110 protein-coding genes, 2 tRNA genes, 2 pseudogenes and 1 riboswitch (1 of these 115 only partly in view) are annotated in these 108,470 nt (G+C 62.8%); of the genes and pseudogenes, 52 read left to right on the top strand and 62 right to left on the bottom strand.

Translation table 11 applies throughout. The features are described from left to right. A protein-coding gene (locus tag BRA1253DRAFT_RS13165) for a HAMP domain-containing protein (RefSeq protein ID WP_007594784.1) crosses the window boundary here: on the bottom strand, positions 1 to 3,487 show its 5' portion. It extends 2,801 nt beyond the left edge of the window; only the first 3,487 of its 6,288 coding nucleotides appear in the window; it begins with the start codon at positions 3,485 to 3,487; the stop codon falls past the left edge of the window. Between the two features lie 274 nt (positions 3,488 to 3,761). Between BRA1253DRAFT_RS13165 and BRA1253DRAFT_RS41430 the strand changes: the two genes are divergently transcribed. Next, the gene (locus BRA1253DRAFT_RS41430) at positions 3,762 to 4,058 is read left to right on the top strand and encodes a hypothetical protein (protein ID WP_007594783.1); all 297 of its coding nucleotides are present in this window, start codon (positions 3,762 to 3,764) and stop codon (positions 4,056 to 4,058) included. A gap of 5 nt (positions 4,059 to 4,063) precedes the next feature. Here BRA1253DRAFT_RS41430 and BRA1253DRAFT_RS13160 read toward each other — a convergent pair whose 3' ends face one another. Then, positions 4,064 to 4,576, bottom strand: a complete 513-nt coding sequence (locus BRA1253DRAFT_RS13160; RefSeq protein WP_007594781.1) for a DUF4142 domain-containing protein — start codon at positions 4,574 to 4,576, stop codon at positions 4,064 to 4,066. A gap of 96 nt (positions 4,577 to 4,672) precedes the next feature. On the opposite strand from BRA1253DRAFT_RS13160, the gene BRA1253DRAFT_RS13155 reads away from it, so the two are divergent. The 3 genes from BRA1253DRAFT_RS13155 (at position 4,673) to BRA1253DRAFT_RS13150 (ending at position 5,389) form a co-directional block, all read left to right on the top strand. Further along, a complete protein-coding gene (locus tag BRA1253DRAFT_RS13155) occupies positions 4,673 to 4,867 on the top strand; it encodes a hypothetical protein (RefSeq protein ID WP_007594779.1) in 195 nt (64 codons plus the stop codon). Positions 4,868 to 4,972: 105 nt separating this feature from the next. After that, complete coding sequence (locus tag BRA1253DRAFT_RS45870) at positions 4,973 to 5,104, top strand: hypothetical protein (RefSeq protein ID WP_007594777.1); 132 nt, start codon at positions 4,973 to 4,975, stop codon at positions 5,102 to 5,104. A gap of 78 nt (positions 5,105 to 5,182) precedes the next feature. Then, positions 5,183 to 5,389 (top strand): hypothetical protein, encoded by a 207-nt coding sequence (locus BRA1253DRAFT_RS13150; protein WP_007594775.1) that lies wholly within the window; start codon positions 5,183 to 5,185, stop codon positions 5,387 to 5,389. Between the two features lie 137 nt (positions 5,390 to 5,526). On the opposite strand, the gene BRA1253DRAFT_RS13145 is transcribed toward BRA1253DRAFT_RS13150, so the two are convergent. Continuing rightward, positions 5,527 to 5,775, bottom strand: coding sequence for a hypothetical protein (locus BRA1253DRAFT_RS13145; RefSeq protein ID WP_007594773.1), 249 nt, complete (start codon positions 5,773 to 5,775; stop codon positions 5,527 to 5,529). 176 nt (positions 5,776 to 5,951) lie between these two features. Here BRA1253DRAFT_RS13145 and BRA1253DRAFT_RS44440 point away from each other — a divergent pair, with 176 nt between their 5' ends. Then, positions 5,952 to 6,119 (top strand): hypothetical protein, encoded by a 168-nt coding sequence (locus BRA1253DRAFT_RS44440; RefSeq protein WP_007594771.1) that lies wholly within the window; start codon positions 5,952 to 5,954, stop codon positions 6,117 to 6,119. Here BRA1253DRAFT_RS44440 and BRA1253DRAFT_RS13140 read toward each other — a convergent pair. From BRA1253DRAFT_RS13140 to BRA1253DRAFT_RS13110, 7 genes are all read right to left on the bottom strand, one after another. Further along, complete coding sequence (locus BRA1253DRAFT_RS13140; protein WP_007594768.1) at positions 6,116 to 6,604, bottom strand: DUF3147 family protein; 489 nt, start codon at positions 6,602 to 6,604, stop codon at positions 6,116 to 6,118. The genes BRA1253DRAFT_RS44440 and BRA1253DRAFT_RS13140 overlap by 4 nt on opposite strands. Then, complete coding sequence (locus BRA1253DRAFT_RS13135; RefSeq protein ID WP_007594767.1) at positions 6,604 to 6,951, bottom strand: DUF3147 family protein; 348 nt, start codon at positions 6,949 to 6,951, stop codon at positions 6,604 to 6,606. Before BRA1253DRAFT_RS13135 ends, BRA1253DRAFT_RS13140 begins: the two co-directional genes overlap by 1 nt. Beyond that, on the bottom strand, positions 6,948 to 7,532 hold the full coding sequence (locus BRA1253DRAFT_RS13130; RefSeq protein ID WP_007594765.1) for a phosphatase PAP2 family protein: 585 nt from the start codon (positions 7,530 to 7,532) through the stop codon (positions 6,948 to 6,950). The genes BRA1253DRAFT_RS13135 and BRA1253DRAFT_RS13130 overlap by 4 nt, the downstream gene beginning before the upstream one ends. A 109-nt stretch (positions 7,533 to 7,641) precedes the next feature. Continuing rightward, positions 7,642 to 8,532 (bottom strand): SDR family oxidoreductase, encoded by an 891-nt coding sequence (locus tag BRA1253DRAFT_RS13125; protein WP_198288303.1) that lies wholly within the window; start codon positions 8,530 to 8,532, stop codon positions 7,642 to 7,644. Between the two features lie 223 nt (positions 8,533 to 8,755). Then, entirely contained in the window at positions 8,756 to 9,307 is a 552-nt protein-coding gene (locus BRA1253DRAFT_RS13120; RefSeq protein WP_007594761.1) for a DUF4142 domain-containing protein, read from the bottom strand. Between the two features lie 87 nt (positions 9,308 to 9,394). After that, positions 9,395 to 9,622, bottom strand: a complete 228-nt coding sequence (locus BRA1253DRAFT_RS13115; protein WP_007594757.1) for a hypothetical protein — start codon at positions 9,620 to 9,622, stop codon at positions 9,395 to 9,397. A gap of 8 nt (positions 9,623 to 9,630) precedes the next feature. Further along, a complete protein-coding gene (locus BRA1253DRAFT_RS13110; RefSeq protein ID WP_007594755.1) occupies positions 9,631 to 11,418 on the bottom strand; it encodes a thiamine pyrophosphate-requiring protein in 1,788 nt (595 codons plus the stop codon). A 155-nt stretch (positions 11,419 to 11,573) separates the two neighbouring features. Between BRA1253DRAFT_RS13110 and BRA1253DRAFT_RS13105 the strand changes: the two genes are divergently transcribed. The 8 genes from BRA1253DRAFT_RS13105 (at position 11,574) to BRA1253DRAFT_RS13075 (ending at position 19,378) form a co-directional block, all read left to right on the top strand. Next, entirely contained in the window at positions 11,574 to 11,948 is a 375-nt protein-coding gene (locus BRA1253DRAFT_RS13105; protein ID WP_007594753.1) for a PRC-barrel domain-containing protein, read from the top strand. A 24-nt stretch (positions 11,949 to 11,972) separates the two neighbouring features. Beyond that, positions 11,973 to 12,131 carry a hypothetical protein gene (locus tag BRA1253DRAFT_RS44435; RefSeq protein WP_007594751.1) on the top strand — a complete coding sequence of 53 codons (159 nt, stop codon included), beginning with the start codon at positions 11,973 to 11,975 and terminating at the stop codon, positions 12,129 to 12,131. Positions 12,132 to 12,325: 194 nt separating this feature from the next. Then, positions 12,326 to 13,480: an HlyD family secretion protein gene (locus BRA1253DRAFT_RS13100; protein WP_007594750.1), complete on the top strand. Its 1,155-nt coding sequence runs from the start codon at positions 12,326 to 12,328 to the stop codon at positions 13,478 to 13,480. After that, positions 13,477 to 15,096, top strand: a complete 1,620-nt coding sequence (locus tag BRA1253DRAFT_RS13095; RefSeq protein WP_007594747.1) for a DHA2 family efflux MFS transporter permease subunit — start codon at positions 13,477 to 13,479, stop codon at positions 15,094 to 15,096. Before BRA1253DRAFT_RS13100 ends, BRA1253DRAFT_RS13095 begins: the two co-directional genes overlap by 4 nt. Positions 15,097 to 15,201: 105 nt before the next feature. Continuing rightward, complete coding sequence (locus BRA1253DRAFT_RS13090) at positions 15,202 to 16,203, top strand: nitronate monooxygenase family protein (protein WP_007594746.1); 1,002 nt, start codon at positions 15,202 to 15,204, stop codon at positions 16,201 to 16,203. A gap of 134 nt (positions 16,204 to 16,337) precedes the next feature. Further along, positions 16,338 to 16,730, top strand: coding sequence for a hypothetical protein (locus BRA1253DRAFT_RS13085; RefSeq protein ID WP_371261317.1), 393 nt, complete (start codon positions 16,338 to 16,340; stop codon positions 16,728 to 16,730). A 117-nt stretch (positions 16,731 to 16,847) separates the two neighbouring features. Continuing rightward, positions 16,848 to 18,413: an alkaline phosphatase gene (locus tag BRA1253DRAFT_RS13080; RefSeq protein WP_007594742.1), complete on the top strand. Its 1,566-nt coding sequence runs from the start codon at positions 16,848 to 16,850 to the stop codon at positions 18,411 to 18,413. Positions 18,414 to 18,559: 146 nt separating this feature from the next. Then, entirely contained in the window at positions 18,560 to 19,378 is an 819-nt protein-coding gene (locus tag BRA1253DRAFT_RS13075; RefSeq protein WP_007594740.1) for an aldo/keto reductase, read from the top strand. Between the two features lie 169 nt (positions 19,379 to 19,547). Here BRA1253DRAFT_RS13075 and BRA1253DRAFT_RS13070 read toward each other — a convergent pair whose 3' ends face one another. Both BRA1253DRAFT_RS13070 and BRA1253DRAFT_RS13065 read right to left on the bottom strand, forming a co-directional pair. Continuing rightward, complete coding sequence (locus BRA1253DRAFT_RS13070; RefSeq protein WP_007594737.1) at positions 19,548 to 19,775, bottom strand: hypothetical protein; 228 nt, start codon at positions 19,773 to 19,775, stop codon at positions 19,548 to 19,550. A gap of 96 nt (positions 19,776 to 19,871) precedes the next feature. After that, positions 19,872 to 20,312, bottom strand: a complete 441-nt coding sequence (locus BRA1253DRAFT_RS13065; RefSeq protein WP_007594736.1) for a hypothetical protein — start codon at positions 20,310 to 20,312, stop codon at positions 19,872 to 19,874. Between the two features lie 166 nt (positions 20,313 to 20,478). Between BRA1253DRAFT_RS13065 and BRA1253DRAFT_RS13060 the strand changes: the two genes are divergently transcribed. Beyond that, on the top strand, positions 20,479 to 20,751 hold the full coding sequence (locus BRA1253DRAFT_RS13060) for a helix-turn-helix domain-containing protein (protein WP_035995174.1): 273 nt from the start codon (positions 20,479 to 20,481) through the stop codon (positions 20,749 to 20,751). A gap of 4 nt (positions 20,752 to 20,755) precedes the next feature. Here BRA1253DRAFT_RS13060 and BRA1253DRAFT_RS13055 read toward each other — a convergent pair whose 3' ends face one another. Together BRA1253DRAFT_RS13055 and BRA1253DRAFT_RS13050 are read right to left on the bottom strand one after the other, a co-directional pair. Next, positions 20,756 to 21,988 carry a PLP-dependent aminotransferase family protein gene (locus tag BRA1253DRAFT_RS13055; RefSeq protein ID WP_007594728.1) on the bottom strand — a complete coding sequence of 411 codons (1,233 nt, stop codon included), beginning with the start codon at positions 21,986 to 21,988 and terminating at the stop codon, positions 20,756 to 20,758. 65 nt (positions 21,989 to 22,053) lie between these two features. Continuing rightward, complete coding sequence (locus BRA1253DRAFT_RS13050; protein ID WP_007594726.1) at positions 22,054 to 22,581, bottom strand: DUF3124 domain-containing protein; 528 nt, start codon at positions 22,579 to 22,581, stop codon at positions 22,054 to 22,056. Positions 22,582 to 22,648: 67 nt separating this feature from the next. Between BRA1253DRAFT_RS13050 and BRA1253DRAFT_RS13045 the strand changes: the two genes are divergently transcribed. The 4 genes from BRA1253DRAFT_RS13045 (at position 22,649) to BRA1253DRAFT_RS13030 (ending at position 28,083) form a co-directional block, all read left to right on the top strand. Continuing rightward, complete coding sequence (locus BRA1253DRAFT_RS13045; RefSeq protein ID WP_007594724.1) at positions 22,649 to 24,376, top strand: cation:proton antiporter; 1,728 nt, start codon at positions 22,649 to 22,651, stop codon at positions 24,374 to 24,376. 153 nt (positions 24,377 to 24,529) lie between these two features. Then, complete coding sequence (gene ribB, locus BRA1253DRAFT_RS13040; RefSeq protein WP_007594722.1) at positions 24,530 to 25,606, top strand: 3,4-dihydroxy-2-butanone-4-phosphate synthase; 1,077 nt, start codon at positions 24,530 to 24,532, stop codon at positions 25,604 to 25,606. A 160-nt stretch (positions 25,607 to 25,766) separates the two neighbouring features. Next, positions 25,767 to 26,981, top strand: coding sequence for an acyl-CoA dehydrogenase (locus BRA1253DRAFT_RS13035; protein ID WP_007594720.1), 1,215 nt, complete (start codon positions 25,767 to 25,769; stop codon positions 26,979 to 26,981). 181 nt (positions 26,982 to 27,162) lie between these two features. Beyond that, positions 27,163 to 28,083, top strand: a complete 921-nt coding sequence (locus tag BRA1253DRAFT_RS13030) for an MBL fold metallo-hydrolase (RefSeq protein WP_007594719.1) — start codon at positions 27,163 to 27,165, stop codon at positions 28,081 to 28,083. A 51-nt stretch (positions 28,084 to 28,134) separates the two neighbouring features. Here BRA1253DRAFT_RS13030 and BRA1253DRAFT_RS13025 read toward each other — a convergent pair whose 3' ends face one another. Next, positions 28,135 to 28,989, bottom strand: coding sequence for a DUF1499 domain-containing protein (locus BRA1253DRAFT_RS13025; protein ID WP_007594716.1), 855 nt, complete (start codon positions 28,987 to 28,989; stop codon positions 28,135 to 28,137). Between the two features lie 153 nt (positions 28,990 to 29,142). Beyond that, the gene (locus BRA1253DRAFT_RS13020) at positions 29,143 to 30,771 is read right to left on the bottom strand and encodes a fatty-acid--CoA ligase (protein ID WP_007594714.1); all 1,629 of its coding nucleotides are present in this window, start codon (positions 30,769 to 30,771) and stop codon (positions 29,143 to 29,145) included. Positions 30,772 to 30,836: 65 nt separating this feature from the next. Between BRA1253DRAFT_RS13020 and BRA1253DRAFT_RS13015 the strand changes: the two genes are divergently transcribed. Beyond that, complete coding sequence (locus BRA1253DRAFT_RS13015) at positions 30,837 to 31,958, top strand: extensin family protein (RefSeq protein WP_007594713.1); 1,122 nt, start codon at positions 30,837 to 30,839, stop codon at positions 31,956 to 31,958. Positions 31,959 to 31,994: 36 nt separating this feature from the next. Here the strand turns inward: BRA1253DRAFT_RS13015 and BRA1253DRAFT_RS13010 are convergent, their stop codons facing one another. Beyond that, positions 31,995 to 32,681, bottom strand: a complete 687-nt coding sequence (locus BRA1253DRAFT_RS13010; protein WP_007594711.1) for a L,D-transpeptidase — start codon at positions 32,679 to 32,681, stop codon at positions 31,995 to 31,997. 336 nt (positions 32,682 to 33,017) lie between these two features. Between BRA1253DRAFT_RS13010 and BRA1253DRAFT_RS13005 the strand changes: the two genes are divergently transcribed. Together BRA1253DRAFT_RS13005 and BRA1253DRAFT_RS41425 are read left to right on the top strand one after the other, a co-directional pair. Beyond that, the gene (locus BRA1253DRAFT_RS13005) at positions 33,018 to 33,995 is read left to right on the top strand and encodes a magnesium transporter CorA family protein (RefSeq protein WP_007594709.1); all 978 of its coding nucleotides are present in this window, start codon (positions 33,018 to 33,020) and stop codon (positions 33,993 to 33,995) included. Positions 33,996 to 34,181: 186 nt separating this feature from the next. Next, on the top strand, positions 34,182 to 34,400 hold the full coding sequence (locus BRA1253DRAFT_RS41425; protein WP_007594705.1) for a hypothetical protein: 219 nt from the start codon (positions 34,182 to 34,184) through the stop codon (positions 34,398 to 34,400). Between the two features lie 78 nt (positions 34,401 to 34,478). Here BRA1253DRAFT_RS41425 and BRA1253DRAFT_RS13000 read toward each other — a convergent pair whose 3' ends face one another. From BRA1253DRAFT_RS13000 to pdxH, 3 genes are all read right to left on the bottom strand, one after another. Further along, positions 34,479 to 35,246: a class I SAM-dependent methyltransferase gene (locus tag BRA1253DRAFT_RS13000; RefSeq protein WP_007594704.1), complete on the bottom strand. Its 768-nt coding sequence runs from the start codon at positions 35,244 to 35,246 to the stop codon at positions 34,479 to 34,481. A 7-nt stretch (positions 35,247 to 35,253) separates the two neighbouring features. Beyond that, on the bottom strand, positions 35,254 to 36,006 hold the full coding sequence (locus tag BRA1253DRAFT_RS12995; protein ID WP_007594703.1) for an SDR family NAD(P)-dependent oxidoreductase: 753 nt from the start codon (positions 36,004 to 36,006) through the stop codon (positions 35,254 to 35,256). A gap of 97 nt (positions 36,007 to 36,103) precedes the next feature. Then, complete coding sequence (gene pdxH, locus BRA1253DRAFT_RS12990) at positions 36,104 to 36,745, bottom strand: pyridoxamine 5'-phosphate oxidase (protein WP_007594697.1); 642 nt, start codon at positions 36,743 to 36,745, stop codon at positions 36,104 to 36,106. 113 nt (positions 36,746 to 36,858) lie between these two features. Here pdxH and BRA1253DRAFT_RS12985 point away from each other — a divergent pair, with 113 nt between their 5' ends. After that, positions 36,859 to 37,266 carry an RT0821/Lpp0805 family surface protein gene (locus BRA1253DRAFT_RS12985; protein ID WP_007594695.1) on the top strand — a complete coding sequence of 136 codons (408 nt, stop codon included), beginning with the start codon at positions 36,859 to 36,861 and terminating at the stop codon, positions 37,264 to 37,266. A 110-nt stretch (positions 37,267 to 37,376) separates the two neighbouring features. Next, positions 37,377 to 38,339, top strand: coding sequence for a DnaJ C-terminal domain-containing protein (locus BRA1253DRAFT_RS12980; protein WP_007594691.1), 963 nt, complete (start codon positions 37,377 to 37,379; stop codon positions 38,337 to 38,339). A gap of 329 nt (positions 38,340 to 38,668) precedes the next feature. Here the strand turns inward: BRA1253DRAFT_RS12980 and BRA1253DRAFT_RS12975 are convergent, their stop codons facing one another. Beyond that, the gene (locus BRA1253DRAFT_RS12975; protein WP_007594681.1) at positions 38,669 to 39,439 is read right to left on the bottom strand and encodes an anti-sigma factor; all 771 of its coding nucleotides are present in this window, start codon (positions 39,437 to 39,439) and stop codon (positions 38,669 to 38,671) included. A gap of 106 nt (positions 39,440 to 39,545) precedes the next feature. After that, positions 39,546 to 40,034, bottom strand: coding sequence for a sigma-70 family RNA polymerase sigma factor (locus BRA1253DRAFT_RS12970; protein ID WP_007594679.1), 489 nt, complete (start codon positions 40,032 to 40,034; stop codon positions 39,546 to 39,548). 173 nt (positions 40,035 to 40,207) lie between these two features. Between BRA1253DRAFT_RS12970 and fabI the strand changes: the two genes are divergently transcribed. The 4 genes from fabI (at position 40,208) to BRA1253DRAFT_RS12950 (ending at position 44,124) form a co-directional block, all read left to right on the top strand. Next, the gene (gene fabI / locus BRA1253DRAFT_RS12965; RefSeq protein WP_007594677.1) at positions 40,208 to 41,023 is read left to right on the top strand and encodes an enoyl-ACP reductase FabI; all 816 of its coding nucleotides are present in this window, start codon (positions 40,208 to 40,210) and stop codon (positions 41,021 to 41,023) included. Positions 41,024 to 41,037: 14 nt separating this feature from the next. After that, positions 41,038 to 41,637 (top strand): histidine phosphatase family protein, encoded by a 600-nt coding sequence (locus BRA1253DRAFT_RS12960; RefSeq protein WP_007594675.1) that lies wholly within the window; start codon positions 41,038 to 41,040, stop codon positions 41,635 to 41,637. A gap of 88 nt (positions 41,638 to 41,725) precedes the next feature. After that, positions 41,726 to 42,814 (top strand): chorismate synthase, encoded by a 1,089-nt coding sequence (gene aroC / locus BRA1253DRAFT_RS12955; RefSeq protein ID WP_007594674.1) that lies wholly within the window; start codon positions 41,726 to 41,728, stop codon positions 42,812 to 42,814. 80 nt (positions 42,815 to 42,894) lie between these two features. Further along, positions 42,895 to 44,124, top strand: coding sequence for an adenylate/guanylate cyclase domain-containing protein (locus BRA1253DRAFT_RS12950; protein WP_007594673.1), 1,230 nt, complete (start codon positions 42,895 to 42,897; stop codon positions 44,122 to 44,124). On the opposite strand, the gene clpS is transcribed toward BRA1253DRAFT_RS12950, so the two are convergent. From clpS to BRA1253DRAFT_RS12925, 5 genes are read right to left on the bottom strand one after another with little or no spacing between them, the layout of a single operon-like run. Continuing rightward, a complete protein-coding gene (gene clpS / locus BRA1253DRAFT_RS12945; RefSeq protein ID WP_007594672.1) occupies positions 44,088 to 44,393 on the bottom strand; it encodes an ATP-dependent Clp protease adapter ClpS in 306 nt (101 codons plus the stop codon). The genes BRA1253DRAFT_RS12950 and clpS overlap by 37 nt on opposite strands. Positions 44,394 to 44,436: 43 nt before the next feature. Next, positions 44,437 to 44,778, bottom strand: coding sequence for a DUF190 domain-containing protein (locus BRA1253DRAFT_RS12940; RefSeq protein WP_007594670.1), 342 nt, complete (start codon positions 44,776 to 44,778; stop codon positions 44,437 to 44,439). A gap of 2 nt (positions 44,779 to 44,780) precedes the next feature. Continuing rightward, complete coding sequence (gene crcB, locus BRA1253DRAFT_RS12935; protein WP_007594668.1) at positions 44,781 to 45,209, bottom strand: fluoride efflux transporter CrcB; 429 nt, start codon at positions 45,207 to 45,209, stop codon at positions 44,781 to 44,783. Between the two features lie 6 nt (positions 45,210 to 45,215). Next, positions 45,216 to 45,614 carry a fluoride efflux transporter CrcB gene (gene crcB / locus BRA1253DRAFT_RS12930; protein WP_198288302.1) on the bottom strand — a complete coding sequence of 133 codons (399 nt, stop codon included), beginning with the start codon at positions 45,612 to 45,614 and terminating at the stop codon, positions 45,216 to 45,218. Between the two features lie 7 nt (positions 45,615 to 45,621). Then, entirely contained in the window at positions 45,622 to 46,833 is a 1,212-nt protein-coding gene (locus tag BRA1253DRAFT_RS12925) for an MFS transporter (RefSeq protein WP_007594664.1), read from the bottom strand. A 147-nt stretch (positions 46,834 to 46,980) separates the two neighbouring features. Further along, a riboswitch (Fluoride riboswitch) is annotated at positions 46,981 to 47,058 on the bottom strand. A gap of 286 nt (positions 47,059 to 47,344) precedes the next feature. Between BRA1253DRAFT_RS12925 and BRA1253DRAFT_RS12920 the strand changes: the two genes are divergently transcribed. Both BRA1253DRAFT_RS12920 and BRA1253DRAFT_RS12915 read left to right on the top strand, forming a co-directional pair. Further along, the gene (locus BRA1253DRAFT_RS12920; RefSeq protein WP_007594662.1) at positions 47,345 to 48,214 is read left to right on the top strand and encodes a DUF1194 domain-containing protein; all 870 of its coding nucleotides are present in this window, start codon (positions 47,345 to 47,347) and stop codon (positions 48,212 to 48,214) included. A 175-nt stretch (positions 48,215 to 48,389) separates the two neighbouring features. Next, positions 48,390 to 49,022 (top strand): hypothetical protein, encoded by a 633-nt coding sequence (locus tag BRA1253DRAFT_RS12915; protein WP_007594660.1) that lies wholly within the window; start codon positions 48,390 to 48,392, stop codon positions 49,020 to 49,022. A gap of 4 nt (positions 49,023 to 49,026) precedes the next feature. Here BRA1253DRAFT_RS12915 and BRA1253DRAFT_RS12910 read toward each other — a convergent pair whose 3' ends face one another. Both BRA1253DRAFT_RS12910 and BRA1253DRAFT_RS12905 read right to left on the bottom strand, forming a co-directional pair. Further along, positions 49,027 to 49,200, bottom strand: a complete 174-nt coding sequence (locus tag BRA1253DRAFT_RS12910; protein WP_157158585.1) for a hypothetical protein — start codon at positions 49,198 to 49,200, stop codon at positions 49,027 to 49,029. A 37-nt stretch (positions 49,201 to 49,237) separates the two neighbouring features. Further along, positions 49,238 to 50,296 carry a class I SAM-dependent methyltransferase gene (locus BRA1253DRAFT_RS12905; RefSeq protein WP_007594658.1) on the bottom strand — a complete coding sequence of 353 codons (1,059 nt, stop codon included), beginning with the start codon at positions 50,294 to 50,296 and terminating at the stop codon, positions 49,238 to 49,240. Between the two features lie 168 nt (positions 50,297 to 50,464). Between BRA1253DRAFT_RS12905 and BRA1253DRAFT_RS12900 the strand changes: the two genes are divergently transcribed. Beyond that, positions 50,465 to 51,067: a hypothetical protein gene (locus tag BRA1253DRAFT_RS12900; RefSeq protein WP_007594657.1), complete on the top strand. Its 603-nt coding sequence runs from the start codon at positions 50,465 to 50,467 to the stop codon at positions 51,065 to 51,067. On the opposite strand, the gene BRA1253DRAFT_RS12895 is transcribed toward BRA1253DRAFT_RS12900, so the two are convergent. From BRA1253DRAFT_RS12895 to BRA1253DRAFT_RS45865, 9 genes are all read right to left on the bottom strand, one after another. After that, a complete protein-coding gene (locus BRA1253DRAFT_RS12895; RefSeq protein ID WP_007594655.1) occupies positions 51,068 to 52,315 on the bottom strand; it encodes a class I SAM-dependent RNA methyltransferase in 1,248 nt (415 codons plus the stop codon). Next, complete coding sequence (locus BRA1253DRAFT_RS12890; RefSeq protein ID WP_007594653.1) at positions 52,308 to 53,042, bottom strand: TlyA family RNA methyltransferase; 735 nt, start codon at positions 53,040 to 53,042, stop codon at positions 52,308 to 52,310. The genes BRA1253DRAFT_RS12895 and BRA1253DRAFT_RS12890 overlap by 8 nt, the downstream gene beginning before the upstream one ends. Before the next feature lie 26 nt (positions 53,043 to 53,068). Beyond that, on the bottom strand, positions 53,069 to 53,623 hold the full coding sequence (locus BRA1253DRAFT_RS12885) for a nucleoside 2-deoxyribosyltransferase (protein WP_007594651.1): 555 nt from the start codon (positions 53,621 to 53,623) through the stop codon (positions 53,069 to 53,071). 33 nt (positions 53,624 to 53,656) lie between these two features. Further along, complete coding sequence (gene dxs / locus BRA1253DRAFT_RS12880) at positions 53,657 to 55,585, bottom strand: 1-deoxy-D-xylulose-5-phosphate synthase (RefSeq protein ID WP_007594649.1); 1,929 nt, start codon at positions 55,583 to 55,585, stop codon at positions 53,657 to 53,659. 605 nt (positions 55,586 to 56,190) lie between these two features. Next, on the bottom strand, positions 56,191 to 56,442 hold the full coding sequence (locus BRA1253DRAFT_RS12875; RefSeq protein WP_007594646.1) for an exodeoxyribonuclease VII small subunit: 252 nt from the start codon (positions 56,440 to 56,442) through the stop codon (positions 56,191 to 56,193). 73 nt (positions 56,443 to 56,515) lie between these two features. Then, positions 56,516 to 57,445 carry a histone deacetylase family protein gene (locus BRA1253DRAFT_RS12870; protein WP_007594645.1) on the bottom strand — a complete coding sequence of 310 codons (930 nt, stop codon included), beginning with the start codon at positions 57,443 to 57,445 and terminating at the stop codon, positions 56,516 to 56,518. A gap of 133 nt (positions 57,446 to 57,578) precedes the next feature. Then, on the bottom strand, positions 57,579 to 59,237 hold the full coding sequence (locus BRA1253DRAFT_RS12865) for a bifunctional UDP-sugar hydrolase/5'-nucleotidase (protein ID WP_007594644.1): 1,659 nt from the start codon (positions 59,235 to 59,237) through the stop codon (positions 57,579 to 57,581). A 79-nt stretch (positions 59,238 to 59,316) separates the two neighbouring features. Then, positions 59,317 to 60,078 carry an enoyl-CoA hydratase-related protein gene (locus tag BRA1253DRAFT_RS12860; protein ID WP_007594643.1) on the bottom strand — a complete coding sequence of 254 codons (762 nt, stop codon included), beginning with the start codon at positions 60,076 to 60,078 and terminating at the stop codon, positions 59,317 to 59,319. 131 nt (positions 60,079 to 60,209) lie between these two features. Continuing rightward, positions 60,210 to 60,338 (bottom strand): hypothetical protein, encoded by a 129-nt coding sequence (locus BRA1253DRAFT_RS45865; protein ID WP_256375804.1) that lies wholly within the window; start codon positions 60,336 to 60,338, stop codon positions 60,210 to 60,212. Between BRA1253DRAFT_RS45865 and BRA1253DRAFT_RS12855 the strand changes: the two genes are divergently transcribed. Beyond that, positions 60,325 to 61,566, top strand: coding sequence for an MFS transporter (locus BRA1253DRAFT_RS12855; RefSeq protein ID WP_007594642.1), 1,242 nt, complete (start codon positions 60,325 to 60,327; stop codon positions 61,564 to 61,566). The two genes, BRA1253DRAFT_RS45865 and BRA1253DRAFT_RS12855, sit on opposite strands and share 14 nt — an antisense overlap. A 92-nt stretch (positions 61,567 to 61,658) precedes the next feature. Here BRA1253DRAFT_RS12855 and BRA1253DRAFT_RS12850 read toward each other — a convergent pair whose 3' ends face one another. Continuing rightward, entirely contained in the window at positions 61,659 to 63,437 is a 1,779-nt protein-coding gene (locus tag BRA1253DRAFT_RS12850; RefSeq protein WP_007594641.1) for an acyl-CoA dehydrogenase, read from the bottom strand. A 255-nt stretch (positions 63,438 to 63,692) separates the two neighbouring features. Here BRA1253DRAFT_RS12850 and BRA1253DRAFT_RS12845 point away from each other — a divergent pair. Beyond that, positions 63,693 to 63,767 (top strand) — tRNA-Gln (locus tag BRA1253DRAFT_RS12845). A gap of 296 nt (positions 63,768 to 64,063) precedes the next feature. On the opposite strand, the gene BRA1253DRAFT_RS12840 is transcribed toward BRA1253DRAFT_RS12845, so the two are convergent. Beyond that, positions 64,064 to 65,287, bottom strand: coding sequence for a hypothetical protein (locus BRA1253DRAFT_RS12840; RefSeq protein WP_035993241.1), 1,224 nt, complete (start codon positions 65,285 to 65,287; stop codon positions 64,064 to 64,066). 847 nt (positions 65,288 to 66,134) lie between these two features. On the opposite strand from BRA1253DRAFT_RS12840, the gene BRA1253DRAFT_RS45200 reads away from it, so the two are divergent. Continuing rightward, the gene (locus BRA1253DRAFT_RS45200) at positions 66,135 to 66,335 is read left to right on the top strand and encodes a hypothetical protein (RefSeq protein WP_007594639.1); all 201 of its coding nucleotides are present in this window, start codon (positions 66,135 to 66,137) and stop codon (positions 66,333 to 66,335) included. 12 nt (positions 66,336 to 66,347) lie between these two features. Next, positions 66,348 to 66,752: a hypothetical protein gene (locus BRA1253DRAFT_RS12830; protein WP_007594638.1), complete on the top strand. Its 405-nt coding sequence runs from the start codon at positions 66,348 to 66,350 to the stop codon at positions 66,750 to 66,752. A 732-nt stretch (positions 66,753 to 67,484) separates the two neighbouring features. On the opposite strand, the gene BRA1253DRAFT_RS12825 is transcribed toward BRA1253DRAFT_RS12830, so the two are convergent. The 4 genes from BRA1253DRAFT_RS12825 to BRA1253DRAFT_RS12810 all read right to left on the bottom strand — a co-directional run bounded on the left by BRA1253DRAFT_RS12825 (position 67,485) and on the right by BRA1253DRAFT_RS12810 (position 72,496). After that, positions 67,485 to 68,306 carry an IclR family transcriptional regulator gene (locus BRA1253DRAFT_RS12825; protein ID WP_007594631.1) on the bottom strand — a complete coding sequence of 274 codons (822 nt, stop codon included), beginning with the start codon at positions 68,304 to 68,306 and terminating at the stop codon, positions 67,485 to 67,487. 121 nt (positions 68,307 to 68,427) lie between these two features. After that, positions 68,428 to 69,522, bottom strand: coding sequence for an extracellular solute-binding protein (locus BRA1253DRAFT_RS12820; RefSeq protein WP_007594628.1), 1,095 nt, complete (start codon positions 69,520 to 69,522; stop codon positions 68,428 to 68,430). 26 nt (positions 69,523 to 69,548) lie between these two features. Further along, on the bottom strand, positions 69,549 to 71,345 hold the full coding sequence (locus BRA1253DRAFT_RS12815; protein ID WP_007594627.1) for an ABC transporter permease subunit: 1,797 nt from the start codon (positions 71,343 to 71,345) through the stop codon (positions 69,549 to 69,551). Then, positions 71,342 to 72,496, bottom strand: a complete 1,155-nt coding sequence (locus BRA1253DRAFT_RS12810; protein ID WP_007594626.1) for an ABC transporter ATP-binding protein — start codon at positions 72,494 to 72,496, stop codon at positions 71,342 to 71,344. Before BRA1253DRAFT_RS12810 ends, BRA1253DRAFT_RS12815 begins: the two co-directional genes overlap by 4 nt. A 270-nt stretch (positions 72,497 to 72,766) precedes the next feature. Here BRA1253DRAFT_RS12810 and BRA1253DRAFT_RS12805 point away from each other — a divergent pair, with 270 nt between their 5' ends. The 9 genes from BRA1253DRAFT_RS12805 to BRA1253DRAFT_RS43540 all read left to right on the top strand — a co-directional run bounded on the left by BRA1253DRAFT_RS12805 (position 72,767) and on the right by BRA1253DRAFT_RS43540 (position 80,785). Continuing rightward, positions 72,767 to 73,552 (top strand): CoA transferase subunit A, encoded by a 786-nt coding sequence (locus BRA1253DRAFT_RS12805; RefSeq protein WP_198288244.1) that lies wholly within the window; start codon positions 72,767 to 72,769, stop codon positions 73,550 to 73,552. Further along, positions 73,552 to 74,304 (top strand): CoA transferase, encoded by a 753-nt coding sequence (locus tag BRA1253DRAFT_RS12800; protein ID WP_007594624.1) that lies wholly within the window; start codon positions 73,552 to 73,554, stop codon positions 74,302 to 74,304. Before BRA1253DRAFT_RS12805 ends, BRA1253DRAFT_RS12800 begins: the two co-directional genes overlap by 1 nt. A 3-nt stretch (positions 74,305 to 74,307) precedes the next feature. Then, entirely contained in the window at positions 74,308 to 76,620 is a 2,313-nt protein-coding gene (locus BRA1253DRAFT_RS12795) for a molybdopterin-dependent oxidoreductase (RefSeq protein ID WP_007594623.1), read from the top strand. Between the two features lie 14 nt (positions 76,621 to 76,634). Beyond that, positions 76,635 to 77,204, top strand: a complete 570-nt coding sequence (locus tag BRA1253DRAFT_RS12790; RefSeq protein ID WP_007594622.1) for a peroxidase-related enzyme — start codon at positions 76,635 to 76,637, stop codon at positions 77,202 to 77,204. A gap of 21 nt (positions 77,205 to 77,225) precedes the next feature. Further along, the gene (locus tag BRA1253DRAFT_RS12785) at positions 77,226 to 77,990 is read left to right on the top strand and encodes a hypothetical protein (RefSeq protein ID WP_007594621.1); all 765 of its coding nucleotides are present in this window, start codon (positions 77,226 to 77,228) and stop codon (positions 77,988 to 77,990) included. 19 nt (positions 77,991 to 78,009) lie between these two features. Further along, a complete protein-coding gene (locus BRA1253DRAFT_RS12780; protein ID WP_007594620.1) occupies positions 78,010 to 78,702 on the top strand; it encodes an L-fuculose-phosphate aldolase in 693 nt (230 codons plus the stop codon). A gap of 36 nt (positions 78,703 to 78,738) precedes the next feature. Next, positions 78,739 to 79,701, top strand: coding sequence for a carbohydrate kinase family protein (locus tag BRA1253DRAFT_RS12775; RefSeq protein ID WP_007594618.1), 963 nt, complete (start codon positions 78,739 to 78,741; stop codon positions 79,699 to 79,701). Between the two features lie 52 nt (positions 79,702 to 79,753). Beyond that, on the top strand, positions 79,754 to 80,500 hold the full coding sequence (locus BRA1253DRAFT_RS12770) for an SDR family NAD(P)-dependent oxidoreductase (protein ID WP_007594617.1): 747 nt from the start codon (positions 79,754 to 79,756) through the stop codon (positions 80,498 to 80,500). 180 nt (positions 80,501 to 80,680) lie between these two features. Further along, positions 80,681 to 80,785, top strand: a tRNA-Ser gene (locus BRA1253DRAFT_RS43540). Between the two features lie 186 nt (positions 80,786 to 80,971). Here BRA1253DRAFT_RS43540 and BRA1253DRAFT_RS12765 read toward each other — a convergent pair. Genes BRA1253DRAFT_RS12765 through BRA1253DRAFT_RS12750 form a run of 4 tightly spaced genes read right to left on the bottom strand, consistent with a single transcriptional unit; the run spans position 80,972 to position 84,884 of the window. After that, a complete protein-coding gene (locus BRA1253DRAFT_RS12765; RefSeq protein WP_051058421.1) occupies positions 80,972 to 81,724 on the bottom strand; it encodes a hypothetical protein in 753 nt (250 codons plus the stop codon). Between the two features lie 34 nt (positions 81,725 to 81,758). After that, positions 81,759 to 82,940 carry an XRE family transcriptional regulator gene (locus BRA1253DRAFT_RS12760; protein WP_007594608.1) on the bottom strand — a complete coding sequence of 394 codons (1,182 nt, stop codon included), beginning with the start codon at positions 82,938 to 82,940 and terminating at the stop codon, positions 81,759 to 81,761. Further along, positions 82,924 to 84,306, bottom strand: a complete 1,383-nt coding sequence (locus BRA1253DRAFT_RS12755; RefSeq protein WP_007594606.1) for a 7-cyano-7-deazaguanine synthase — start codon at positions 84,304 to 84,306, stop codon at positions 82,924 to 82,926. The genes BRA1253DRAFT_RS12760 and BRA1253DRAFT_RS12755 overlap by 17 nt, the downstream gene beginning before the upstream one ends. Then, on the bottom strand, positions 84,303 to 84,884 hold the full coding sequence (locus BRA1253DRAFT_RS12750; protein WP_007594603.1) for a hypothetical protein: 582 nt from the start codon (positions 84,882 to 84,884) through the stop codon (positions 84,303 to 84,305). Before BRA1253DRAFT_RS12750 ends, BRA1253DRAFT_RS12755 begins: the two co-directional genes overlap by 4 nt. A 166-nt stretch (positions 84,885 to 85,050) precedes the next feature. On the opposite strand from BRA1253DRAFT_RS12750, the gene BRA1253DRAFT_RS12745 reads away from it, so the two are divergent. After that, the gene (locus BRA1253DRAFT_RS12745; protein ID WP_007594601.1) at positions 85,051 to 89,130 is read left to right on the top strand and encodes a helix-turn-helix transcriptional regulator; all 4,080 of its coding nucleotides are present in this window, start codon (positions 85,051 to 85,053) and stop codon (positions 89,128 to 89,130) included. Here BRA1253DRAFT_RS12745 and BRA1253DRAFT_RS43535 read toward each other — a convergent pair. After that, the gene (locus BRA1253DRAFT_RS43535; protein ID WP_157158584.1) at positions 89,121 to 89,345 is read right to left on the bottom strand and encodes a hypothetical protein; all 225 of its coding nucleotides are present in this window, start codon (positions 89,343 to 89,345) and stop codon (positions 89,121 to 89,123) included. The genes BRA1253DRAFT_RS12745 and BRA1253DRAFT_RS43535 overlap by 10 nt on opposite strands. A 219-nt stretch (positions 89,346 to 89,564) precedes the next feature. Here BRA1253DRAFT_RS43535 and BRA1253DRAFT_RS46190 point away from each other — a divergent pair, with 219 nt between their 5' ends. Together BRA1253DRAFT_RS46190 and BRA1253DRAFT_RS12735 are read left to right on the top strand one after the other, a co-directional pair. After that, complete coding sequence (locus tag BRA1253DRAFT_RS46190) at positions 89,565 to 90,236, top strand: TauD/TfdA family dioxygenase (protein WP_007594599.1); 672 nt, start codon at positions 89,565 to 89,567, stop codon at positions 90,234 to 90,236. Then, positions 90,233 to 91,171 carry a hypothetical protein gene (locus BRA1253DRAFT_RS12735; RefSeq protein WP_007594598.1) on the top strand — a complete coding sequence of 313 codons (939 nt, stop codon included), beginning with the start codon at positions 90,233 to 90,235 and terminating at the stop codon, positions 91,169 to 91,171. The genes BRA1253DRAFT_RS46190 and BRA1253DRAFT_RS12735 overlap by 4 nt, the downstream gene beginning before the upstream one ends. A 31-nt stretch (positions 91,172 to 91,202) precedes the next feature. Here the strand turns inward: BRA1253DRAFT_RS12735 and BRA1253DRAFT_RS12730 are convergent, their stop codons facing one another. The 7 genes from BRA1253DRAFT_RS12730 to BRA1253DRAFT_RS12705 form a co-directional block, all read right to left on the bottom strand. Continuing rightward, positions 91,203 to 91,556 carry a hypothetical protein gene (locus tag BRA1253DRAFT_RS12730; protein ID WP_007594597.1) on the bottom strand — a complete coding sequence of 118 codons (354 nt, stop codon included), beginning with the start codon at positions 91,554 to 91,556 and terminating at the stop codon, positions 91,203 to 91,205. After that, positions 91,517 to 91,783, bottom strand: coding sequence for a hypothetical protein (locus BRA1253DRAFT_RS12725; RefSeq protein WP_007594596.1), 267 nt, complete (start codon positions 91,781 to 91,783; stop codon positions 91,517 to 91,519). The genes BRA1253DRAFT_RS12730 and BRA1253DRAFT_RS12725 overlap by 40 nt, the downstream gene beginning before the upstream one ends. Positions 91,784 to 91,807: 24 nt before the next feature. Further along, positions 91,808 to 92,566: a hypothetical protein gene (locus BRA1253DRAFT_RS44430; RefSeq protein ID WP_198288243.1), complete on the bottom strand. Its 759-nt coding sequence runs from the start codon at positions 92,564 to 92,566 to the stop codon at positions 91,808 to 91,810. Between the two features lie 447 nt (positions 92,567 to 93,013). Then, positions 93,014 to 93,274: a hypothetical protein gene (locus BRA1253DRAFT_RS12715; RefSeq protein WP_007594595.1), complete on the bottom strand. Its 261-nt coding sequence runs from the start codon at positions 93,272 to 93,274 to the stop codon at positions 93,014 to 93,016. A 129-nt stretch (positions 93,275 to 93,403) separates the two neighbouring features. Then, positions 93,404 to 95,920 (bottom strand): AAA family ATPase, encoded by a 2,517-nt coding sequence (locus BRA1253DRAFT_RS12710; protein WP_007594594.1) that lies wholly within the window; start codon positions 95,918 to 95,920, stop codon positions 93,404 to 93,406. Beyond that, positions 95,892 to 96,152 carry a hypothetical protein gene (locus tag BRA1253DRAFT_RS43525; RefSeq protein WP_157158582.1) on the bottom strand — a complete coding sequence of 87 codons (261 nt, stop codon included), beginning with the start codon at positions 96,150 to 96,152 and terminating at the stop codon, positions 95,892 to 95,894. Before BRA1253DRAFT_RS43525 ends, BRA1253DRAFT_RS12710 begins: the two co-directional genes overlap by 29 nt. Before the next feature lie 645 nt (positions 96,153 to 96,797). Continuing rightward, the gene (locus BRA1253DRAFT_RS12705; protein ID WP_007594593.1) at positions 96,798 to 99,110 is read right to left on the bottom strand and encodes a restriction endonuclease; all 2,313 of its coding nucleotides are present in this window, start codon (positions 99,108 to 99,110) and stop codon (positions 96,798 to 96,800) included. A gap of 235 nt (positions 99,111 to 99,345) precedes the next feature. Here BRA1253DRAFT_RS12705 and BRA1253DRAFT_RS12700 point away from each other — a divergent pair, with 235 nt between their 5' ends. Together BRA1253DRAFT_RS12700 and BRA1253DRAFT_RS12695 are read left to right on the top strand one after the other, a co-directional pair. Continuing rightward, positions 99,346 to 100,518 carry a type II toxin-antitoxin system HipA family toxin gene (locus tag BRA1253DRAFT_RS12700; protein WP_007594591.1) on the top strand — a complete coding sequence of 391 codons (1,173 nt, stop codon included), beginning with the start codon at positions 99,346 to 99,348 and terminating at the stop codon, positions 100,516 to 100,518. Then, positions 100,494 to 101,513 carry a transcriptional regulator gene (locus tag BRA1253DRAFT_RS12695; RefSeq protein WP_007594589.1) on the top strand — a complete coding sequence of 340 codons (1,020 nt, stop codon included), beginning with the start codon at positions 100,494 to 100,496 and terminating at the stop codon, positions 101,511 to 101,513. Before BRA1253DRAFT_RS12700 ends, BRA1253DRAFT_RS12695 begins: the two co-directional genes overlap by 25 nt. 109 nt (positions 101,514 to 101,622) lie before the next feature. Here BRA1253DRAFT_RS12695 and BRA1253DRAFT_RS41415 read toward each other — a convergent pair. From BRA1253DRAFT_RS41415 to BRA1253DRAFT_RS12680, 4 genes and pseudogenes are all read right to left on the bottom strand, one after another. After that, a pseudogene (locus BRA1253DRAFT_RS41415) lies at positions 101,623 to 101,840 on the bottom strand (DNA polymerase IV); the annotation flags it as partial. Further along, positions 101,837 to 102,557: pseudogene (locus BRA1253DRAFT_RS12690) on the bottom strand (SOS response-associated peptidase). The pseudogenes BRA1253DRAFT_RS12690 and BRA1253DRAFT_RS41415, both read right to left, overlap by 4 nt. Before the next feature lie 3 nt (positions 102,558 to 102,560). Beyond that, a complete protein-coding gene (locus BRA1253DRAFT_RS12685) occupies positions 102,561 to 103,010 on the bottom strand; it encodes a hypothetical protein (RefSeq protein WP_007594581.1) in 450 nt (149 codons plus the stop codon). A 46-nt stretch (positions 103,011 to 103,056) separates the two neighbouring features. Then, complete coding sequence (locus BRA1253DRAFT_RS12680; RefSeq protein WP_007594579.1) at positions 103,057 to 103,452, bottom strand: hypothetical protein; 396 nt, start codon at positions 103,450 to 103,452, stop codon at positions 103,057 to 103,059. Positions 103,453 to 103,595: 143 nt separating this feature from the next. Here BRA1253DRAFT_RS12680 and BRA1253DRAFT_RS12675 point away from each other — a divergent pair, with 143 nt between their 5' ends. Both BRA1253DRAFT_RS12675 and BRA1253DRAFT_RS12670 read left to right on the top strand, forming a co-directional pair. Next, complete coding sequence (locus tag BRA1253DRAFT_RS12675; protein WP_035995157.1) at positions 103,596 to 104,525, top strand: Ku protein; 930 nt, start codon at positions 103,596 to 103,598, stop codon at positions 104,523 to 104,525. Positions 104,526 to 104,997: 472 nt separating this feature from the next. Beyond that, a complete protein-coding gene (locus tag BRA1253DRAFT_RS12670; protein ID WP_007594575.1) occupies positions 104,998 to 105,822 on the top strand; it encodes a ribonuclease HII in 825 nt (274 codons plus the stop codon). Between the two features lie 31 nt (positions 105,823 to 105,853). On the opposite strand, the gene ligD is transcribed toward BRA1253DRAFT_RS12670, so the two are convergent. Beyond that, positions 105,854 to 106,801 (bottom strand): non-homologous end-joining DNA ligase, encoded by a 948-nt coding sequence (gene ligD / locus BRA1253DRAFT_RS12665; RefSeq protein WP_007594573.1) that lies wholly within the window; start codon positions 106,799 to 106,801, stop codon positions 105,854 to 105,856. Between the two features lie 261 nt (positions 106,802 to 107,062). Between ligD and BRA1253DRAFT_RS12660 the strand changes: the two genes are divergently transcribed. Beyond that, on the top strand, positions 107,063 to 107,263 hold the full coding sequence (locus BRA1253DRAFT_RS12660; RefSeq protein WP_007594572.1) for a hypothetical protein: 201 nt from the start codon (positions 107,063 to 107,065) through the stop codon (positions 107,261 to 107,263). A 15-nt stretch (positions 107,264 to 107,278) separates the two neighbouring features. After that, on the top strand, positions 107,279 to 107,701 hold the full coding sequence (locus BRA1253DRAFT_RS44425) for a hypothetical protein (protein WP_007594570.1): 423 nt from the start codon (positions 107,279 to 107,281) through the stop codon (positions 107,699 to 107,701). 179 nt (positions 107,702 to 107,880) lie between these two features. Here the strand turns inward: BRA1253DRAFT_RS44425 and BRA1253DRAFT_RS45195 are convergent, their stop codons facing one another. Next, positions 107,881 to 108,234, bottom strand: coding sequence for an MOSC domain-containing protein (locus tag BRA1253DRAFT_RS45195; protein ID WP_245286084.1), 354 nt, complete (start codon positions 108,232 to 108,234; stop codon positions 107,881 to 107,883). Positions 108,235 to 108,470 lie beyond the last annotated feature (236 nt).

Raw genomic sequence — 108,470 nt, 5'->3', positions numbered from 1 at the left:
GGGCGTCGACCTGGATCGACCGCGTCAGGTCGCCCTTGGTCACGGCGGTCGCCACTTCCGCGATCGCGCGCACCTGCGAGGTGAGGTTGGCCGCCAGCAAATTGACGTTGCCGGTGAGATCCTTCCAGGTGCCGGCGGCGCCGGGCACGTCGGCCTGACCGCCCAGCCGGCCCTCGACACCGACCTCGCGCGCCACCGACGTCACCTGGTCGGCGAAGGTCGCGAGCGTCTCGGTCATGTTGTTGATGGTGTCGGCGAGTGCGGCGACCTCGCCTTTCGATTTCACGGTGAGGTTCTGCTTGAGGTCGCCGTTGGCGACCGCGGTCACCACCTTGACGATACCGCGGACCTGCTCGGTCAGGTTCGCCGCCATGAAGTTGACGGTGTCGGTGAGATCCTTCCAGGTGCCGGCGACGCCGGGCACCTGGGCCTGGCCGCCGAGTTCGCCTTCGGTGCCGACCTCGCGCGCAACGCGCGTGACTTCGCCGGCGAACGCATTCAGCTGGTCCACCATGGTGTTGATGGTGTTTTTGAGCTCGAGGATTTCGCCCTTCACGTCGACGGTGATCTTGCGCGACAGGTCGCCGCGCGCCACCGCGGTGGTGACTTCGGCGATGTTGCGGACCTGGGTGGTGAGGTTCGCGGCCAGCAGGTTGACGTTGTCGGTGAGGTCCTTCCAGGTGCCGCCGACGCCGGGCACGACGGCCTGGCCGCCGAGCCGCCCCTCGGTGCCGACCTCACGTGCGACGCGCGTCACTTCCGCGGCGAAGGAGCGAAGCTGCTCGACCATGGTGTTCAAGGTGTCCTTGAGCAGCAGAATTTCGCCGCGCACGTCCACCGTGATCTTCTTCGACAGGTCGCCGCCGGCGATCGCGGTCGCGACCTCGGCGATGTTGCGGACCTGCGCCGTCAGGTTCGAGGCCATGAAGTTGACGTTGTCGGTGAGATCCTTCCAGGTGCCGGCAACGCCGGGGACTTCGGCCTGGCCGCCGAGCTTGCCTTCGGTGCCGACCTCGCGCGCGACGCGCGTCACTTCACCGGCGAAGCCGTTGAGCTGGTCCACCATGGTGTTGATGGTGTTCTTCAGCTCCAAAATCTCACCACGGACGTCGACGGTGATCTTGCGCGAGAGGTCGCCGCGCGCCACGGCAGTGGTGACTTCGGCGATGTTGCGGACCTGGGCAGTGAGGTTGCCCGCCATCGAGTTGACGCTGTCGGTGAGGTCTTTCCAGGTGCCGGCGACGCCGGGCACGTTGGCCTGACCGCCGAGCCGGCCTTCGGTGCCGACCTCGCGCGCGACGCGCGTCACTTCACCGGCGAAGCGGTTGAGCTGGTCGACCATCGTGTTCAGCGTGTCCTTGAGCTGAAGGATCTCGCCGCGCACGTCCACGGTGATCTTGCGCGACAAGTCGCCGCCGGCGATCGCAGTCGCGACTTCGGCGATGTTGCGGACCTGGGCGGTGAGGTTGCCCGCCATCGAGTTGACGCTGTCGGTGAGGTCCTTCCAGGTGCCGGCGACGCCGGGCACTTCGGCCTGACCGCCGAGTTTGCCTTCGGTGCCAACTTCGCGCGCGACGCGCGTGACCTCGCCGGCGAAGGCGTTGAGCTGGTCCACCATGGTGTTGAGCGTTTCCTTCAGCTGAAGGATTTCGCCTGACACGTTGACGGTGATCTTCTTCGACAAATCGCCCTTGGCGACCGCGGTCGCGACTTCGGCGATGTTGCGGACCTGGCCGGTCAGGTTCGAGGCCATCGAGTTGACGCTGTCGGTGAGATCCTTCCAGGTACCGGCGACGCCGCGCACCTGGGCCTGGCCGCCGAGCTTGCCTTCGGTGCCGACCTCGCGGGCCACGCGCGTGACTTCACCGGCGAAGGCATTGAGCTGGTCCACCATGGTGTTGATGGTGTCTTTCAGCTCCAGGATTTCGCCGCGGACATCGACCGTGATCTTTTTCGACAGATCGCCGCCCGCGACCGCGGTCGTCACCTCGGCGATGTTACGGACCTGCGCGGTGAGGTTCGAGGCCATCGAGTTGACGCTCTCGGTCAAGTCCTTCCAGGTGCCGGCGACGCCGAGCACGTTGGCTTGGCCGCCGAGCCGGCCCTCGGTGCCGACCTCGCGCGCGACGCGCGTGACTTCGCCGGCGAAGGCGTTGAGCTGGTCGACCATGGTGTTGAGCGTTTCCTTCAATTGAAGGATTTCGCCCGAGACGTTCACCGTGATCTTCTTCGACAGGTCGCCGCTCGCAATGGCGGTGGCGACATCGGCGATGTTGCGGACCTGCGCGGTGAGGTTCGACGCCATGAAATTGACGTTGTCGGTGAGGTCCTTCCAGGTACCGGCGACGCCCGGCACCTGGGCCTGGCCGCCGAGCTTGCCTTCGGTGCCGACCTCGCGCGCCACGCGCGTCACTTCCGAGGCGAACGAGTTGAGCTGGTCCACCATGGTGTTGATGGTGTCCTTCAGCTCCAGGATCTCGCCGCGCACGTCGACCGTGATCTTGCGCGACAGGTCGCCGCGCGCCACGGCGGTGGTGACGTTGGCGATGTTGCGCACCTGTGCGGTGAGGTTGCCGCACATCGCATTGACGCTATCGGTGAGATCCTTCCAGGTGCCGGCGACGCCTGGCACGATGGCCTGGCCGCCAAGCTTGCCGTCGGTGCCGACCTCGCGCGCCACGCGCGTCACTTCCGAGGCAAAGGAACGGAGCTGGTCCACCATCGTGTTGATGGCTTCCTTGAGCTGAAGGATCTCGCCGCGGACGTCGACCGTGATCTTCTTCGAGAGGTCGCCGTTCGCAACTGCGATCGTCACCTCGGCGATGTTGCGAACCTGATTGGTCAGGTTGTTCGCCATCGAGTTGACGCTCTCGGTCAGATCCTTCCAGACGCCGGTCACCTCAGGCACCTGGGCCTGGCCGCCGAGCTTGCCTTCGGTGCCGACCTCGCGCGCCACGCGCGTCACCTCGGAGGTGAACACGCCGAGCTGCTTGATCATGGTGTTGACGATAGTCGCCGACTGCAGGAATTCGCCGCGCAGGGGACGCCCATCGACGTCGAGCTTGACGGTCTGGAGCAGGTCGCCCTGCGCCACGGCCGCGACCGCGCGCGTCACCTCGCGCGTCGGCCACAGCAAATCGTCGATCAGCGTGTTGACCGAGCCTTCCATGTCGGCCCAGGAGCCGGAGGCCAGCCCAAACTTCACGCGCTGTCGCGTCTTGCCCTCGCGGCCCACGACCTGGCCGACCAGCTCGAGCTGCTGCGCCATGCGCTGATTGGCGGCGATGATGTCATTGAAAGTGTCGGCGAGCTTGCCGTCGATGCCGAGATAGTCGCCGCTCATGCGCACGGAGAAATCGCCGTTGCGCATGGCCTGCAGGGCGAGCAGCAATTCTGCCCGGGAATCGGGCTCCGACATGCCGTTGGTTTTTGGCTTTGGAACGCGACGACCGGAACGTGATGCAGATCCGGGATCGAGGTCGCTCATACTGATTCCCCCGCAGGCGTCAGCCGATTCCCAGGCAAGACGCGGATTATCAAAATAGAGCGTCAGCCAAATTCGAAATCAAGCGCCAACGTCACGGCGCCAGGAAGTGGAACCTGCTTTGCTCAGCCCGATTAACCTAAGTGCGACCCTCGGAATGGTTCCATCCAGTTCCAGTATTTCCGGGCCGGCCGTTTGTTTTCAGCGACTTGGTTATCTGCCTTCCGGAACGGAGCGCCGGGCGTGCCGTTAGCCCGCAGATGGAGGGAGAGCGCACATGAAAGCAGGATTTGCCGTCATCGGGACCGTGATGTTGTTGGCCGGATCGGCGTTCGCGCAGGGCGGGGCCCCCAGCGGCCGTGGGGCCGTCACCGGCGATCCCGCCGCAAGCTCCGCCACCCCACGTGCGGACACACCAACCACGGGTACGTCAACCCGGTCTAATCCCAGCGGTAGCGGCACGTCGAGTTCGGGCGGCAAGGATGACAATGGGGATGCCGGCCGCGACAGGATGCCGGAGAGCAACCGCACCGTGCGGCCGGAGAGCCAGCAAAGTCATCCCAGCGACAAGTGAACGGTCTACTTGTCTGCCATGGTGCGCTCGGCGTCCTTGACCTGCGAGCGCAACATCGGGAGTTGCTCGCGCGCGAACGCTGCAAGCGCGGCATTGTCGGGCGCCTTGAGATAGCGTTCGAGCAGGTCGATTACCGACTCATACTCGGGAATCTGTGCTGCATAGAAGCTTCTGACAAAACTCGGTCCGTCCGAAGTTTCGGGCTCGACCAGGCTCGCGCTCGCCGGCGTCGTCTTGGTGACGCGCGGTTCGGTGCCGATCGCTTCCTGAATTGGCTTCAGGGCCTTGTCGCGCCTGGCCGCTTCTTCGGCACGCAGGGCGGCGAGGTTCTTGACCTCGGCATTGCCCTTGAGGTCGGTGCTCTCCAGCAGACCCTGCTGGAAGCGGCTGAAAGTGTAGAGATCACTGATGGTCTCGGTTGCGGTCGGCGTGCGGCCGCCCGGCCTTCGCTCCCCGGTGCTGTCGGCAAGCGCTGCCGTGCTGACGAATGCCAAAACGATCGCGAGAAGAATCCGCATGGGATATCCAAGGCGGACGGCGGTCGAAAGTTCCGCAGATGTTACGATCCGGTAAGGGCGGTTGCGACGCGACGGTTCCGTCCCCAATTCATACTGATGAAACAGTCCGAGATCTTCAGGAATAACGCCGACAACTGCCTCCAGCTCGCCGAGAGGGCCGAAGGGCAGCCGGCACACAATCGTTTTCTGCGCATGGCGAATGCGTGGACGGCACTTGCCGACGAGCAGGATTGGCTCGACGGCGAGGTGCCGCCCGTTCCGGCCCGCAGGCTTCAAAAGCAGGACGCGTAGCGCTGTCGTTTTCGTGGATCTGCGTGTGAGACTGCTCACGGACAGCAAGCAGGGTCATTCGTAACAGTCGATCGCGTTGATTTCCTATTCCAGGAGGTTTTTGCAATGGCTCCACGTCTGGCTCTTCTTTCGCTCATCCTCGCCTTTGGCGTGTCGGTCGCGTTCGCCACCGTGACGACGGTGCGGCAGGTGCATCACGAAAATGCATCGGCCCCGGTGCACTCGACGCATAGTTAGCAGTCTGATCTCGCGGGTCGGAACCTTCGACGCTCCGGCGCGTAAGCGCTTCGAGACAGCAAAGAGGCGAGAGCTATCATGGCCCATTCCGACCAAGGCATCATCAGAGATCAACGCGGTGAACAGCAGCCGCGGGACAAGCAGCGTGCGCAGACCGTGCACAAGTCGGAGCCAAAGGGCTCGCCCTCTCGTGAGGCCACGCGCGATCCCAAACTGAACGACAACAGCAAGACGCCCGGCTCCGGCATGGCGCCGGATGATTCCGGCGACGCCCCGAGCGGCTAATTCCATCAGGAACGAATTCGCACGCAAAGAGTCGAGGGATTGCTTCCGGCTGTCATGCCCCCGGTGATCCGGAAGCAATCTCCAAGGACGGCCCTGGCACCCCGTGCCGGGGCCGTTTGCTTGAGCATCAGGCTGGACTAATCCTCGGCGTCGCGCTGCGGATGCGGTTGCGTATGGCCGTCCGGGCCGCGCCCGAAAACCCCGAACCTGCTCGATTTGACATTAGGCCCTGCATCGACAGCGGCGGTGGCCAGGCCGAGCTTGAGGAGCTCGCGCACAGCCGCGGCTCGCGTCGGCATGCGATGTTTGAACCGGAAGTCGTCGACCGCGGCCAGTTCTTCCGGTGACAGCATGACCTGGAGCCGCTCGGCGCGAAGGTCGTTCATGATCAATCACCCAAAATGAGCAAGTTGAGCAGTTTACTCAACGAACTCATTCCACCGCGGTTCCACAAGATGCGGCTATGGCGCCAAGTTAGCCAAAAAATACAACAAAATCAATATGTTATATGATGCAAGGGCCCTTTGGCAGGTGTATGCTCCCGGCAAATGGGAGAGACCTCATGACGAGCGAAGTCACATTGCCCCGCAAACATGTCGACGAGAGCGCGGCACCCAAGCCGGTGCGCCCCAGCCACCAGAAGGTCATCGAGCAGGTCGAGCGCTGGGCCAACAGTCCGGGCCTTCAACCGCCGAGATTGCAGCCGTCAACGCATGCCAAAGCGGGCTAGCGCTTCGCAAGGGGAGAGCCCTTTGACGATGGCGAATGGGCTGATCGGTGCGATTTGCGGGAGACGATGCGAAGCTTGCGCCTGAGCCACCAGGCCCAGACCGAAACGATGGTCCAGACTATCAACGCGGCAGCGAAAGCGCCCGGAGCGCTCGCGGCCACGGTGAAATGAAAGACGGCGGCGAATGCCAGGAGACCGATGCTTCCCCAGGCGGCGCCAGCCGCGTCGAGCGCGGCGGCCTCTTGCCCGCGGCGCGTGCCGCTGAGGCCGGCCTTCTCCTTGGTGCGGCGTTCATGGCTTTCGACCAGCGTGGCGCTCGCGCAGAAGATGGCGGGAAGCGCAAGGAAAAGTCCGCCGACGGACACACCGAAGCGCGCTCCCAGAACCCCCGTGAGCACGGTCGCCAGGCCACCGAGCAGGAAACGAATGCCGTATTCGTACCAGCGTGTCTGCTTGAGCGCGGAGAGCGACAGCTTGACCGGCATCAGGCCGTACCTCCGAAGCCGGCGAGCAGGCCGAAGGCGACCGCAAGCCACACGATAACAGCGAGGACGGTCGCGGGCAGCGCGGACACACGGTATCTGATCAGCAGATGGCAGACGACGACGCTGTAGCAGCCGAGCGCGACCGCGCCATAGATCATCGTCCAGCTTTCGGCCGCAGCATATTGCGGGCCGTGCTGGACGACGGCGATGCCGAGCGTCGCCAGTGCGACCGACGGTGCCGCGCCGAGTAACCCCGCAAAGCTTTTGGGTTTGAGCATATCGCCCAAGATCGCAAAGGCGGAGACGATGATGCCACCGGCGATGAAGCGCACGAGATATTCGGTCACGGCTTTTCCCGCCGATTGACTTGCTTGCGGAACGATTGCGTCAGTGTCCATGGCCGCAAGAGTCTCTCTACGGCCGCGCCAAGCGCAAAGCCTGCGACCACGTCGCTTGCCCAGTGCGCGAGCACTGCGATCCGTGTCAGTGACAGCGCGATCGCAACCGTGCGCAGCAATCGGCGCGGCGTCTTCGGCAGCAAGCCCGCCGCCGAGGCAAGAGCGCCCATATGGACCGCGTGACCGGACGGGAACGCGTCGCGCGCTCGTCCTGAGACGGGTACTCCATGCCCGTGCCCGCGTATGGTCAGCCGGTCTGGCCTGGTCTGATCGAACACGGATTTCAGGATATGCGGCAGGGCGGCCGTCGCGAGCGACACGGCCAGGACGTGGTTTGCCACGGGCCGCTGTTGCGGCTGCCGAATATGAGTATAGAGCCACCCTATTGCGGCCAGTGCGAGCAGCACGTGCTCGTCAGCGGCCCAGGTCAATGTCTGCGCCGTGTGCTCGACGCCTGAATTGGTGTGATCAGCGATCGTATCCGCGATCGCGGTATCGATCCGGCTGGGTTTGACCTCTACCAATGCCATCGGTCTGCAAGCGTGATGTCCTTTGTGACAGTTTTGTAAAGCCCGAAGACAAAGAAGGTTCCTGGACCCTACCTTGCGGCATCAGCCTGGGGCCGGGCCAAAGCGCCGTTTACGGCTGTCCCGATCCACCAGCGGACCCATACACCTGGCCGGTCGCATAGCTCGCGTCGGCTGCGGCAAGCTGCACGTAAATGGAGGCCAGTTCGGCGGGCTGGCCGGGACGGCCGAGCGGCGTCATGCCGCCGAATTTTTCGAGCTTCTCCATCGTGGCGCCGCCGGAGACCTGCAGGGGGGTCCAGATCGGGCCCGGTGCGACGCCATTGACCCGGATGCCCTTCGAGGCGAGCTGCTTCGCCAGCGACTTCACGTAATTCATCGTCGCCGCCTTCGTTTGCGCGTAGTCATAGAGATCGGGCGAGGGATCGTAAGCCTGCTCCGATGTCGTGCCAATGATGCACGAGCCGGGCTTTAAATGCGGCAGCGCCGCCTTGATGATCCAGAACGGCGCGTAGATGTTGGTCTTCATGGTCGCGTCGAAGTCTTCCGAGGAGACGTCGAGAATGGACGCACGTGTCTGCTGCCGCGCCGCGTTGCAGACGACGATGTCGAGTCCGCCGAGATCTTGGACGGCCTGCTCGACCAGCTTCTTGCAGAAAGCCTCATCCTTAAGGTCGCCGGGAATCGCGAGACCGATACGCCCTTCCTTCTTGATCAGCGCGATGACGTCCTGCGCATCCGGTTCTTCCGCCGGTAGATAGTTGATGGCGACGTCGGCGCCTTCGCGTGCATAGGCTATCGCAGCGGCGCGGCCCATACCGGAATCGCCGCCGGTGATCAGCGCTTTGCGGCCGGCGAGCCGGCCGGAGCCCTTGTAGCTGGTCTCGCCGTGATCCGGGGGCGGCTCCATCTTGCCGGCGAGGCCAGGCCAGGGCTGCGATTGCTTCTTGAACGGCGGCTTTGGAAAGCGGGTGACGGGATCGACCAGGTTCTGCTCGGCCATTTTCTGCTCGGCCATGGACGTGTCTCCTTTCGCTGTCGAAGAGGCCAGCGAAGCAGCAGCGATGGTTGCGCTCGCCGCTTGGACGACGTGCCGGCGGGATACTGAAGCCTTGTCGTGATGTGTCATGACGATCTCCGCGATCTCGCGATCTCAATGCGCGGAGAGAGGCATCGTTGCAAAACGAGAGGACGCCGACCCGCAAGCCGGCGTCCTCGGAAGATGTTTACTTGGTCTGGCCGACGCTTGGCGCCTTGCCGAGCTCCTTGGCCATGTCGAGATGGTGCTTGAGCGCCGGCAGCGTCTTGCCGGCCCAATCCTTCAGGTCGGAATTGTCGCCGCCCTTGGCGTAACGCTCGAACAGCGAGACCGCGTCCTCGTGGGCGCTGACCTGGTACGAATTGTAATCCGAGCTGAAGTCCCTGCCATTCGCGCTCTTGAGCTTGTCGAGCTTGCTCTGATGCGAGCTGTCGAGCGCTGTCGGAAGGGTCGCCTGCACCTTGCCGCCGGTGACGAGGCCCTTCAGTTCGCTGCTGGTCTTGGTGTGGTCGGTCACCATCTGCTGCGCAAAGGTCTTCTCCTGTGCGTTGCCCTTCTGCTCGGCAAGTTTGCTCGATTCGATCTCGAACATGTCGCTGATGGCGACTTCCTTGACGAAGTCGGCGGTGGCAGGCGCGACGCCGAGCGCCGAGTTGACGCCGGTTTTCTCGCCCAGCGACTGGGCGAGCGCGGGGCCTGCGAGCAGCACGCAAGCAGCTGCGATAATCATTCGTTTCATGGTCCGATCCCTCCGAATGGGCGCGCAGCCTCTCGCCGCGCGGCATTGCGCCCACCAACACGCTGCAGCGGCCGGAGTTCCTAACGGCTAATCCGTCGGTCTCCGCCCGCTGCGTGGGTTGATGGGATCCGTCGGCTTGCGCCGAAGCCGTTCGGGCAGGAACGGCTCGGTCGGCGTGGCAGTGGCCTCGGCACGCACGTCTGCATGGCGTTGTGCCCGTTCATGCGGCGTCCGGTTGTCGTTGATCTGCCGCTTCACGTCGAGGCCATCCACGGGATCGTTGACGCCGTGCTGGATATCGCGGAAATCGCTCATGCTTCACCTCATTCACTTCCAGGCAGGATTTTTTCCAACACCTGCCGCGCCGCGCCCTTGATCACTCCGCTCTCGTTGGGATCGCCCTTCATCAGCGCAAGAGAGAAGTTCTTGGCCTGCTGCAAGGTGATGTGCGGCGGCAGCGGCGGCACTTCGGGGTCGGTCTTCACCTCCAGCACCACCGGCATCTGGCTCGCGAGCGCCTGGTCCCAAGCCGAGCCTAGTAGCTGCGGGCTGTCGACATAGATGCCGGAGAGGCCGATCAGCTCGGCAAAGCGCGAATAGGACACGTTCGGGATGCGCTGCGATGCCTCGAATTTCGGATCGCCGTTGATGACGCGCTGCTCCCAGGTCACCTGGTTGAGGTCTTCGTTGTTGAAGACGCAGACGATGAAGCGCGGATCCTTCCACTCGCGCCAATACTTCGCGGCGGTGATCAGTTCGGCCATGTTGTTCATTTGCATCGCGCCGTCGCCGACAAGGGCAATCACCGGGCGGTCGGAATGCGCGTATTTCGCGGCGAGCGCATAGGGCACCGCGGCACCCATCGAGGCGAGGCCGCCTGAGAGCGAGGCCGTCATGCCGCGGCGCATCTTCAGGTCGCGCGCGAACCAGTTGGCGCAGGAGCCGGAATCGCTGGTGACGATGGCGCGGTCGGGCAGGCGCGGAGACAGCTCCCAGGCGACGAGTTGCGGATTGACCGGTGCCGCGGGCTGATGGGCCCGATCATCCAGCGTCTTCCACCATTTCGCGACGTCGTCTTCGATGCCCTGGCGCCAGGCGCCATCGCTCTTGGGTTTCAGTCGCGGCAGCAGGGCGCGCAGCGTCTCGGCGGCGTCGCCGACCAGGCCGACCTCCATGGGAAAGCGGATCGACATCATGCTGGCGTCGTTGTCGATCTGCACGCCGCACGCCGCGCCTTCCTTCGGCAGGAATTCGGCATAGGGGAACCCCGAGCCGACCATCAGCAGCGTGTCGCATTCCATCATCATGTTGTAGCTGGGTTCGGTGCCGAGCAGGCCGATCGAGCCGGTGACCCACGGCAGATCGTCGGGGAGCGCTGCCTTGCCGAGCAGCGCCTTGGCGCAGCCGGCGGACAAGCGGTCGGCGACCGCGATCACCTCTTCGGTGGCGTGGAGCGCGCCGGCGCCGATGAGCATCGCGACCTTCTTGCCGGCGTTGAGCACCTCGGCGGCACGGTCGAGGTCAGCGTCACGAGGCTTGATGCCTGGCGCGCTATAGCCGACGCCAGAGTGCAGGGTGCCGTGAGCGCGCGGCGGATCCTCGTAGGGCTCCTCCTGGATATCGTTGGGCAGGATGATCACCGTTGGCGTGCGCCGGGCCAACGCGATTCGGATCGACCGATCGATCAGATGCCGGATTTGCGCCGGCGAGGAGGCCTGCATGACGTAGGCGCCAGCCACATCCTTGAACATCGAGACGAGATCGAGTTCCTGCTGATAGTGTCCGCCCAGCGCATTGCGTGCCTGCTGACCGACGATCGCGAGCACGGGCTGGTGATCCAGCAGGGCATCGTAGAGCCCGGTGATCAGATGCGAGGCGCCGGGGCCCGAAGTGGCGATACACACCCCCAGTTGGCCAGAGAACTTCGCATAGGCGCTCGCCATGAAAGCGGCCATCTCCTCATGCCGCGCCTGGACAAAGCCGATCTTGCCCTCAGCACGCTGAAGCGCACCGAATACGCCGTTGATGCCATCGCCGGGATAGCCAAAGAGGTGGCGCACGCCCCATTGATGCAGACGTTGAACGATGAAGTCTGAGACGGTCTGGGACATCGAGGGCGCCCTTCGTTTTCCGGTATTTGGTTTCCGGGATTTGAAGCTGAGAGAACCGCCCGTTTCCGGCGATGTTCCTCAAGTCTGACGGAACATGCCGGAACGATCGCGCACCTCTTTGGGTTGTCTCCAGACTGGCTGAGTGGAGAATTGAGATGTTGAATCAGGGTGAACTGGACCAAAACGAGATGGGTCGGTTGATCGGCAGCGACAAGGTCGAGGGAACATCGGTCTACGGCGCCGATCGCAACAAAATCGGCTCGATCGAACGCGTGATGATCGACAAGATCAGCGGCAAGGTGTCCTACGCCGTGCTCGGCTTCGGCGGATTTCTGGGCCTCGGCAACGACCATTATCCGCTGCCCTGGCAGTCGCTGAAATACGACACGGAGCTCGGCGGTTACGTCACGGGCATCACCACCAAGGAACTGGAAGGCGCGCCGAAATATGGCGAGCGGAGTGATTGGAACTGGGGGGATGACGCCGCGGTTCGCGGCATCAACTCCTATTATGGCGTCCCCTTCGCGTAAGCGTTTCCACCGAAAGGAAGCTCGATGAGCAAGGAACGGCCTAACGACGATCCCCGGCAGCAGAGCGACTGGGGTTCGCACAAGCAGACGGACAAGCCCTGGAAAGGCACTCCGGAAAAAGAGCAGGGATCGGACGAGGTGAAGCCCGATCTCGAGAAATGGCACGCGACGAAGACACACTGAGACAAGGTGCCGTTCCCATGAGTCATCGAGGCGAGTGCGGCATCCAGTGTGCCGCGCTCGCTTTTGGGCAGGGCGTTCACGAACGCGATGGTGCTCGCAACAAGGGGAACCATGATCAGGAGTTGCGGTTGGGCGTCGCGTGAGCCGGCTTTGGCGGCTCTGCCGCCAGTTTAATCCCGAGAAAGGTGTTTACCGTGGATGCTCAGACACGGGAGCGTGGACCGTCCGCGGAGCAGCCGCAGAGGGCGAAGGAAGCTCCGAAGACATCTCCTGATCAGGCCCACGACGCCAAGGATTCGAAGCCGGCGAAGGCGCCGTCGCTGCAAGATCGGCTTCGCGAGCATTGGCTGGTGGCAAGCGTTGGCGCCATCGTCTTGCTCGCAGCTCTGATCGGCGGATTGCTCTATTGGCTCCAGATAAGCCACTATGAATCCACCGACGATGCCTTCGTCGCCGCGCGCAGCTTTTCCGTGGCCTCCAAGGTCGGCGGCTACGTGACCGACATCCCGGTGACGGACAACCAGCATGTCAACGCCGGGGACCTTCTCGCCAAGATCGACGAGCGCGACTATCGGATCGCCATCGATCAGGCCAATGCGCAAGTCGCGGTCGCCAAGGCGAACATCGCCAATGTCCAGGCGCAGATCGTTTCGCAGCAGGAGCAGATCAAGCAGGCGGAGGCGCAGCTCGAACAGGCCCAGGCCCAGCTTCAGTTCTCGCAGGAAGAATTCGCGCGCGCCCAGGATCTGGTCGAGAAGGGCGCCGGCACCGTGCAGCGCCAGCAGCAGACCCGCTCCGATCTTCAGGCGCAGCAGGCCAACACCGAGCGCGCGAAGACCGCGGTGACGGCCGCGCAAGTCGGCATCAAGACGCTGCAAGCGCAGCTTGAGGGCGCCCGGGCGCAGCTCGAGCAGTCGCAGGCGCAGGTCGATCAGGCCAAGCTGAACCTGCAATATACCAGCGTCGTTGCGGCGCAGTCCGGCCGCGTCGTCAAGCTCAGCGGCGCCAAGGGCACTTTCGTCACAGCGGGACAGAGCCTGATGATGTTCGTGCCTGACGAGGTCTGGATCGTCGCCAACTACAAGGAGACGCAGCTCAACGACATGCGGCCGGGCCAGCCGGTCGAGATCCGCATCGACGCCTATCCCGGGCGCAAGCTGACCGGCCATGTCGAGTCGGTGCAGCCGGGCTCCGGCACTGCGTTCAGCCTGTTGCCCGCGGAGAACGCCACCGGAAATTACGTCAAGGTGGTGCAGCGCGTGCCTGTGAAGATCGTGGTCGACAGCTGGCCGGCCGATTTGCCCGTCGGTCCCGGCATGTCGGTCGTGCCCTGGACCAGGGTGCGATGACCGACACGGCGCAAGGCGGCGCGTCCGCGGGCGGCTGGTCGCCGGAGCGCTCGGCGGCCGGCGGTCATAATCCTTATCTCATTGCGTTCGTCGTCTCGATCGCGACCTTCATGGAGGTGCTCGACACCACCATTGCCAATGTCGCCTTGCGCCACATCGCCGGTGGGCTTGCCGTCGGCATCGACGAGAGCACCTACGTCATCACCAGCTATCTCGTCGCCAACGCCATCGTGCTGTCGATCTCGGGCTGGCTGTCGACCGTGATCGGCCGCAAGCGCTTCTACATGATCTGCGTTGCGGTTTTCACAATCTCCTCGCTCTTGTGCGGCTTTGCCTGGAATTTGCAGGCGCTGGTGCTGTTTCGAATCCTTCAGGGCCTTGGCGGCGGCGGCATGGCGACCAGCGAGCAGGCGATCCTCGCCGACTCCTTCCCGCCGCACAAGCGCGGCCAGGCTTTCGCAATCTATGGCGTCGCCGTCGTGGTCGCGCCCGTGGTCGGTCCGACGCTCGGCGGCTGGATCACCGACACCTACACCTGGCACTGGGTGTTCCTGATCAACGTCCCCATGGGATTGCTGTCGCTGTTCCTGGTCGGCACGCTAGTCAAGGAGCCCTCGGGGGCGGAGGAGGAGAGGGAGAAGCTGCTGAGCAAGGGCCTGCGCGTCGACTATGTCGGCTTCCTGCTGGTCGCGATCGGGCTCGGCTCGCTCGAATACGTGCTCGACGAGGGTCAGCGCAACGACTGGTTCGGCTCGAACATGATCGTGTTCTTCGCGGTACTTTCGGCCATGTCACTGCTTGCGCTGATCCCCTGGGAGCTGACGCGCGAGGATCCCATCATCGATCTCCGCCTGCTCGGCCGCCGCCAGTTCGCCGCCTGCTTCCTGGTCATGCTTGCGACCGGCGCGGTGCTGATCTCGACGACGCAGCTTTTGCCGCAACTGCTCCAGAGCGATTTGAACTACACCGCCATGCTGGCAGGCCTTGCGTTATCACCGGGCGGAATCGCGACCCTGGTGCTGATGCCGGTGGTGGGCCGTCTCGTCAGCAGCGTGCAGCCGAAATACCTCATCATGCTCGGCGCCACCATCGTCGCGTTCTCGATGTGGCATCTCACGGGCCTCACCGGCGACATCACCTACGGCTACGCCGCGATGTCGCGCATCTTCCTGGCGCTCGGTCTGCCTTTCCTGTTCCTGCCGGTCACGACCGCGTCCTATGACGGCGTGCCGCCGGACAAGACCAACCAGGCCTCGGCGCTGATCAACGTCGCCCGCAATATCGGCGGCTCCATGGGCGTTGCGCTGGCGCAGACAATCCTGGCGCAGCGCCAGCAATTCCATCAGGGCCGTCTGATCGAGCACGCCGCGCCGTCGGACCTCGGCTACCAGCAAGCTATCGAGACGATGACCCGCTTCTTCCAGGCTCAGGGCTCGAATGCGAGCGATGCGGCTGCGCAGGCGGTCGCCTGGGTCGGCCGCACCTTGCAGCAGCAGGTCGATTTGCTCGCTTATATCGACGTGTTCTGGACGCTCGCGGTCATCGCGGTGCTGATGATCCCGACCGCCGCGGTGCTGCGCCCGATCAAGCTGGGCGCCCCCGCGCGGGGGCATTGAGGCAACAGCCGCTCGGCTCGAAATGGAGAGAGAAAGGGTGACCGCGGCGCAAATGTCCGGCTAGACTGGTCCGAACGTCAAGCAAATGCCCGGGAGGTAATTTAAGTGAAGACCGCGATCACCGAACTGTTCGGCATCGAGCACCCCATCATCCAGGGCGGCATGCATTTCGTCGGCTTTGCCGAGCTGGCGGCTGCCGTCTCCAATGCCGGCGGGCTCGGCATCATCACCGGTCTCACGCAGAAGACGCCGGAGCTGCTGGCAAAGGAGATCGCACGCTGCCGCGATATGACCGACAAGCCGTTCGGCGTGAACCTCACTTTCCTGCCGACCTTCGCCGCGCCGCCTTATCCGGAATACATCGCGGCCATCGTCGAAGGCGGCATCAAGTCCGTGGAGACCGCCGGCCGCAGCCCGGAAGCCTACATGCCCGCGCTGAAGGCCGCCGGGATCAAGGTCATCCACAAATGCACGTCGGTGCGCCACTCGCTGAAGGCCGAGCGCATCGGATGCGACGCCGTCAGCGTCGACGGCTTTGAGTGCGGCGGCCATCCCGGCGAGGACGACATTCCCAACATGATCCTGTTGCCGCGCGCGGCGGAGGAATTGAAGATTCCGTTCGTCGCGTCCGGCGGCATGGCCGACGGCCGCAGCCTCGTCGCGGCGCTGTCGCTGGGGGCGGCCGGCATGAACATGGGCACGCGCTTCATCGCCACCAAGGAAGCGCCGGTGCATCAGAACGTCAAGAACGCGCTGGTCGCCGCGACCGAACGCGACACCCGCCTGATCATGCGGAGCCTGCGCAACACCGAGCGCGTGCTGAAGAACGCCAATGTCGACCGCCTGCTCGAGATCGAACGCGAGAAGGGCGACAAGCTGAAGATCGACGACATCCACGACCAGGTCGCGGGCGTTTATCCCAGGATCATGCTGGACGGGCAGATGGACGCGGGCGCGTGGAGCTGCGGCATGGTCGCAGGCCTCATCCACGACATCCCCACTTGCAAGGAACTCGTCGACAGGATCATGGCTGAGGCGGAAACCATCATCCGTACCCGTCTAATGGGGTTTCTTGAAGAGACGGGTGCACCGCGAAAGGTCGCCTGACACCGCCAAACTTCTTAACTACGGCGGCAGTTGACCGCTGGAATTGCGCGCGACGCCTCCTAAATAGAGGTAAATTACCTCTTAACAATCGATTTCAGGAGGCGTCCGTGATTATGAAGAGCGCTCCTTTTGCAATGGCCGTTGTCCTCGTGCTCGCATGGGCCGGCGTCGCGCGCGCTGACGACTACAAGCCCGACGAATATCTCGGCCTCGATCTTTCGAAGGCGGTGTTGTCGCCGAAGCGGCTGGGGCCCGAAACCCAGTTCGCGCCGGTCGCGCTGGAGGCGCGCGGCGGCAACGAGGCGCAGGCGCGCGCCGAACCGGTCGACGTGCCGAAGAAGGTCGCCGCCGAACGCGTGCGCGTGTCGGAGCCGAAGGTTGCGCACGCCAAGCCCGCGCACCCGCGCGGCGCGGCGCGCACCAAGCTCGCGCATCGTCACGGCAATCCGCTCGACGCGCAGGCGATGGACACCCGCATCCAGACCTGGCCGTGCCGCAGCGGCGGCATCTGCAACTGGAAGCATTAGGTCAATTCCGAGCGTCATCCGCACGTCGTAAAACCGTAGGCCCGCGGTCAAGAAACCGTAAGCCGGGGGTCAAACGACGCAGGCACCTTCCGTCGCTAGTCGACGAAGGTTTCCTGAATGGTAGCGCTCCGCGCCTCGCGCGCCTGGACCCGGCGGCAATTCCTGGTCCGTTCCACCTCGAGCCTCACCGTTGCCGCGCTCGCAACGCCACATCTCAGCCGCGCCGCTGATCGTCCGCAGCTCGCAGGCGGCATCCAGTCCGGCGACGTCTCGGATGGCTCCGCGGTGATCTGGGCGCGCGCCGACCGGCCGGCGCGGATGCGGGTGGACTATTCGACCGTGGAGAGCTTCAAGACGATCATTGCGTCGGCTTCGCGCGATGCGTCGCCCGATGCCGACTTCACCTCGAAAGTGCTGCTGAACGATCTGCCGCCCGGGCAGGACATCTTCTATCGTGTACGCTTCGACGACATCGCGACCGGCATCGCCGGCGAAAGCCGCGTCGGCCACTTCCGCACTGCGCCGGCTGCCGACCGGTCGATCTCGTTCCTGTGGTCCGGCGACACCGCGGGGCAGGGCTGGGGCATCGACACATCGCGCGGCGGCTATCGCAGCTATCGCACCATGCTCGACAATCGCCCGGACTTCTTCATCCACTCCGGCGATCACATCTACGCCGACTGCACGATCCCCTCCGAGCAGAAGCTGCCGAACGGCGAGATATGGCGCAACGTCGTGACCGAGGAGAAATCCGAGGTCGCGCACACGCTGGCGCAGTTCCGCGGCAATTACAAATACAACCATCTCGACGAGCACTTCCGCGCCTTCCATGCCGAAGTGCCGATGTTTGCACAATGGGATGACCACGAGGTCACCAACGATTGGTCGCCGACCGGTAGCTATGACGCCGCCGGCCATGAGGATGACGGCACCCCGCGCCTGGTCGCGCGCGCCCGCCGCGCCTTCTTCGACTTCATGCCGATCCGCGACATCGGCGCGCGAAAGGGGCGGGTCTATCGCAAGATCGCCTATGGTCCGCTGCTCGACGTCTTCATGATCGACATGCGCAGCTATCGCGACGAGAGCTGGAACAAGGGCGACGATCACCGCGGCTGGATCCTGGGCGCCGAACAGCTTGCCTGGCTGAAGCGTGAGCTCGCGGCCTCGCGCGCGACCTGGAAGGTGATCGCGGCCGATCTGCCGATCGGCCTGGTCAGTCTCGATGCGGTTGCACTGGGGAATGGACCGCCCGACCGGCGTGAGCACGAGATCGCCGATCTTCTCGCGTCCATCAAGCGCGCCGGAATTCGCAACATCGTCTGGCTCACCGCCGACATGCATTACACCGCCGCGCATTACTACGATCCGAACAGGGCGCAATTCCAGGAGTTCGAACCGTTCTGGGAGTTCGTCTCGGGACCCTTGCATGCCGGCACCTGGAGCCCGGGCGAGCTCGACGATACCTTTGGTCCGGCCGCGATGTATCAGAACGGGTGCAGCGAGGCGCAGGGCGAAAACCTCGCGTCCTGTTTCGGACTGCAGTTCTTCGGCAAGGTCGACATCGATGGCCGGACCGGCGTCATGACCGTAACGCTGAAGGACGTCGACAACCGCGACCTCTGGTCGGTCGATATCGTGCCGCAGCCGCAGGCGCGTCCAGCCGTGGTGGCGCAGCATTCGTAAGTCGCTAACCCGATCTTGATTGGCCGCCGTGCGCCTGCGGCGCTATGCTGTCCATTCCCGCCACCTCTTTTCCATCCCCGAAGAGTCTGCTCACGCAGCATCGCTGCTGGCCTCCGGCGGGCTGAACGATGTCAGGAGCCTTTTTCATGGACAATCTCAAGACACAGGGCATCAGCATGCCCAAGCTCGGCCTCGGGACCTTCCGCATGCAGGGCGATGCCTGCCGCGCGGCGGTCGAGAGCGCGCTGTCGATCGGCTATCGCCATATCGATACCGCCGAAATGTACGGCAACGAAGAATCGATCGGCGCGGCGCTCGCCGCGGCCCGGCTGCCGCGGGGCGAGCTGCACGTCACGACAAAAGTCTGGCACGAGAACCTCAGCCCCGACGCCATCCGCCGCGCCTTCGACACCAGCCTGAACAAGCTGCGGCTGGACCATGTCGATCTCTATCTCGTGCACTGGCCGTCCAAGGCGGCGGACTGGGGCGCGGTGTTCGAGACCTTGATGACGCTGAAGCAGGAGGGGCGCACGCGGGCGATCGGCGTCGCCAATTTCACCACGGCGCTGCTCAAGATCGCGGTCGAGGACATCAAGGCGCCGATCGCGTGCAATCAGATCGAATACCACGCCATGCTCGATCAATCGAAGGTGCTGGCCTATCTCAACACCAAGTCGATCCCGCTGGTCGCCTATTGCCCGCTGGCGCAGGGACGCGTCGCGTCAGATGAGGTGCTGGCCGAGATCGGCGCCAGGCACAATGCCACCGCTGCGCAGGTCGCGCTGAAATGGCTGCTCGACCAGGACGGTATCGCCGCGATACCGAAGGCGTCGCGGCGAGAGAGCCAGCAGGCCAATCTGGACGCGCTGAAGATCACGCTCGACGATGCCGACCGCAACAAGATCGCCGCGCTGCCGAAGGACAGACGCTGCGTCAATCCCGGTTTCGCACCGGCGTGGGACTGAGAGTCGTCGCTGAGCGCACCGTCTCTCTCCGCATGCACATTTGTCAGTTTGAATTCGCCGAGGAATACCCCTCATCCGGCGCTTCGCGCCACCTTCTCCCACAAGGGGAGAAGGAAGAAAGAACGAAGAAATGGCCCCGTGAGGGGCCATTTCCATATTGCGTTGCGCATTAGTCCCAATGGTGACGGTGGCCACGCTTGATCACGACGACGCGGTCGCGATTGTGCCAGCCGCGATGCCAACCGTGATCGCGATGCATGCCGTATTCGGCGCGGGCGCCATACATGCCGTGATGATGACCTCCGCGCTTGATCACCACCGTCTCCGCGCTGGCGAGCGTCGGCAGTGCAACCGCGAGCGCGCCGACAGCGGCAAGCACATAACCAAACTTCTTCATGATGTCCTCCTCCAATGGAATGCAAATCTAAACGGCGCATTCGCGGGAACGTTCCGGAGGAATCGCAGGAGAATTCTGAACGCCTGTTCAGGTGGGTTAATCGCAGCGCTGTTGTGCAGGCGTTGGCGCGCCGGTCGCGACGTATTTGCCGTCCCTGATCGTGTACTCGCCGCGCTCGCTGCGATTGTAGACCGCGCGCAAGCTGCCTTGCTTCGAAAGGAGCAGGCCAAACTCGCGCGTCTGCTGCAGCAAGGGGAAGTACACCATCACATTGAGCAGGCCGTCGGCGTTGACCATCGCCGATACCACTTCGTTTTCGTCTTTGGCCTCGCCGAAATTGCGCCGGTACATCACCCTTCCGTCCTTCCGGATCTCGTAAATCAAGAGCGCGCCCTTGTCGCGGTCGGGCCGGGCCGCGCAGTCGACCGCCCATGAGCCGAGCAGGCCCCATTGCTCGACGGTCGTCGCAAGCGATTCCCGGCCGCGGGCGTGAACGCAACCCACAGCACTGCTGCCGCAATCCAGCGGCTCAAACAACTCGTCATGTCCTGATGAGCCCCACCTCCGAATAATTCCGAAGTGTAGCATCCCGCGCGCGATCGTCCACGCTGACCGCCATTCGCGCGCGAATTTGATCCGCGTCAATGAGGCCGGCCGCTTCCGGAGTAGGATGGCGTTCCCGAAGGCGAAATTGGATAGACCGATGCTGAATCAAGTCAGGGATTTCGCAGGCGAGGTGCTGCCGGGGAGCTGTGCCGTGCCGCCTTATTCCGAGACCGCGTTTCTGGCCGAGCTGGGCGACCGCTTGAAGTCCTCACGCATGCGCTGCCTCCTATCGCGCCGGGAGCTGGCCCGCCGCTCCGGGATTTCCGAGCGCTACATCGCTCAGATCGAGGCCGGCAAGGGCAACGTCTCGATCGTGCTGCTGCTGCGGCTGGCCTCCGCGATCCACGGCAGCCAGCCCCAGATCGTCTGAAGGCTCAGGCCCGCTTCTCCACATTGGCGCTGCGGGCCGGCACGCCGAACTCCTTGCGGCAGATCTCGGCCAGCACGGCGACGCCCTCGCGGATCTGCTGATGCGAGGGGCTCGCAAAGCACAGCCGCAGTCGCGATCTGGAGTGGTTTTTGTCAGTCGACCATTCCGGCCCCGGATTGATCGATACGCCGGCGGCAAGCGCGGCCTGATACAGCTTCAGCGTATCGACCTGATCGGGCAGCTTCACCCAAAGGAAGATGCCGCCCTTCGGCTCCTCGAATTCGGCGGCCGTCCCGAACTGCTCGTTGACGGCCTCCATCAGCGTGTCGAGCTTGGTGCGCAGTGCCTTCGTCAGCGCCGGCACGTGGGTCGAGAAATGCGGCTTGCAATAGGCGGCGAGCACCATCTGCTCCAGTGCGCCGGAGCCGGCGTCCGTCTTCAGCGCCAGCATCCGCGACATCACATCCCAGGGCGCGACGATGAAGCCGACGCGCAGCGCGGGCGCGATCGACTTCGAGAACGAGCCGATATGGATCACGCCGCCGTTCCGGCTCATCGCATGGATCGCCGGCGGCCGCTGTCCTGACCAGACCAGATCGGCATAGCAATCGTCTTCGAAGATGGGCACGCCGTAGTCTGCCGACAGCCGCAACAGCTCCGTGCGGCGGCCCTCCGGCATGATGCTGCCGGTCGGGTTCTGCACGGTCGGAATGGTGTAGATGTACTTCGGCCGGATGCCGCGGCCCTTGAGGTCGGCAAGCATCGTGGCCAGCACGTCCATGCGCATGCCGTCCTTGTCGAGGGGGATGCCAACCACATTGACCCCGAGCCGCGCCAAACGGGTCAGCGAGCCCTGATAGCTATCCTGCTCGAAGATCACGGTATCGCCGCGCGTCAGCAGCGTGGCGTTGACGAGGTCGAGCGCCTGCAGCGAGCCGGAGACGATCAGGAGATCGTCGACCGTGCAGTTGATGCCGGCATCGCGCTTGAGTTTCGTCACCAGGAATTCGCGCAAGGGCAGATAGCCCTGGGGACCATGTGCCAGCCCGTAAGTGGCGAGCGAGCGGCCTTCGCGTTGCAGAGCCATGTTGGCCGCCTCGATCAGATGATCGAGCGGCAGCTGCTCGGCGTCGTTGTTGCCGCCGACAAAACTGTATTTGGCGAGACCCGTCCAGCGCGCAGAGGGGGCCGGCAGCCCTGCGGGAAACAGGGGCGCAAAATCGAAGCTGGACGTCATGGGAGCGTTCCTCATTCTATTCTTGTCAGGCTGCCGGCTTTGCGCAGGTCAGTCGTGCTTCTTGCTTATTTCTTGCCGACCGTCCGGGTCGGACGGCCCTGGCTGATGAAAGCGTAATGCGCATTGGCGACGCCGCCAACCATCAAGGCCTCGACGGCAGGCTCGGCGATCTCGCTTGTTGCGGCCCAATCGACGAGGAAATTGGCTCCCGTCCCGCCGCGTACGTCGTCGGTCGGAATGAAGATCGAGACGGTGGCGAGGGGCTTCAACGCGACGGGCGCCTTCAGATAGCTCTCGACCTGCCTGCCTGAGGTATCGAAATAGCCGATGCGTTTGACCACCAGTGCTTGCGTCTCGGAGGCGTTGTGCACGCTCAGGGTCACCGAGAAGTCGACGCGCAGCTTGCCCTGGCTCATCGCGACGCTGGAATAGGCGGGCACGTAGAATCCGCCGGAAACGGCGAGTTCTTCTTTTGGCAGTGCGGTGAGGGAATCGGCAAAGCTTTGTTCGATATTGACCTTGGATTGAGCGAATGCGGGCACTGAGGAGGCGAGGGGGCATAGCAGCATTGCAATGGCGAGCCCCATCCGCATGTGACGAATTGCTCGCTTGCCGCGCCGCACTCGATCACTAGGGTGCGGCAAAACGGACCAATCTGGCATGCACGAGCTCATTCGCGACATCACTCTCTGTATCCTGTTTGCCTGGATGCTGGGCCTGCTTGCCCACTTCTCCAGGCAACCGTTGATCCTGGCCTATCTTATCGCCGGCTTCTGCATAGGTCCATTTGGCGCCGGCTGGGTCAAGTCGCAGGAATCGATCAGCGTCATCTCCGAGCTCGGCCTGATCTTCATGCTGTTCATGATCGGCCTGGAGATCGACCTGAAGAAGATCGTGCGGGCGGGAAAGGTCATCCTGTTCGCGGCGGGCGGCCAGCTCCTCGGCGGCTGCCTGCTCGGGGTGCTGTTCTTCGCCGGCATCGGCCTGTCGCTCGGCGGCGGGCAGTTCGATGCTGTTTACCTCTGCGTCGCCTGCGCGCTGTCGAGCACCGTCATCATCGTCAAGGTGCTCTACGAGAAGCGCGAGCTCGACACGCTGCCGGGCCGCATCACCCTCGGCGTGCTGGTGCTCCAGGACATCTTCGCCATCCTGTTCCTGGCGGTGCAGCCGAGCCTTGCCAATCTGGAAATCAGCGTCATCCTGCTCTCGATCGGCCGCGTCGCGGTATTGGTCGCCGCCGCCCTGCTGGTGAGCCGCTACGTGCTGCCGCGTCTGTTTCACCAGATCGCCCGCCGCCCCGAGCTGATCCTGCTCGGCGCGCTCGCCTGGTGCTTCCTGGTCGCCGAGACAGCCGAGCGGCTGTCGCTGTCCCGCGAGATGGGCGCCCTGATCGCCGGCGTCTCGCTCTCGACCTTTCCCTACGCGCTCGACGTCACGGCTAAGGTCACGACGCTACGCGATTTCTTCATCACGCTGTTCTTCGTCGCGCTCGGCATGACCATTCCCGTGCCCGGGCTCTCCGTGATCGGGCTTGCCCTGATGATCGCGGCGTTCACGGTGGTGAGCCGCCTCGTCACCACTTTCGCCCCGCTCTATCTGATGAAGCAGGGCCTGCGCGCTAGCCTGTTGCCGGCCCTGAATCTCGCGCAGATCTCCGAGTTCTCGCTGGTGGTGATCCAGACCGGCGTCGCCGACCACCACATAGCAGCCCAGACGGCGAATGCGGCCTCCTTCGCCTTCGTGGTGCTGGCCGTGCTCTCGACCTTCGTGATGACCCGCAGCGACGAGATCACCCGCTGGGCGATCGGCCCCCTCAAGCGGATCGGCCTGCGCGATCTCGACCACGGCAACGGCCATGGCGAGGAAGGGCACGAAGGCCATGGCGAGGCGCGCCGCATCGTCATCCTCGGCTTTTTCCGTGCGGCGAGCGCGCTGCTGGCCGAGATCGAACGGCAGGCCCCGGTGCTGCTCGAGCAGATCACCGTGATCGACTTCAACCCCAATGTGTACCAGACGCTGCTTTCGCGCGGCCTGCACGTGATCTATGGCGATATCAGCAGCGCCGACACGCTGCTCCATGCCGGCGTCGGCAAGTCCGAGATGATCATCCTCAGCGTACCGGATGCGCTTCTGAAGGGTGCCAGCAACGAGAAGCTGGTCCGCCACGTTCGCACCCTCAACCCGACCGCCATGATCGTTGCCACGGCCGATCTGTTGTCGGATGTAGGCGAACTCTACGCGGCCGGCGCCAGCTATGTCACCGTGACCCGGCTCAGCGACGCCCACGAGTTGTTCACGGTGATCGAGGCGGCCCAAGCCGGCCTGTTGGCCGACAAGCGTGCCGAGCTCGATCAGCGGCTCGGCGAGCGGCGCGAGGTGCTGCCCTGACCGCGCCCGGCCGGCTTCTCACCGGGCTTGGGCCCGGTGCAAGCCGCCCGCCGGGCAGGGCTGCGGTCCGGCATATGTGGTTGCGCCGGGGACACTAGCGCCCCGGGCCAAGTCCGGCTAAGCCTCCGGGCCATAACCGATAGAGATTGGGAAATGCCGGATAACGTCCAGGAAGTCTTGCAGGCCTTTGCCCGGGGTGAGCTCGTGGTCGTCACCGACGACGATGACCGCGAGGGTGAGGGCGATCTGATCGTCGCCGCCTCGTTCTGCACCGCGGAGAAGATGGCGTTCATCATCCGCCACACCTCCGGCATCGTTTGCGCGCCGATCACCACCGAAGATGCGCGCCGCCTGCGGCTCGATCCGATGGTGGCCCACAACGATTCCGCGCACACCACCGCATTCACGGTTTCGATCGACTACAAGCCCGACGGCGGCACCGGCATCTCGGCCGAGGAGCGCGCCTCGTGCTGCCGCGCGCTGTCCAATCCCAACGCCGGCGCCAACGATTTCGCCCGTCCCGGCCATATCTTCCCGCTGATCGCCAAGGATGGCGGCGTGCTGCTGCGCTCCGGCCATACCGAGGCCGCGGTCGATCTGTGCAAGCTCTCCGGCCTGCCGCCGGTCGGCGTCATCAGCGAGTTGATGAACGACGACGGCAGCGTGATGAAGGGCGAGCAGGTCGCCCGCTTCGCCGCCCAGCACAAGCTCAAGCACGTCACCATCGCCGACATGATCGCCTACCGCCAGGTTCGCGAGAAGCTGATCGAGCGGGTCTCGACCTTCGTCACCGAGAGCCCGATCGGGCCGCTGCAGGGCTATGCCTACCGCTCGCCGTTCGATTCCATCGCCCACGTCGCCTTCGTCTACAACGGCGTCGGCGACGGCAAGAACGTCCTGACACGCTTCCACAAGCCGAACATCGTCAAGGACATCTTCACCGGCCACAAGCGCATGGCGGCGGTGCTCGAGCACTTCAAGAAATCCGGCCGTGGCGTTCTGGTCTATCTGCGCGACGGTGCGGCCGGTGTCCCCGTGGCGCCGCTGCCCGATGAGAGCGCGACCGAGGCCGACCGCAACCGCCAGTGGCGTGAAGTCGGCGTCGGTGCGCAGATCCTGCGCGATCTCGGCGTCACCTCGATCCGGCATCTCACCTCCTCGGTGCACGACTACAAGGGCCTTTCGGGCTTCGGCATCGAGATCGTCGCCAACGAGCAGCTCGAAAGCTAGCGCTGTCATCTCAGGGTGCGCGAAGCGCATCCCCCGAGGTGAGCCTCACTCGTCCCCGGGATTCACGCAGACCCGATCATCTGCAACGCAATTGCACTTGTTGCCGCGGCGCTTTACGTTGTCGGGCAAATTTTGACGGAACCAGACGAAAGGACGTTTCATGACCGCGCGCCCTCAGGCCAAGGACAAGCCGGCTTCGGCTTCTTTCCAATGGGACGATCCGTTCCTGCTCGACGAGCAGCTCACCGAAGACGAGCGCATGGTGCGCGACACCGCGCGCGCCTACGCCCAGGACAAGCTGCTGCCGCGCGTTGCCAAGGCCTATCTCGAAGAGAAGACAGATCGCGAGATCTTCAACGAGATGGGCGAGCTCGGCCTGATCGGCATCACGTTGCCGGAGGAATATGGCTGCGCCAATGCAGGCTATGTCGCCTATGGTCTGGTCGCGCGCGAGATCGAGCGGGTCGATTCCGGCTACCGCTCGATGAACTCGGTACAGTCCTCGCTGGTGATGTATCCGATCTACGCCTATGGCGACGAGAACCAGCGCAAGAAGTACCTGCCGAAGCTCGCCAGCGGCGAGTGGGTCGGCTGCTTCGGGCTGACCGAGCCTGATGCCGGCTCCGATCCGGCCGGCATGAAAACCCGCGCCGAGAAAGTTTCGGACGGCTATCGCCTGACCGGCAGCAAGATGTGGATCTCGAACGCGCCGATCGCCGACGTGTTCGTGGTCTGGGCCAAGTCGGCCGCGCACGACAACCAGATCCGCGGCTTCGTGCTGGAGAAGGGCATGAAGGGCCTGTCGGCCCCGAAGATCGGTGGCAAGCTCTCGCTTCGCGCCTCCATCACCGGCGAGGTCGTGATGGACGGCGTTGTGGTTCCGGAAGACGCGCTGCTGCCCAACGTCTCCGGCCTGAAGGGCCCGTTCGGCTGCCTCAACCGCGCCCGCTACGGCATTTCCTGGGGTGTGCTCGGCGCGGCCGAGGACTGCATGCACCGCGCCCGCCAGTACACGCTCGACCGCAAGCAGTTCGGCAAGCCGCTGGCTGCGACCCAGCTCGTGCAGAAGAAGCTCGCGGACATGCAGACCGAGATCGCGCTGGGCCTTCAGGGCTCGCTTCGCGTCGGCCGCCTGATGGACGAGGGCAAGTTCGCGCCCGAGATGATCTCGATCATGAAGCGCAACAATTGCGGCAAGGCCCTCGACATCGCCCGCGTCGCGCGCGACATGCACGGCGGCAACGGCATCTCGATCGAGTATCACGTGATGCGCCACGTCCATAACCTCGAGACCGTCAACACCTACGAGGGCACCCACGACGTCCACGCCCTGATCCTGGGCCGCGCGATCACGGGTATTCAGGCGTTTTTCTGAGCGCCATGTGTTCCATGGCAGTTGCCTTGCTCCGCTGTCATCGTCCGCCTTGTGCGCATTGCGCACTGGGGCGGACGATCCAGTATCCCAGAGACCTCGTCTTCGTCTCGACCGCCGCGGCGTACTGGATACCCCGCTTTCGCGGGGTATGACGGCAGAGAGTTTGGCTACAGGAAGTCCCATGTCCGACAATGACGACGTCCCGTTCAACCGCGACTTTCCGCTGAAGCCCGGCATCGTCGAGGAAGTCCGCCCCGGCGTGCGGCGGGTGCTCTGTAACAATCCGAGCCCGTTCACTTTCACCGGCACGGTCAGCTACATCGTGGGCCGGGGCAACGTTGCGATCATCGATCCCGGTCCGGACGACGAGGCGCATGCGGCGGCGCTGCTCGATGCCGTCAGCGGCGAGACGGTGAGCCATATCTTCGTGACCCACACCCACCGCGACCATTCCCCCAACACCGCGCGGATCAAGCGGGCGACCGGCGCGCCTGTTTACGCCGAAGGCCCGCACCGCGCCTCGCGCCCGCGTTTCGAGAGCGAGAAGCACAACCCGGAATCCGGCGCCGACCGCGACTTCGCACCCGATATCAGGATCGCCCATGGCGACGTCGTCGAAGGAGACGGCTGGCGGCTCGAGGCTGTGGCGACACCCGGCCATACCGCCAATCACCTTGCGTTTGCCTGGCCCGAGCGGAAATTCAACTTCGTCGGCGATCACGTGATGGGATGGTCGACCTCGATCGTGGCGCCGCCCGACGGCTCGATGATCGACTACATGGAATCGCTGGATCGCCTCGCCGCGCGCGAGGAGGATGTGTATTTCTCCGGTCACGGTCCCGAAATTCCCGACGGTCCGCGCTTCGTGCGTTTCCTGATCCGTCACCGCAAGGCGCGCGAGGCCTCTATCCTGCACCGCCTTGCCAAGGGCGAGACCGACATCCCGACCATGGTCCGGGCGATCTATATCGGCATCGATCCGAGGCTCACCACTGCAGCGGGCTACTCCGTGCTGGCGCATCTGGAAGACCTGGTCGCCCGCGGCGTGGTGGCGACGGACGGCGATCCCGTGATCGGCGGGACGTATCGGATGGCGAACTAGTCTCTCGTCATTCCGGAGCGCGCGTTAGCGCGAACCCGGAATCACAGAATCCTATTTCTTCACCGTCTTCGCCGGCGCTTTGGGCGGCGCCACCGGCGTCTTCTTCACCGGCTTGAGTGCGTCGGCATCGGCGGCGGTGTTGAGATCGTCGATGAATTTCTTCACGCGCGCGGCGTTGCTGCCGAGGTCACTCTCGAAATAGCGCGAGGCGGAGCGGATATCGACGCGGGAATCCTCGCCGTCGGGCACGACGCGGATTGCGATGTCCTCGCGGAACCCCATGATCGGCGAGCGCGCCACCGCCTCGATGCGGCCGATGCGGCGCGGCGGCTGCGGCGCGCGCTCGTCGATGACCAGCCATTTGCGCTTGTTGACGAGCTGAAGCGCGATCGCATAGGCGCGGTCGACTGAAATCTCGAGCTCGATCGGCTCGATATCGGGATAGAATTGACGCTGCTGCTCGGCCGAATAGAGGCCGGCATACACCGCGGTATTGGCACCATCGCCGGTGCGCAGGCGGGCCAGTGCGTCGAAGCGCGGCGGGTCGATCGGGTCGGTGGTGATGTCGTGGATCGCCGGCAGCTTGCGGTATTGCAGGCCGAGATAAGCTGGATAGGCGAGGATCGCGCCGTCGATCAGGAAGGCAAGCAGGATGCGCGCCATGCCGCGCGAGCCGTTCTGCCAGATCGCAGCGAAGCCGGCGAGCCCGAACAGGATCGAGAGCGCCGCAATCCCGAGCCCGCCGAAGAAGGTCGCGAGTGCCGGCTTCATCTCCAGGAAGCCGAACCGGACGATGATGATCGAGACCACCACCGCCACCACTGCGAACACGGCCAGATTGCGCGCCCAGCTCGCGAGGCTGGACACGGGCTCCGACTGATAGGGAGCGGAAAACCTGCGGGCCATCGGGTGAGCTCTGCCGGGGTCTTAGGGACGGTGCCGGCCGATCTGGCACGACGATGGGCCGTTGAGACCACGGCCCGCGGGCAAATTCAAGCGTTCCGCAGAAGGCTGCATCGTCATGGCCGAGCTTGACCCGGCCATGACGGTGGTGGCCGCCTACGCCGCCGCGTTCGGGAAGCGGTACTCCCTAAACTGGTCGCGCAGCGCGGTCTTCAGGATCTTGCCCGTCGCCGTATGCGGGATGCCTTCGACGAAGGCAACGTCGTCGGGCATCCACCATTTGGCGATCTTGCCGTCCATGAACTTCAGGATGTCCTCGCGGCTGGCCTGCTGGCCCTGCTTCAGCTGCACGATCAGCAGCGGACGCTCGTCCCATTTGGGGTGGAACACGCCGATCACGGCGGCTTCCGCCACTGCGGGATGACCGACTGCGAGGTTTTCCAGCTCGATCGAGGAGATCCATTCGCCGCCGGACTTGATCACGTCCTTGGAACGGTCGGTGATCCGCATATAGCCGGCCTCGTCGATGGTCGCGACGTCGCCGGTGTCGAAGAAGCCGTCCTCGTCGAGGATGTCAGTGTCGACCCGGTAATAGGCCTTGGCGACGGCCGGGCCGGCGACCTTGAGGCGGCCGAAGGTCGTGCCGTCCCACGGCAGTTCCTTGCCGGCATCGTCGGTGATCTTCATCTCGACGGCGAACGGCGCGTAGCCCTGCATCTGCAGCACGTCGAGCCGTGCCTCGCCCGTCGCATTCTGGAACGGCGGCTTCAGCGCCGCGACGCTGCCGATCGGGCTCATCTCGGTCATGCCCCAGGCGTGGCGGACGTTCGAGCCCATGTCGAGGAAGGCCTTGATCATCGAGCGCGGCATCGCCGAGCCGCCGCAGATCACCATCTTCAGGTCCGGCAGTTTCAGATTGTTCGCGGTCATGTGCTGGAGCAGCATCAGCCACACCGTGGGCACGCCGGCGGTATGCGTCACCCTCTCGGTCGAGAGCAGCTCATACACCGAGGCGCCGTCGAGCTTGGCGCCGGGCATCACGAGCTTGGTGCCCTGCGAAGGCGCGGAGAAGGCGATGCCCCAGCTGTTGGCGTGGAAGAGCGGCACCACGGGAAGCATGGTCTCGGAGGCGCTGGTGCCGAGCGCATCGACATTGTTGGCCATCAGCGCGTGCAGCACGTTGGAGCGATGCGAATACAGCACGCCCTTGGGGTCGCCGGTGGTGCCCGATGTGTAGCACATCGCGGCCGCCGTGTTCTCGTCAAAGTCCTTCCATTTAAACTTGCCGTCGGCCTCCGCAATCCAGTCCTCGTAGGCGACCACGTTCTTCAGCGTCGTCTGCGGCATGTGCGCCTTGTCGGTGAGCACGACGTAGCGTTCCACGCTTGTCAGCTTGTCGGCGATCTTCTCCAGGACCGGAATGAACGTGATGTCGGTCATCACGATGCGGTCCTGCGCATGGTTGATGATCCAGGCGATCTGCTCGGGGAAAAGGCGGGGATTGACGGTATGGCAGATGGCGCCGATCCCCATGATGCCGTACCAGACCTCGAGATGGCGCCAGGTGTTCCAGGCGATCGTTGCGACACGGTCGCCGAGCTTGATGCCGTCGCGCTCCAGCATCTGCGAGACCTTGAGCGCCCGCTTGTGGATATCGGCATAGGTGGTGCGATGGATCGGTCCCTCGACCGAGCGCGTCACAACCTCCTGCTTGCCATGAATCTTGGCGGCGTGTTCGATGATCCGGTGGCAGAGCAGGGGCCAGTCTTGCATCAAACCAAGCATTCGGTCGTTCCTCCGAGAAGCCGCTGGGCGGATTGTCGCTCTCAGCGTTGGGCCAAAGAATTGTCATGAGTTTTAGCCTGCCCGCCTTTCGCCGCAAATGGTCTTGTCGCGGCTATATGTCCGTCGGCGCGGCCATGGTTACCGTCGCGCTCGGGCTCGCGGATCGGGCTGAGGCGCGCAAATATGGGTCCCCGCTGGACATCTTTGGTATTGCTGCACCACGGCCGCGCGCGGCGGCTCATTCTGCCAATATCTCCGGCAAGATCCCGCTCCCGCGGCCTCGCCCCGAGGAGGCCCCCAAGGCATCGGCCAAGGCGTCGGACGAGGCTCCTCCGGAGACCGGCGGCAAGCCTTCCCCGGACAAACCTGGCAGCACCAAGCCCGCCGAGGAGGCCCCCCCGCCCGAGAAGCAGGCCTCGGCGTGCCGCCTCGGGCTGACCGAGGAGATCGCGATCGCGCCCTCGATCCCGGATATCCGCGGCCCGGGCGCCTGCGGCGGTGAGGATCTGGTGCGGCTCGAAGCCATCGTGCTGCCGGACAAGCGCAAGGTGGCGGTCAAGCCCGCGGCGATCCTCCGCTGCACCATGGCGTCCGCAATCGCCGATTGGGTGCGCAAGGACGTGGTGCCGCTGGCGGCGAGCCTCGGCTCGACCATCAGCGATCTCGACAATTTCGACAGCTTCGAGTGCCGCGGCCGCAACCGCGTTGTCGGCGCCATGCTGTCCGAGCATGGCAAGGCCAACGCGATCGATGTGCGCGCCATCAAGCTCGCTAACGGGCAATCGCTCGGCCTGACCGACCGCACGATGTCGCGCGAGGTGCGCGAGCGCGTGCTGCATTCGGTCTGCTCGCGCTTTTCGACCGTGCTCGGCCCCGGCTCGGATTGGTACCATGAGAACCATATCCATCTCGACCTCGCGCAGCGGCGCAACGACTACCGGATCTGCCAGTGGAACGTCTGGGATCCCCTGCCGCAGGTCGCCCCGCTGCTGCCCGCGGAACGGCCCGAGGAGGCGCCGCCGCGTGAGGTCGCGGCCAAACCTGAAGCGAAGCCCGAGGCCAAGCCCGAGACGAAGCAAAGCGTTGATGACGAGGCGGCGGAGGCATCTCCCGCGCCTGCGGACAAGTCGGGGGCCGAGGGCCACAAAGCCCAGCCGCACAAGCCGGCAACAAAAAAGCGCCGGTGAAACCGGCGCTTTTGAATGTCAGAGATCAGGAGGCAATCAGTAGCTGCCCGCCTGGCCAGTTCCGCCGCCGCCGAGCGCAAGGCGCGAATTGTACGGCGAGTCGCCATGCTTCGGTTCGAGCACCACGACGATGGTGCCGACCTTGACGCGGCCATAGAGGTCGATCGCGTCCTCGTTGGTCAGGCGGATGCAGCCCGACGAGATTGAGGCGCCGATATATTCCGGCTGATTTGTGCCGTGAATGCGGAACAATGTGTCCTTGCCGCCCGAATACAGATACATCGCCCGCGAACCCATCGGATTGTCCGGACCGGGGGCGACGAACGTGGGCACGCCCAGGCGCGAAATCTCGCCGGGAGTCGGGTGCCAGGCCGGCCATTCGGTCATGCTGCCGACCTTGGCAATGCCGGACCAGGCCATGGCTTCTTCACCGACGGTGATGCCGTAGCGGATCGCCTTGCCGCCATCCAGGACGTAGTAGAGGTAATGGTTGTCGGAATCGACCACGATCGAGCCGGGCGATTCCTTGCGGTGGTACTCGACGATGGCGCGGCGGAACGGCTCTGCGACCGGGGTGTTCTCGTACCGAACCTTGGCAAGGAGTTCCTTGTCCTTCGGCTTGAATGCCTTGGTGTCGGTCGCTTCAAAATGCGTGGCCTGCATGCAGCCCGACAGCATCAGGCCAGCGGCCAAAATACCCAGCGTAACTTTCAGCAACGACATGATTTGGTTCCAATCGACAACAACAAGCTTTCGTGGGGCTTGAGCAGGCCCAATTCCACGATTCCGTTGGCCCCATTATCGTTGAAATCTGCCACAATTCCAGCCTTACGAAGCTTCTCCCGCGCTGCAAGACCTTACCTGTGGCTTTTCTGCCGCAAGTTTTGCGGGCCCGAGTCGGTTTCTGGGCAAAACGGGCACATGTGTCGATTCCGTGCCACAGTTGGGCCACGGCGCCGCCACAAATGCAAACGCTCCGTTAATGTGCTTGTCATCATCAACTTGTCAGAATCGCGCTAAGGGCTGTCAGTCTGTCGCAGGCCCCTCCTGGAGTTGTGCATGTTTTCTGTGTTTGTTCCATCCGAGTCCTCCCTCAAGAAGGCCATCGTCGAGGATCTCGCGGCAGTACCGGAGCATGCGGTCTGGATCGACCTGGTCAACCCGACAGCGGCCGAGGACAAAGCCGTCGAGAAGCTCTCGGGGATCGCAATCCCGACCCGGGAGGACATGCAGGAGATCGAGATCTCGAGCCGCCTCTATATGGAGAACGGCGCGCGCTACATGACCGCGACGCTGATGTGCCACTCCGATACCGACATGCCCCGAACCACGGCGGTGACCTTCATTCTCGGCGACCACCGCCTGGTGACGGTGCGCTATGACCAGCCCAAGCCCTTTGCGCTGGTCGAGGCCAAGCTGGCCCGTTCCTGCACGCCGGCCATCACCGGCGAGATGGTGCTGATGGAACTGCTCGATGCCGTGATCGACCGCTGCGCCGACATCCTGGAGCGCTGCGGCGCCGAGATCGACCAGGTCTCGCATGACATCTTCGAGCCGGAGAGCGAGCGCCACGGTCATGCCAAGCAATATTCGCAAATCCTGATCTCGATCGGCCGCAAGGGCGACCTGACCTCCAAGGTTCGCGAGAGCCTGGTCTCGATCGGCCGTGTCGTCGCCTTCCTCTCGGCGGTGGTGGAGGGCGTGAAATGGTCGAAGGACATGCGCGAGCAGCTCAAGACCATGCAGCGCGACGTCGTCTCGCTGACCGATCATGCCTCCTATCTTTCTAGCAAGATCACCTTCGTGCTCGACGCCATGCTCGGCGTCGTCAATCTCGAGCAGAACAACATCATCAAGCTGTTTTCGGTCATGGCGGTTGTCCTGATGCCGCCGACGCTGATCGCCTCGATCTACGGCATGAACTTCAAGTCGATGCCGGAACTCGAATGGGCGCACGGCTATCCGTTCGCGCTGGTGCTGATGCTGATTGCGGCGATCGTTCCGTACTGGATCTTCAAGTGGAAGAAGTGGCTGTAATAGCTACCGAGACCTTACGCGGGACGCAGAGACACAGTGTCTGGTGTCGCAGAATAGAGCGGGATTGCGGCCGCACGGCGATGTGTGCTCGCCGCCCCAATTCCTCCGGTAAAATTTGAGCGGTGGGCTGAACGTTTACGCGAAACTTGTCTGCGATAAGGAGCAGGTAAGCCGCGAGGAACAGCCATGGTTGAAAAACACATAACGACGCCCCCCAACGTCATCGATCTGGCGAGCTATCGCCATGTCGTGACGAGCGGCAAGGCGTCGTCGATGTCGGCAAGCATGTGCCGACACTGTGGTGCTCCGCTGCTCGACGGTGAGAACGACGACGATTGTTCGACTGCAATCAGCACGGCCGCTCCGCAGCCACGCGAGAGGTCACGTCGGATTCGACTCGATTGAGGAACGGAAGCCAAGGGCGATCCAGGTCTTGCGGCGGCGTTGTCTGGATCGCCTTGCTCCCGCCCTTCGGCAAATCAGCTAGCGCTTCACGATCTGCGCCGTCGAGACGATGGTCTCGGCCACGACCCCGTTGCCGCTGAAAGAAGCCAGGTGCTCCCGGACGTCGCGTAGCATCTCCTCGACATTGTCGCCCAGCGCATCTGGTGATGACGACGAATAGGTCAGCGTGCGCCGCGTCAGGTCCTCCACGCCAACTACGTGGCTGGTCTCGACCGTGACGAGTTCGGTGGGCTGAAAGGCGCTGCCGCGAAAGAACGCCGGCAAGTCGCGATGGGTGCGCGTGCCCCTGCCTGCCTCCTCCCAGAGCTTGGCCGGCGACCAGCGGCGGCGTACGTCGTTGTAGCCATCGAGCCACGGGTTTCTGCCGTCGGTGACCGAGAACGAGGCGCAGATCAGAATTGCGCCACCGCGCGCAACCAGCCGAACGAGCCGTGCAAGCGTCGGCTCACGATCCATCCAATGCAGCGCGCGGCCGATCGTCACGACGTCGAAGCTGATGTCGGGGCTGAGCGTCTCGACCTTGCCTTCGATCAGCGTGAGTGCGTGGCCTGCGCTCGCAGCCGTACGTCGCGCCGCATCGAGCATGGCAGGTTCTGGGTCGACGCCGACGATGCGGCCGACATAGGGCGCAAAGCCGAGCGCCAGCAGCCCAGGTCCGGTGCCGAGGTCGATCAAGCTGCTTTGCGTGGAGAGGCCGAGCTTTTCCGCGACGCTGCGAAAGAATTCGCTCGGGTACGGCGGTCGCAAATGCTCGTAAAGTGCCGCAGTGCTAGCGAACCGACCCATGCTTCGCCTACACGTGCTGGCCGCCGTTGATGTGGATCTCGGCGCCGTTGACGTAAGAACTGGTGTCCGTACACAGCACGTAGATGATCTTGGCGACCTCGTCCGGCGTGCCGAGCCGGTGCATCGGGATCTGCTGGTCGACGATCTTCTCGGTGCCCGGCGACAGGATCGAGGTGTCGATCTCGCCCGGCGCGATCGCATTGACGCGCACGCCGACGCGGCCGAAGTCGGAGGCCATCTCGCGCGTCAGGGATGCCAGCGCGGCCTTCGAGGTGGCGTAGGCGGCGCCTGCGAAGGGATGCACGCGCGAGCCCGCGATCGAAGTGACGTTCACGACAGAGCCCTTGGCCGTCTTCAGTTCCTCGAGCAGCCCGCGCGCCATCATGATCGGCGCGAAGAAGTTGACGTTGAACACATGCGTCCAGGTGTCGAGGTCGGTGTCGATCGAGCCGAGCCTGGAGCCGCCGGCGCCCTTCGGTGAGATCGCGGCATTGTTGACCAGCGCATGCAGCATCCCGCCTTCGAGACGGTCGCGGATGTCGGAGATTGCGCGGGTGGTATCGGCGGGCGTGGCGAGGTCGACCTGGATATGGTCCTCAGGGCCTGCATCCCACGGACAATCCTCCGGGAACGGATGTCGCGAGCAGGTGATCACGCGCCAGCCGGCCGAGGAGAAACGGATCACGGTGGCATGGCCGATGCCGCGGCTCGCCCCGGTCAGGAGCAGCGTGCGGCGCGGCGCGTTGGAAGGCTGCGGCATGAAGGTCTTTCAGGTTGGAGCATGATCCGGACCCGGAGGGCCGCGTTAGCGCAAAGCGTGCAGCGGTTTTCCGAAGGGATCATGCTCGAACAAAATACTAAGGATACATCCGCGTCTTGGACCATTTCTGGCCGGCCGCGTCACGGCGAAATTCGATGCGGTCGTGCAGGCGGAATGGGCGGTCATGCCAGAATTCGATACGCGACGGCGTGATGCGCCAGCCGCTCCAGCCCGGCGGCCGCGGCACCTCGCCGATCATGTGCTTGGCGGCGACCTTGGCGATCGCCTGCTCGAAGGCGAAGCGGCTCTCCAGCTCCTGCGACTGCTTGCTCGCCCAGGCACCGATCTGCGCCTGTTTCGGGCGGGTGGCGAAATAGGCGTCGGCTTCGGCCTCGGTCACCGGCGTCACGTTGCCGCGGATGCGGACCTGCCGGCGCAGCGACTTCCAGTGAAAAAGTAACGCCGCCTTAGGATTTGCGGCGAGTTCGCGGCCCTTCTGGCTGGCGATGTGGCTGTAGAAGACGAAACCATCGGTATCGAAGCCCTTCATCAGCACCATGCGCACATCCGGCAGGCCATCGGGATCGACGGTTGCGAGCGCCATGGCGTTCGGATCGTTCGGCTCGCTCTTGATGGCTTCGTTCATCCAGGCCTCGAACAGCGCAAACGGCTCGTCGGCGGCGGTGAAATCACCGGATGTTAAGGGTGTCTGGTGTTTCATCGAGGTCGTGTCGGTCATGTCTGGGGTCCGAGTTGCGTCCTGCGGTCCAAAACGCGCTGTTGTCTGCTACCGCCCTATATAGGGTATGGGGACGCGTTGGCCTATCGGCGATCCGGCCGTCCGGCTTCGTCATGACGATCATTCTGATCGGGCTCGGCACCGGCGGTTGCAGCTTCTCCCGCAACGACAAGAGCGCCTACGCCAAGGCCGAGGACAGCGACCTCACCGGCTCGATCGCAATGCCGGCCAGGGCGGCGGCACCGACCGAGACCGATCTCGCCTTCGCCCGCAACGCCGCCTCCGACGTCCTCAGCAAGAACGACAAGGATTCCAGCCAGCATTGGGAGAATCCGGAAACCGGAGCGCGCGGTTCGGTCACGCCGATCGCGCAATCCTATGCCGCCGAGGACGGCCGCAAGTGCCGCGACTTCCTGGCGAGCTACGTCAACGGCAGCACCGAAAGCTGGCTCCAGGGCGCGGGCTGCCAAAGCAGCCGTGGCAGTTGGGAGATTCATACGCTAAAGCCGTGGCGGAGCTAGGAATCGCTTCACCAGGCTAGTTGCAAAAATACCACTCGCCCCCCACATGAGGCTCAGTTGGGGGCGGGGAGCCCTTTGAACAATTCGATTTCTTGAAGGAGACGTGACGGATGCGCGACCCCTATGAGGTCTTGGGGGTGCCGCGGAGCGCCAACGCTGCCGCGATCAAGAGCGCCTATCGCAAGCTTGCTAAGAAGCACCATCCTGACAGCAACAAGAACGACCCGAAGGCGGCCGAGCGCTTCGCTGAGCTCAATTCGGCCAACGAGATCCTCGGCGACGAGGACAAACGCAAGCAATTCGACCGCGGCGAGATCGACGCCGACGGCAAGCCGCGCTTCCATGGCTTTCCGGGCGGCGGCGGGCCGCGCGGTCGCGCGGGTCCCGGCGGGTTCGAAAGCTATACGTTCCGCGGTGGCGGCGCGGGCCCTGGTGCGGGCGGCGGCGCGTTCGAGGACATCCTCAACAGCATGTTCGGCGGTGGGCCGCGTCCGCGCCCCGGGGCCGGCGGCGGTGCCCAGTTCGAATTCGACACCGGCGGGATCGGGCTCGATCTCGACGTCAATGTCGCCATGACCGTCTCGCTGGAGGAGGCGGTCAAGGGCGGCGAGAAGCGAGTCCGGCTGCCGAATGGCAAGGAACTCAATGTCAAGGTTCCGTCCGGCGTGACCGAGGGCCAGCAGATCCGGTTGCGGGGACAGGGCGAGAGCGCTCAGGGCCACCCGCCGGGCGATCTCCTGATCACGATCAGCATCGCGCCGCATCCGTTCTTCAAGATCGAGGGCGCCGATCTCCGGATCGACCTGCCGGTCACGCTTTATGAGGCGGTGCTTGGCGGCAAGGTCCGCGTGCCCACCCTCGGCAATGCCGTGGAGCTTTCGGTCCCGCAAAACACCTCCAGCGGCCGGACCTTCCGCCTGAAGGGCAAAGGATTGCCAAAAGCTGGCGGAACCGGGGATCTCTTCGTTACTGTCAGGATTATGCTACCGGACGGGAACGACGCCGAGCTTGAAGCATTGATGGAGAAGTGGCGGGACCAACGCCCCTACAATCCACGTAGCGGGCTTGGCTAAGCGTGATCCAGAAAGTGTGAAGGGGTTCTCCTAAAGACTGAGAGCGTCGTCCGTCGAGATGATGCTCATCATATGCCCGAGGCGTGTTAGCCCTTCTTGGCTCACGTGCTCGACGTGTCGGCTGTCCGGCGGGGCAGCCGATAAAAAGGTGCGGCCTCGAGAGGGGGACCAGCGCGGTACCAAAAACCCCAATCGAGGCCGCCCGCGTCGATCGGCGGATCGAACGCTGCTCATTTTCGCGTGATCATCCGGTGCGATAATGAGACGCGCCGATGTCTTCATTCCAAATTTTCAATGTCGGAATCGAGGCACCGCGCTTGCGTGGTTGTCTAGGTGCCGCTTTTCTCTGCTTGGTCGTAGACCGCCTGCGCCACTTTGGTCAGCCGATCCCGGTCGCCGCCACCGCTGACGACGTAGCCGACGCCGCGCTCCGACCAGAACAGCGCCCCGTCCTTGTCCGTTCGGGCGTAGCGCATCTGCGTTGCACCATTCTCGGTCTTGGCGGTGTAAATCGTGTACCGCTCGCCCGAGGCACCCTCATACATCAGGAACGACGCCGGCCCGTTCGGCCCCGGCAAAAGCCGGCCACCGACGAGCTTTAGTCCACTCGCCTCCAGGTTCGGTGCAAACACGGTCCAGCCGCAGCGCCGGGTCAGCCAGGCCTGGAGGTGGTCGCGCTCGTTGCCGCCGACCTCGACGGGATGGCGAACCTCGACGACATAGAGGCGGTGGGCGTCGAGTGCGTCAGTCGTAAAACTCTGGAAGGTCGAGGGCGCGTTGGCGGCGCCATGCGCCAGCCAGCCGGCGGTGCCGCCGGCGACGAAGGCCACCAGCACGGCCGCGGCGGCGCCATAGAGCCAGTGCCGCGGGCGGCGCTCCAGCCGTTCGAGCTCGAGCCGCGCCGGCACCGGCTCCTGGGCGACGGAATCGTAGCGGGCGTGCAGCATCTCGGCCATGGCGCGCCAGGACTGCACGCGCTCGCCATCCTCAGGCTGCGCGGCAAGCCAGGCTTCGACGTCGGCGCGGCGCTCGGCCGGCAACTCGCCGTCGACATAGGCGTGCAGTTCGTCCTCGGTCACTGGGATCTTGCGGTCGTTCATATCGATCGTCTCTGGCTCTGCGGCCCAAAATGTTCTTCGTGGTTCAACTGCGCCGCTTCCCATGCCATGCAGGAGAAACGACCGGCGCGATGCATCAATCCTGCCATCATTTCACCCGCCTGAGCGCCGGGCGCTCACCCTCCAGCGAGGCTTTAACGTGGGCGCGGGCGCGTGCCAGGCGCGACATCACGGTGCCGATCGGCACGCCCTGGATGTCGGCGACCTCGCGGTAGCTCATGCCCTCCAGCATCACCAGGAGCAGCACCGAGCGTTGCTCCTCGACGAGCGTCGCCAGCGCCCTCTCGATATCGCGCCCTTCGGCTTCGGTCCCGCTGGCGTCCGGGTTGTTCTCCGTCAGCTGCATGAATTGCGGGCGCCGTGCCAGCGAGCGCCGCCGGTTCTTGTTGAGGTTGGTCAGGATCGTATAGAGCCAGCTCCTGACGTCGCCCCCGAGGAACAGGCGCTCCGAACGCAGCGCCCGCACCAGCGTATCCTGCACCAGATCGTCGGCCGCATCCGCCTCGCGCGTGAGCGCGCGGGCGTAGCGGCGCAACGCCGGGATCATGGCTTCAACGCTCTGGCGAAACGCACTCATTGCGATCTTGACGTCCTGATGTCCGGCGCGAGCGCCACAACGATCATAACACCCGAGCGGAACGGCTATTCCGGCGCGTGAAACAGCGTTAACGCCGCGTATTAGGACTGTACCGCCACGGAGGGCTGGTGTACCTCCAAACCTTACCGGGAGCTCGACGGGACGTTAGCAAAATGGCGCAGAATTCAGGTCTGATGCAGGGCAAGCGGGGCGTGGTCCTCGGCGTTGCCAACAACCGCTCGATCGCCTGGGGCATTGCCAAGGCATGTCACGCGGCCGGCGCCGAGCTCGCCTTCACCTATCAGGGCGATGCGCTGAAGAAGCGCGTCGAGCCGCTTGCCGCCGAGATCGGCGGGCTCGTACTCGGCCATTGCGACGTCACCGATGCCGCGACCATCGATGCGGCGTTCGCGGTGCTGAAGGAGAAGTGGGGCAAGATCGACTTCCTGGTGCATGCGATCGCCTATGGCGAGCAGCTCGACGGCCGCTACGTCGACACCACGCAGGAGAATTTTTCGAAGTCCATGCTGATCTCCTGCTACTCGTTCACAGCCGTGGCGCAGCGCGCCGAGAAGCTGATGACCGACGGCGGCTCGCTGATCACGCTCAGCTATTACGGCGCCGAGAAGTGGATGCCGCATTACAACGTCATGGGCGTCGCGAAAGCGGCGCTCGAAGCAAGCGTGCGTTATCTCGCCGCCGATCTCGGCGAGAAGAACATCCGCGTCAACGCGATCTCCGCGGGGCCGATCAAGACGCTCGCGGCGTCCGGCATCGGCGATTTCAGATATATCCTGAAGTGGAACGAGGCCAACGCGCCGCTGCGGCGCAACGTCTCCACGGAAGACGTCGGTGGCAGCGCGCTGTATTTCCTCTCCGACCTCTCGCGCGGCGTCACCGGCGAGGTGCATCACGTCGATTCCGGCTATCACGTGCTCGGCATGAAGCGCCCGGACGCGCCGGACATTTCGTTCGGCGGGAAGGACTAACTTTTTACCCAGCAATGCCCGTGCCCACGATCTATTATCTGCGCCACGGCGAGACCGAGTGGAATGCGCTCGGGAGGCTTCAGGGCATCAAGGACATTCCGCTGAACGCGCGCGGTCGCGATCAGGCCGTGCGGGCCGGCGGCATTCTCGCCGATCTGTTCAAGCGCGAGGGCCGCGACAAGGCTGCATTACCCTACGTGTCGAGTCCGCTTGGCCGCGCGCGACAGACCATGGAACTGGCGCGGAGCAAGCTCGAACTGCCGATTGCGGACTATACGCTCGACGATCGCTTGCGCGAGATCGGCTACGGCACCTGGGAGGGACTGACGCTGGCCGAGAGCGAGGCCTCCGATCCCGAAATATATGCCCGGCGCCTCGCCGACAAATGGACGGTGGGCCCCGCGGGCGGGGAGACCTACGCCGATGTGCAGGTCCGCGTGCGCGCCTGGTACGAGCAGCTCCGGACCGACACCGTCGCGGTCGCCCATGGTGGGACCTGCCGGGCCCTGATGGTTTCACTCGGCCTGGAGACGCCGGCGAGCGCCGCCGAACTCTACATCGAGCAGGGCGCCGTCTACGTGTTCCGGGACGGGCGGCTGGAGAAGTTTAGTTAAGCCGGTTCGCCGTCCCCGTGGCGGCTGCGGGTTTGACCACCGGCGCCCCGCGCGTTACCACACGCGGGAACCGAGCCAGCGAGCAGCGATGTCCTTCAACACCTTCGGCCACATGTTCCGCGTCACGACCTTCGGCGAGAGCCATGGGGTGGCGATCGGCTGCGTGGTCGACGGCTGCCCGCCCATGATCCCGCTCGTCGAGACCGACATCCAGGGCGATCTTGATCGCCGCCGGCCCGGCCAGTCGCGCTTCACGACCCAGCGTCAGGAGGCGGACCAGGTCAAGATCCTCTCCGGCGTGATGGCGCATCCGGAGACCGGCGTGCAGGTGACGACGGGCACGCCGATCGGGCTCCTGATCGAGAACACCGACCAGCGCTCCAAGGACTATTCCGAGATCAAAGACAAGTTTCGCCCCGGTCATGCCGACTTCACCTATGAAGCAAAGTACGGCCTGCGCGATTATCGCGGCGGCGGCCGCTCCTCGGCGCGCGAGACCGCGACGCGCGTTGCCGCCGGCGCGATCGCGCGAAAGGTGTTGCCCGATGTGAAGGTGCGCGGCGCGTTGGTGCAGATGGGGCCGCACAAGATCGACCGCGCGAAGTGGGACTGGGACGAGATCGCGAAGAATCCGTTCTTCTGTCCGGACAAGGACAAGGCCGCATTCTTCGAGACCTATCTCGACGGCATCCGCAAGAGCGGCTCCTCGATCGGCGCGGTGATCGAGGTCGTCGCCGAAGGTGTGCCGGCTGGCCTTGGCGCGCCGATCTACGCCAAGCTCGATTCCGATCTGGCGGGCGCGATGATGACCATCAACGCGGTGAAGGGCGTCGAGATCGGCGCCGGCTTTGGCGCGGCGGAATTGACCGGCGAAGAGAACGCCGACGAGATGCGCACGGGCAATGACGGCACGCGTTTTCTCTCCAACCACGCCGGCGGCGTGCTGGGCGGCATCTCCACAGGGCAGCCGGTGGTGGTGCGTTTCGCGGTCAAACCGACCTCGTCGATCCTGCAGCCGCGTCTCACCGTCGATCGCAACGGCGCCGACACCGAGATCATGACCAAGGGCCGCCACGATCCCTGCGTCGGCATCCGCGCCGTACCCGTCGGCGAAGCCATGATGGCCTGTGTTTTGGCGGATCATTTCCTGCGCGACCGCGGCCAGGTCGGGCGCTAGCGTTCTGCGAGGCGCTTGTATCGCGCCACTGGCCCACCGCGCAGCTTGACGATCCCACAACTTCGTCCGCAAATGCGCGCATGGAAAGCTCCGAGCTCCAACGCATCACCAGCTGGCTGATCGACGGCGCCTGGTCGTCGAAGACCCCGGCCGAGATGACGGCGGAAGCCTGCGAACGGATGGTCGCAGCCGGTCTGCCGCTATGGCGGTTCGGCATCTTCATCCGCACGCTGCATCCCGAAATTTTCGGTCGCAACTTCATCTGGCGGGAGGGCGAGGAGGTCGAGATCGGCACGGTCGATTTCGAGATCCTGGAGACGCCGGAATTCGCCAGAAGTCCGCTGCGGGTCGTGTTCGAGCAGGGACTTGAGGTGCGCGGACGCATGGACGATCCCGGCAGCAAGCATTTCCCTTTTTTCGACGATATGCGTGCCGAAGGCGTAACCGACTACGTCGCGACGCCAATGCAGTTTCTCGACGGCTCGGTCCACGCGACGAGCTGGACCACGCGCCATCCAGGCGGATTCACCGATGAACACATCGCGGCGATTCACAGCATCATCAAACCGCTCGCGCGCATCACTGAGATCATCAGCCTGCGCCGCACCGCCGAGATGCTGCTCGACACCTATGTCGGCAATCGTGCCGGCGCGCGCATCCTTGGCGGTCAGATCCGCCGCGGCCACAACGACACCATGCAGGCTGCGATCTGGCTCTCCGATCTGCGCGGCTTCACCGCACTGTCGGACCGGCTGCCGGCCGAGACCGTGGTCGAGATCCTCAACCATTATTTCGACTGCCAGGTCGCCGCGATCCGCGGCCATGGCGGCGAGGTGCTGAAATTCATGGGCGACGGCCTGCTCGCGGTATTCCCCATCGACGAATATGTCGGCGATGCCGCGCATGTCTGCACGCGGGTGCTGGAGGCGGCGCGCGAATCCCGCGCCAGCGTCGAGGCGCTCGCGTACCCTGTCGGCGATGTCGTCGAGCGCTTCCGCTTCGGCGTTGCGCTCCACGTCGGCAACATCCTCTACGGCAATATCGGTGGCGGCAATCGCCTCGACTTCACCTGCATCGGTCCCGCCGTGAACCTTGCCGCCAGGCTCGAGAAGATCACCGGTCGCCTGGGGCGGACCGTCGTGGCCTCGGAAATGTTCGCCAGTGTCTGCCGCCGCGACTGGCACGAGCTCGGCGAATTCCCGATCGCGGGCTTTTCAAAGGCGCAGCGCGTGTATGGGCTGACGGATGAAGCACCGGCGCTGGTCGCTGAGCGCTACTCCTCCGGCTCCGTCGTGAACAGCAGCGGATAGCCCTTGGTGCGGCCGGCATCCGTTGCGCGGGTAGCCTTGGTCTCGGCGACGTCCTTGGTGAAAACTGCGACCACGCAGGCGCCGAGCTTGTGGGCGGTGATCATCACCTTGTAGGCCTGATCCTCGGTCATCCGGAACTCGGCCTTGAGGATCATCGTGACGAATTCGCGCGGCGTGAAGTCGTCGTTGATCAGGATGACCTTATGAAGCTTCGGCCGCTCGACCTTGGTCTTCGTCCTGGTTTTCGGTTTGGCAACGGTATCGTTCATTCCGCCTCCCGGATATGGCGGGCTCGGGTTCCTGCCGGCGCGCTCAGCGCGCGGCCTTCTCACCATATTGCAGGACCTGCACCTTCTCCAAGGTGATCAGGCCGCTCGACATCATGCCATCCAGGATGGGCAGGAATGCATTGATGTTGTCCTCGCTGTCGACGATCTCGATCAGCAGCGGCAGGTCTTCCGAGAGCCGCAGGATTTTGGACGTGTGGAGGCGGCTCGACTTGCCGAAGCCCATGGGGCCGCGCAGCACGGTGGCGCCGGCCAGATGCCGCTCGCGCGCCGTCATCACGATCGCTTCATAGAGCGGCTTGCCGTCGAAATGGTCGTTCTCGCCAATGAAGATCCGGAGCGAAACTGCCTGATTGGGGATTTGCATGATTAGCTCCTTCGCAAGCGGTTGGTGCCGCTGGCTATCATATGGCCTGCCCATACCGACACCAGCCAGCAAATGACGGATGCCGCGATATAGGCGAGCGCCGTATATTTCATGCCGCCGTGGAGCAGGCGGAAAGTCTCCAGGCTGAAGGTCGAAAAGGTCGTGTAGCCGCCGCAGAACCCGGTCATGACGAACTGCCGGTGCTCGGGCCGGGCCAGCAGGCGGCCGTCGGGTCCGGTCAGCGTCGCGTAGAAGCCGATCATCAGTGAGCCCGTGGCGTTGATGAACAGCGTCGCGACCGGGAAGCCGGGCCCGGTGTCGAGCGCAAGCCCGACCAGATAGCGCGTCAGCCCGCCGACCATGCTGCCGGCGGCAATCCAGGCATAGAGCGTCGCGGTGCGCCAGCGATCGGCAAAGGAGGGGGACTTCATCTGCCTCTAGCCTGCCAGAGTGTCCGTGAGGAGGAAGCCGCAACTGACGGCCGCGAGGCAGAGCACGACCGAGACCGCGACATTCCCGAGCGCGTGCATCGCCTCGCCGTTGCGCGCCAGCGTCAGCGTTTGCAGACTGAACGAGGACACCGTGGTGTAGCAGCCAAGAAAGCCGGTGACCGCGAACAGCCATGGATCGGGCGCGGCGAAGGCCGAGCCGGGATGGGTCGCCAATGCGCCAAAAATGCCGATCAGAAAGGCGCCAGTGACGTTGATGGTCACGGTGCCCCACGGAAACGTCTCGCCCAGCCGCCGGGCGATCGCGCCGGAGATGAAATAGCGCGCGCAGCCGCCGAGCATGCTGCCGATCATGATCGCAAGCACTCCGCTCAGCACGGCGAACAGCCCCCCGTCATCGTTTCTCCTCCGTTGCCATCCCGCCGCCGACGGCGAATAGTCCCACGAGCGCGACCAGCGCGAAGCCGAGCCCCGCCAGGAACGTGCCGGCCGGACCATAGGCATCCCACAAGGCGCCGGCGATCACGCTTGCGGCCAGCAAGGCAAGGCCGGTGAACAGGTTGAAATAGCCGAACGCGGTGCCGCGCAGGCTCGGTGGCGCCGCGTCGGCGACGAGGGCCGAGAGCAGGCCTTGCGTCAACCCCATATGCAGTCCCCACAGCACGACGCCGAGGGCGAGGCCCCCAAGGTTTGGCAGCAGCGCGAGCGCAAGATCGGCGCCGGCGAGGAAGACGAGGCCGAGCGCGAGCAGGCCGGTGCGGTTGATCCGGTCCGAGAGCACGCCGGCCGGATAGGCCGACAACGCATAGACGATGTTCATCAGCACCAGCACGGCCGGCACCCACATCGCATTGAGCCCGATGTTCTGCGCGCGCAGGATCAGGAAGGCCTCGCTGAAGCGCGCCAGCGTGAACACGACGCCAACCGCGACCACGCGCCAGTATACGGACCCGAGCTGGCGCACCGCGGCGGTATTCAGTGGATTCCTTGAGGGCTCCCGGCCAGGGTCCGGCTCCGGCTCGCTCACCGCGAACGCGATCAGTCCGAACGACAGGAAGCCCGGCAGCACGGCCACCCAGAACACCATCGTAAAATTGTCCGCCGTCCACCACATCAGGCCGATCGCCATGAGCGGCCCGACGAAGGCACCGATAGTGTCGAGCGACTGCCGCAGGCCGAAGCTCGCGCCACGCAGGCCGATAGGTGCGATATCGGCGATCAGCGCATCGCGCGGCGCGCCGCGAATGCCCTTGCCGACGCGGTCGATGAAGCGCCCGGCAACCAGCCATCCGACGCTGGGGGCAAGCGGGAATAGCGGTTTTGTCAGCGCGGCGAGTCCGTAGCCCAGCGCGGCGAGCAATTTGCGCCGGCCTAGCCAGTCGGACAACGCGCCGGAGAAGATCTTCGTGATCGAGGCGGTCGCCTCGGCAATGCCCTCGATGAAGCCGACGGTGAGCGTGGAGGCGCCGAGCACGGTGACGAGATAGACCGGCAGCAGCGCGTGGATCATCTCGGAAGAGACGTCCATCAGCATCGAGACGAAACCGAGCACCCAGATTCCCCTGGGCAGCCCCGCACGTGCAGCATTCGGTGTTGTCGTCGTCACGTCCAGGACTTCTCCTCGGCCTCTGCTTGACCTCTGCTTGACCTCTGCTTGACCTCTCCTTGGCCTTCGCGTCCAGGCAACAAAAAACCCGCCAGCGGCGGGTTTGTCCATGCTCCCACCGAAGGCAAAGGCTTAGAAATTGCCCCTCCTCAAGCAGGAGTCATCAGCCCATTACGGTCACAGGCCGCCGGGCGGTTGTCGGGGGACTCCATCCCCATCTGTGTCGCCAGCCTAGCATGGAAATGGCGCCGGACAAATGGGCGAGGGTGCTCTGTCTAGTGGCCCGTTCTTCCGGGGCGCATGGCGCATGACGGCATACCCGTGCCAGCGATCGCGCAGTCAGCGGCGCGAGCGCGGCAACATGGCGGCAGCTTTGCGTAATGCTTCGCAATTCCCGACCCGCAGATCCCAACGCGCAAATCCCTAACTGGAATGTGAAGCGCAAGCGATCTTCGGACTTTGCGGCAAGGCGATTGCATGTCACCATCGCGTCATACGACGGGAGGCTGCGATGCGCTTGCTGTTCTCGATCGGGGCTGTGCTGGTGACCGGCATGTTCGCCGGAGGGGACGTCGCGGGCATCGCGGCACCAGGACCCAAATTTGAGTCGCCTAAAATTCAGCCGCAGCGGCAAGCAGCCGACAGGGACGCGCAGACGGTCGATGTCGAGCTGATCCTCGCTGTCGACGTCTCCTACTCCATGGACATGGACGAGCTCGCGATCCAGCGCGAAGGCTATGCGCAGGCGATCCAGTCGAAGGAATTCCTGCAGGCGCTGAAGCTGGGCCCGAACGGCCGGATCGCGGTGACCTATTTCGAGTGGGCCGCCTCGACCGACCAGAAGATCATCATTCCCTGGCGCCTGATCGACGGACCGGAGACCGCCGATGCCGTCGCCGCCGAAATCCTGAAGACGCCGATCCGGCGCGCCTCGCGCACTTCGATCTCCGGCGCGATCAGTTTCGCGATGCCGCTGTTCGACGAGGATCCCTATCGGGGCTTGCGCCGTGTGATCGATATTTCCGGCGACGGTCCCAACAACAATGGCACTCCGGTCACGATTGCGCGCGACGCGGCGATCGAGAAGGGCATCGTGATCAACGGCCTCCCGATCATGGTCAAGGAGCCGTCCTATTCGACCATGGATATCGACAATCTCGACTTCTACTATGAAGATTGTGTCATCGGCGGCCCCGGTTCCTTTGTCATCACGATCAAGGATCGCGAGAAGTTCAAGGAAGCCATCCGCACCAAGCTCTTGATGGAGGTTGCAGGCCGTATGCCGGAGCGCCCGGTGATGCGCGTTGCGGAGAAGGACAGGGAGCCGCGTGTGAACTGCATGATCGGCGAGAAGATCTGGTCAGACCGCTGGGGTCGCTGAGCGCGGCCCCCGGACGAGACCTTTTGCCCTATTTGCCCGCGATGGAATTTTAACCATGCGTTAACTGTTGCGTGGCCCTAATCGGCTGCTTCCAATTGTTTCCGGATACTGTTCTGACGTTCCTGTCGGGGCGCGAACCAAGCGGGCCTGTCAGACAAATCCGCCGAGCAATCCAATGGCCATCGTCTCATCGAGCACCAGCCAGATTTCGCCCGCCAACGAGCGGGTGTATCACCAGAGCGCCCTCCTCGGTGACTGGAAGGGCAATTGGGCGGGCAACAACCAGCCCGTCGGCTTCAAGGTCGTGAACATCCGCGGTGCCCGGGCGCAGGTCGAGTACACCCATAACGGGCACACCGAGCGCGGCTTTGGCGAGGTCGCCGGTTCGCTTCTCACCTTCGGTAACATCACGGTCGGCACCAAAGACGGCAAGAGTTTGGTGCTGTTATCCTCCGCGGGCGCTGGCAAGCAGACCGCGACGCTGGACAAGCAGGCGCCGCCGGCCTCGGACAGCCGTCTGATGGGAAGCTGGGGTGGCTATTCAAGTGACAATGGCAAGAGCGCGAGCTTCAGGGTGCTCGGCGTCAACGGCAACGAAGCGCAGGTCAGCGTCACCACCGATGGCGTCACCCGTCAGGGCACCGGCACCGTCTACAAGAACGTCATCATGTTCGGGCAGGCGCAGATTGCGACCGACGACGGGCAGAACGGCAAGATCATCTACCAGGTCGGCAACAAGTCATTCATGGTGCCCGTGACGAAATATCCGCCGGCGGATACGTCGTCCACGGTGGACAGGACGGCATAGCAGATCACGGCTGCTGCTCGCTGGACCGCGTCAGCGCCTTCAAGTGCCGGTCGATCTGACGCAAGACGTCGCACGCGGGCGCCAAAGCGCCATTACCGATCATTTGCGGCGGCGAGCTTACGTTGCCGCGCGAGCGAGGCAACGATGTCGGCGCCAGGCGTGGCTGCAGCATCGGCATGGCCATATGCCGCAGCCACGCGCCGGAATGGGGAAGATCAGATCCGCGCCTCCAGAATCAGATTGAAGGGCGTTTCAGCTGCGCGGCGGAAGCGCGTCAGTCCGCCCTCTCGCGCGACCTTGCGCAGCCTTGCCTCGCCGGCTTGCGCGCCCAGTCCGAGGCCCACCTCCTGGTCGAGCGAGGCCGGCGTGCAGATCATGGTCGACGCCGCATAATAGACCCGCCCGACCGGGTTGAGATTGTCCTCGAGGCGGTCGCCTGCGAACGGCTCGACCAGCATGCAGGTGCCGTCCTTTGCCATGGTCTCGCGCACGTGGCCGATGGCGCCGACGGGATCGCCCATGTCATGCAGGCAATCGAAGAAGCAGACGAGATCATAGCCCTCGGCCGGATAGGTCTTGGCGGAATGAACATCGAAGCTGACCCGGTCGCCCAATCTGGCTTCGGTGGCCGCCTTTCGCGCGGCCTCGATCGAACCCTCGTGATAGTCGAAGCCGTAGAAGCGGGAGTTCGGGAAGGCTTCCGCCATCAGCCGTGTCGAGACGCCGTGCCCGCAGCCGACATCGGCGACCTTGGCGCCGCGCTTCAGCTTGTCCACGACGCCGTCGAGCGCGGGCAGCCATTCCTGCACCAGATGATGCATGTACCCGGTCCGGAAGAAGCGGGCGGTGCCGCAGAACAGGCACTCGCTGCGCCGGTTCCAACCGACGCCCTTGCCGGATTTGAATGCGTCCGAGACCTTCGGCTCGTCGAGAAACGCCGAGGCAATGACATTGCCGAACGCGCCGAGGAACACCGGACTGTCCTCATCGGCAAGCGCCATCGCCTGCTCCGGCAGCATCGAGAATTTTGCCGAAGCGGAATCGTACTCGATGTAGCCGGATGCCGCCTGGCTCGCGAGCCATTCGCGGACGTAGCGCTCCGCCGTCCCGGTGGCGCTTGCGAGCTCGGACGAGTTCATCGGTCCCTTGGCGGCAAGGGTACGGTAGAGACCGAGCTTGTCCCCGAGCAGGACCAGCGACGCATTCATCGCTGCCCCGAATTCGGTGACCATCTTGCCCATAAAGGCATTCAACCTGTCGGAATTGACCTCCATGACAGCCTCCGTGCTGACGCGCCCCCTTAGGTGGGTCAATCCGGCATGCGGGAAGTTCAAACTGGCAGGAAAACGTGATCCCGGAACTCAAGGGAAGACTGGTGTCGCTATGCTGGCATTCATGCTGTCTGGTGGGTATAATTCGCAAGCTTTTCGACGGTTATTTGGATGTCCAGGCTTACACGCTCTTGCGGTCTCGCGGTTTTTCTTGCCCTGCTCTGCCTCGGCGAAGCGCCGGCTCATGCGCAAGGCGCACCCCTGCAATATTGGATCCCCGGCGGACCTTTCGGCTTCGGCGGCGTTGCCGGCCAGAGCGCCGACAGCTACGGCAATTTCCCGAGCTTCAATGGCGCCGACGCAAGCGGCCGCAGCAATTTTGCGAACGGCTTCTTTGTGGGCAGCCAGCATGGCAATCTCAATTGGAGCGGCCTCAGCCCGGCCGGACTGAGCGGCAATTTCAGCGCGCTCTCCTACGACAGCACGCAATTCGGCTACAACACCAAGACCGCGGGCGGCATGCCCGTCACGTTCTTTGCCGGTTTCGACACCCTGAAATACGGCAACGGCATCGGCAGCTCGCTTGCGCCGCTCACCTCCAGCGCCTCGCCCGGCTACGGCGCATTTGCGGGTGTCGAGTTCAAGCCGACCTCCAACCTCAGCCTGTCGTTCGGCGCCGGCTTCACCCAGCAGGACTCGGGCCGCATGGATAGCGATCTCAGATCGAACATGCTGCCCGGCGAGTCGCCGGCGTTGAGTGGCCTTCGGCGCTAACTAGCGCGTGAACTTCGCAACGAGCTCGACATGCGGCGTGTGGCGGAACTGATCCACCGGCACGACTACGTCAATCTTGTAGCCGCCATCGATCAGCAGCCGCGCATCGCGAGCAAAGGTCGCGACATTGCAGGAGACCGCGACCACCACCGGCACCTTGCTCGCGGCGAGCTTCAAGGCCTGCGCCTGTGCGCCCTGGCGTGGCGGGTCGAACACGACAGCGTCAAAATCGCGCAGCTCCGGCGCCACCAGGGGACGGCGGAACAGGTCGCGCGGCTCGGCCTTGATCGGCTTGAGCCCCGGCGTGCGTGCTGCTTTTTCGAGCGCTGCAATGGCGCCGACGTCGTTGTCATGGGCGCTGATGCGGGTCTTCTCGGCGAGCCGCAACGCAAACGGCCCGACGCCGCAGAAGAGATCGAGAACGTTCTTGGCCTTGCCGACGCGCTCCGCGACCAGCGACGCAAGCGTCTCTTCGCCGGCGACGGTGGCCTGCAGGAACGAGCCCGGCGGCAGCGTCACCTCGGCGCGGCCCATCTGCAGGGTCGGTGGCAGGCGTTGCAGCACCAGTTCGCCGTGCCGTGTCAGCCGTGCCAGGCGATGCTGCTCGGCGACGCGCGACAGCGCCGTCACGAGCGGCGTTGGCAGCGGGCCGGAGCCGCGCACGTCCACGTCGAGACCGTTGGCGGTCGCGGTCACCTGGATGTCCAGCGGCTTCGTCACCAGCATTTTGGACGTCAGCAGTTCGGCGAGCGCCCAACCGGCATCGAGCGCGCCCTCGAGCCCGGGATCGAGGATCGGGCAACGATCGATCGGGATGACATCGTGCGAGCTCGCAGCCGAGAAGCCGACCTTGAGGATGTCATGGGTGCCCAACCGGCCGTGCAGCGTGATGCGCCTGCGTCCCGCACCGTGGGCATCGACCAGCGGCGCCACCTCGCAGTCGATGCCGGCCTGGGCCAGGGTCTCGACCACGATGCCGCGCTTCCAGGCGTGATACGGTTCAGTCGCCCAGTGCTGGATCGCGCAGCCGCCACAGACGCCGAAATGCGGACAGAACGGCGCGACGCGCTCGGGGCTGGCGACATCCACCGCCAGCAGCTTGCGGCGATCAGGATGGTTGCCGACGACACGATCGACCTCGACGGTCTCGCCGCCGAGCGTGTAGGGCACATAGACGGCATCACCAGCGTCGAGCGAGACGCCGTCGCCGCGATGGCCGACGTGATCGATCGTCACGCGCTCAACCACGGCGCGCGCCCAGGAAGAATTCGATGTTGCCGTCGCCGCCGGTGATCGCCGACGGGAACACCTCGATATCGGTGCAGCCGAGCGAGGCCGCAAAGGCGGCGATGTCGTCGCAGATCTCGCGGTGCACGGCGGCGTCGCGGACGATGCCCTTCTTGTTGTGCTTCCGGTCCGCCTCGAATTGCGGCTTGATCAGTGCCAGCAGGCTCATCGGCGCGGCCGCCAGCGACAGCGCCACGGGCAGCACCGTCTTGAGCGAGATGAAGCTGACGTCGATCACGACGACATCGGGCCGCGCCGGCAAACGCTTGCCGTCATAGGCGCGGATGTCGGTCTCTTCCATCGACACGATCTTGGAGTGACCGCGCAGCGAGGGATGCAACTGGCTGGTGCCGACATCGACGGCAAAGACGAGACTCGCGCCGTTCGCCAGCAGCACCTCGGTAAATCCGCCGGTGGACGCGCCGACGTCGAGGCAGACATGGTCCTCGATCTCGATCGGGTAGCGCTCCAGCGCGCCGGCGAGCTTGACGCCGCCGCGGGAGACGTAGGGGTACGCGGGCTCGGCCTGGATCACGGCGTCCTCGGCGATGGTCTCCGACGGCTTTGCGACCTGCTTGTCGTCGGCGGTGACGAGGCCGGCCTCGATCGCCGCGCGCGCCCGCGCCCGGCTCTCGAACAGGCCGCGCTCGACCAGCAGAACATCCGCGCGCTTGCGGGCAGGGGACATCATCTCTCCGAAGACGCCAGAGGCGCTTATGTAGCGATCAATCGCGCGGCCGCCATCCGGACGCAAGCCTCGAACGCGGCCAGATCGTGCCAGACGTCGATCGGCATCTGCGCCGGCGTCACCAGCGGGCAGCCATGCAGTTCCAGCGCGTGGATCATCATGAGATTGTCGACGAGGCCAAAATCCTCGACCGTCAGCCCCTGCGCGTCGACCAGCCGCCCGTCCTCGGACGTCACGTCCATGAAGCGGCTGAGGCGGTCGGCATAGGCGGCGCCGTCGTTGGAATAAGCGAGGCAAAACTTGCGGCGGCCGGCCATGTAGCCGAGCTCGTAGATGGTGCCGGGATCGGCGCTGGCGCCGCGGAACGGCGTGAGGTTGGCGATGATCGCATCGGCCGCGTCCATCATCGCCTCGTTGCCGCAAAAGATCCGCCGCGAGGCGTCGGGAGCGGCGAGGTCGATGTCGTTGTCGAGGGGATAGAGGCCGGTAAGGCCGTGCGCGGCACAGATCGCGACCTTCTCCCGGCCGATCTCGACCGCATCTGGCAGGAACACGTCGGGGCCTGCCAGATAGATTTTCATCAGAGCTGCTTCGCGGAAGCTCGAAGCTCGCTGTTAGGCGAGCTTGACCGTCTCGGCCTTGACGTCCTTGCCGAGCGCCTCGAACACCTTGGCGACGATGCCCTTGGCGTCGAGACCGGCACGACCGTACATCGCCGCCGGGGTGTCGTGGTCCTGGAACACGTCGGGCAGCACCATGGTGCGGAACCGCACCAGGCCGCTGTCGAGCGCGCCCTGGTCGGTCAGGTATTGCGCGACATGCGAGCCGAAACCGCCGACCGAGCCTTCCTCGATCGTGATCAGGATCTCGTGGTCGCGCGCGAGCTTGAGCACCAGCTCGGTGTCCAGCGGCTTCATGAAGCGCGCATCCGCGATCGTGGTCGAAAGGCCGTGGGCCGCGAGCTCGTCGGCGGCCTTCTCGCATTCGGCAAGGCGCGTGCCGAAGGAGAGCAGGGCGATCTTGCTGCCCTCGCGGACGATGCGGCCCTTGCCGATCTCGAGCGGAACGCCGATTTCGGGCATCTCGATGCCGCGGCCTTCGCCGCGCGGATAGCGCAGGGAACTCGGACGATCGTTGATCGCGACCTGGGTTGCGACCATGTGCACCAGCTCGGCTTCGTCGGCCGCCGCCATGATCACCATGTTCGGCAGACAGCCGAGATAGGCGTTGTCGAACGAGCCGGCATGGGTGGCGCCGTCGGCGCCGACGAGGCCGGCGCGGTCGATGGCGAAGCGCACGGGCAGGCTCTGGATCGCGACGTCATGCACGATCTGGTCGTAGCCACGCTGCAGGAAGGTCGAGTAGATCGCGCAGAAAGGCTTGTAGCCTTCGGTGGCGAGACCGGCGGCGAACGTCACCGCGTGTTGCTCGGCAATGCCGACGTCGAAGGTGCGGTCCGGGAACGCCTTGTTGAAGATGTCGACGCCGGTGCCGGAGGGCATCGCCGCAGTGATGGCGACGATCTTGTCGTCCTTCTCCGCTTCCTTGACGAGGCTCTGGCCGAACACGTTCTGATAGGCCGGCGCGTTCGGCTTGGACTTGGCCTGGGTGCCGGTCGCGACGTCGAACTTGACCACGGCGTGGTACTTGTCGGCGGAGGCTTCCGCCGGGCCGTAGCCCTTGCCCTTCTGCGTCACGACGTGGAGCAGGATCGGGCCGGTCTCCATGTCGCGCACGTTCTTCAGCACGGGCAGGAGATGGTCGAGGTTGTGGCCGTCGATCGGGCCGACGTAATAGAAGCCGAGCTCCTCGAACAGCGTGCCGCCGTCCATCATGAAGCCGCGGGAATATTCCTCGACGCGATTGGCGCGGTTGGCGAGGATCTTGGGCAGGCGCTGGTTGATCTGCTTGGCCACATCGCGCAGCGTGCGATAGGTCTTGCCGGAGTAGAGCCGCGACAGATAGGCGCTCATCGCGCCGACCGGCGGTGCGATCGACATGTCGTTGTCGTTGAGGATGACGATCAGGCGCGAGTTCATCGCCCCCGCATTGTTCATGGCCTCGTAGGCCATGCCCGCCGACATCGCGCCGTCACCGATGACGGCGATAACGTTGTTCTTGCCGCCGGAGAGGTCGCGCGCGACGGCCATGCCGAGGCCGGCGGAGATCGAGGTCGAGGAATGCGCGGCGCCGAACGGATCGTAATCGCTCTCGCTGCGCTTGGTGAAGCCGGACAGGCCGCCGCCGGTGCGCAGGGTACGGATGCGATCGCGCCGGCCGGTGAGGATCTTGTGCGGATAGGCCTGGTGGCCGACGTCCCAGATCAGCCGGTCGCGCGGGGTGTCGAAGACGTAATGGATCGCAGTGGTGAGCTCGACCACGCCGAGGCCTGCGCCGAAGTGACCGCCGGTCACCGAGACGGCATCGATGGTCTCCTGACGCAGCTCGTCGGCGACCTGGCGAACCTGCTCGACCTTGAGCTTGCGCAGGTCGTCCGGCGTCCGGATGGTGTCGAGAAGCGGCGTTTTACTATATGCGTTCACGGCGATTTCCAATTTGTCAGCGCCGGAAGATTGTTCCGGTGCGCGATGGGTTTGCTCAATATCGGCGCAGCGCGAGTCCTTAAACCGTCGGAGCCACCTGCATGGGGCAAAGCCCCGTCTTCAAGCTTAGGTGAGCTTAAGTGCTCTCCGGTTCAGTCTCTGTGATCCCTGTCACTTAGATCGGCTTCGTCCATCCCAGCCAATTCATCAGCAGTTTGAAGCGCTTGTCGTCGGTAATCAGTGCCTACGCAAGGCTTACAAAAAGCCACACTCCGCGCAGCTTTACACCAAAGCTTGGGCCAAAGCCAACCCGCTGGGCCGATTACGGGCATGCACCTGCAACCCCCGGGCCAGAGTGGTTAATCCCAGCGCCAGCGGAAGGGTTCCAAGCTTGCCCGGTTCCTCGGCAAGGTTTTTGGCGTGGGGAAGCTATTTTTAGACGGATTTAGGAGGGCGAGGGACCCTCTGCGGGAGGTTCCGTGATCTCCAGAGTGCCGGTTCCCTTGAATCAAGCAGCAGCAGCAACAACAACGCCGACGGCGGCGTGCGATCATGAAAAATTGCCGGTGCCCGCTGCGTGAGATAGGCGGCTTTGAAGGCGGCCCTTACTGGACGTCGAGCGGCGCGGTGCCGGTGGCCTGGCCGCTGGCATCGGTGGTGATCTTGTCGACGCGCGCCTCGGCCTGGCGCAGCAACTCCTCGCAGCGGCGCTTCAGGGCCTCGCCGCGCTCGTAGATCGTCACGGATTCCTCGAGCGGCACCTTGCCGTCCTCGAGCCGCTTCACGATGGTTTCGAGCTCCTCGATGGCGCGTTCGAAGGTCAGCCTGGAGATGTCGATTTGGGTATTTTCGGCCATATAAGTTTCCGATTGCCCGATTCGCTTCATGTCGGAGAAAGCAAAGTTTTGCGGGCGCAATGTGGCGGGTGTGTCAGGCGCCCATCAGGGCGCCGACATGCGCCGTAACAGATTCTTTCAGTCCTTGCAGGTCGTAGCCGCCCTCGAGCACAGAAACAACGCGCCCCCCGGCGGTCTTGTCGGCGAGGTCCATCAGCTTGCGCGTCACCCAGGCATAATCCTCCGCGCGCAAATTCAGCGACGCCAGCGGATCGCGATAATGCGCGTCGAAGCCGGCAGAGATGACGAGCAGCTCCGGGCTGAATTTTTCGAGCTGCGGCAGGATCAAACTTTCGAACGCGATGCGGAATTCCGGCCCGCCGTCCTCGGAGGCGAGCGGCGCGTTGACGATGGTGTCATGGTCGCCGCGCTCGCTCTTGGCACCGGTGCCCGGAAACAGCGGCATCTGGTGCGTCGAGCAGTACATCACGGTCGGGTCCGACCAGAAGATGTCCTGCGTGCCGTTGCCGTGATGCACGTCGAAATCGACGATGGCCGCGCGCTTGATGCCGTATTTGCGCTGCGCGTGGCGCGCGGCGATGGCGACGTTGTCGAAGAAGCAGAAGCCCATCGGCTTGCCGATCTCGGCGTGGTGGCCGGGCGGGCGCACCGCGACGAAGGCGTTGCGATGCTCGCCATTCATCACCGCTTCGGTCGCCGCGACCGCGCCACCGACGCCGCGCATCACCGCTTCCCACGTGCCCGGCGACATCGAGGTGTCGCCATCGATATAGACGAGGCCGCTGGTCGGCGCGATGTGGCGCAGCTCCGTGACATAGTGCTCGTTGTGGCAGAGCGTGACGAGATCAAGATCGCCCTCCGGCGCCTGGTCGCGCACCAGGAACTGGAAGCGCTCATGCGACAGCGCCTCCTCCACCGCGCGCAGGCGGTCCGGCCTTTCAGGGTGTCCCGGCGGCGTGACGTGGTCGAGGCAGGCCTTGTGGGAGAGGAGAAGCGTACTCATCAGTCGGCCTCATGGGATGCGGGCTCTCGACGTCGCTTGGCGCATCCGGCGCCAAAACGCAAATGCAAAACCCAATCTATGCGTTCCCCCGGGAATGGCAAAGGGTGTCCCGAACCGGCCCGTTTGATCCGGATCAATTCACGCGCAGGATGCGGCTCAGCGGCAGCGGCCCGATCGGTCCGTGCGCCCTGAAGAACGCGAACAGCGCGTCGGCGTCGTAGCCGCCATATTGCGGCCCCGTGCCTTGTTTGGCGACCGTAAAGCCGTCGCCACCAACAGCGAGGTAATCGTTGAGGGTGACGCGGTAGCCGCTTCCGGCTTCGATCAGCCTGCCATTGAGCGTCATCTTCTCGTTGATCACGCGCTCGCCGAATGGCTTCGCCGCATCCCAGGCGTAACTGAACCCGTTCGAGACCTGGAGAATCCGCGGCCGCTTCGGATCGAGCCATTGCTGCTCCAGCATGTCCTTGAGCTGGCTGCCCGTGAGCGTCATGGTGACGAGCCGGTTGCGGAACGGCTGGCTGGCGAAAACGTCGCCGAAGGTGATCGCGCCGTTCTCCTTCGGGACGATGTCGGTGCGGATACCGCCGGGATTGGTGAGCGCGATGACGGCGCCGCCATCCTTGGCGTCCCTGGTCGCGGCGAGCTGCGCGTCCGCAATGACGTCGCCGAGCGGGCTTTCTCCGGCCTCGTTGGGCACGCGTGACAGCGTCTGCGTCACCGATCCAGCCGGGCGATTGGCGATCGGCGCCGAAAGCCTGTCGTAGGCATCGATCAGTGCGGTCTGCTCGGGATCTCTAGGCAGCGAGGCGTTGGCGACGAGGACGTTCTCGGCCCGGGCGCTGACGACGTCGCGGGTTACAGGATCGAGCTTGAGGTCGATCGCGGTGACCAGCGTACCGTATTTGTCCCCGCTGGTGACGAGCCGCCCGTCAATATCGCAGACATAAGCACGATGAGTGTGGCCGCTGACGACGACGTCGACGGCGCGATCGAATTTTTTCACGATGTCGACGATCGGCCCCGTAATGGCAGGGCATTCGTTGTAGTCGCCGGCCGGCTCGCCGCCCTGATGGATCAGCACCACGATCGCCTCGACCCCACGCGCCTTCAGCTGCGGCACCAGCGCGTTCACCGTCTCGGCTTCGTCGCGGAATTCGAGGCCCGCGATGCCTGATGGCGAGACGATGCCCGCGGTGTCCTTCAAGGTCAGCCCGATGAAGGCGATGGGGATGCCTTCGAACTCCCTGATCTCGTAAGGCGGCAGCACGCTCCTGCCGGTCGCGGTCTCGATGGTGGACGCCGCGAGATAGCGGAATTTGGCGCCCGTGAAGGGGTGCGGCCCCTGGCAGCCGTCGACGGGATGACAGCCCCCGTTCTGCATCCGCAACAGCTCGGTCTTGCCCTCGTCGAATTCGTGATTGCCGACCGAGGTGATCGCGAGCCCCATCATCGAGAGCGACTCGATCGAAGGCTCGTCGTGGAACATCGCCGACAGGAACGGGCTTGCGCCGATCAGGTCGCCGGCGGCGACGAAGATCGTGTTCTTGTGTCCCTCGCGCAGCTGCTTCACCAGCGTCGCCATGTATTCGGCACCGCCGGCCGCCACCATCACCTTCCTGGACTTGTCCTCGGGATCACTGATCCGGATGCCGCCCGGCGGCGGGCGCAGATTGCCGTGGAAATCGTTGATCGCGAGGATGCGCAGCTCGACGGGTGCGGCGGTTTGGGCGGACGCGGGCAGGGCGGCGAGCGCGAGCGCGAAGACGGTCAGGCGGAGAACATGTTGCATGAAACCAGACTAGTCGGTCCGCACGAAGATTTCACGAAAGTTCTCGCCGTCATTCCGCGGCGCTGCGCCGGACGACAGCCTACTTTTTCTTCTTCCTGCTCGCGAACGCGTTGAACGCGGCGGTGGCTTCTTCCGACTTCAGCCGCTCGCCGAACAAATGGGCCTCCTGGTCGATACGGCGGGTGAGCTCCTCGGATGCGACGCGGAGCAGTTTGCGCGAGGTCGCGACCGCTTCGGCGGGCAGCCGGCAGATATCGCGCGCCACCTTGCGCGCCTCGACCTCGGTATGTCCCGGCGAGACCACGGTGTTGACGAAGCCGGCGGCATGCGCTTCCGCGGCCGTAAAAGTCCGCCCCATCACCAGCATGGCGAAGGCGCGCTGGTAGCCCATCGTGTTCGGCATCAAGAGGCTGGACGCGCCGACCGGCACGAGCCCGAGATGGATGTAGGGCGCGGAGAAGGTCGCCGCGTTCGAGGCCAGCACATAGTCGCAATGGAACAGCATCACGGTGCCCATGCCGATCGATGCACCGTCCACGGCCGCGATCACCGGCTTGGCGTTGAGGGCGAGCGAATAGAGAAACTTGGCGCCGTCGGACAGCGTCTCGGGGCGCGACGTGTCGGCGTGCATGAAATCGTCGATATCATCGCCGGCGGTGAACACGCCGGAGCCTCCGGTGATGATCATGCAGCGGATGTCGGGATTGTTCTGCGCGGTGTCGATCGCGCGGCTCATCTCCCGATACATGTCCTGCGTGATCGCGTTCTTCTTGCTCGGGCGACGCAGGGTGATCACGCGTGTTCCGCGCTCTTCGGTGACGACGATATTGCCATTCGGCATGAGGGGGCCCCTGCGGTCGCCGCGATACTGACATTGGCTAGACTCGCGAAACGTCAGCCTACATCATCTTGCAGGCGTGCCAATGCGCTCGCTCAACCTTTTGGAGGTCGAATTCGCCCGAGACGGGCGCATCACGCTCCCGCCGTGTGACGCGTTGCAATAATCAGCTGCCATTTTCGATTGAAAAACCCCTGGTTGTGGTGCACGATCGCCTCGCGCCGCTCCATTTGGCCGATTGCCTGATTGATGATTGCCGCCACTCGTGTTGACGAATCCTCGCTGCACTATCGCGGCTGGCGCGTCGTGCTGGCCTGCTTCCTGATGGCTTTCTTCATGTTCGGCTTCGGCCTCTACGGCCAGGGCGTCTATCTCGCCGAACTCCAGCGCGCCCATGGCTGGCCGGGCACGCTGGTCTCCGCGGCCAGCACCTTCTCCTTTCTCCTGACTGCCGTCCTCGTCATCTTCACCGACGATCTGCTCGCCAGCATCGGGCTTCGGTCGCTGATCCTGTGCGGCCTGTCGGCGCTCGGCGCTTCGACGGTGCTGCTGGCGCTGCTGCAGACGCCTTGGCAGCTCTATCTCGCCTATGCGCTGATGTCGGTCGGCTGGACCGGCATGGGCACGGTGGTGATCGCGACCGTGCTGAACTCCTGGTTCGAACGGCGCCGCGGGCTCGCGCTCAGCCTCGCCTACAACGGCGCGACCTGCGGCGGCATCGTCCTCGTGCCGCTGCTGCTGTCGCTGAGCGCCAGCATCGGCTTCCGTTCCGCGATGCTGGCAGCCACGCTCGCGATGGTGGTGCTGGTGCTGCCGGTGGTGGTCATCTTCACCGGCTGGCGGACCGAAATGCCGCCGACGTCGGGTGGGGATTCATCCGCTGGCGGCACTGCCTTGCCTGCGGTTCACTCGCGCAAGACGCTGCTCGCCAACGCGGCGTTCTGGACCATGGTGCTGCCGATCGCGGTCGCGCTGCTGGCGCAGATGGGATTCATCATCCACCAGGTGACGTTTCTCGAACCGCTGATCGGCCGCGCCAGTGCGGGCCTTGCGGTCACCATCATGGCGGCGATGGCGGTGGTCGGGCGCCTGTCGCTCGGCCTGTTCGTCGACCGGCTCGATCCGCGGCTCGCCTGCGCGGCATCGATGACGAGCCAGGCGGCGGCTCTGTTCGTACTTCTGCAAAGCACGAACCCGACCGTGCTGCTCGTGTGCTGCGCCGTCTACGGCTTCTCGATCGGCAACATGATCACGTTCCCGCCCTTGATCATCCAGCGCGAGATCGGCGCGAGCGCCTTCGCCGCCGCGATGGGACTGGGCACGTCGATCAGCGGCATCGTCAGTGCCTTCGGCCCCGGCATCGTCGGTCTCGTGCGCAGCGTAACCGGCGATTACACGATGGCATTTGCGATGTGCGTGGTGCTCGACCTTTTGGCGGCGGGCGTGGTGCTGTGGCGGCCGGGGCGACGTACGAAGCTCGCGGCTTCGTAGCCCGGATGGAGCGCAGCGCAATCCGGGATTCGTGCCACAAGCGATGACAGCGCCGGATTACGCTGCGCTTCATCCAGACTACGCTGTCCCAGCTAGCCCAACAATACCACATCCGCCGCCGCGACCGACTCCGCGCTCTCCGTCACGGTTCGCTCGAGCGCGCCGGCCTGCACGGTGATGTTCTCGGCGAAGAAGCGCGCCAGCGAGACGTAGCGCGCGGCGTCCGTGATGCCATGGGATTTCGCGGCGAGCGCTTCGGATGCCAGCATGCAGCCGCCAAGCGTGGCGCCGAACTGTTGCAGATACGGCGTCGCGCCGGCCAGCGCCTCGTTCGGCGCGGACGCAACCCGCTCCAGCAGCCATTTGCTTGTGCGCGTCAGCGCCTCCAGTGCCTCGCGCAACTTCACGCCCGTGGTGCCGAAGGCGGGATCGTTGGAAGCTTCGACCTGCTTCACGATGGCCGAGAGTTCGTCGAGCAGCGCCCACACCGCTGCGCCGCCGTTGGCCGCGAGCTTTCGCGTGACGAGGTCGATGGCTTGGATGCCGTTGGTGCCCTCGTAGATCGCGGTGATGCGGGCATCGCGATAGTGTTGTGCCGCGCCGGTCTCCTCGATGAAGCCCATGCCGCCATGCACCTGCACGCCGAGATAGGCGACCTCGTTGCCGACATCGGTGGAATAGCCCTTGGCCATCGGCGTCAGCAGCGCCGCGCGCGCGGCAGCGTCCGCGCGGACCTTCGGATCGCTGGCGCGTGTCGAGACGTCGATCGCCACGGCGGTCGCATAGCAGATGGTGCGCGCCGCCGCGGTCTGCGCCCGCATCCGCATCAGCATGCGCTTGACGTCGGGATGCACGAAGATCGCATCGGAGCCGTCACCCTTGTTGCCGAGGGCGCGGCCCTGCTTGCGCTCTTGTGCGTACGACAATGCCTGCTGATAGGCGCGGTCGGCAACACCGACGCCCTCGAGGCCGACGCCGAGGCGGGCCTGGTTCATCATCGTGAACATGCAGCGCATGCCCTGGTTCTCTTCGCCAACCAGGAAGCCGATGGCGCCGCCATGATCGCCCATTGTCATGGTGCAAGTGGGCGAGGCATGCATGCCGAGCTTGTGCTCGACGCCGCTTGCGAAAATGTCGTTGCGCGCACCCAGCGAGCCATCTTCGTTGACCATGAATTTCGGCACAAGGAACAACGATATCCCCTTGGTGCCGGCCGGCGCGTCCGGCAGGCGCGCCAGCACGAAATGCACGATGTTGTCGGTCATGTCGTGCTCGCCATAGGTGATGAAGATCTTCGTCCCCTTGATGCGATAGGTGCCGTCGGCCTGCTTCTCGGCGCGGGTGCGCAGCGCGCCGACGTCGGAGCCGGCCTGCGGCTCGGTCAGCTGCATCGTGCCGGTCCATTCGCCGGAGACGAGCTTCTCGAGATAGATCTTCTTCAGCTCATCGCTGCCATGCGCGTCCAGAGCCTCCATCGCCGACGCCGTCAGCAGCGGGCAGAGGCCGAAGGCGACGTTGGCGGCGCTCCAGATCTCGGTGCAGGCGGCGTTGATCGCGAGCGGCAGGCCCTGACCGCCAAAATCCTCGGGGCCGGAGACCGCGTTCCAGCCGCCCTCGGTCCAGCGCTTGTAGGCATCCGGCCAGCCCGGCGCGGTCGTGACCTTGCCGTCGCTGAGCTTGATCCCGTGCTCGTCGCCGACCTTGTTGAGCGGCGCCAGCACGTCGGTTGCGAACTTGCCGGCTTCCTCCAGCACGGCGCTCACGATATCGCCGTCGAAATCGCCGTAATGGCCGGCCTCCATGGCAGCCTTCAGGCCGGCGCCGTGGTTGAGCGACAGCAGCATGTCAGAGATCGGCGCGCGGTAGGTCATGGCTCACTCCCGGGGAGACAGTTCTTGCCGCCGTATTCCCATGAAACGGGGGAGGTCTCAACTGTCAGGAGGGGTGGCGGAGCGGCCGTCGAGAGCGGGGTGGCGTAGCGCCCCTATCAGGCATGGCGCGGCGCCGCCGGCGCCTGTGGTATTTTGCCCCTCCGGGCGGTTGAAATGCCGCGCCTCTCCCTATAGACCGGCACCACTCGAGGGAATCCGCGGGCGCTCGTGTCGCCGCCGTTCCCACGGGCCTGATGGGGCGTAGCCAAGTGGTAAGGCAGCGGATTTTGATTCCGCCATTCGGAGGTTCGATCCCTCCCGCCCCAGCCAGAGCCAATGCACTGATTTTACTGTGTAAATTCCCTTATTCGATGCGGGGTTTCCGGCGCATTTGGAAATTCGGTTTGCCCTGCATTTGGAAATTCTGTGCTGGTTTCGTTTTTGGATCGAAGGCCGATGGATGACATCGCTAGTTGAACGCCGCTCAACTTATCAAAATGCGAATTGAGCACGTGAACGCTGTCTGTGAGTTGCAAGCTTTCGATCGTTGCCTTTCAAGTCGCATGCGGGATCGCCAGCGGCAAAACGCTGTCGACCCTTTTGCAGCGTTCAACGAAGCACGAAGTCTATCTTCGCGATCCGACGCTAGTCTTCGACGTTGGGGAGGTTTGCTGCATTTCGTCTTGAGGCGATGCTGCTCCATCAGCATTCTGCTGATCGAGCTCCTTCTGCGCCAAGAGATGTGCATGCCGCTTACGGGTCGCAGCCAACGCTCGCACCATCGTTTCCTTGGCATAGCCGCGATAGGCCTGTGCGGTCTTGTGGCCCGAGAGTGCACGACCCTGGCCGTCCGTCAGCTCGGCCTCTTCGAGTTCGGTCATACCGCCGTGTCGACAAGCATCAAGCGTGAACAGCTTTGACACGCCGTCGATCTTCCTGCGCATCTGCTGCACCACTTTTTCCATGCCAGGGTAGGACCACACTTTGGCATCGCCCTTGCGTTCACCCTTTTGAAGCCGACGCATGATCATCGGAACGCCGAGCTTGGGCAGATGGCTCAAAACGTCCTCCGCTTCGGCGTAAAACTTCACGGTCTGTCCATCGAGAGTCTCTTCGAGCGGATGCCAGACCAACGCCTTGTTCTTGTGGTGCTCGATGCGCACAGCGTGTGGCCAGTTTTTGCTGCGATAGTCCGGCCAAGTCAAAAACCCGGCCACCACGTTCTCCGGCCGTTGCAGCCATTCAAAGCAGATCACCGCGACTGCCGCCGGTTCGGGCCGCCCTTCTTTGATGCAGCCCCATGCAAATTTATAGACCTCTTCTCGAGTGACCGCGTGCTTTTTGGTCTTGGTGCGGCTCTTGAGGGTGAAATCGTCCCAGGGGTTCGGGTGCTTCCTATCAAACAGCTCCGGGTGCAGCCGACGCATGATCCGCCATACCTTTCGGCACAGCCCGACCACCTTTTCTCCTTGCCGCAATCTGACGCCGTTCGGACCGTTGATGATTTTGTCGTATATCTTATCCGCGGCGCGGGGCGTGACTTCTATGATCTGCCGTTCGCCGATCCGCCGTCCGCTGTTACCGACCGTGTCGCAGATCATTTGCATGATCCGTTCGTAGTCCGGGCGCGACCGAGGTGAGACCTTCTCAGTATAGGCCTTCTCGGTCTTGTATTGTCGGAACAGCCAATCAATCGTGCCGTAGCGCGCGATCTTTCCCTGCTCGCCCGGCGTACCCTTGCGCTGGTTATTCCATTCGTCGAACAAGGCATTGAGGGTGGCGGCGCGTCCGCCTTTTCCGTTTTCGCCGCATGCGGCTTCGTAGCTCGTCCCGAGTGGCTCATTCGCCATCTCGCAACCCAGTTTCCTGTAATGTGTGGGGAGGCGGAAGTAGAAAGCAGTCAACCCGCGGGCAAGCCGCCGTACCTCCACGAAGCGTGGAAGCGGGCGCTCCAACGTTACAAATCCTCGGCGAGGTCGCCCGGCACGATGTCCGGCGCAATAGCTCGGTCCAGATCGTCTCTCAACCACAGCTGACGCCTCCCTTCTTTGACACGTGGTTGAGGATACTCCTTCCCGACCCGTCTGAGAAAGGCTTCAACAGTCGTTTCTCCGCAATACCCTGCTGCGATTCCAGCAGACATACGGCGCGGCCAAGAACCCGCTGGAATGATGGCAGGACGTGTCATCACATAACCGTCAGCTGCTGAAACTCGCTCTTTGCTCGTCCTGCCCATCATGGTGATCACCAGCAGGATTGAAACTGCGAGGGTAACTGGATCGCGCAGGAGCGTAGTGCAGCGCCTGAAAAGGACACTTTGGACTTACTTGCCTCGGCGGCGAGAGCGCGCCACGGAAGGCCAGGGCGAACGACGTTGCCTACTGCCTCAGCAGAAGGCGATACGCCTCAGTTGGAGACGGCGGCTACCGCAGAGGTACGAGGAGTCGGCAGAGAGCCCAGCGCACCGCAACCCGACGCGACGGAGGCAGCCTGCGCAGGAAGCCTGGACGTATTCACTGGCGGAGTTCGCCGCGTCCGGCGAACAAGACAGCAGGCGCTTTCATACCTCTGGTTCACAGCCAGTCCCGCCGATATTGCCAAGCCCTAACAGGGGTGTAGACTTCTTCTGATTTTTAACACGCTTAAATTTGACGTCGCCGCCATTTCGTTATGGTAATTTTTCTTGTGGGGGTTCTCATGTTCGATTCCTCGACCACCGCGCTTCTGCGCGCCGTCCTAGATGAGGTCTGCGAAAAGGTTTCCCGGACCGAGACCTGCGCCCGTACCCACGTGGCCTCGAGAATCCTGGAAGCCGCGACCAAAGGGGACACCTCTCCGGATCACCTCAAGCAGATCGGGCGCCTCGCTCTCTCGCAGGCGCCTACCATACGGCGCTGACCGGAGGCGGGGGTGAATTTCCAGGTCACGGTCCTGAAGATCCTCGTGAGCTATCCGGATGGATTTGCAACGATGGCCGATCTCAAGCGCGACATGGCGATCCTGGCGACCAGCGGCCGCGACTGGGCCGACCGCACAAAGCGGCTCGCTGCGCGTGTCCCGGACCTCGACATCTTTTCGCAAGGCCTCGTCGAGCGCGAAAACGGCGGCTGGAAGATCACCGTCAGCGGACGGACAGTGCTGGAGTTCATGGAGGCGCGCCCCGCCGTCGAACCTCCGACAGAGACAGTGCCAGCCGAGAGCAGGGATGCGCCCATACCACCGCTTCCGCAACTGGCGGAGCGCGCTAGACGGCGACGCGAACGTCGCGAGCGGCGTCGTGAAGCTCGAGAACGAGCGCGGGCGAACGCTTCCTAATCGTGCCGACGCGGTCCTGCTTCGAAGGAGGGCCGGACCCGGGCGTAGTTCGTAGAAGCTACGAGGCAGAGCAGTAGCTTCAAGGTGCCAATGATCGCGATGGTCCTGAACTCTTAATCAGCGGGTCCCACGTTCGAGCCCTGGTGCGCCCACCAAGCGATATCAATCACTTGGAAGGTTTGTGCCCCAGAACGGGCCTTCTGGCTGGAAGCTTCGGTTGATCTAACCTCTCGTCGGTCAAGACCAAGTCACACACCCACTTTGGCTCTGTCCCTCGTAGTACGTTCGCAGCATGAGATAGAGTGCGAACGTCGCGTGATACAAGCGGATTACATAACTGTCGTAGAATAGGGTGCTTTAGCGAGCGAAACGGACGCTGGAGAGATCTGCTGCTCATTTCGTAGCGAGGCGATCGCTGCGCGAAGGGAGTTCCTGGGCGTCTCCGACGCCGAACTGATCTCCTTGGTAAATCATACGCCTCTTAATCAGCAGGTCGCAGGTTCGAGCCCTGGCGCGCCCACCAAATAAGTCAAGACGTTAGCGAGCAAAGCCGTTCAAGAGCGCCGGACTGAAGAGGCTTTTCACTCGGTGTTTTGCCAGGCTGCACACGAAGTGAGCCCCAACAACGTGATGAAGGCCTGCGAAGCGGGCCGGTGCGACCTCTTCTGACGCTCTGCATGTCATCTTGGTGCCATTACGGCGCCGGGGGCGGTGAATCCGGCGATAGCAAGATCAAGGGGCGCGTCGTGATTGATGTGAGGGCGCAGGATCCGACGAATGGCTTTTGATGGCGGGGTATGCCGCCGGCCTGGAATAGCCAAGGGCGGCGCCGATGGTTCGGGCCGCCTCCATCACGTGAACTGAATAATCCTTGATCTGCTTGCGCTTGATGCGGCTGTCGGGGCCGGACATGCCGATCGCTCCGACGAGTTCGCCGGAGCGGCCGAGGATCGCACAAGCGCAGGCCGCGATGCCCTCGCGCCACTCACCATGCAGCACGGATGAGTAACCCTGCGTGCGCGCCAGCTCGATGTCTTCGCGCAGCTCCTTGATCGTCGTTCGCGTCGCTTCGGTGTACCGCCGGAGATGCGGCCGGAACCGTTCGAGGTAGTCATCCGGCATATGTGCGAGCATCGCCTTTCCTGTCGCCATAGTGAAGGCGGGGGCACGCATACCCACGCTGGTATGGGCGCGAATATGGTGGGCGCTTTCGATCTTGTCGACGTAGACGACTTCGGTGTCCTCGAGCACCGAAAGATGAATGGTTTCGCCGGTGATCTCGGCGAGTTTCATCATCGCCGGTCGCGCGACGTTGATCAGGTCCATCCGGTGGATGACATGGCTGCCCAGCGCCCAGATCTTGGTCGTGAGCTCATACATGCTGTGCGGGGGGATTTGACGCACATAGCCTTGGGACTGCAACGTCATAAGCAGCCGATGCACGTTGCTCTTGGTGAGCTTCAACTCGCTCGCGAGGTCCGTGACCCCGCGAGGTTGCTCGCTCAGAGCAAGCGTTTCCAGCAGGCGCAGTCCCTTGATAAAAGCCTTGTCCATCCGTCTCCCGAAATAGAATGATCCTTCGTCCGATCTAGCATGGCCGCGCGGTCGGCCATAGTCCTGCGGATCGGATGTCGCCGATCCTTGCGGATCGGGGACATCTGCGGATCAGCCCTGGCTATTGAGCCAACAGGGCGTTGAGCTTCTCCTGCCCGTACTCCTCGTTGGTCGAATTTCCGGCCGGCGAAGGCGCGCCCCAGTAATCGGGGCTCCACTCGATTGCCTTCGAGATGTTGTCCGGGTTGTTGGCCCAATAGCGGGCGAGCTTCTTGTCGGTCGCCGCCTCGAACACGACCCGGGAGGGAAGGGCGACCGGGAAGGTCGAGGTGAGCTGCGCCGCGCGCTTGGGCTCGAGCCGCCAGGACAGCAGTTTCAGCGCGTTATCGTAGTTTGGCGCCCCCTTGGGGATCGAGAAGAAGTCGTAGTAGACGAAGCCCTGGTTGAAGGTCAGGTCGATCGGCGCGCCCTCCAGGGCGAGCTTGCTCATCGAGCCGGTGTAGGCCATGCACATGTCGGCCTCGCCGTCGAGCAGGAGCTGCGGCGGCTGTGCGGACGTCGTCCACCATTTTGCGATGTGCGGCTTGATCTCCTTGACCTTCTTCAGCGCGCGCTCCATGTCGATCGGGTAGAGCTTGCTCTTCTCCACGCCATCGGCCATCAGCGCTGCTTCGAACACGAAACGTGGCCAGGCCGGCATGCAGCGCCGGCCGGGGAATTTCTTCACGTCCCAGAAGTCGGCCCAGCTCGTCGGTACGTTTTCGCCCTTGAACTTGTCCTTGTTGTAGACGAGGCCGACGCCGATCACCTGCAAGGCCACGCCCTTCTTGCGCTTCAAATTGTCCGGCATCGCTGCCAGCGTTTGTTTCGCCCCGTCCGACAGCTTGGAATAGTCGATATCGGCCAGGCAGCAGTCGCCGAGCAGTTTCGTCTCCTGGTCGAAGATGAACGTCAGGTCCCATTGCGCCTTGCCGGCTTCGGCCTGAGCCTTGATGCGCGGGCCGCTACGGGCTTCCTGGACGGTGACGACCTTGATGCCGGTCTCCTTCTCGAAGGGGTCGTACATGACCTTGCGCAATGCATCGCCATACCCGCCGCCCGGATCCTGCATGATCACGACGTTGCTCTGCGCTTGAGCCAGACCCGTTCCCATCGCGACGAACAGGGCCGAGGCCAATACGGAAGCCGATAGCCGCCAGCGTTTCATTCCCAGCATTTTCTCTTTCCTCCAGTTGAAGCCGATCATTGTGACGTCGCCTTCCGCGACGTCGCGAGAACGGGGCGAGCAAGGGCGAGCCCTGCGACCACCAGCAGCACCTCCAGCGTCGAGACCACGGCCAGCACCGGGTTGAGCCGATAGTTGACGTCGCCCCACAGCATGAGCGGAAGCGTCTTCAGCTCCGCGCTCGACAGGAACAGCGTCAACACCAGTTCGTCGAACGAATGCAGGAAGGCGAAGAACGTCGCTGCGGCAAGGCCCGGCATGATGGCCGGCAGCGTCACCAGACGGAACACCGTCAGGGAGGACGCGCCATGGACGGCCGCTGCCTGCTCGAGCCTGGTATCGACGCCTTGAAGCGAGGCGGACAGGATCACCACGACGAGGGGAAGGCCGCCGATCGCATGCGCGGCGGCAAGGCCGAACACGGAGCCGACGAGATCGAAACGCAGGAACAGGCTGTAGAGCGACAGGCCGAGGACGACCGGGGGAACGATGATCGGACTCACGAGGAGCAGCATGATGGCTGATTTGCCGCGAATGTTGCTCCTGACGATGCCGAGGGCCGCCGAGGCGCCCAGCGCGATCGCGATAGCGGCCGACATCGACGCGACGACCAGGGACGTCCAGAACGCCCGCATCCAGTTCGAATCGGAGAAGAACTGCTCATACCAGCGCAATGAAAAGCCCGGCGGCGGGAAGGTCAGATAGCTCGCGCTGCTGAAGGAGATGATCATCACTACGATGATCGGCAGGATGAGAATGGCAATGACCAGGCCGCCCATGACGCGCACGGTCCAAGTCCCGCAGCTCGCCGGCAGCCGCCCGAACAGCCGCAGGAGCGGCCAACCAATGAAATCGGCAACCGAGGCGCCGAAGCTGCGGCGGCCGACATCGCCCGTGTGGCGATCTGTGGCTCTCGGCGCGGTCTCCGTCAGCTTGCGGCCGCCCCAGATGAACTCGAAGCCGAGGAAACGTCCGGCCACCGCGACCACCGCCAACGTGATCGTCAACAGCACCACGCCCAAGGCTTGCAGGAATCCCTCGGACGTGACCGAGTCCGCCTGCTGGGTGATATGCATGGCAAACATCTGGTCACCGGGTCCCCCGAGCAGGGTCGGCGTAATGAAGAAGCCGATCGCGGCGACGAAGACCAGCAGGAAGCCGGCGCCCATCCCGGGCAAGGTCAGCGGAAGCAACACGCGCCAGAACGCCGCAAGAGGCCCGGCGCCGCTGGCGAGCGCCGCGCGCGTCAGGCTTTGGTCGAGGCGCGCTACGCTGGAATAGATCGTCAGCACCATCAGCGGCAGAAGCACCGCGGTCATGCCGAGAAGCACCGTGCCGCGATTGAACAGAAGCTGCACCGGCTCGCTCAATATGCCGATCGAGACCAGCAGCTTGTTGACCGGCCCGTTGCGGCCGAGCAGGACCATCCAGGCGTAGGTCCGGATCAGGATGGCGATGAAATAGGGCAGCACGATCGCGGTCGCGATCAGGACCTGGGCAATGCCGCGACTGCGGTGAATGAGCAGCGCAGTCGGATATCCGAACAGCAGGCACAGGCCCGCGACGGTCACCGAGATCTGCATGGTGCGGACGAGCGAATCCCAATAGAGCGGTATCGCGAACACCCGCGCGAAATACGACGACCAAGACGGTCCGCTGACGCTGATACGGATCAGATCGATCAGCGGGAGGAGATAGATGAAGGCAAGGAAGGCTAGCGCCGGCAGCAGCAGCAGCGCTGGATCCTTCAGCCTCCTGACGAGATCAAGCTCCGCGGGGCGGTCCGCCTGGACGCCGATCGATGCCGAGCTCATGCAAGCACCCAGCAGTCCGCTGCGCCCCAGCTCACATGCAGGCGATCCCCGACCGAGGGCAGGGGCCGGTCCGCCATGTCGGTGCATCTGATCAGGAGCGGCTCTCCGCCCTCCATGTGAGCCTCGATCCGCAGGATCTCGCCCAGGAAGATCGCAGACGTGACGCTGACGGGCGTGGAATTCGCGGTCGGCTCGTTCGATACGGCAATGCGTTCCGGACGCACCAGCACGGTTGCGCGCCCGACGTCGATCGTGTCGCGGCTTTCGGCGCTGAACACGTATCCCGCGCGGTTCTTCATCGTCAGCGTCGATCCGCGCTTCTGCAGAATCTCCGCCTCGATCAGGTTGCTCTCGCCGACGAAGGAGGCGACGAAGCGATCCGTTGGATGTCGATAGATGTCCAGCGGGCGGCCGATCTGGACGATCTTGCCTGCGTTGAGCACCGCGATGCGGTCGCTCATGGTCAGGGCTTCGCCCTGGTCATGGGTGACGAACAGGATCGTGCTGCCGATGGTCCGGTGCAGGTCGCGAATCTCGATCTGGATCGACTCGCGCAACCGCCTGTCGAGGGCGCTGAGCGGTTCGTCCATCAGCACGACCCTGGGCCTCCTGACGATGGCGCGGGCGATCGCGACGCGCTGTTGCTGTCCGCCCGACATCTGCGAGGGGGATTTCGTCGCATGCTCCGTCAGGCGCATGATTTCCAGCGTCTCGGCGACGCGTCGGTCCGTGGTTGACCGGTCGACGCCCGCCATGCGAAGCGGAAACGCGACGTTCTGGCTCACCGTCATGTTGGGAAACAGCGCGTAGCTCTGGAAGACCATGCCGAAGCCGCGCTTGTGCGTGGGCACGTTGTGGACGGGCTTGCCGTCGACGAGGATCTCGCCGCTGTCGAGGCTTTGGAATCCGGCCACGAGGTTGAGCAGCGTCGTCTTGCCGCTCCCGGAAGGGCCGAGAAGCGTGATGAATTCACCCGGCTCGATGTCGATGCTGATCCGGTCGACCGCATGAAAGCTGCCGTATCGCTTCACGGCGTCGCGGACGGCGATGCTCGATCCGATGGTGCCGCGCTCCCGTGGGAGGCCGCTTGGCGACGTCCGAGCGCCTACGTCGCCGGAGCGCGTTGTGCGCAGAGCCGCGGGCTCACCCATTCTTCTCCTCCCAATTGTTCTATATTGTAGAACGCTATTCCAATTATTGTTGGCGTAGCGCGCGCACTTGTCAAGTCGCGCCGTTCAGTCCGCGACGCAGCCGCGCGCGCCGCGATCGCCTGCGCAGGTGACATCCCCTGCAAACAAAGGCCTATCCGGTGAAGCCAGATTGACAGTCGCGTTCAAATCCGTCTAACATTTATTTGGAATAACGTTCTATAATATAGAACAGCCGCAGGGAGGATGATGGTGTTGAGCGAGCCTCGCGCAATGGCGAAGCACATCGAGCCCGGCATGCGCGTGGCGCTGCCGGTGGATTACGCCGGCGTCTCCATGGCCATGACCCGGCCGATCATCGAGCATGGCGCGGGCGACCTCGAACTCGTGTGCGTGCCGACCGGCGGATTGCAGGTCGACCAGCTCGTCGGCGCAGGTCTGGTCCGGACGGTGGAGACCAGCGCCGTCTCGCTCGGCGAAGCGGGCGGAGCGCCCCGCTTCAACGCCGCCGTCAAGGAAGGCGCGGTTCGACTAAAGGACGCGACGTGCCCTGCCATCCACGCGGGCCTGATGGCGGCGCAGAAGGGCAGTCCCTTCATGCCGCTCCGGGGGCTGATCGGAACGGATCTGCTCCGGCATCGCGACGATTGGCGCGTCGTCGACAATCCGATGGCGGACGGAGGCGATCCGATCGTGCTGATTCCCGCCATCAAGCCCGACGTCACGATCTTCCACGTGCCGTTGGCCGATCGGTTCGGCAATGTCTGGATCGGACGGCGCCGCGAGCTTGCCGTGATGGCCTACGCCTCGCGGATCGCGCTCGTCACGGTGGAGCGCATCGTCGAAGAGAATCTGCTTGCGGACGAGATGAGCGCTGCCGGCGTGCTGCCCGCGCTCTACGTCACGGCGGTCGCGCGCGCTCCGAAGGGGGCGTGGCCCTATGGTCTGTGGGGCGAGTATCCGACAGACAGCGCGGAGATCGGACGCTACGCGAAAGCCGCGCGAACGGCCGACGGCTTCTCCGCCTATATGGCCCAGGCGCAGATGGAGCCCGCGTGATGGCCGACGTCCTCCCTCGCGAAGTGCTGATCTGCACCATCGCGCGGCTGCTCGATGGCGTCAGGCATGTCGCGGTCGGCGCCTCGTCTCCGATTCCCGCCGCCGGCGCGATGCTGCTGCGCGCAATGAAGGAAGCGGAGGGCGCCGTCGGTCCACGCATCTCCATTCTCGGCTCCGTCGAGCACAATTTCTTCACCAACGGTTCGGCGGAACTGTTCGATTGCGCGGGTCAGGGCCGGATCGATGCGTTCTTCCTCGGCGGTGGCCAGATCGACGGCTTCGGCAACGTGAACCTCGTCGGCGCCGGGGACTATCCGCGATCGAGCGTGCGCTGGCCGGGCTCGTTCGGGTCGGCCTATCTTTATTTCGTCGTGCCGCGCGTCATCCTGTTCCGGGAGGAGCATACGCCGCGTGTTTTCGTCGAGAAGGTGGACTTCATCAGTGCCCCAGGTGTCAGTCCGGACGGGGTTTTCCGGACCGGCGGTCCTATCGCCCTGCTGACCGGCAAAGGCCTCTTCCGCTTCGACAAGACGCGGCCAGGCTTCAAGTTGGAGAGTGTCCATCCCGGGCATGATCTCGCGGAGATCAAAGAGGCGACCGGCTTTCGGTTCGCCCACGACGCCGAGCCGCGGCAGACCGCGTTGCCCGATCGAGCGACACTCGACCTGCTCCGCGGCCGCGTGTTCGACGAACTCGCCGAAACCTATCCCGAATTCGCCGCGCAGATGCGGCGCGAGCTTGGGACGGTTTGACGCATGAGCGAAGTCAAGCGGGTCCCGCACTGCAGCCATTGGGGTGCATATACGATCCTCGTCGAGGATAATCGCATCGTGGGCGTCGAGCCGTTCGAGCACGATCCGGCTCCTTCCCCGATCATCCATTCTGTCGCCGAATGGGCGAACCCGGCGCGTCGCGTGCTGCGACCGATGGTCCGCTCCGGCTGGCTGGACAAGCGCGAGAAGAGCGATCGCCGAGGCCGCGGCCGCGAGAAATTCGTGCCGGTGAGTTGGGACGAGGCGACGACGCTGGTCGCCGACGAAGTGCGCCGCGTCGCCGGCACCTTCGGCAATGCGTCGATCTTCGCCGGCTCCTACGGTTGGACCAACTCCGGCCGCCTGCATCATGCTTCTTCGCTTCTGAAGCGCATGCTCAACCTGGTTGGCGGCTTCACCAGGCATGTCGACACCTATTCGATCGCGGCAGGCCCGGTGATCTTGCGCCACACGCTGGGCAGCGACGATGCATGCGGCGGCCGTGCCAACACGCTCGACACCATCGCGCAGCACACCGAGACGCTGGTGGTGTTCGGCGCGCTCTCGCCTCGAACCGCGCAGAACGAGGCCGGCGGAATCGGCAGCCACCGGCTTGAAACCTATCTCAGGAAAATCGTCGCGCGCGGCATCAAGGTGATTCATGTCTCGCCGCTGAAGGACGATCTGCCCGACTGGGTCAATGCCGAATGGTGGCCGATCCGCCCGAACACCGACACTGCGCTGATGCTCGGCCTTGCGGGCGAGATCGTGACGGCGGGGCGGCACGACAGGGATTTCCTTGCGCGCTGCACCAGCGGCGCGGATCGTCTGCTTCGCTATCTCGAAGGCGAGGCGGATGGCGTCCGCAAGGAGGCGGTTTGGGCTGCGGGCATCTGCGGCCTCGATGCGGAGAAGGTCGCCCGGCTCGCAAGGCGCCTGGTCGACACGCGCAGCATGCTGACCGTGAGCTGGAGCCTGCAGCGCGCCCATCACGGCGAACAGCCGTTCTGGGCGGCGCTCGGACTCGCGTCGATCGCCGGCCAGATCGGATTGCCGGGCGGCGGCGTCGGCTACGGCTACGCCTCCCTGGGGGGCGTGGGAGCGCCGCTCAACCTGGCCCGGTCTCCGGCCATCTCACAGCTGACCAGACCGATCGACAGCTTCATCCCGGTGGCGCGGATCACCGACATGCTGCTCAATCCCGGCCGGCCATTCAGCTATGAAGGCGAGATCCGCACCTATCCGGATACGAGGCTGGTCTATTGGGCGGGCGGCAATCCTTACCACCATCATCAGGATCTCAATCGCCTGTCGAACGCCTGGACGAGGCCCGAGACGATCATCGTGCAGGATCCGATGTTCACGGCGACAGCTCAGCGCGCGGACATCGTGCTGCCGGCAACCACGTCGATCGAGCGCAACGATCTTGCCGGCAACAGGCGTTCCGACTTCATCCTGGCGATGAAGCAGGCAATCGAGCCGCTGGGCGAATCTCGCTCCGACTTCGAGATCTTCAACGCCATTGCAGGCAAGCTCGGAGTGGCCGATCGCTTCAACGAGGGCCGGGACGAGATCGGCTGGGTCCGGCATCTCTACGAAGCATGCCGCAGCGACGCTTCGGAGCGCTTTGATTTCACGATGCCTGATTTTGATGCGTTCTGGGAAGCCGGCTATGCTCGCTGCCCGGTCAAGGCCGAGCAGACGTTCCTCGCCGACTTCCGCAACGAGCCGGAGGCCCATGCGCTGAGGACCGAAAGTGGCAAGATCGTGCTTGGCAGCGAGACTCTGGCCAGGCTGGACTATGCCGATTGTCGCTCGCATCCGGCGTGGATCGAGCCGGCTGAATGGCTCGGCAACGCCGCCGATGCCGGCCAGATGCACCTCATCTCGCACCAGCCGGCGGGCCGTCTTCACAGCCAGCTCGAAACCGGCGCATCGAGCAGGGCCATGAAGCGCAACGGCCGTGAACGGGCTCACCTGCATCCCGACGACGCGGCTGCTCTCGGCATCGCCGATGGTCAGACGATCCGTATCTGGAACGGCCGCGGGGAGTGCCTGGCGACGGCCGAGGTCACCGACAAGGTCCGAGGGAGCGTGCTGGTGCTCCCGACCGGCGCCTGGTTCACGCCGATCGGCAATAGCGGCCTCGAGGTTGCCGGCAATCCGAACGTGCTCACGCTCGACATCGGCACGTCTCAATTCGGCCAGGGCTGTTCGGCCCACACCTGCCTCGTGCGGGTCGAGCCCTACGCCGCCGACCGGCGCGATGCGTTCGAGGCCTATCAGGAAACGCTCGTCGCGCTCGCGGCAGTCTAACAGGAGCTTGCAACATGTCTGCGCCCCCCATCAGCCGCTTTCCCGTTCCCGACATCGCGACCCTGCCTGCGGATATCCGCTCGCGGATCGAGGCGGTTCAGGAGAAGTCCGGTTTCGTGCCCAACGTCTTCCTGACGCTCGCGCATCGCCCGGATGAATTTCGGGCGTTCTTCGCCTATCACGACGCGCTGATGGACAAGCCCGGGCCGATCACCAAGGCCGAGCGCGAGATGATCGTGGTGGCGACCAGCAGCGCCAATCAATGCCAGTATTGCGTCGTCGCACACGGTGCGATCCTGCGCGTACGGGCGAAGAATCCGCAGATCGCGGACCAGGTCGCCGTCAATTATCGCAAGGCCGATATCACCGCGCGGCAAAGGGCGATGCTCGATTTCGCGATGAAGGTCTCGGCGCGTGCCTATGAGGTCGACGATGTCGACGTCCGGGATCTCAAGGGACACGGGTTCACGGAGGAGGACGTCTGGGACATCGCGGCCATCGCTGCATTTTTCGGGATGTCGAACCGCCTCGCCAACGTCACCAGCATGCGTCCGAACGACGAATTCTTTGCGATGGGCCGCTGAACGCCTCGGACGAAGACCGCAATGGTATCGCTTGTCATCGACAGACGCTTCCGGGGACCGCCGAACTCCGGCAACGGAGGCTATGTATGCGGATGTCTCGCAAGGCACGTCGCGGGAGACGCCGAAGTCACGTTACGCGCGCCGCCACCGCTGGAGCGGCCGCTAGACGTCCGGACGGGGGCTGACGGCCCCATCGAGCTGCGCGAGAACGACAAGCTGCTCGCGACGGCGCATGTAACGGGCATCGATGTGCCGGACGTTCCCAAAGTGAGCTACGAAGCCGCCGAAGAGGCGGTCCGCAGAACGCCTTACGACAAACGGACCCACGACCTTCCGGATTGCTTTGTCTGCGGCCCCGCGCGTGCCCATGGCGACGGTCTCCGAATCTTCGCAGGTCCGCTGCAGGCGGGAGCAGTCCCCGGCAAGCCCGTGGTGTTCGCGGCGTCCTGGATACCTCATGGCAGCCTGTCCGGCGACGACGGCTACGTCGCGCCCGAATTCGTCTGGGCCGCCCTCGATTGTCCCACCGGCTATTGCAGCGTGGGTGCCCGTCATCTGGGCTTGAACGGAAACGAGACGGCCCTGCTCGGACGCATGGCGGCGCGGATCAATCGTCGGCCACGCCCCGGCGATCGTTGTGTGGTGACGGCCTGGCCGACCGGGCGGGAGGGCCGCAAGCTCTTTGCCGAGAGCGCTTTGCTGAGCTCGGAACAGGACGTGTTGGCGATCGCACGAACCACGTGGCTGCTGGTCGACCGCCAGGTTCAGCTTGGAGCAACGACATGAACAAGAGTCGGAACAGCGCATGACCAGTCGCGAAACAGAGCTTGAGCTTCGTCAGTCCGTCATTGACGCATGTCGCGAGATGGCGGCGCAAGGCATCAACCAGGGGACGTCCGGAAACATCAGCGTTCGAACCGACGACGGCATGCTGCTCACGCCGTCCGGTCTTCCATATGACCGCATGAAGCCCGAGGACATCGTGGCCATGAAGTGGGATGGTTCATGGGCTGCGTCGGCCGGCAACGTTCCGTCGACGGAATGGCGTTTTCACCTGGACATCCTGAGATCGAAGCCGGAGGTCGGCGCCGTCGTTCACGCGCATCCGATCTTCTGCACTATCATCGCGATCATGAATCGCGCGATCCCTGCGATTCACTACATGATCGCTGCCGCCGGCGGCAACGACATCCCCTGCGCACCCTACGCCCAATACGGCACGGCCGAACTGTCGCAGGCGGCCCTGGACGCGCTTCGCTATCGACGCGCCTGCCTGCTCGCCCATCACGGGCTGATCGCCACAGGTCCCAACCTGCGCAAGGCGATGTGGCTCGCGGTGGAGGTGGAGGTGCTCGCCAAGCAATATCACGGTTGTCTTCAGCTTGGCTCTCCTCCGCTGCTGCCGGACGAGGAGATCGACAGCATTCTGAGGCGGTGGGGACAGTACGGCCTGCGCGATAACGACGGTGCGCTCAAGATTCCCCTGCAACCGAGCTAGATGAATCCCGCTCAAACCACTTTCCTGCGAGAACTCATGGCAAACACTCACGACGTCAGCGTCTGCGGCACGTATATTCTGGATATTCTGGGGGTCCCGGTCACCGAGATTCCGCCCGGCGGCGGCCGCTTGCTGATCGAAGAAATCCGGCTCGCGGTCGCAGGCACCGCCGGCGGAACGGTCGTGCCTTGCGCGCGTCTCGGTCTGAAAGCGCTCGCGGTTGGCGCCCTCGGCTCCGACGAGAAGGCCGACTGGATGCTGAATGCGCTGGAGCGGGAAGGCATCGACATCTCCCTCATGGAGCGGATGGCCGGCAGTCCGACCTCAGCCACGATCCTGCCGATCCGGCCCGACGGCTCGCGTCCGGTCATGCACGCAAGGGGCGCTTCTGCCCGCTGGCGGATCGCGCCCGAAACGCAAGTGGCCGCTTGCCGGAGCAAGATTCTGCATCTCGGCGGGGTTGGCTCCCTGCTTGCGATGGATGGAGCGCCATCCGTTGCCTTGCTGCGGGACGCAAAAGCGGCCGGCTGCACGACGACGCTCGATCTGATCCAGGCGCGAGGCGAAACGCTGGCGCTGGTCGAACCGTTGCTGCCTTACGTCGACTTTTTCATGCCGAGCATCGACGAGACCAGCGCGATGGTCGGAACCGGCGATCCCGCCGCGTGCGCGCGGTTCTTCATCGAGAGGGGAGCGGGCGCCTGCGCCATCTCTCTCGGTGCCGAGGGCTCGTTCGTGATGACACGCGACGGACGTCAGTTCACGGTGCCGGCGTTCGAGGTTGCGGTCCGCGATACTTCGGGATGCGGCGATTCCTACACGGGCGGTTTCATCGCCGGTCTCGCGCGCGACTGGGACTTGCTCGACTGCGCCAAGCTCGCGACCGCGACGGCCGCGATCGTCGCGACGGGGCTGGGCTCGGGCGCCAATCTCGTGTCGTTCGACGAGACCGTGAAGGCCATGAACAGCCTCCCAGTCCGCAAGCCGGCTCGCGTCTGATCCATTCACACCATCAAGAAACATTCATCCGAACAACAGGGGAGAACGCAACATGGCCCGACATGCGATCGTGACCGGAGCAAGCCGCGGAATTGGCCGCTCGATAGCGCTTGGTCTTGCCAGGCGCGGCTACGATCTCGCGCTGACTGACATCACGGCCCAGGAGAAGGTCCTCCTCGAGACCGTTGCAGAGGTCAAGGAGCTCGGCCGCCGCTGCATCCCGGTGCTGGGCGACGTCAGCGACGTCGGCGATTGCAGGCGAGCCGTGGCTGAAGCCGTCCGGGGTCTCGGACATGTCGACGTGCTCGTCAACAATGCGGGAATACTCAGGCTGGCGACCATCGACGAATTGACCACCGAAACCTGGGATCAGACGTTCGCCGTCAACACGCGCGGCGTATTCCAGATGACCCAGGCCTTGGTGCCGCACATGAAGGAGCGCAAATACGGACGGATCGTCAACATTGCCTCGCTCGCGGCCCGAACGGGCGGTCCGGGACAGTCCCACTACGCCGCATCGAAGTCGGCCGTGGTCGGCTTCACCCGAGTTTCGTCCATGGAGTTCGGAGGCTTCGGCATCACGGTCAATGCCGTATGCCCGGGCATCATCATGACGGAGATGGGGATGAACAATCTTCGCGATCCCGAGCGGGTCGCCTATTTCGAAAAGGTCACGGACCTGCACAGGCTCGGGCAGCCGGAGGACGTCGTCGGGCCCGTGGCGTTTTTCGCGTCCGATGATTCAGCGTTTGTGACCGGTCAAGCCCTTAACGTGGACGGAGGTATCTTCTACAGCTAGTAACGGGGTCGATCGCTCGTTCAAGCCCTTATCTCAAACAGCAATTTGAGATGGTTGCGACTCCCCGGACTTGAACCTGTCGATGGCCTCGTAATCGCCGCTGAACCCGTAAAATCCGAGTGCGCGGGTTCGGATATCAGGCAGTACAATCGTTAGATCGTGCGACGAATGCCGATTATCGGTCGGATAAGCCCTGTGGTGCGACCAGTAAGTCCTTGATTGTTCTCAATCCGTCGCTGACTCTTAATCAGCGGGTCCCAGGTTCGAGCCCTGGTGCGCCCACCATTCAAATCAAGACCTTAGCGAGAGAAACCGTTTGAGACGACCGAACTAAAACGGTTTTTTAAACGGTGTTTTTAGCGGCCGGCTGGCGAGTCCACTCGCGGCATTGTGAACTACTCTACTAGTCACGGCGGAGGCCAAGGTGACTCGAAGAACAGCCGACAGAACCGCTTCCTTGTTGTTCCTGGGTCAGAGCCGCCCGACATAGTCGGCATTTTCCCATTTCTGTTCTATGTTATCGGCTGACGGATTGGCGCAGCTACGCTGCGCTTCCAAATCAACTGCGTCATCAGTCATGCCAAATTGCGATTTAGGCAGCGCAATTCCGCCGCCGGCGGAATCGGGAAAATCATCTCGCTCAGTCAGTTTGCGTCTCATCGATAAGTTGCCGTCTTTTGTTCTGAATGCGCGCGGAAGGCATTCGCACATCGCCGCGCGTTCTGCTCCGATCAGGTCGACTACCCATTTCAACAAATAGGGCGGGACCCGCATCCGGGCAAACCGGAGAGCGTCGAAGACCGCATCGGCCACGGCGGCGTTACCCAATGCTGCCAGCACGGCGGGATGAGTGAATACATCAAAAGAATTTCCAACGGTCAGGCGCGGATACCGTTCACCGCAGATTCGCGTAGCCTTCCGCTCGTCGATCAGGGTGATCGCTCCTTTCTCGACGCCGTAAGCGATTGTCGCGGCTTCGCCGTCTTCGAGGGTTGCGTCGCCCCGTCCGATCACTAGATCCTCGAAATGGGACTCGGTGAGATCGTCAAGTTTCGCAACGGAGATAAGATCTGCCGCAATAAGCTCGGCGAGGAGTTGCCCGTCATTGCGACCATTGCGGCGGTCTTCGAGGAGCTCTCCCTGCACGACATCCGTAATGATAAAAGGATTTGGAATCGCTTTCAAAATGCGTGGCCCGCGGGCCGTGGCATTCAGATTGATCACGGTACTCGCATCGATAACAACCGGCGCCGTGGGGTCAATCAGGCATGAGAGCCCCATCGGCTTCGCTCCCTTCTATTTCCAGGCCATCGAACATGCGCCGCAGCTCGACACGGTCCAGATGGAGCATGCGGGCGAGCTGACCTTCGCTCAGGATCCCGCGGCGCCAAGCTTCGCCGGCGAGGAGCCCGAGCCGAAGCGTCGTCGGCCTGTCCGCATCCACTTTATGAAGGTCGGGCCCCGAAAGATCGCCCAATACCTGGATGGCCTGCTGATCGCTAATGCCTCCGTTCGCCTGAAACCAATCCCACGTCCCAGACCTCGCCAGCTTGAGCTCTTCCAACCGCCTGACGATCGCTTCACGAGAGACACCGAAGAAATGTGCGAGCACGATGACATGCCGTCGGGTCAGTTTTTCCGATCCGACGGTTATCTCTTTGAATTTTTGCATGACCGCACGGGCAGGGGTCATGAAGGCCCTGCCGAAAGTGTTGGCGTAACGCTCCTCGCGGGAGTTCTCAGTAATACCCTCCTCCAGAACTTCCGGCTCCCGCCGCGTAGAAACCAGATGACCCAACTCGTGGGCTGCCGTTTGGGCGCGGCGATCGCGCGGGTGATTGCCGTTGAGAAGAATGCAGGCGCCGAGTGCTTCGTCGTACGCGAACAGGCCGGAAATTCCGCCATCGATCCGCCGAATATAGATGCGCACGCCAAGTTCAAGCTCAAGGAGCGTTACAATATCGGAGATCGGGCTCAGGCCTAATCCGAGCCGCTGTCGCAATTCGAGCGCGTCCTGCTCGGCCTGCGCCCGAACGTCACCGGGAAGGATCGGGCGCTCCGGCGGATAGTTACGCAGCGGTTGCACACCGAGAAGTCGCTCTAGCTCCGCTTCGGCGCGCGCCAAGTTCTCTAATTGCTTCACAGCAAGTTCGACCGCATCATCCTCCCGCTGGAACAATTTGCGGAATTTAGGGGAGAGATCCGTATGAATCGCCTCCTGCCGCATCAGCTCATTGATCGACATTTTGTAAAGACTCGCGAGCTTACGCAACTCATCGATTCGCACACGCCGCTGGCCTTGCTCGATCGCAACCAGAGTGGTTCGTGAAAGCCCGACGGATTGCGCCGCGTCAGCTTGCTTGAGCTTGACGCGGTCGCGCGCTTCACGAAGGCGCTCACCAACTTCCGTCGGCGGCATGGTCTCAAGCAGACTGGTCATTGTCGGCCCACTGAACAACAAACGACTGTGGTCCCAGTGAATTCATATAGGTTTTCCATTCTTTTTGGTGTTGGGAGAGCAGCCGGTCCAGTTTTGGACGGATGACCGCTTCCGGTTCGTCGAGGGCGCGTGCGAGCTGAAAGACCGCGAGATTGAGTGGCTGTTCTGCCGCACGCGACTGCTTTAAATACGCGAGGTGATCGAGATGCAACGTGCCTGCGATTGCATATTGCTTTTGAGCGCGGGTCTTTTTGTCGAACCCTTTCGCGGCTCCCGCATCGAAAGTAGGCGCAGAGAGATTTTCCCAGACATACGTATCTGCGGGCTCGTTAAGATCAGCCGCATGAACGCTCAGGCGGCGCAGCATGCAGGCCGCGCAAATACCGCATTGGCGCCGGTGATTATCGACAGACACATGGCGGTTATCCTGCCAGCACGATCGCGTCTCCGGCCACTCGATGTTCTTGCCGTTGCTCAATGCCATGTACGCTTTGAGCGTTTCACCTTTGGTGAACCACAGACGCGGGAATTCGAAGGCGATGTCGTAGCCGAGAAGCGCTTGGAAAAACGCCGTCATGTGCTTCATGAACCGGGGATGGTTCCGGTAATCCTCATAAGCCTGACCGACAGGCACGAGCGTTGGTCCGAGCGCACCCTGTCCGCTTTCGGGGACGATGACCTTGCCGGCTTTTGCGAAATACGCCGCCGCCCCACTCAGGACGGCAAATTTAAAGCCGCGCGACCGGGCGGTTGATTCGATAAAGCGGGATGCGCCAGGCTTCACTTGATAGGGCAGCGTCATGAACGCCTGCTTTCGCCCATACAAATCTTTGGGGTGATCTTTCTTCTTTGATCCCAGGCGAACACGCACCAGCCGACTGCCGTATTCTTCCGCCATCAGCGCGCCGACCGCGCGGGAATCGAGGCCATCGCTGAAGGGAATAACCGCCTTGGCCCCAGTATCCAGATAAAATAGTTCCTGTGACGGTTCGAGGGCGGGCTTTTTCCGCTTTATGAAGGTAACTTTCCATTGATCTCCGGTCAGCAGTTCGAGCGCATCATGCAACGTGTCGGACACGCTCTTCTGATTCCAAACGTCGGGATCATGCACTGGCAGGCGCAGTTGAAAAGCGCGTCCCCATCCCAGAGCTGGGCGGCGCTGTATGCGATCACAGAATTCGACGGAAGCGGCGAGCAGCATCAGGTCGAAGACGACCGGCTCCCATTTAGCGAAGAAATAGGCCGCAAGATTATGCGTCTTGAAAATGAGGTTGGCCCCGATCTCGCAAGGAATCCGGCCTGCGCGCGCGCGTCCGCCCTCTTCGTGCACATCGACTTGGATCTCGGGTAGTTCATCATCGTTCATGGCAGCCTCACACCGTCTTCAATTCCTTGCTGCTTGACCGATTGCGGTTGGGCGGCAGGGGCGTCCAGTCCCGACAAACGACGGGCGAGACCCGCAATGGGAGCGGTTGCCACCGCGTTCTCCATGCGATTTCTGATACGGGTCGCTATCGCCTCGGGGCTTTGCTTGCGCAGATAATGTTCTTCAACTTGCCGGGGCCCCCGCGCCGCGCGGTCGCGCAAGGCGTTCTCGACACCATTGCAAACCGCGTCGATGCCGAGCTTTCCATTCGCCACAGATTGCATGACGTGATCGACAATCAGACGCCGCATCGGATATCCGGCGGAAAGGTCCCGCCGCGCAGCTTCCAGTTCGACTGATTTATTTTGTCCGAACATGTCGGTCTGCTGGGCATCACCCAGGATCGTACGGATGGCGCGGACAACTTCGCCGCAGCCTTCATCGCGCCACGTCTCTTCCAGGGCAGGGACGACACGCGAGGCGACTTCATTAGGCTCAAATGCGGCCTTGTGCGCCCATTCCGCAAACTTCTTCCAGGCGGGCGTCATGTTCAAACTTTTGTACGGACCATCACTCATGGCGATTCTCCATGTCAAAAATTTATACCGAAAAATCAGACAATGTCAAAAACGAAGATTAAGCCTTCCGTTCACCGGCTATAACAGCGGGGATTTGATGTCGCGGACGCGGCGCATCCTCGTCAAATGGCTTCCCATCTCATATTATTAATATGAGGTCATAGAAATGAGCGAAATGGACGGCGGGCCGGATCCGGTCATTACGCGGGTTCAGATCAAGGCCGCTCGAGCCCTCATGGGCTGGTCCCAGGCGGATTTGGCCGAGAAGGCCGCTGTCGCCACTTCAACGCTGGCTGATTTCGAGCGCGGGCACCGCTCGCCGGTTCCTGACAACTTGGACGCAATTCGGTCCGCGCTTGAAGCCGCTGGCATTTCGTTTCCGCCGGGCGGCGCGGTTGCAGGGCCGATACAGCCGGTCAGAAGTCACTCAAACGTCCAGGCCGACAAACTGCGGCCGGTCCGCTGGATAACGGAAACCGATCTTGATCATTGGGCTGATCGTCGAGATGGGCAGGCTATGTTGCCGGAGCTCGTTCGGCGACTGATACTCGCAGAAAAGGGCTACTTCCCAGAGCTGCGCTTTCCGTCGGGCGACAGCGTACAGATGCACGGATGGGATGGACAGTGCAAGGTTGAGACTGCAACTGACCAGCTTCCCGCCGGTTGGTCGGGCTGGGAGCTCGGTACAGATCGTGGTCCGAAGAAAAAGGCCGACAAGGACTACAAGCAGAGAGCCAAAGACGCGCTTGACCTCAATCCAACCGAAACCACGTTTGTTTTCGTTACGCCCCGTCGTTGGGCTAAAAAGGAAGAGTGGGTTCAGGAACGTCGCGCAGAAAAGCACTGGCGAGATGTGCGGGCCTATGATGCCGTCGATCTCGTGCAGTGGATTGAACGTTTCCCGGCCGTTGGCCTCTGGCTTGCCAGACTGATCGAGAAGGCACCGGAAGGCGTGCGCGAACTGTGCGACGTCTGGCGTGAGTGGTCGCTCTCGACGAAGCCGCCACTTAGCGCGGATCTGATCGTCGTCGATCGCGAAGACGAAGGCACGAAGTTACTTAACTGGCTTTATGCCGAACCAAGCGCGATATCCGTGCAAGCGGAAGCTCCCGGCGAGGCGTTTGCATTTCTCTATGCCGCCATCGAGCAGCTGCCCGAGGGCAATCGCGATTTCTACCACACCAGAGCTATTGTTGCGGGTGATGCCAACGCTGCAAGATCATTGGCGGACGTGGCGACACCGCTAATCATTGTCCTAGATGAGCCAGATGCTGGATTGGCAATGCATCTGGTCGAAAAAGGCCATTACGTATTTCTTGCATTCGGCTCCAACATCGGAGCTCCGTCGGAAGCGCTGATCCTCAAACGTCCGACTCGCTATGCCATCGAGAACGAGCTTGAGAAAATGGGTCTGGCGCAACACGACGCCAAGAACTTCGCCCACGACTCCGGGCGAAGCCTAACCATTCTTCGCCGTCTTATTCCTGCTGCGCCATCCCACCGGGTGCCTGAATGGGCGACCCCCGAGGCTGCTAGGGCATTGATGCCGGCACTGCTCGCCGGAGCATGGGATGAGGGACAAGAGGGCGATCGAGCAATTATCGAGGACCTAGCGGGAACCAGTTATGAGAAAGTAGCTGCGGCTCTTACGCCTTTACTCAGCATTGCCGATAGTCCTCTTCGCAAGGCAGGCAACTCTTGGAAAATCGCCTCACCGAGGGACGCTTGGTTCCGAATAGCGCGGAATATCACCTTGGCGGATTTGGATCGATTCGCAAAAGCCGCCAATGTTGTTCTCACATCAGTCGATCCTCGCTTTAGCATGGCGCCGGATGAGCGCTGGATGGCTGGCGTCAAAGGGAAACGACCCGAATATTCCGGACTTCTTCAGACCGGTATTTCAGAAACACTGGTTTTGCTGAATGTTTTTGGAAAGCAAGTCACAGCCGTTCCGCATGCCGATGCTCGCGGCGCGGTTATCGTTAGAGACCTTCTTCGCGACGCCGATGCCGTACGCTGGTGGTCGTTGTCCAACCAGCTTCAGGTTCTCGCTGAAGCGTCTCCTGAGCAATTCTTAGGCGCGGTCGAAGACAGCCTGAACACCAATTCAAAGCCGATCCTTGAGCTGTTCGTGGAGGGCGGAGGTCCAATGGGAGGTTCCGCCTATCATGCAAATTTGCTCTGGGCGCTCGAAACCCTCGCCTGGAGCAGAGATTACCTTGCACCCGCAACGGCATTGTTGGCGAGACTGACGGCGTTGGACCCCGGTGGCCGCTGGGGAAACCGGCCAGCACGAAGCCTGCGGGAAGTTTTCGTTCTTTGGTGCCCACAAACCAACGCGCCGCTGCAAGATCGGCTGAAAGTGTTGAACCGGTTGCGCAAGATCGAGCCTGAGGTCTCCTGGAGCTTGTTGCTCGGTCTATATCCACGGCCCCACGACACCGTTGATCCCGCGCCAGTTCCGCGATGGCGGGATTTTACTGAAGAAGAGCCCGAACCGATTACGGACGCGCTTTATTTCTCTGGGGCGAGGCAAATTGGCGACTGGCTTCTAGAAGATGTGGGGATCACGAGCGCGCGCTGGGTACAGCTGATAGAGGGCTTTGATGCATGGCCGCCCGATCTTAGAGAAGCGGCCGTCAAGAGGCTGCTGGCGTCCGAAAGCAAGATAACCGACGACAATGATCGAGCAAATATTCAACGAGCACTGCGAGCGTTGATTAGCCATCACCGTCAATTTGAAGAGAGCGATTGGTCTCTTCCGGAAAATGAGCTGGACCAGCTCGAGGCTGCTTATACTGCATTGGCCCCCTTCGACAAGTTGAAGAAGATTGAATGGCTCTTCGAGAACGAACAGGCCCCACTTCTGAATCCGTCGTCAGCGTATGATTGGGAGCGCAACATAGAAGCGTCGAATGAAGCAAGGCGCGGAGCGATTTCCAGTTTAATGATCGGCGGCGTTGAAGACCTCTTTTCGTTTGCGCAACTTGTCAAAGAGGCAGGGTTGATTGGCCGGGCTGTTGCACAGGTCGCGGATAGTGCGACCGTTGATAAAGCGTTAGCTCGCGGTATTGATGCTGGTGATGACAAGAGCTGGAATCTTGCCCATGGGATCATCGTCACGCTAAATTTTTCTCAAGGAAATGCATGGGGCGACCGCTTGATTGACCGGGCTGTCGGCGACGGATGGGGTGACGAAGCGATTTTGCGTATTCTGCTGTCGTTGCCGAAGTCTGAGCACTTTATGCAGAAAGCATCGAGCTTGGGAGAGGAAGTCGATAGACTTTATTGGGCTCGTCTTAGCTCCCACTGGATTCAGGGAACACAAGAGGCGATTGCGTCGGCAATCGAGAAGCTGCTCGCTGTCGGTCGCGGACGCGATTGCATCCACCTTGCGGGCCATCATTTGAAAGGGTTGCCGAGCTCACTTTTGGTGCGCATTCTCGATGGCGCCTTGCAACAGGCCGCGAATTCAAATGATCACAATGAACCGTCGATGTTTCAGTATCATGTTGAGCGAATCTTTCAGTGCCTCGACGAGAGCGGAGTAGTGTCGGAGTCGGAAATGGCTCGGTTGGAGTGGAGCTATCTGAACGTATTGCAACGCTCGAAGCGGCCGCCAATTACCTTGCGGAAGGCGCTATCGACGACACCTCAGCTCTTCGTTCAGGTGCTCTCGGTGATCTATAGGCCGCGCAAGGCAGGCGATCATGAAGAAGTACAGGAGAGCGAGCCGGTATCCGAAGAACAAAAGAAGCGAGAAGCCGCCATCGCTGGTCACGCTTATAGGCTCCTTAACGATTGGCATGAAATCCCTGGGCGATCGGGCAATAAGGTTGATGGCGCCGTGCTCGAGGCCTGGGTTAAGGATGCACGAATACTGGCGGCGGACGCCGAGCGCTCCGAGGCAGCCGACCAGCATATCGGACGGCTATTTGCCTATTCGCCGGCCGAAAATGACGGAACCTGGCCTTGCACGGCAGTGCGAGAACTTATTGAGGTTGTTCGCAGTCGTTCTGTTGAACGTGGATTTTATTTAGGTGTGGTCAACAAAAGAGGTGCGACATGGCGTCGGCCTACTGACGGCAGCGTGCAAGAGCGCGAATTGGCCAAAAACTATCGAAAGGGTGCCAAGGAACTTCGCCTCGAGTGGCCGCGCACAGCGTCGGTGCTCGAGCAGCTTTCGCAGCATTATCTCCGAGACGGTGTTGATTCCGATGATGATGCTGATCGTTCTCAGTGGTGAGGCAGCAATTGCCGGTGAATTAAGTCACGTTGAAGCACGCTAGGAGGCGCGCGCAATGCCGTATAATTAGCGCTGCCGGGCAGCGTATCGATATCGAACGTTACAGGCGGCGGGATGCCACGATTCTCACGACGGCGCTTGGTTACAGGTGACATTTCCTGAGAATCTGTTGACACCGCCGTCCCGATCCCAGTCATTTCATCCTTGCCACGCATGCCCACGTCCCAGATCGTGATCGGTCTGCGGCGATAAGATCGTAGGATACTCAGGCAAGAAAGAAATCAAGTGCGCAGGTATGCTATGGGTACCTGTGGCGTACAAAAAGGACCGGCAAGATGATCGAACAGCTCAAGTCCGCCTCATGACGCAGCGCGTTCAAGCGGCGCCGGCTCGGCGGTGTAGAGTGTCTTATCGGCAGGGGGAACGCTCCTCCCATGCGTGAGACGGTGGATCGCGAGCTCTTGCAGCGCGTCCGTCGAGACGGATGGCACCTGCTTCCTTTGCCGCGTACGACAGAAAGCTTCTCCGAGGATTTGCTTCGCTTCTCGCGACGGTTGGGTGACCCCGTGCCGGGCCGGATGCGCGCGAACGTCGAAGTGTTACGCCCCTTGGCGCCTGAAGCGGCCCGCCCGCGTTCTCTCAGCGCTTTGCACGGGTCGAACACATTTCCTCTTCATACGGACGGAGCGTACCGACTTTTGCCGCCTCAATTTATTCTACTGGCTTGCCAATGTCCGGGAACGAGAAGCGTGCCCACGGTTCTCGTCCACTTCGCGGATATTCAGATAACGAACCGGGAAAAGAGTGGCTATGAAGGCGCGCCCTTTCTCGTCTCAAATGGTCGGCGCTCATTCTATACAACCATCGTTCAGCCAGGCCGGGGATTTATACGATTTGATATGGGATGCATGACGCCAGCGAGCGTGGAAGCGGTGCACGTGCAGGCCGCTATTCAGTCGCAGCTCGACTGCTGCATGATGGCGACCATTCATTGGCGGGAGGGCGACGTGCTCATTATCGACAACTGGAGCGTCTTGCACGGACGCGGAGAGGCTGCGATTGCGGCGTCGCCCGATCGGTGTCTCGTACGCGTTAGTGTCCAATGACCACAAAACAGGTTGTAGCGGCGTTGTCGCCCGAAGCCCTCCTCGGTAAATCAAAAACCTACATTGCGCGTGCTCTGGCGGCGAAGGATGCCAAGGACTTGAGCGAATATCAGTTATGGGCATCGCTTGCGCTTGAATTGCTGGGCAAATGGGCACTCGCTGAAGTCCATCCCTGCCTTATTGCCGATCCCCAAGGCGTCTCCCTTTTTGCGGCAGCCGGGGTATCTGTTGGAACAGATATTCGCACGATCACGGCAAAAACAGTGTTCGAGCGGCTAGGCCATCTCTCCAAACATTTTGACAAGAAGACCGAAGAGAATTGCCTCGGGATGAGCCTGAGGCGAAATGCAGAGCTGCATTCAGGGGAGGTGCCATTCGCGTCGGTCCTGCTCGCGTCGTGGGAGGGACGTTTCTGGCACACTGCCGCAGTTATATTGGATATTCATGGCCAGACAATTGAGACGTGGCTGGGGGCAGACCAAGCCAAAGCGCCGCGTGAACTAATGGCGAATTACACGCATGCGATTGAGGAAGCGGCTAAGATCCGCGTGGAGAAGGCGGCCGAGCGTTTTGCCGAGATGAAGAAGCCGGAACGTGAAGCACTGCGGGCTCGCGCAAAGGCGCTCGATCCTTTTGACATGCGACGCAGCTTCAAAATGTTCGCCGAGAAGGTATGGACCGCGGCCTGTCCGGCCTGCAAGTCAAACTCGTTTCTTGCGGGTGTTTGTTACGGCGAAGAATTATCGGATGACGACGAGAACGATCCCTACGAGGAGCATGTCGATGTGTCCTACGTCGCAGAAGAGTTCTACTGTCGGGCGTGCAGCTTGCATTTCGGGAGCCGAGAAGAAATCGAGGCCGCCGGGCTTCATGTCGAGTACACGGAGACCGAAACGCGTCAGCGCGAATACGAGCCGGATTATGGTAATGATTGAATAGCGGTGATGCCGTTCCCACTCGCCAATCTTAAAGCAGTTTGTCCTGCCAAAGAATGCAAATCTCATCGAATTTGTCGGCGTACTTGGCTTTGACGGCGGCGATAGCGGCTTCGGTCTCCTTCTGCAATATGCGGTACGTGCTCATATTCAGATAGATCACGAGCCTGCATTTGGGGGCATATCCTTTGGCGACTTTTCGCTCGATCGCCTTCTCAAGTTGGCCTGGAATGCCGCGCGCTCGGGCCGGCCAATCTTCGCTTGTCTCCTTCTCTGCCTCTTTCCCTTCGCGGTATTCATCGCCGCGCCTCCGTCCTTCTTCTAGGACCTCGGTGATTTCGATATTTACTGGAGTCTTGGGTGATCCGATCTGCCCGTCGGCCATTGCGCCGTCTGACCGACGAGGCGGACGTGCCCTGAAGGGCGAAACTTGACGAATTCGGCCAGCACCATTGCGCCGAGCAGAAATGCAACCTCGGCCCGGTTGAACAGCTTGTCCGACTTTATCGGCGCCGCCAGTTCTTTGACTTTTGCAATGAACGAGGCCGGCGTCTGCCAGCGTTCAAGCGCAATGCGCCCCGCAGGCAAGGCTTTGAGGCTTTCTTCGGACACGTGGTGCTCCCCTGCGATGAGAGGTCAGGTCTTGGAAACGCCCGAGGCGCTCTTCACGAGGGTCGTCAAGGTTTCGAGTGATGCGGTAAGGGCGGCCGCAAGCGCGTCATAAATTGCCAACAGGCCGGCCCCATCTTCCAGGCCAAGCCGATCGGTGACGGTTTTCAATCTCGCCACGGTGGAATCTGCTGAGCCAAGGTGGGAGTATGCGACCCGCAAATCGTAAAGCACGAAGAAGGGAGACAAGAGCGATGCGACGTCGCCTCCCAGCGCGAGCGTGCCCAACGCGGCCTGAAGCCGCTTTAAACCACCCAGGTTTTTCGGATCTAGACCCGCGCGTGTCATGATGCTGCCGAGCGCGCCGTTGTCAATCGACTCAACGTAAATCCGATTGAGGGTATCGGCGGTCTGTTTGCGCGTTTGCTCGGAGTCAATGACCGGGCCGTTGAATCCGAGTGCGAGGTCGAGAACCTCGGCGTCCAAATGTGCAATCTTGGTCCCGAATTTGGCGGCGCAGGCTTCGAAGAAGGCCGATCGAGCCGCAAAGAGGGTTTGTTCCCGCGAGAGAGGCGTGTAGATGCATTCGATCTGCCCATCGTAGAACTCGCATCCGATCGAGTGATCCGATGGCACGTTCTCTGAGCGGAGATAGTACTGCTCGGGCTCGGGAAGCTTGGCAATGTCGCCAAGCCACATGACTACTTTGCCATTCTTGTTAATGCCAAAGGAGATGTAGGCACTTTCCATGTCGATCGTGCCGTATGTGGTGGACGCGAAGGACACCTTGTACGCGGGATCCGAGTCGTATTTGAGCAGAACCTTTTTCGTTAAAGAAGACGGGCGTCAGAAATCCATCGTCCCATTCGCGGGACAGGCCGGGAATGTAGTAATAGTCGTCCGCATCATAGAGGAAGGGTACCTTCGTGAGCGGAAAGGTCTTTTCCAGCGGTTTCCGGGTTACGCGGACCGCGTTGCTCCCACGCAGCGTCGCTAGCTCGTGATGGCGAATGATCGCGAAACGCGAGTGGTCGGGGAGGTAGTCCTTTGAGCAATTCTCACAGCGCAGGACGGGCAAGCCCTTGATGCTAATGTCCACCCCCGACACGATATTGCGGTAGTCGGCAAAAGCGAGGTCCAGATGTCCCTCACACACGTCGCAATAAAGGCGCTGAACGTGCCCCGACGGAGGATAGACCTCTTTGAGAGTTGTTGTTTCCACCATAACCGAACCTACAACACACCCAGGACGGAGCCCAAGGCGCTCAGCACCGCGGATATTCCCGTGAGGACGGCTGCAGTGGCGTTGAGCCGGGATGATTCATTGAAGGCGACGTGCCCGCTCGCGATATGAAGCCCCGGTACATCCGAAATCGATGCCACCGGTTGGCGGATTGCGACTTGGCTGGCCCGCCACCAGTAATGCGCTGCGGCGATAGCAAAGAGAAGGCCGCCGAACGCCAGCCCAATGGCAAGACGGTGCAGGGTGGTCATCGGGAAGCCCCGGCTTCTTTGTCGGGCCCTCGGATGATTTCGATCAAGGCATCATCAGGTAGGGCTCTTTCGAGCACGTCCGTCCAGATCGCCTCTTGGGTCGTTGACATGGTGTCCAGCGTGCACATGTTAGTCGAGGTAGTCTTTCTTGAACCTGTTCAGATCGCCCGCAACGCCGCGCAGCTGTTCCTGGGACGGAGGGGCATCATCGTGCGATCCGGGCGTGACGAGATTATGGGCCACCCGGAGCTTGCCCGGATGCGACGGATCGAGCTTAAGGAGACTGAATACCTTCGCGTTGAACTCACCGAAGTTCTTGCCGTCATAATCTGAAATCATGGCCTGACTGTCGCCGTCCGCCCGGCGGTCCTTGACGAGCAGCTCCTTGCAAAAGCGCTCAAGCACGTCGCGCAGTCGCGCTGCGCCGGTCTTTCGCTGATCGCCATCATGCGAGCTGATAAACGGGCGCGCCTGGACCAGCATCGTTGCGAGCGCATCGTCTCGGCCCTTGATCTCCGTTCCAATAACGGCGTTGTCGCGCATGATTTGGAACTGAGACACGCCCCGGTGCCCCCAGAGATGACCGATATCCTTCCAACTTTTGTAGTCTTGGGTGAGAACGATCACCTGGATTCCGGCGGCGAGGAGGGCTTCGATCACCGATGACTGGAAGTTGGTCCGGAAACCATCATCGCTGGTCAGCACCGGATCATCCAGAAGGACGAAGCCGGCGCCGCCATCGATGGCGCGGGCCAAGAATAGCGCGAGGCCCAGACAATGCAGCTGGGATTGGCTGAGGACAGCGACAGCGTCGCGCAGCTTGATGTCGCTCCGATCCTCCTTTGCGGATAGGGCAACCTTAAGATCAATCGTTCGCTTGGTTTTGGCGCCCCGCCGTTGCACGGCGCTAAAGAACGTCGGCTCTCCCGGACGCAGCCGTTCCCACCATTCCAATATTTGGGCGCTGAGATCGGCGAATTTCTCGTCCGCGACGGCCCCATTGGCTTTCTCGATCTCGCGGGCCGCCTGTTCGACGGCCTTAACCTTGGTGTTATGGTCGCGTAGTGCTTCAAGAGCTTCGAGTGCGGCATCGGGGGAGCGCGCAAGATGCAGAAGTGCATCCCAGCCCGCGATCTGCGCATTCTGGTCGACGGCCTTCTTCAATGGCTCGCCAATGACTTGGACCACCTGTCCGTAGGTCGCGTTATGAACCTCGAGCGATGCGTAAATTTGGTCGAGTTCACCAAGCGCATCGACAAGCGGCGGTGTATCCTTCCACGTCGCAACATCATCCAGGGCAGACCGAATCCGGTCACGGGTGCGAGCTAACGCCCGCTTTTGCTGGGTAGCTTCACGCCACAGGCGCCGCGCGGCGGTTGCCCATTGCTTCGTGCCCTCAGCATTTGCCGATAATTGAGCGATGCGGGCGATGCGGAATTGACGTTTCCGACGCTCTGCGCCGGTCACGAGCATAAAGCGAGGCAGGGCGGAGGTGACCGTGTCAGCAGTGCTCTGCAGCTTCGCATCGGTCGATCGAAGGGCTGCCATGAGGGTGCTTTCCGCGGTCTGGTAATTTTCATTGGCGGTCAGCTGGCTTTGAATGTGGGCGACCCGCTCAGGCGTGAGCGTCTTTTCACGACCGCAGAGGGGACAATCGATGGGGGCAGCGCAATCATGCACAGCCGGTATCGCAAGGGCGCTTTCGAATAAGGCAATGAGCCGACGCACTTCTTCCGCAATGGCATCGCGTTCGCGCAGGAACTCCGCAATGGCCCGCGCCAGCGTGCCGGCGGGGTCCATCCACGGTCCCAAGGCCTTACGCGAGAAGAGGTCGAGCGGGAAGGCAAGCGCGCGTCGGGATGCGAGTTCTTCGTCGAGCTGTTGTATGCGCTCTGGGAGCGAAGGTTTGGCAACGACGCCGATTTGCGTGAGCAACAGCTCGATCGCCGTGCTGAGCGCCTTTGCTAATGCAGCTTTCGTCTTTGCGTTGCGGATCGCGCGCGCGGCCGCGTCGAGACCGGTGATCTCTTCGAGTTCCCCAAGTTTCTGAAGTTCAAATGAATTCGGGGGCTGGAATGTCGGAATGATGTTCGCGACCGCAACGCGGAAATCTTCGAGATCCTGCGTGTCGAGTACGGCCCGGAAATAAGCCGCGCGATCGGTGGGCGAGGCCGTGAATACATAGGCCAGCGTGTGTTGGGCGAGTACGGGGGCGCGCAACGGAGGATGCAACAGCCGGAGCCCAATCTTGGCCTCGATATCTTGCTCAGAGCACGGAACGCCATCCAGTTCCGTTGCGCTCGCGCACGCCTGCGTGCCGTCATAGTCGGTCGTCAACGTTCGGCGGAAACGGCGAACCACACCATCGGTGCAAAGGAAAGTCGCTTCGACGAACACGGGCGTTGCCGCGGGAATATGCGCATTTCGCAACGATTGCGAAAATTCGTCCTTGGCACTGGCGAGAAGCTCGCGCCGGGCGATATGACCGGTTAGCAAAAACTCGATCGCTTCTGCGAGGCTGGTTTTTCCTTGACTATTTCCGCCCCATAGGGCGGCGACCGTCTCAGGAAGTGCGAAGGATTGAGCGCTCGTGCCGAAGCCGCGAAAGCCCTGCAGCCTAATTTTCTGGATTCGAAGGCTTCCCATCGCTCGGCATCTTCTTGGCAAAATGATTGTCGACGGCACCGCGCAGTCTTGCCTGGGCGCCACCCGGGTCCCCGTGGCGCCAGGCGGTCAGGAGTGCATGGGCGAGTCCGTCCGGCTTTAGGTGCGCGGCAAGCCTGTCGAAATCGGTCAGCGGCTGGGCCGGTTCGGCAGCCGTGGGATCTGGTGGTGTATCGGCCATTGTCATTCTTGGGTGAATTGTGAGGATCGCCATGGAACAACCGTGGCGCGAGCTTTCGCAAGGGGAAACTTACGGGGGCGGGCCCTTGTGCACAGCATCCACGCGAATAATTCCCAACATTTTCAACGATCAGACAACATCGCTTGCCCCTCGGGCCCTCCGATCGTTCAGCAGCCTACCGCCATGCGCAGCTCGTTCTCTCTCTTGAAATGAACGTAAGGCCTCATTCCATCGGCCGTGTCCGTCCATTAGAAATAGCTATCTCGATCTCCGACGCATTGTGAACGCTAAGGGATATTTGCTTCACCTGCCTTGAATGCCGGGTCGAACGTTATGAGGAGGTCGTGTGTTCGGGTCCGGCCAGCGCTGGCCAAAGGCAGTGATCCGTTTCCGCTCGCGACCCGAACCAGCTTCCAAGTTGGCGTAATGCTTCCGCTCGAAATGATCACGAATTTCACATTGTAGGAAAGAACGTCCTGTTTGAAAGCGGAATCCATTTTCGCAGACATTTTGGATGGCGGATTGGTGATCTCGGCCGCCAAATGGTCGAAGAGCCACTGTGAAATTTAGAGTTCGCTCTCTAGCAGCAGCGACGAGCCGTGCCAGTGCGGCGCCGCTGTTTCGCAGTTTTTGTTAGTATAACCCCGGAAGCGATTAAGGGCCCAATAGCTTCCAAACTTACCCGACGATGGCGCGATTTCTAGCTCTTAAGGCTGAAAGAAGCGGCTCAAAAAGATTCTGCAGTGCCTTATCGTCGAACTGATCCTTGTCTTGCGGACGATACACGGCGCTGCGCGGCGATTCGGCCTCATCTGATTGCGAGCTAATTTCCTCGATGCGCCGATCGATGGCGCGGAAGGCCGTGTCGAGATTGGTGACGCCCACGCGTGGCGCATACTTTTGAAGGGCCGTCTTGTAGTCACCGAGTTCCGTTTCGGAATCGATGTCGGAGATGCTCGCGTCGATATCGTCAAGCTGGCGCGTAATGGCGTCGTCAATATGGTGAGCGATATCGGTCTCGAAGACATCCTGCGCCGCATCCACGGCGTCGCAGAAGTTTTCAAATTCGTGCGGAAACAAATGCCCGTCGAGCAGGCCGATCACAGCCGCCTCGAGTTTTTCGAATAATGCGTCTGAGTCCTCGAGCCTAGTGTAATCCTTCTTGAGGCTGCGCAGAAGCCGTATCAGACCGATCTCGTCGCGAAAGACCGTGAAGTGCCCGCCGGCAGGCTTGTTTGCAAGCTGAAGCGCGAGATCCATGAATCGCGTGTCCTCGCTTGCGGTCCGCCATTCGAGGAGAAGGCGAATGCGCTCAGTGTTGGACAAATCGTAGAGGCGCCAGGTTGAGGTATCGCGGCTGTCCTGCTTCCATATCGGCATCGTCAGGAAGAGCTGCGCGGTATGGAGCAGGGATGTCGCGACGCGCTTTTGCTGCTCGGGCGGCAGCGGACATACGGTCCTGACATAGCTCCAGAGCTCGTCGGCCCAGGAGGCTTTCACCGCGGTATGCGCGAGGTCTTCGAGAAGGTCTGCATCATCGGCCAGATAGGTGATGAGGTAGTCCCGGAGCGACGGATTGACGAAGGAGACGCGCTGGTCACGGATTTCGAGATAGCCGCCTTCGAGGATCTTCAAGGCTTCCTCGAAATCCTTGGGGTCCTGTTCGATCGAGTATTTCTTGCAGAAGTAGGGGTGAAGCGCGTTGAAGGACGCGCGTAGCTCGTCGATATCGACGCCGTATTCCGAGCAGAAGAAGAGGCTGAACAGGAGATGGCGGCAGCGCGGCGTGATGTGCTTGCGGAAAGAGATATCCCACACCAGAAGCGGATTTTTCAGCGTGCTCAGAAAGCTAGCGGCGTAAGTCTCGGGCGGCAGGGAACGCAGATGCATGGCATCCGTCATCGCTTCGATGATGCGCGGATTATAGTTGGGGTGATCGATGATCTTCGGCAGCGCTTTGGCGTCCCAGAGCGCCTGGATATGCGCACGGGGCGTACCTGCGACAAGAAGATGGTTGTAGAGGATTCGAGCTCGGATCCGCCGGGTGTAAACGCCGACATCGAGCACATATTTCGTAATGTCGAGCGCCCGATCGGCAAGGTGTTCGGAAACCCGGCGCGCTTCCTCGAAGATCGGGGCGCGCGTCGTCAAGACGAAGCGCGCATTCTTCGAGCGCCGGACTCTCTTGATGAACTTGGCAAGTTCGGTGTCGTGCGCGGCCAGCGACTTGGTGTCCAACGCGGCACGGCCGAGAAAGTCGTCGAAAAAGAAGATCTGCTTTCGGCTATCGACAATCGAGGCAAAACCGTCGTCGAGGCTTCGGATCGCCACATACTCCCATTCCTCGCCGAGATAAGCATAGGAAATCATCTCGGCCAGCGTGGTCTTGCCGACGCCGGGCGGCCCGGAAATGATGATGACGTGCTCGGCCTCAAGTTTGTCGCGCGCTTGTTTGAAACTAGGATTCGGCGCATAGACACGGACCTTGACTTCGATTTCCTCGCGGGTGATCTCCGTGAACCGTCGCGATGCGGCGTGCAGGATACGATCGAGGACGGTTGAGCTGCTGAGCCAAAGCTTAATGTGAGCCCGCTCGATATCGCCAAATTTCCGCAACAGGGCGTTGATGTCGCCATGGCTGTAAATGTGAGCCGGATCGGAAAGCAGAGGGCCAAGGGTTCTGACCAGCTCAGCCTTGTTCTGAGGCGTCAGTGGGCGCGATGTCGCCAGAAGATATCGGGATTTGCGAAGGGATTTGAGCGCTTGGGGCACTTCGGCCATGGCACGCTGGAGTGCGCGGAAGGTCGAACCCGCGTAATGCTTCGCTTGCAGGACGGTTGTGCGGCCCGCTTTCGCATGGCGTCCGTCCAACCCGCCATCCGGGCCGGGGCCGAAAGCCTCGAACCGGACGCCAACCTCCGCCCCGATGAGATCCCGGGCGAGATCCTCGAAATCGGCTGGCGAGAGATTGGAGAAGGTGTAGCCGGACATCGGCGTGCTTCAATTTCAGGTGGAATAGCCATCTTAGGCTAGTATCGGTGACTTTCTAGCTCAAATAGCCGATTCTCTGTTCTAAAGTAAGACTTAGTTTCCTTTTGGAGGTATCATAGTAATACAATGAAGTTATGGCTTCCTAAGTAGTTATGAAGGCCTATATAGTCATCTATAGCTTCCATAAAGGAGCTGGGATCGGCCGATTGCCTAGATCAATAAACTGGAGCTTCCTGTGACGCTGAGAAAGGCGCAAGTCTTTTTTAAAGGCCAGCCCGCCGGCACGTTCGAAGAGACGGCCGACGGCGGGACGCGCTTTACCTATGCGACCGACTGGGCCGAGCCGATTGCGTGCTCCCTGCCGCCGACCCAGCGCGAGCATGAATGGCGCCAGGGCGTTCACCCCTTCTTTCAGCATCTGGCTCCCGAAGGATGGCTTCGCGAACAGCAAGCCCGCGTGGCCCACATCGCCGAAGAGGATGATTTTGGGCTTCTGCTGCGTTACGGCGCCGACTGCATTGGCGCGGTCGGCGTCAAGCGGACAGCTGAGGCGGCGGCCGATGATGCGCCCATCACTGAAGCTACCGCAAACCCGGGTCACACGGTCTCGGGCATTCAACGCAAGCTACTCGTTACCAAGCAAGCCAATGGCGCCTTCGCGCCGGCCGCGGCTGATGGCCTCGCGCCCTACATCGCCAAGTTCAATTCGGAACGCCTCGATACGCTCGTGCGCAACGAGGCCTTAAGCCTGCGCTGGAGCGCGGCCATCCTTGGCAAAGGCGAGGTGACCGACTTTACGTTGGGAACGGTTGCCACCATCAATGAGCCCGCGCTCGTGGTGACAAGGTTTGATCGGCTGGCCGATGGCAACAAGCTTCGCCTCGAGGACTTCGCGCAAATTCTCTGCAAGCCGCGCGGGCGGAACTTCGCCGGAAAATACGACGCGGCCTACGAAGACGTCGCGGCCGTCATCCGGGATCATTCGGTCCGGCCCGAGATCGATCAGGCCCGCTTCTTCCGTCGCCTTGTCGTCTTTGTGCTCGTCGGTAATTGCGATGGCCATCTCAAGAATTTCTCGCTTCTCGAAACAGAAGCAGGGCTTCGCCTGTCGCCAGCCTATGACATCGTCAACACCGCCTTCTATGACGGCTTCGACCAGCAACTCGCGCTCTCGATCGATGGGAAAAAGCCAAACCTCGACGACGTGACCAAGGAAACGCTCGTCGCGTTCGGCTTGAGCATTGGTCTATCGCAGCGAGTGATTGATCAGGTCTTCAATGATCTTGCAACGCGCGTGAAGCGCGCCAGCAACATCTTGCAGCCGCCGCAAGGCGAGCCGCCCGAGGGTTTTGTCCATCGCTATTCTGAAATCGTGAGCCGCGCATGTCTGAGAATTTTCGGGAACTAGCTCCGCTCAACTGGCAAGCCTATGTTGAGGAGGCTATCCGTCGGCGGAAAAAGGAAAAGCTCACGCAGCGTGAGCACGCGGCGCTTGCCAGCGTCAGTGTTCCCACGATCGTGTCCTTCGATCGAGGCGAGACGACGCTCAGCCTCGGCAAAGCATTCGATATTCTGCGCGTGGTAGGCCTTGTCCGGGAGCCGAACCCGTTTGGGGCGCAAGGCGCTTTCGTGCAAGAAGCCTTCGCGCGTTGGCGCGAGCTGACGGCGGCGTTGCCTAAGGACTCGCCCGGGCGCTTTCCGCATGGATGGTACCGTTTCGACTATGCGCTTGAAGGCGAGCTGAAGCCGATCGAACTTCATAACTTCCCGGCGCTTTTCCGCCAGGCCGTTGTCCGCCACACGGGCTGGCCGCTCTTTCTTTTTCTCACCCGGCCTGAATTCGCGCCTTACGAAATCGACGGCACCCTGGAGTGTTGGCTGAAGCCTGAAGATGCTGGGGCTAATCGGCCGCTTGGGGATGCCGCCCATTGTGACTTCTGGCGCGCCGCGCCGACGGGCCGGACCGTGACCATGCGTGGGTACCAAGAAGATGGGCAGGAAACATTCCCGGCGGGGACCATCTTTGATACGACGCTTCCCACCTGGCGCATGGGGGAAGCGCTGCTTCACGCAAGCAATCTCACCCAGCTTCTTGCCGAAGATCCCAAGGGCGTGAAGGTCAAGTTCCGCGCCGTTTACACCGGCCTCAGCGGCCGGGTGCTTCGCGCCTGGGGCAACCCCATGAGCGATCTCATGATGGAGGGCAGTGCCGCACGCAGCGACGAAGCCATCCTCGAAGCCGTCGTTCCGGCAGACGAGGTTGAAACGAATCTCGCGAAATGGCTTCACCCGCTGGTGGCCTCATTGTTTGAACGGTTCGGGGTCACCGGCCTAACCGTCGAGCGCGTCAACGCCGAGCTTGATCGAATGCGGGAAAATAACTTCCATTCGGTCAGAAGCTAGCCAACTGCGTGCGTATTGGCCGAACAGGTGACGCAGGGGGCTTGAAAAGAATGCCACTCAGTAGCCGTTTCATTAAGCAGCTGATCCTCGTCAATGATCAGGTATGCTTAACCGATGGCATGGCCGACCCGACGCCAAATTCGCGCGCTTCGTAGCTGGCCGCCGCCACGACGCCGCGCTCGCGAGATCCTCCGACGGCGACCGTGCCACGAAGATCAGATTGTCCCGCTGCTCGACGGACGCATAGAAGGCGTCCATGTCGATGTGGATGATCTTACGTTGGCGGCTCGGGGAAGCTGCCTGGTCGTCATCGTCCTCGATGGTCACGTCGCTAGTCCGGCCGTGTCTTCCTTGACGCCGCGGGCGACGATCTGCAGCGTGTCGTCCGGAAGCGGCCGCTGCAGCTTCATGGCCTCGTCCAAAGGGGCCATCATCCACGTTTCGACTTCGTCCGGCGTGGTCAGAATCACCGGCATGGCCTTCGGATGGATGGCGCCGATCTCGACGTTTGGCTCGGTGGTGAGGAACGCGTAGAGGTCGTTGGTCGTCTCACCTTCCTTGACCTTCCGAACGGATGTCCAATTGGTCCAGATGCCGGCGAAGCAGGCGAGGGGACGGGTCTCGTCGAGCGCGAACCAGATGTCACCGCCCTCGGCCTTGTTGAACTCGCTGAACGAGTTGAATGGCACCACACAGCGGTTTTCGATCCCCAGCCATCGCGTCCAGTGTTTGCTCTTCACGTTGCGAATGTTAGTGGTGCCGCCGTCTGGCTCCATCCGCAGCATTTCCTTGAAATCGACGGTCTTGCCCTTGGCCTGGAGTTTCTCGGCTCGTTTCTTGGTGGCATCCATCAGCGCCTTTGACGATGACGGCATTCCCCACCGCGCAGTGGTGAGTTCGCGGCCCTCGGCCCCGTTGCGCACGATCGGTGCCTTGTAATCTGGAAAAACCCCGGGCATCGGCGCCAGATTGCCGACGTATCGGTTCACGACACAATGCGCTGATTGCGGCTTGGTTGGTCGTGATCGAGTAGAGATTGCACATCGGTCAGGCTTCGGTCCGAAGGTGGCGCGGCTGCCAAGCCAGTTGTAGCAGAGTCGCGGAAGGACGCCGGCCCGCCTTGGCGCATTTGCGGCAGCGCAGCCGGCTGGCGAGATCGTGCACGAAGGTGGTCGGCGGATGCTTCATCGCCGCGAGGTCAACGTCGCTCGGCGTCTTGCAGCGCGCGCACTGGATCTCCAGCCAAGGGAAGCCGCCATTCACCGCTTGGTCGATCGTCGGGGACGGATCAATCGGTTCTCCGTCTGACCACATGCGTTCGTTCCAACTCTCGCATAGCAGCTTGTCGGCCTGCTGGATGAGCGCTTCCCCCTTCGCTCGCGACTCCCCCGATCGGGCAGCCAGGATGTTGGCCATTGCCCGCGCCTTGCCGAGCTCTTTCGCCAGAGCCTTGCGGTCGCCGCCCGACAGGGGCGTAGGGTGATACTTCGGGGCCATCCAGACATCCAGGCACAAAGAGATCGGATCGGCGATCTGGAGCGGGCTACGGCGTCTCGAACGCCGGCCAGCACCCGTCTTCTTCATGCCTGCCGGTGCGTTGCTGGCAGGTATTGTCGAGCAGCCGCTGCGCGACGTCCTTCCAGACCGCGTTGCCGCCGTACAATCGGACTGCGTCGGCGGTCTGGATTTCCACGGTCCGCTCGCAGCGGCGGCAGGAGATGCGCAGCACGTGGCGCTGGATCTCCGCAAGACGTCGTTGCCGAAGCTGGGCCCCGGTCGCGTCGGCGCGAGGATCTTTGAGGACCGCTTCCCAGTATTCGGCCGCGAGCGGCGCATTTGGAGCCGCAGCTGGGGAATCCGGCCTGCAGGCGGCTTCAGCGGCCAGCTTTTCCATCTGCTTTGGCGTCGGCATGCGCCAGCTCGCGGGTCGATCGGTCATTTTCGAATTAGAACATAAAGAGAACGAAAGTCGAGTCCGCTCCGGCCCGCGTCGAGAAAAATCATCGTGGGGGAAGGGGCGCGGTGTCGGAACCAAGCTGGGTGGATCGTCTTGATTCCGGCATCAGTATCGGAGTTCCCCCAATAGCCCCCCGCGCTAACTGGAAAGGCTTCCTGCGTCTTTCCCTCGTCACCTGTCCGGTCGCGCTCTATCCGGCCACATCGGAATCCGAAAAGGTCTCATTCAACCAGCTCAACCGGAAGACCGGCCACCGCATCAAGTACGCTAAGATCGACGCCGACACCGGCGAGGAGGTTGCCAATGAGGATATCGTCAAGGGCTACAAGGTCGACACCGACACCTTTATTGAGGTGACGAAGGAGGAACTCGACAACGTCGCGCTGGAATCGACGCGGACCATCGAGATCGACGAGTTCGTCGACCGCAGCGAGATCGATCCGAGGTATCTGATCCGTCCTTACTACCTGGTGCCGGACGGAAAGGTTGGCCACGACGCCTTCGCCGTCGTCCGCGAAACCATTCGCGAGATGAACAAGGTTGCCATCGGACGCGTGGTGCTGACCAACCGCGAGCACATCATCGCCCTCGAGCCGCTGGACAAGGGGTTGATGGGAACGCTGCTACGCTATCCCTACGAAGTGCGTTCCGCGGACGAGTATTTCGACGACATCCAGGATGTCAAAGTCACCAAGGACATGCTCGATCTCGCCAGGCATATCGTCAACCAGAAGGCGGGACATTTCGAGCCGGACAAGTTCGAAGACCAGTACGAAACCGCTCTCATCGAGCTCATCAACCAGAAGCGCGCCGGCAAACCCATCACCGCGAAAGCGCGACCCCGCGGCGAGAACGTGGTCGATCTGATGGAAGCACTGCGCAAGAGCATCGGACGAGAGGGGGCCGCGGCAGAGGCATCCAAGAAATCAGGAAAAAAGCCGCGCAAGGCGGCCGCCGGGCAGAAGGAAATGCTGATGCCGATCGCAGGCAAAAAGCCGGCGAAAGAGGCCGCGGCGAAGAAGCCGGCGGCCAAGCCGCAGCGGAAGTCGGCTTAGGTATCTCGTGAGGCATTCGGTGACGCCGGACGGCCACTGTTTTGTTGTTCGCGGCAGGCTCTGGCGGAGGGCAAATCACACTCTCGAGATGTCACGCGAGATCATTTCGTCGACAGGCTAATGGTGGCCCGGCGGGCGGTGCGCGACGCCAGGAAAGGCGACAGACGGCGAAGCCGAAGCAACGGGGCATAGGGCCGTGGACGAGGTTAAGCGGGCGCTCGGCTAGCGCGGCTAGCATGCCATCGCCATTTCTCTGTCGCCGGCATGACGTATTGGCATTGCTCGGGATGAACACACCCGTTGGTTCCCTCAGAGGCAGATGGACGCGGTGTCAGTAGCGACGCGGAAGTGAAAGCGGGCCAGTTCCTTCGAGAGGGCGTTGCGCAGCCGATGAGGCGGTATAGGTACTTCAGACAATCGCCACAAAATTCACCGACACGCTTCCCTACAGACAGTCTTCACGAAGGGCGTTATGTCCCAGTATTCACTAGACGTATTGCGTCAGCGCTACATCGTCGAGAAAAGACCGCTCGAGGCCAGCGTGGAGCAGATCTTGCGGGCCGACAGCCGCGCAGGAGCGCGTGCCATCCTGGCTGCAATCGATAAACGTCGCTTCGAAAATCGGTCCGAAGGGCAGCGCCTCCGCAAGATGCTCCGCTTCGAGACCTCGCTCTGGGAGAGCGGCCATTTTGCCGTGGCAGGTGTGGACGAGGCCGGAATGAGCCCTCTCGCCGGGCCCGTGTCCGCTGGAGCCGTGATCCTTAAACCAGGCACGCGGATAGTCGGGATCGACGACTCGAAAAAACTCGACGCCGCGGCTCGCGAAGAACTCGCGAAGGAAATCAAAGAAAAGGCAGAGAGTTGGTGCGTAGCATTCGTCGAGGTCGAGGAGATCGACGCAATCAACATCTATTGGGCAGGCATCCAGGCGATGCAGCGGGCGGTCCGGGGGCTAGGGTTGACGCCGCAGCACTTGCTGATCGATGCGAAGCGGTTGAAGGAAATCGACATCCCTCAGCAGGCAATTATTAAGGGCGATGCCAAGTCCGCCAGCATCGCGGCCGCCTCCATCCTCGCGAAAGTCGAGCGCGACAGGGTCATGCGGGCGCTCGACGTGCGTCACCCCGGCTACGGATTCGCTGATCACAAGGGCTACCCGGTGCCGGCTCATTATGAGGCGCTCGCCAGCCTTGGCGCATGCGCAGCTCACCGGCGATCGTTCGGACCGGTACGCAAGGCTCTCGGGTTGCCGCCCCTGCCGCCGTGGCCTTCGACATCCGAGCGCGAAGCCGGCTGAATTCTAAGTCGTATGCTTCGTCACAAGCGCATTATTTTCGCGACCGGCTCCTTTCGCGAACAACGTCCTTCGCGTTTTTGTCAGACCGCAGCCCGAGATAGACCGGCTGGCGCAGCTCACCCTTGCTGGTCCACTCCGCGAACTTCACTTCTGCGACCAACGCAGGACGCACCCAAGTCGTGACCTGCTCATCCTTCACCTTGGCAGGGAACGGCGACTTTGCCGTTTTGAGCTTCATTAGCATGGCGTGAAGCTCTTCGAGAGTCTGGTGGCTGAAGCCGGTGCCGACGTGGCCGATGTACCGCCAGGCGTCATCTTCGCGTACCGCCAGCACGAGGGCGCCGAAGAAGGGCCGGGTTCGCCTCGGAGCCGTGAAGCCGGCGATCACGACCTCCTGCCGCTGCGCGGTCTTCACCTTCAGCCAATCGGCGGTCCGGCGTCCGGACGCGTACGGGCTGTCGGCGCGCTTGGCCATGATGCCTTCGAGATGTCTCAGCTCGGCTTGTGCAAAGAACTTTGTGCCATTGCCTTTGCGATGGTTGCTGAACGCGATCAGCTTGTGACGGGGCAGGATGGCCTTGAGCCGCTTCTTGCGCTCGAGGAGCGGCAGCGCACGCAGATCCTCCCCGCCTGTGAACATGAGGTCGAACGCACAGTATAAGAGCTTAGCCTCATGGCGCAGCGCGTTCTGAAGCAACTGGAAATGGGATACGCCGTCCTTTCCGATCGCAACCAGCTCGCCATCGATGACAGCGTCCGCCTTCACGCCTTCAAGTGCTTTCGCGACCTCGACATAGGAGTGGCTGATGATCTTCCCGTTGCGACTGTAGAGTGCGACCCGACCACCCCGGATTTCCGCGACCATGCGAAAACCATCGAATTTGTCCTCGAAGACCCAATTGGGATCGTCGAAGGCCGAATCCGTCAGCGTGGCCAGCATGGGCTGCAGGCGGCGAGGCACAGTTGATTTTCGAGCCATGGCTGGACGACGGGAAGAGAGATGGGCAGGAACGAGTGGAATGTATCGTGAGTTCCGTGCGACACTTGAAGAAGATGGCCTGGCCCAGGTCAAAAAGCCAGGGCGTGCAACGTCACCGGGTGCGTTGCCTGCGCTCTGAGCGGCCTTTGTGACAATTCTGCTCGCCAATTCGATGCTGTACTTGGGGCGAAGTTTAACATTCCTGAATCCACAAGTCGGCAAGACCGGTTAGGATGGGGTTTTCCCTCTTGGGGGCACCTCATGTTCGACACGGCAACCACCGCGCTTTTGCGCGCGGTCCTCGATGAAGTCTGCGAATGCGTCTCGCAGCGCGAGATCGGCGCACGGACCCACGTCGCCTCGAAAATTCTGGAGGCCGCTACCAGGGGCGAGATTTCTCCGGAGGCTCTTAAGCAGGTCGCTCGCGATGCCCTCTCGCACGCGCCCACGATGTGGCGCTGATCCGGAGGAGCGGGCGTGAACTTCCAGGTGACCGTCCTCAAGATCCTGGTGGCATATCCGGATGGGTTTGCCGTGATGGAGGACCTCAAGAGGGACATGGCCATCCTGGCGACCAGCGGACGCGATTGGGCGGACCGGACCAGACGCCTCGCGGCGCGGGTCCCGGATCTCGACATCTGGTCACAAGGGCTGGTCGAACGCACCAGCGGCGGTTGGAAGATCACGTCCAAAGGACGGGCGGCGCTGGAGTTCATGGAAGCCCGCCCTGCTGCACCCGAGCCGAGCCAGGCATCGGTGGTCGAGGAGACTACAGCTGCAATGGAGGTCGCGACGGACGTTCCTCCTCTGCGGCAGCCCGCCGATCGTGCCAAGCGTCGCCGCGAGCGCCGGGAGCGTCGCCGTGAGGCCCGTGAACGAGCGAGGGCGAATGCCTCTTGAGGGACGGTCGAGCCAAAGAAAAAGCCGCCAGCGAAGCTGGGCGGCTTGATAGTCCCGGACCGTCGATTGCTTCCCCAGCCCCAAGCGTACCGCCATTACCTTGTTTGCGGCCATGCCAGCGCGATCCACCGAGCGCTTTTCGATTCGGCCATCGATCGGCCGAGTTGTACGCCGGGCTCTTACAGCGCCGGCAAGGTTTCAAAGGAGGTGGACGGGAGGCGCACCCGCGCGGTGTCGCCGGCCGCTACCGCTCCACCGGCCCGAACCACTCCCAGCACCCCGCATTTGAATGGAGGCCCTGTTTCCGCCGACGAGAGCACGTGCCGTTTCAGGCCAGCTCGGAAACGGTCGATAAGAACACAGGGCGTGCGGAGGCCTGTCAACTCGATGATCGCCGTGGGCCCGAGCTCGATCAGCGTCCCGAGCGGCATCAGTTCGAGGTCCAGTCCGGCCGTGGTGATGTTCTCGCCGAGGTCTCCCGCTGCGACTGCGAAGCCAGCTTCCCGGAGGTGCGCAAATCGCTCGGATGGGATCAGGTGAACCTGCCGCAGATTGGGAAGCCGGGGCTGGCGACGGGCGAGGTATCGGGTCGTCCGTGAACAAGGCTCTAAGCGATTGAGCAGGAGTCAGTTTTCCGGTTGCGGCGGCATTTGAGATTGCAGGGATTGGGGGCTTGAGGCCCCCAAATCTTGCAATTGTCGTTTGTGGATTCCCTTTCGCTGCGGGCCATGATTCTGTGGTGCATCGGAGGGGCCGATGCGACCGAAGA

Source organism: Bradyrhizobium sp. WSM1253 (assembly GCF_000244935.1).
Classification (GTDB): Bacteria; Pseudomonadota; Alphaproteobacteria; order Rhizobiales; family Xanthobacteraceae; genus Bradyrhizobium; species Bradyrhizobium canariense.
This window is presented reverse-complemented; position numbering and strand designations above follow the sequence as displayed.

What these genes read in the sequence shown, in the direction of transcription:
- BRA1253DRAFT_RS12735 (WP_007594598.1), top strand. Translation starts at nt 90,233, where the DNA reads ATGACCACAAAACAGGTTGTAGCGGCGTTGTCGCCCGAAGCCCTCCTC.
- BRA1253DRAFT_RS13010 (WP_007594711.1), bottom strand. Translation starts at nt 32,681, where the DNA reads ATGTCGTTGCTGAAAGTTACGCTGGGTATTTTGGCCGCTGGCCTGATG.
- BRA1253DRAFT_RS43535 (WP_157158584.1), bottom strand. Translation starts at nt 89,345, where the DNA reads ATGCGTGGCAAGGATGAAATGACTGGGATCGGGACGGCGGTGTCAACA.
- BRA1253DRAFT_RS12750 (WP_007594603.1), bottom strand. Translation starts at nt 84,884, where the DNA reads ATGAGTGATGGTCCGTACAAAAGTTTGAACATGACGCCCGCCTGGAAG.
- BRA1253DRAFT_RS13155 (WP_007594779.1), top strand. Translation starts at nt 4,673, where the DNA reads ATGAAACAGTCCGAGATCTTCAGGAATAACGCCGACAACTGCCTCCAG.
- BRA1253DRAFT_RS12870 (WP_007594645.1), bottom strand. Translation starts at nt 57,445, where the DNA reads ATGAGTACGCTTCTCCTCTCCCACAAGGCCTGCCTCGACCACGTCACG.
- BRA1253DRAFT_RS13060 (WP_035995174.1), top strand. Translation starts at nt 20,479, where the DNA reads ATGCTGAATCAAGTCAGGGATTTCGCAGGCGAGGTGCTGCCGGGGAGC.
- BRA1253DRAFT_RS12985 (WP_007594695.1), top strand. Translation starts at nt 36,859, where the DNA reads ATGACGATCATTCTGATCGGGCTCGGCACCGGCGGTTGCAGCTTCTCC.
- BRA1253DRAFT_RS13015 (WP_007594713.1), top strand. Translation starts at nt 30,837, where the DNA reads ATGAGTTTTAGCCTGCCCGCCTTTCGCCGCAAATGGTCTTGTCGCGGC.
- BRA1253DRAFT_RS12775 (WP_007594618.1), top strand. Translation starts at nt 78,739, where the DNA reads ATGGCAAACACTCACGACGTCAGCGTCTGCGGCACGTATATTCTGGAT.
- clpS (WP_007594672.1), bottom strand. Translation starts at nt 44,393, where the DNA reads ATGAACGATACCGTTGCCAAACCGAAAACCAGGACGAAGACCAAGGTC.
- BRA1253DRAFT_RS13035 (WP_007594720.1), top strand. Translation starts at nt 25,767, where the DNA reads ATGACCGCGCGCCCTCAGGCCAAGGACAAGCCGGCTTCGGCTTCTTTC.
- BRA1253DRAFT_RS12950 (WP_007594673.1), top strand. Translation starts at nt 42,895, where the DNA reads ATGGAAAGCTCCGAGCTCCAACGCATCACCAGCTGGCTGATCGACGGC.
- BRA1253DRAFT_RS12785 (WP_007594621.1), top strand. Translation starts at nt 77,226, where the DNA reads ATGGTATCGCTTGTCATCGACAGACGCTTCCGGGGACCGCCGAACTCC.
- BRA1253DRAFT_RS12855 (WP_007594642.1), top strand. Translation starts at nt 60,325, where the DNA reads ATGATTGCCGCCACTCGTGTTGACGAATCCTCGCTGCACTATCGCGGC.
- BRA1253DRAFT_RS13110 (WP_007594755.1), bottom strand. Translation starts at nt 11,418, where the DNA reads ATGTCCCAGACCGTCTCAGACTTCATCGTTCAACGTCTGCATCAATGG.
- BRA1253DRAFT_RS44435 (WP_007594751.1), top strand. Translation starts at nt 11,973, where the DNA reads ATGAGCAAGGAACGGCCTAACGACGATCCCCGGCAGCAGAGCGACTGG.
- BRA1253DRAFT_RS12815 (WP_007594627.1), bottom strand. Translation starts at nt 71,345, where the DNA reads ATGAGCTCGGCATCGATCGGCGTCCAGGCGGACCGCCCCGCGGAGCTT.
- BRA1253DRAFT_RS13130 (WP_007594765.1), bottom strand. Translation starts at nt 7,532, where the DNA reads ATGGCATTGGTAGAGGTCAAACCCAGCCGGATCGATACCGCGATCGCG.
- BRA1253DRAFT_RS12900 (WP_007594657.1), top strand. Translation starts at nt 50,465, where the DNA reads ATGTCCAGGCTTACACGCTCTTGCGGTCTCGCGGTTTTTCTTGCCCTG.
- BRA1253DRAFT_RS13075 (WP_007594740.1), top strand. Translation starts at nt 18,560, where the DNA reads ATGGACAATCTCAAGACACAGGGCATCAGCATGCCCAAGCTCGGCCTC.
- BRA1253DRAFT_RS12915 (WP_007594660.1), top strand. Translation starts at nt 48,390, where the DNA reads ATGGCCATCGTCTCATCGAGCACCAGCCAGATTTCGCCCGCCAACGAG.
- BRA1253DRAFT_RS12820 (WP_007594628.1), bottom strand. Translation starts at nt 69,522, where the DNA reads ATGCTGGGAATGAAACGCTGGCGGCTATCGGCTTCCGTATTGGCCTCG.
- BRA1253DRAFT_RS13020 (WP_007594714.1), bottom strand. Translation starts at nt 30,771, where the DNA reads ATGCTTGGTTTGATGCAAGACTGGCCCCTGCTCTGCCACCGGATCATC.
- BRA1253DRAFT_RS12840 (WP_035993241.1), bottom strand. Translation starts at nt 65,287, where the DNA reads ATGGCGAATGAGCCACTCGGGACGAGCTACGAAGCCGCATGCGGCGAA.
- BRA1253DRAFT_RS12780 (WP_007594620.1), top strand. Translation starts at nt 78,010, where the DNA reads ATGACCAGTCGCGAAACAGAGCTTGAGCTTCGTCAGTCCGTCATTGAC.
- BRA1253DRAFT_RS12850 (WP_007594641.1), bottom strand. Translation starts at nt 63,437, where the DNA reads ATGACCTACCGCGCGCCGATCTCTGACATGCTGCTGTCGCTCAACCAC.
- BRA1253DRAFT_RS46190 (WP_007594599.1), top strand. Translation starts at nt 89,565, where the DNA reads ATGCGTGAGACGGTGGATCGCGAGCTCTTGCAGCGCGTCCGTCGAGAC.
- BRA1253DRAFT_RS45870 (WP_007594777.1), top strand. Translation starts at nt 4,973, where the DNA reads ATGGCTCCACGTCTGGCTCTTCTTTCGCTCATCCTCGCCTTTGGCGTG.
- BRA1253DRAFT_RS13140 (WP_007594768.1), bottom strand. Translation starts at nt 6,604, where the DNA reads ATGCCGGTCAAGCTGTCGCTCTCCGCGCTCAAGCAGACACGCTGGTAC.
- BRA1253DRAFT_RS12770 (WP_007594617.1), top strand. Translation starts at nt 79,754, where the DNA reads ATGGCCCGACATGCGATCGTGACCGGAGCAAGCCGCGGAATTGGCCGC.
- BRA1253DRAFT_RS12960 (WP_007594675.1), top strand. Translation starts at nt 41,038, where the DNA reads ATGCCCGTGCCCACGATCTATTATCTGCGCCACGGCGAGACCGAGTGG.
- ribB (WP_007594722.1), top strand. Translation starts at nt 24,530, where the DNA reads ATGCCGGATAACGTCCAGGAAGTCTTGCAGGCCTTTGCCCGGGGTGAG.
- BRA1253DRAFT_RS12715 (WP_007594595.1), bottom strand. Translation starts at nt 93,274, where the DNA reads ATGACCACCCTGCACCGTCTTGCCATTGGGCTGGCGTTCGGCGGCCTT.
- ligD (WP_007594573.1), bottom strand. Translation starts at nt 106,801, where the DNA reads ATGGCTCGAAAATCAACTGTGCCTCGCCGCCTGCAGCCCATGCTGGCC.
- BRA1253DRAFT_RS12890 (WP_007594653.1), bottom strand. Translation starts at nt 53,042, where the DNA reads ATGTCCCCTGCCCGCAAGCGCGCGGATGTTCTGCTGGTCGAGCGCGGC.
- BRA1253DRAFT_RS12885 (WP_007594651.1), bottom strand. Translation starts at nt 53,623, where the DNA reads ATGAAAATCTATCTGGCAGGCCCCGACGTGTTCCTGCCAGATGCGGTC.
- BRA1253DRAFT_RS13160 (WP_007594781.1), bottom strand. Translation starts at nt 4,576, where the DNA reads ATGCGGATTCTTCTCGCGATCGTTTTGGCATTCGTCAGCACGGCAGCG.
- BRA1253DRAFT_RS12980 (WP_007594691.1), top strand. Translation starts at nt 37,377, where the DNA reads ATGCGCGACCCCTATGAGGTCTTGGGGGTGCCGCGGAGCGCCAACGCT.
- BRA1253DRAFT_RS12790 (WP_007594622.1), top strand. Translation starts at nt 76,635, where the DNA reads ATGTCTGCGCCCCCCATCAGCCGCTTTCCCGTTCCCGACATCGCGACC.
- BRA1253DRAFT_RS12805 (WP_198288244.1), top strand. Translation starts at nt 72,767, where the DNA reads ATGGCGAAGCACATCGAGCCCGGCATGCGCGTGGCGCTGCCGGTGGAT.
- BRA1253DRAFT_RS12730 (WP_007594597.1), bottom strand. Translation starts at nt 91,556, where the DNA reads ATGGCCGACGGGCAGATCGGATCACCCAAGACTCCAGTAAATATCGAA.
- BRA1253DRAFT_RS13145 (WP_007594773.1), bottom strand. Translation starts at nt 5,775, where the DNA reads ATGAACGACCTTCGCGCCGAGCGGCTCCAGGTCATGCTGTCACCGGAA.
- BRA1253DRAFT_RS13085 (WP_371261317.1), top strand. Translation starts at nt 16,338, where the DNA reads ATGGCCGTTGTCCTCGTGCTCGCATGGGCCGGCGTCGCGCGCGCTGAC.
- BRA1253DRAFT_RS13050 (WP_007594726.1), bottom strand. Translation starts at nt 22,581, where the DNA reads ATGCGGATGGGGCTCGCCATTGCAATGCTGCTATGCCCCCTCGCCTCC.
- BRA1253DRAFT_RS13000 (WP_007594704.1), bottom strand. Translation starts at nt 35,246, where the DNA reads ATGGGTCGGTTCGCTAGCACTGCGGCACTTTACGAGCATTTGCGACCG.
- BRA1253DRAFT_RS41430 (WP_007594783.1), top strand. Translation starts at nt 3,762, where the DNA reads ATGAAAGCAGGATTTGCCGTCATCGGGACCGTGATGTTGTTGGCCGGA.
- BRA1253DRAFT_RS12940 (WP_007594670.1), bottom strand. Translation starts at nt 44,778, where the DNA reads ATGCAAATCCCCAATCAGGCAGTTTCGCTCCGGATCTTCATTGGCGAG.
- BRA1253DRAFT_RS12705 (WP_007594593.1), bottom strand. Translation starts at nt 99,110, where the DNA reads ATGTCCGGCTACACCTTCTCCAATCTCTCGCCAGCCGATTTCGAGGAT.
- BRA1253DRAFT_RS13115 (WP_007594757.1), bottom strand. Translation starts at nt 9,622, where the DNA reads ATGAGCGATTTCCGCGATATCCAGCACGGCGTCAACGATCCCGTGGAT.
- fabI (WP_007594677.1), top strand. Translation starts at nt 40,208, where the DNA reads ATGGCGCAGAATTCAGGTCTGATGCAGGGCAAGCGGGGCGTGGTCCTC.
- BRA1253DRAFT_RS12660 (WP_007594572.1), top strand. Translation starts at nt 107,063, where the DNA reads ATGTTCGACACGGCAACCACCGCGCTTTTGCGCGCGGTCCTCGATGAA.
- BRA1253DRAFT_RS12865 (WP_007594644.1), bottom strand. Translation starts at nt 59,237, where the DNA reads ATGCAACATGTTCTCCGCCTGACCGTCTTCGCGCTCGCGCTCGCCGCC.
- BRA1253DRAFT_RS12995 (WP_007594703.1), bottom strand. Translation starts at nt 36,006, where the DNA reads ATGCCGCAGCCTTCCAACGCGCCGCGCCGCACGCTGCTCCTGACCGGG.
- BRA1253DRAFT_RS13105 (WP_007594753.1), top strand. Translation starts at nt 11,574, where the DNA reads ATGTTGAATCAGGGTGAACTGGACCAAAACGAGATGGGTCGGTTGATC.
- BRA1253DRAFT_RS13005 (WP_007594709.1), top strand. Translation starts at nt 33,018, where the DNA reads ATGTTTTCTGTGTTTGTTCCATCCGAGTCCTCCCTCAAGAAGGCCATC.
- crcB (WP_007594668.1), bottom strand. Translation starts at nt 45,209, where the DNA reads ATGAAGTCCCCCTCCTTTGCCGATCGCTGGCGCACCGCGACGCTCTAT.
- BRA1253DRAFT_RS44440 (WP_007594771.1), top strand. Translation starts at nt 5,952, where the DNA reads ATGACGAGCGAAGTCACATTGCCCCGCAAACATGTCGACGAGAGCGCG.
- BRA1253DRAFT_RS13150 (WP_007594775.1), top strand. Translation starts at nt 5,183, where the DNA reads ATGGCCCATTCCGACCAAGGCATCATCAGAGATCAACGCGGTGAACAG.
- BRA1253DRAFT_RS12685 (WP_007594581.1), bottom strand. Translation starts at nt 103,010, where the DNA reads ATGGCCCCGAAGTATCACCCTACGCCCCTGTCGGGCGGCGACCGCAAG.
- BRA1253DRAFT_RS13025 (WP_007594716.1), bottom strand. Translation starts at nt 28,989, where the DNA reads ATGGCCCGCAGGTTTTCCGCTCCCTATCAGTCGGAGCCCGTGTCCAGC.
- BRA1253DRAFT_RS12905 (WP_007594658.1), bottom strand. Translation starts at nt 50,296, where the DNA reads ATGGAGGTCAATTCCGACAGGTTGAATGCCTTTATGGGCAAGATGGTC.
- BRA1253DRAFT_RS13030 (WP_007594719.1), top strand. Translation starts at nt 27,163, where the DNA reads ATGTCCGACAATGACGACGTCCCGTTCAACCGCGACTTTCCGCTGAAG.
- BRA1253DRAFT_RS13080 (WP_007594742.1), top strand. Translation starts at nt 16,848, where the DNA reads ATGGTAGCGCTCCGCGCCTCGCGCGCCTGGACCCGGCGGCAATTCCTG.
- BRA1253DRAFT_RS41425 (WP_007594705.1), top strand. Translation starts at nt 34,182, where the DNA reads ATGGTTGAAAAACACATAACGACGCCCCCCAACGTCATCGATCTGGCG.
- BRA1253DRAFT_RS12745 (WP_007594601.1), top strand. Translation starts at nt 85,051, where the DNA reads ATGAGCGAAATGGACGGCGGGCCGGATCCGGTCATTACGCGGGTTCAG.
- BRA1253DRAFT_RS12755 (WP_007594606.1), bottom strand. Translation starts at nt 84,306, where the DNA reads ATGAACGATGATGAACTACCCGAGATCCAAGTCGATGTGCACGAAGAG.
- BRA1253DRAFT_RS13045 (WP_007594724.1), top strand. Translation starts at nt 22,649, where the DNA reads ATGCACGAGCTCATTCGCGACATCACTCTCTGTATCCTGTTTGCCTGG.
- BRA1253DRAFT_RS12695 (WP_007594589.1), top strand. Translation starts at nt 100,494, where the DNA reads ATGTCTGAGAATTTTCGGGAACTAGCTCCGCTCAACTGGCAAGCCTAT.
- BRA1253DRAFT_RS12970 (WP_007594679.1), bottom strand. Translation starts at nt 40,034, where the DNA reads ATGAGTGCGTTTCGCCAGAGCGTTGAAGCCATGATCCCGGCGTTGCGC.
- BRA1253DRAFT_RS12760 (WP_007594608.1), bottom strand. Translation starts at nt 82,940, where the DNA reads ATGACCAGTCTGCTTGAGACCATGCCGCCGACGGAAGTTGGTGAGCGC.
- BRA1253DRAFT_RS13055 (WP_007594728.1), bottom strand. Translation starts at nt 21,988, where the DNA reads ATGACGTCCAGCTTCGATTTTGCGCCCCTGTTTCCCGCAGGGCTGCCG.
- BRA1253DRAFT_RS12975 (WP_007594681.1), bottom strand. Translation starts at nt 39,439, where the DNA reads ATGAACGACCGCAAGATCCCAGTGACCGAGGACGAACTGCACGCCTAT.
- BRA1253DRAFT_RS43525 (WP_157158582.1), bottom strand. Translation starts at nt 96,152, where the DNA reads ATGGCGATCCTCACAATTCACCCAAGAATGACAATGGCCGATACACCA.
- BRA1253DRAFT_RS12680 (WP_007594579.1), bottom strand. Translation starts at nt 103,452, where the DNA reads ATGACCGATCGACCCGCGAGCTGGCGCATGCCGACGCCAAAGCAGATG.
- BRA1253DRAFT_RS13125 (WP_198288303.1), bottom strand. Translation starts at nt 8,532, where the DNA reads ATGGCCGAGCAGAACCTGGTCGATCCCGTCACCCGCTTTCCAAAGCCG.
- BRA1253DRAFT_RS13070 (WP_007594737.1), bottom strand. Translation starts at nt 19,775, where the DNA reads ATGAAGAAGTTTGGTTATGTGCTTGCCGCTGTCGGCGCGCTCGCGGTT.
- BRA1253DRAFT_RS12810 (WP_007594626.1), bottom strand. Translation starts at nt 72,496, where the DNA reads ATGGGTGAGCCCGCGGCTCTGCGCACAACGCGCTCCGGCGACGTAGGC.
- BRA1253DRAFT_RS12860 (WP_007594643.1), bottom strand. Translation starts at nt 60,078, where the DNA reads ATGCCGAATGGCAATATCGTCGTCACCGAAGAGCGCGGAACACGCGTG.
- BRA1253DRAFT_RS13095 (WP_007594747.1), top strand. Translation starts at nt 13,477, where the DNA reads ATGACCGACACGGCGCAAGGCGGCGCGTCCGCGGGCGGCTGGTCGCCG.
- BRA1253DRAFT_RS12710 (WP_007594594.1), bottom strand. Translation starts at nt 95,920, where the DNA reads ATGGGAAGCCTTCGAATCCAGAAAATTAGGCTGCAGGGCTTTCGCGGC.
- BRA1253DRAFT_RS12875 (WP_007594646.1), bottom strand. Translation starts at nt 56,442, where the DNA reads ATGGCCGAAAATACCCAAATCGACATCTCCAGGCTGACCTTCGAACGC.
- BRA1253DRAFT_RS45200 (WP_007594639.1), top strand. Translation starts at nt 66,135, where the DNA reads ATGTTCGATTCCTCGACCACCGCGCTTCTGCGCGCCGTCCTAGATGAG.
- BRA1253DRAFT_RS12670 (WP_007594575.1), top strand. Translation starts at nt 104,998, where the DNA reads ATGTCCCAGTATTCACTAGACGTATTGCGTCAGCGCTACATCGTCGAG.
- aroC (WP_007594674.1), top strand. Translation starts at nt 41,726, where the DNA reads ATGTCCTTCAACACCTTCGGCCACATGTTCCGCGTCACGACCTTCGGC.
- BRA1253DRAFT_RS12910 (WP_157158585.1), bottom strand. Translation starts at nt 49,200, where the DNA reads ATGCCGATGCTGCAGCCACGCCTGGCGCCGACATCGTTGCCTCGCTCG.
- pdxH (WP_007594697.1), bottom strand. Translation starts at nt 36,745, where the DNA reads ATGACCGACACGACCTCGATGAAACACCAGACACCCTTAACATCCGGT.
- BRA1253DRAFT_RS12825 (WP_007594631.1), bottom strand. Translation starts at nt 68,306, where the DNA reads ATGGACAAGGCTTTTATCAAGGGACTGCGCCTGCTGGAAACGCTTGCT.
- BRA1253DRAFT_RS12920 (WP_007594662.1), top strand. Translation starts at nt 47,345, where the DNA reads ATGCGCTTGCTGTTCTCGATCGGGGCTGTGCTGGTGACCGGCATGTTC.
- BRA1253DRAFT_RS12800 (WP_007594624.1), top strand. Translation starts at nt 73,552, where the DNA reads ATGGCCGACGTCCTCCCTCGCGAAGTGCTGATCTGCACCATCGCGCGG.
- BRA1253DRAFT_RS12795 (WP_007594623.1), top strand. Translation starts at nt 74,308, where the DNA reads ATGAGCGAAGTCAAGCGGGTCCCGCACTGCAGCCATTGGGGTGCATAT.
- BRA1253DRAFT_RS13120 (WP_007594761.1), bottom strand. Translation starts at nt 9,307, where the DNA reads ATGAAACGAATGATTATCGCAGCTGCTTGCGTGCTGCTCGCAGGCCCC.